Origin of the sequence: Agitococcus lubricus, from assembly GCF_003051055.1 — a bacterium.
Taxonomy (GTDB): domain Bacteria; phylum Pseudomonadota; class Gammaproteobacteria; order Pseudomonadales; family Moraxellaceae; genus Agitococcus; species Agitococcus lubricus.
On record NZ_QAON01000001.1, the window covers coordinates 57,672 to 173,014 of the forward strand.

A 115,343-nucleotide genomic window follows, 5' to 3' on the forward strand; every position below is an offset into this window, starting at 1 on the left:
TTGCATTCATCTTGGCTTCTGTTTTGGCCTGTGCGGTAGCCATGCCCGTCTATGCAGCGGGTGAAGATGATTTAGATGAATTCCAAACTAAACTGGGCAATCAATGGGTATTAGTCAAAAACGATACCCGTCGCAATATTAAAACCTATGCCAAACAAGAAGATGGTAAACGCTTTCGTTCGTTTAAAGTCGATGCGGTCTTAGATAGTACCGTAGAGTCGGGTGTGCGGGTCTTACTCGATGCCGAAAACTACACGAAGTGGTATTGGGAAGTCTTTGAAAGTCGAATGCTAAAACAAGTATCCCCCACTGAATACTATTTATATCTCAAACACCGCGCCCCCGTCAGTTTACCTGACCGAGATGTGATTTTACATGCCACTGTTGAACTACAAAAAAAACCCAGTGACCCGATTACCTTGCGTGTAAAAGCCGCACCTGACTACATTCCTGAAGCCCCACCCCTCATTCGGATGCCCGCAGAAGATATGGTGGCTCACTTTACGCCCCTACCCAATAATCAGGTGCGTATTGAGGCTGAAGGCTATGTTGACCCTGGTGGAAGAGTACCGACATGGGCGAATAACTACATTCAGCGTAATGCCCCCTATAGCATTTTAGTGGGGTTGTTACGGATGATGACTAACGAAAGTTACCGTAAAGCCAAGACACCTTTGCCTTTTAAGGTCTATAACAGCCCAACAGATAACTAAACGTGGCCGTCAACGACAACTCGCCTAAGTGCGAGTCGTCGATTGACCTGTCAATAGTCGCCACGGCTGCAATGCGCCCGTCACCATACCCAGCAAACCCAAGACTAAACCGATGGTTAAAGGCTCATCTAAAATAGGGACGGCTAAACTAGCGGCTAACATGGGGGCTAAAGCCAAAAAGCTCCCCACTGTAAACGCCCCTAAACGCCTCACCGCCTCGATAAAGGTCAACATGGCAACAATCACCACCAAGATGCCTTGAAATCCTGCTTGTAAAGCAATCACTGACCACGAGGCTTGCGCCATACCACTGGGCAAAAATAACCAATAGATAGGTAAAAATAGCAGCGCGGAGATAATCGCCACCCCTACCGTGGCAGGAATTGGCGGTAATTGCCAACGCTTTAATAACGCCGTATACGCTGCCCACGATGCAGAAGCAGCGGCAAACATGACATCGCCCCAACCAAAATGGCTGTTGGGATTTTGTAGCTCTAAAAAGGCCATCGCACCAATCCCAAAAGCGATACAGCTTAAACCTAGCCAACGGTCACGGGTCATCGCCTCACTCACCAGCAACCACCCCATAAATGCTGTCCAAAAGGGTAAAAAGCCGTGTAAAAATATCGCGCCATGTGCCGCAGGCGCTAAACTAAAGCCGACATAGGCCAACATGGCATACCCCAAGCCGCCCAAAATAGCGACCACTAAATAACGCCAATTCAAGAACTGACGTATCTCCATTTTCCAGAGCACATAAGGCAATAAAACGATGGCTGCCGTCCCAAAACGTAAAGCCGTAGTATCCCAAGGGGTCAGTACACTTTTACCTGCCAACCGCGAGACTAAAATAAAACTTGCCCAAACTGACAAGGTAAATAACACCAAACCATAACCTATCCATTGTTGGCGAGAGGTCTGATTCATCCGATACTCCGTTGTCTAAAGGCTTCATATAAGACAATGCCCGTCGCCACACTGACATTCAAACTTTGTACTGTGCCTTGCATAGGAATGTAGGCCAACGTATCACAATGCTCACGCGTTAAACGGCGCATCCCTGTCCCTTCTGCGCCCATGACAATCGCTAAAGCGCCTGTCAGTTTAATGTCATATACTGATTTTGCTTCGGGTGTTAATGCCGTCCCCACCAGCCATACGCCTTCATCCGCCAACATCTTTAAGGTACGCGCTAAATTAGTGACTTGAAATAAGGGTAAAACTTCTGCTGCACCCGATGCTGTTTTGCGTGCTACCGCATTTAAGGCGGCTGATTTATCTTTGGGAGTAATCACCGCATGTACACCAACCGACTCTGCCGTACGCAAACATGCACCTAAATTATGGGGGTCGGTAATATTATCTAATACCAATAAGAATGGAGGGACAGATAAACGCTGCAAAAATTCGGCTAAATCGTGCTCATTCGCAGGGCTATGACTACGCGCACGCGCGACAACGCCTTGATGCTGACCTTGAGCGGCTAACTGGTCTAACTTATCACGATTGACCGCTTGCACTGCCAATCCAAACTGCTTGGCCAGCTCAATAATTTGTTGTAAGCGCTCATCTTCGCGGCTGTTTAGCACAAACACATCAAGTACCTGTTCGGGATGATGTGTTAATAACGCATGTACGGTATGTAAACCATAAATATTTTCTGTTTTGGCCATAATGTGGCAATACTCTGCAAATTTCAGGACGGAAATTAGGGTCTGTTGACGTTTTGCGTGTGAGCCGCGTTGCTGATAAAAATGGACTCAGGCAAGGCACAAAACGCAGCGAATAGTGATTCTATTAGCCAGTTTTGTAACGTAGAATGAGTCAATTTTTAACGCACCCCCAAGGGAAAGAACTATTTTTTGAGGCTACGTTGTTGTTCATCACTTATTTGGAATAACCAAACTGCGCGCTTCACGCCTCGTATCCTCTAAAAAATAGCTTCTTTCGCAACCACAATCAAAATATCAACAGACCCTATGTTAGAACAGCGAAGATTATCGCTTATTGGGTGGATATCGCTAACGGTGATAACCCCAAGAAAACCTTTGACCAACCCACAGCAAATGGCTAGCTATCGCGTGTCGATAACTAGCCGATTCAAGAGTTAGCCTGACTTTCGACGCGACTTGGGCTTTTTAGCTTTGGTCTTGGCGTTTGTTTGACTTTTTTTGGCTTGGGCAGCACTTTTTTCTGCATCCGAGCGTAAATCAGGCTTTTTGTTACGCGACTTTTTAGCTTTGCTAGTGTCGGGAGCAGTCTTTGAGACCACTTTACGCCGTTTTACGGAATGTAATTTAGCGATAAAATCAAAATCCATTTTACGCTCATCTAAATTGACACCCGCCACTCGCACTTCGACTTTATCGCCCATCGCATAACTCTCACCTGTTCGTGAGCCAATTAACTGATGAAGTACAGGGTCAAAGTTAAAAAAATCGCCTGCCAAATGACGGACATGCACTAAGCCTTCCACAAAAATATCATCTAAGGCCACAAAAAAGCCAAACGCCGTGACGGCACTAATCACCCCTGTAAACACATCACCGATATGGTCTTGCATGTATTCACACTTTAACCATGCGGTGACATCGCGTGTTGCCTCATCGGCTCGGCGCTCATTGAGCGAGCATGCTTCGCCTAAGGCTAACATCTCCGTCATATCCATGGCGGGCGGCGCATCGGGATGACGTAAACTATGACGAATGACGCGGTGTAATAATAAATCAGGATAACGACGAATCGGTGAGGTGAAATGGGCATAGGCTTCATAAGCCAAACCAAAATGACCTAAATTTTCGGGACTATATACCGCTTGCATCATCGAACGTAATAACATGGTTTCGATAATCGCCGCATCGGGTCGGTCTTTAATCGCTAATAAAACGGCCTGAAAGTCGGCAGGTGTTGGCTTTTTGGCCTTAAAATCAATACCTAATAACGCCAAATAGCTTTTGAGTTTAATCAGCTTTTCGTCTTTTGGCCCTTCGTGATTACGATACAACGCAGGTAACTGGCGTTTTTGTACATACTCTGCTGCGCAGACATTGGCCGCCAACATACATTCTTCAATCAGCATGTGCGCCTGATTACGGGTACGCGGCAAAATTTTGTCGATTTTACGTTGTTCATCAAAAATGATATAGGTTTCAGGCGCGTCAAAATCCAAAGCCCCTCGTTTTTCGCGAGTTCCACGTAAAATCTTAAATAAACCATATAAATTATGTAAAGGCTGAATCAGATGTGGATAGGTCTTGCTCACCTGTTGGCCTAACTCACTATCAGGCTGCTCTAATAAGGCACTGACTTGGGTATAGGTTAAACGTGCTTTAGAGTGCATCACCGCTTCATAAAAACGGTAACTGGTGACTCGCCCTAAACGGGAAAGGGTCATATCACAGACCATACACAGACGGTCAACCTGTGGTTTAAGTGAGCATAAGCCATTCGACAAGATTTCTGGCAACATGGGCACCACAAACCCCGGAAAATATACCGAGGTTGTCCGTTGTCGTGCTTCCATATCTAAGGGGGCATAAGGTGTGACATAGTGGGAAACGTCAGCAATAGCAACCACTAAACGATAGCCGCCCCCTGCCCTTTTTTCGGCATAAACAGCATCATCAAAGTCTTTGGCATCTTCGCCATCAATGGTTACTAAAGCCAAATCCCGCAAATCAACCCGTCCTTGTTTGTCAGCCTCAGCAACTTCGGGGGTCATATCGACAATTTGACGTTCTACATCGACAGGCCAAACATGCGGGATTTCAAAATTGCGTAGCGCAATTTCTATTTCTAAGCCTGCGGATAAATAGTCACCCAAGACTTCTATCACTTCGCCCACGGCAAAGCTGTGATGAGTGGGCTGCTCTACAATACGTACATCAATAAATTGGCCTAACTGCGCACCTTTAATATCACCTTGCAGTACAATTTCTTGTGTCATACGTGGGTTATCAGGCATGACATAGGCTATACCATCTTCTTCGCAATAACGTCCAACTAAATGGGTCGTCTTGCGTTCGATGACTCTGACAATACGGCCTTCAGGACGACCTTTGTGGTCGTAACCCACAACACGCACGAGGGCGATATCACCATGAAAAACCAAACGCATTTGTTTGGACGTTAATAAAATATCAGGCGATTTGTCTTCTGGAATTAAAAAACCAAAACCGTCAGGATGTCCTTGCACATACCCTTGCACACATTCGCTTTCATCTAAGGGTTTGAACAGGCCGCGTCGGTCACTGGCTAATTGACCATCACGCACCATCGCACCTAAGCGGCGTTGTAAGGCAAATTGACGTTCGTCATCATAAAGCCCCAGAATACCCGCAAGTTGCTCACAGGAGAGTGCTTTAGGATGCTGACTAAGAATTTCTAGGATAAGTTCACGACTGGGGATAGGATTTTCATATTTTTCAGCTTCGCGCTGAGCTTGTGGGTCTTGCCACGAATTTTGGGTCATAAATTACTTTGTTCTCTATAAAAATCAGACCATTTTATGTTTTGCCCACGTTGGCTCTTTGTCATTATTCAGGAATGAGGAGCGGCAAAAACAGTACTCGGATTGTAACACGCACACCGTGACAAGTGCTTGACATTTTAATGTTTGCGTTTATTTGCTTACATTTTCTCAGTCGCAACGACGACTAGGTGATTTTTCAAGCCTCATATAACCATATCGTATAAAAATATAATTAAAAAGTATTTTCAAATATATATAGGCTTTTCTTATAGTGCGCTCACTGTTGATTTTTGAACACTTCTTATCATGAAAATACGCCGTTTAGATTATGACGCTCCCGAAAGCCAGCAACATGCACGCGAAGGATTGCCATTACTTGAAGTCGAAGTGACGCATCAACCTTCTTTAACTACCTTAGCTAAAACATTTGCTGTATTGTTAGGCTTATTGTCGCTTGCGTTGGGTGCAGCGTATCTGATTGCTCCCGAATCGCATGTGATTACGGACGGTTTATTAAGTCACGCTTTTTGGATTGCATTTGCTGTTGGTTTAGGGGCACAAATTATTGATGGCGCTTTGGGTATGGCCTATGGCATTACCGCCACCACCTTTTTATTGGGCTCTGGTGTTTCTCCCGCCGCCGCGTCAGCCTCAGTTCATTTGGCCGAAGTATTTACGACAGGTTTTTCTGGTTTTTCACATTGGCGTTTTGGCAATATCAATAAAGCGCTGTTTTATCGTTTGGTCATACCCGGTGTGATTGGTGCAGTACTCGGCGCTTATGTTGTCACTAGTTTTGATGGTGACGTGCTTAAACCTTATATCTCTGCGTATTTGTTATTGATGGGCTTATACATTTTAAGTAAAGCCTTTAGAACCTTAAAAACACGTAAAGAAGCCCCTAAACACATTGCTCCCTTAGCGTTGACAGGTGGTTTTGTGGACTCTGTTGGCGGGGGCGGCTGGGGGCCAGTCGTCACCACGTCGTTAGTCGGGACTGGCCAAGACCCGCGTACCACTATTGGTTCGGTCAATGCCGCTGAATTCTTTTTATCATTGGCGGGTGCTGCTTCTTTTGCGATTTTTGGCAGTGTTTTTAGTAATTGGCCATTGATTGCAGGCTTGGTCGTGGGCGGCTTATTTGCAGCCCCCTTTGCAGCATGGTTATGCCATCATTTACAACCTAAGAGTTTGTTGATAATCGTTGGTGTATTGATTAGCGGCCTAAGCACCATCAATTTGCTAAAAGCCTTCATGTAATGATTGACAGCGTTTATAAAGCTCGCTAAGTTACGCGCTCTCAAACAATACAGCGATGATTGTTGAGTTGCCCAGTTGGCGGAATTGGTAGACGCGCTAGTTTCAGGTATTAGTGGAGAAATCCGTGGGGGTTCGAGTCCCTTACTGGGCACCAAATAGACTTACAAACAAGTCATTACTATACAAAAAAGCCTTGATTTACAATGAATCAGGGCTTTTTTATTGTCCGTAGTGTTCATTATGGACATTGAAAGACATAATTTTTAGGGGCATTATCGGGGGCATTGCTACAAATCTTAAAAAGTGCCGTAGCACGTATGGAACATCGTGAAATACGGGATTAAATATTTGCTAAAACAATGGCTTATCGCTTTAAAACTATCGTAATCCTGTGTTAGATTGCACTTCACACGGGCTACCACTGATATTAAACCTGTGTTTCGCTACGCTGCATACAGGCTACCTAGCTGATTTTAGGAGTGTTAAAAGCTGAAAACGCCTTGTACCGTGAGGGTTGGGGTGGTATTTTTTTTAGGCTATGTAGTTGAGTGTGTGGAGAGTTAACCCGCATTATCATGTTGGGTGCGTTTGTCACCTATAGTTTTAGACAAAAAAACAATCGTTAACACAATACACATTTGTAATATAAATAAATGTATTGCTGTAAAATCTTGCCAATTTAAATATCCAATAAACAAATCTTTTATTGGGTAATAAAAGCTAAAAATAACAACATTCACAAGTAATGCTACATTAGTAATACTATAACCTTTAAAAAGCCTCATTATATTCGCCACCTCTAATTAGTGCCGTAGCCCGTATGGAGCATCGTGAAATATGGGATTAAATATTGCCAAAACAATAGCTTATCGCTTTAAAACTATCGTAATCCTGTGTTATGTTGCACTTCACACGGGCTACCACTTGCGTAAGCAAAATAGCCAGCCATTTAGCCATTTAGCCATTTAGCCATTTAGCCATTTAGCCATTTAGCCATTTAGCCATTTAGCCATTTAGCCATTTAGCCATTTAGCCATTTAGCCATTTAGCCATTTAGCCATTTAGCCATTTTCGCTGTTTTAATTGCTTATGTCACTCATCTGTTGCTGTTCCAAAAATGCTGTTGGGGCAAGCCCCGTCCAACGTCTAAAGGCTTTTGCAAAAGCAGACGAATCGGCAAAACCTAACATGATAGATAGTTGTGTAATTGATGTGCCACCACGATAAAAATATTCTTTGGCTAATTTTTCACGTACTTGGTCTAACTCTTGTTGGTAGGTTGTACCATCCTCTGCCAATTTACGGCGCAAGGTACGGCCACTCATGCCTAAGTCACTCGCAGCTTGCTCTAAAGACGGAAACGCTCCGTAATAACGCAATAATAAACGACGTAACCGTAGGGGTAATAAACGAATGGCACGCGTTGGGATATTTTCAAATAGCGTTTTTTCGGCAGACATCGCCATTAAACGATTTGCTAAAGGCAGTTCATAAAACTCTAAACTTGCCGAACCACGCAGACAGGTTTCGGCTTGGTTAAATCGGACAGGGCAACGAAAGTAGCGTCGATAAATATGTCCCCATGCAGGCTCTGGGTAGGAAAAATCAACACAACTTAACTCATGCTCACCTCCGACTAAATGCAAAAAAATATTATAAAAACTGACCATATTTAGCTCATAAAAAAAATGACTATAGGGTGCTAAGCTAATATTTTCGGTCATTGCAAAAATCCCCTCTTTGCCTTCTACACGGGGCATCATTGCTAATGGAGGAAACAACTCATGACAAAATCGAGAAATCGTTTCTAAACAGCGACCTAAGTTGGGCTGAGTCACGGCGGCAACGCCTGCCATACCATGATGAGAAATCGTCATTAAATTGCCCATAGCCAACCCTAAATAGGGCATTTCTAAAGCGCTAATTGCTTGGTCAACTAAGGACAAACATTGCTCTACACTAATAAAGCAATGACTGACGTTTGTGCGATAATCTATGCCCGCTTTTTGATAAAACTGTTCAGGATTGAGCCCAATAATTAGCTCTAATAACTCATGTGGATTATGAAATTTAAGCTGGCTTCTTTTTTCTAACCAATCAACCTGCGCAATAATACTTTTACGTAAATCAAAATACGTTTGAATATGTGCTAGAGGAATACAAAGCGTGGTTGTATCCATATCGTACCTCAATATTTTTTAGACCTGTGTTCGTTATTTTTGTATACCGTTTACACAGCACAGGATTTTTAAGTATCGGCATTAGCATGCTAACAAAGCATTTGTTTGCAGTAAACAATTGTACGCCTAATATCCGTTGCAGCAGAAAAATATATTTTATTTACAAACAAATACTTATAAACAATGCCATGTTCATGGCCATATTTAACCGACATCCGTCCATATTTGACCTGCTGAGACTGAGGCCTCAATTTATAGTGCACAACTGTACCGCTTAACTCATATTATCCATAACCAGCGGACAGTCAGGGATTTATTAGGAAGCACAAAATGAATAAAAACGTTCTATTATCCAGTGTAATTGCGCTATCTAGTTTAGTCAGCCTCTCGGCAGAGGCGGCTTTATTTACCAATACCTATGCCAAAACGAAATATCCTATCGTATTAGTGCATGGGCTATTTGGTTTTAGCAAAATAGGTAATGCGGTAGATTATTTTTACCAAGTGCCTGCCGACCTCAAAAACAATGGTGCCGTTGTTTTTACACCACAGGTAGCGGCTGTTAATAGTAATGAAGCACGCGGAGAGCAACTGCTTACTAAGGTACAAGATATTCTTGCCATTTCAGGCGCTGCCAAAATTAATCTCATTGGTCACAGTCAAGGCGGGCCCACGGCTCGTTATGTGGCTGGGGTTATTCCAACACGCGTAGCGTCGGTATCGACCATTGCAGGCGTACACAAAGGTACACCCGTAGCCGATGTGCTACTGGGTTTAGCCGACATGAGCAAATTTACCGAAAAGTTAGTGTTTAGTATTACCGAAGGTATCGGAGGGCTAGTTGATGGTGTGTCTTCAGAGGGCGGTTATAGCCAAGATGCGCGTGCCTCATTAACATCCTTATCGACCAAAGGTTCATTAGCGTTTAATGCGAAGTTTCCGGCGGGTGTTCCTAGCACTGCTTGCGGTGAAGGCACGGATAAAAATGGTCAAAAATTCTATTCATGGATGGGCACATCTCAAGCAACAAATCCGCTAGACCCGTTAGAACCGTTTTTAATCTTGGCCTCTGCGGCTTTTCTAGGAGAAGACAACGATACCTTAGTTGGCCGTTGTAGCAGTCATTTTGGCAAAGTGATTAAAGATAATTACGCATGGAACCATTTAGACGAAGTCAACCAAGTTTTTGGCCTACGTGGTGTATTGTCAGCAGACCCTGTTGATGTTTTACGTCAACATGCTAACCGCTTGAAGTTAGCAGGTTTATAAGGTCACATGCAGAGGAAATGATAATTTCCTCTGCATTTTGCTAATGCATTAACGTTTACGTTTCTTTTTTTGTTGTGCATCAAGCTCTTTTTGCGCTGCTTTTTCGGCTAAAATCCGCTCAACTTCCTGCTGTTCCGCCATCGCCACTTCGGGAGTTTCTAAACTGATTCTCCCCAAAATCGCGGCTCTAAACTCTAATAACAAAATAGTGGCAATTTTATGAAAATCGACATGACCGCCACTGCCCAAACAACCGCGTTGTTTACCAATAATTTCTAAAAACTCGACTTCGTGACTTGGCAGCTCGACTAACTTAAAACGTTTTTTCATTAACTCAGGGTAATGTTTTAAGAAGAACTCTGCGCCAAAACAGGCCACATCTTCATGGTTCATGGCGGTGTTTTTAATCGAGCCTGCTAAGGCTAAACGATAACCACTTTTAGGATTTTCAATTTTTGGCCACAAAATACCAGGAGAATCAATCAAAATTAAACCATTGCGCAAATCAATGCGTTGTTGACCTTGAGTCACCGCAGGTTCATTAGCGGCTTTAGCAATTTGTTTACCTGCTAACGTATTAATTAAGGTCGATTTACCCACATTGGGAATGCCTGTAATTAACGCGGTCAAATTACCTAATTTATCCTCTTTTCCTGCCAACATCTGTTTAATGTCGCCAATTAATGCGCGAATTTGTTCCGGTTTTTCGGTGGTAATGGCTAAGGCTTGGGTTTGACTTTGTTGTCTAAAATAGGCCAACCATTGTTCGGTAATGAGGGGGTCTGCCAAATCACTTTTAGTCAATAATTTTAGGCTCGGTTTATCGTGACAAAACTTGGCAATAACTGGATTGGAGCTACTATAGGGTAAACGTGCATCTAACACTTCAATCACTAAATCCACTTTGGGTAAGATTTCTTTAATCTCACGAATGGCCTTGTTCATGTGGCCGGGAAACCAATTAATACTCATACCCATTTACCATATAGTGTCAAAGCGGCTTATTATAATTGCTTCACCCATTAAAACCTAATTGCTTCAATATACCTTGTTCACCATTTACCCATGTTTGCTCGGTTAATTGCATAGTATTTTTACCCAACAACAAAATACTTGATGCACGTGTGCCATAAATAGGTGACTTAATAAACGCGGTGGCCAACAACCGTTCCCACACCAAACCGACACCCGTATCGGGTAAATCGGCATCATCAGGTTGAGTCGTATCTTGTAATAACCATAAGGCTTGCTGCAAATCAACATTGTCTTGTTGTACTAACTCGCTTAAACCTGCTTTTAACCGTTGCGTTTTCGGCCACGGAGAGTCCAATAATTGATTACTTAAACCATAAATGCCTTGGTTCAATAACTGCGGCTCTGTACCTCGATTACTGACTACAGCCAATTGTTGTCGATTACCAACGAGTAAATTAAAACCACTATACTGCTCAGCTTGGGTAAATACTTGTTGGGCATAAGCTAAAGGTTCACTGTCTGCCTTTAAAAACTCTGCTACTAAATGACCGCGTGATAACGAGCCTTTTGGCGCATTGGATTCACGATAATTGGTTAATGCCGCCCAACGCCCATCTTTGGTCACACCTAGCCACGTTCCACCCTCTTGCTCATCTCGACCCGCCAAAATAAATGGGGCATCTTGCCAATAATCAATCGCTTGAGCAGGACGCGCATAAAACTCATCTCGATTGCCAATCAAGATTAGCGGGTAATGGGGATGAACTTGCCATGCAAACGCTAATAAACACATAACTACACCCTCATTTTTAAAATTTAAGATAAAATAGAAAGATTTTTAGTTAAATCTTGTTGGAAACATCATTTATGCTGACATATCCACACATAGACCCTGTTGCCATTAGTTTAGGCCCGCTCAAAGTCCATTGGTATGGTCTGATGTATTTATGTGCGTTTGCTGGTGCCTATTTTTTAGGTCGCTTACGCAGTCAAAAAATGTCGCCAGTCTGGAGTACCGACCAATTATCAGATTTAATTTTTTATGCTGCGATGGGGGTCATTTTAGGCGGTCGTTTGGGTTATGTCTTTTTCTATAGTTTTGACCGTTTTTTAGAAGACCCTATTTGGCTTTTTCAAGTGTGGAAAGGCGGCATGAGTTTTCATGGTGGCTTTTTAGGTGTCATGGTTGCAATGTTATTTTTTGCTAAGCGTTATCAGCTTGGCTTTTGGCAAGTGATGGATTTTGTTGCACCTTTAGTCCCAACAGGTATTTTGTTTGGTCGTTTGGGTAATTTTATTGGCGGAGAATTGTGGGGGCGGCCTGTCATTGACCCTAACTTTCCTTTAGCTATGGTTTTTCCTCATGTTGATAACTTAGCACGCCACCCCTCTCAATTGTATGAAGCCTTTTTAGAAGGCGCGTTATTATTTGCTATTTTATGGTGGTTTAGCAGCAAACCCCGCCCCGTCAAAGCGGTATCAGGTGTATTTGCTTTGGGTTATGGATTAGCCCGATTTACCGTTGAGTTTTTCCGTGAACCTGATGCCGACAAAGGCTTTATTGCCTTTAATTGGTTAACGATGGGACAACTATTAACTCTGCCCTTAATTGCTGTGGGTATTTTATTATTGGTATTGGCGTACCGTCAGCCTGCAAAAGTGTGAGCTCATTCCCATGAAACAATATTTAGACTTAATGCGTCATATCAAAGACCACGGCACATTTAAGGGTGACCGCACAGGCACAGGCACGTACTCGGTATTTGGCTATCAAATGCGTTTCAATTTGGCAGACGGTTTTCCCTTAGTGACCACTAAAAAAGTGCATCTTAAGTCGATTATTCACGAACTATTATGGTTTTTAAGTGGTGATACTCACGTTAAATACCTGCAAGATAACGGTGTCAGTATTTGGAACGAGTGGGCAACAGAAGACCAATGCGCACGATTTGGCCGTACTGAAGGCGAATTAGGCCCTGTGTATGGTCATCAATGGCGTAATTTTGGCGCAACCAAAAACGCCGATGGTAGTTTTAGTCCTGACGGTGTTGACCAAATTGCCACACTCGTCCATGACTTAAAACATAATCCAAACTCACGGCGTTTAATTGTCTCTGGTTGGAATCCGCAAGAAGCTAATCAAGTGGCTCTGCCTCCTTGTCACACCTTATTTCAGTTTTATGTGGCTAATGGCAAATTATCCTGCCAGTTATATCAACGCAGTGCGGACGTGTTTTTAGGCGTGCCGTTTAATATTGCCTCGTATGCGTTATTAACTATGATGTTGGCACAAGTGTGTGATTTGCAATTAGGTGAGTTTATTTGGACAGGTGGTGATTGTCATTTATATAGCAATCACCTCGAACAAACAGAATTACAACTCAGTCGCGAACCGTTACCCTTACCGACCATGCGTTTAAACCCAAATGTTAAAGATATTTTTGCTTTTAAATATGACGATTTTACGCTAGAAAATTATCAATCCCATGCGGCCATTAAAGCGCCTGTGGCAGTATAAAGCTAGAAAAGTTCCCTCTCCTTTTTAAGCAGAGGGTTAGGGTGAAGTTTTATACTGCACCAACTTCCCCTCCCAACCTCTAATGCTGGTCAGTTAAGCATTTTTTGTTGGTTTCGACTCACCTCGACTGCGCTCAGTGACCACCGCTCAACCAACGAAAAATGTACCCTGAGCGAAGTCGAAGGGTTATTTTTAAGGGACAATTTTCTCTTAACTGACTGGTATTACTTCCAACCTCCCCCTTATCAGGTGGAGGAGTTTTCTGAGAATATATTAACTATGAAACTCTCTTTAATTGTTGCCGTTGCCGAAAATGGCTGTATTGGCATTGATAACAAATTGCCGTGGTATTTACCCGAAGATTTAAAATATTTTCGCCGCTTAACCACAGGTAATATTGTCATCATGGGACGCAAAACCTATGAATCTATTGGGAAACCTCTCCCCAATCGCCATAATATTGTCATTAGTCATAATCCAAATTTTACAGCAGACGGCATAAAAATCGTTTGTAGTATTGATGAAGCTTTAAAAATGGCCAACAGTTTGGCAGAAATTAGTGGCATTAACGAAGCCTTTATTATGGGGGGTGCACAAATTTATCAACAAACATTGGCCTTAGCTGACCGTTTATATTTAACCGAAGTTAAAAAAATTGTAACAGGCGATGCCTTTTTTCCGTCTATTAATAAAGCGCAATGGCAAGAGTTAGGTCGTGAAGCCCATTATTACGAGCCACAAGCCACACATTATGATTTTGTGGTTTATGAGCGTCTGTAACTTGGCTTTGACTCACTTCGGCTGCGCTCAGTAATCACCGCTCAGCCAACAATATACACGCTGAGCGAAATCGAAAGGTAACAGGAGAACCGAATCATGAATACACAAACCGCAATTTTGGGTGGTGGTTGTTTTTGGTGTTTAGAAGCGGTATTTCAACGCGTAAAAGGCGTACAGCATGTTACTTCAGGGTATGCAGGTGGTGCACGAGCTAATCCCAGCTATGAGCAAATTTGTACAGGTGCTACAGGTCATGCCGAAGTGGTCAAAATTGACTTTGATGCTGAAGTAATTAACTTTGACCAACTGTTAACCATCTTTTTTGCCATTCATGACCCAACCACGTTAAACCGTCAAGGTAATGATATTGGCACACAATATCGCTCAGTGATTTTTTGCCAATCTGCCGAACAAAAACAAATCGCCACTGCCTTTATTGAGCAGCTCAACCAGCAAAAAGTCTTTACTCATGCCATTGTCACGCAAATAAGTGATGCTGTGCCGTTTTATGCTGCGGAGGCTTACCATCAAAATTATTTTAATCAGCATCCGCAACAAGGCTATTGTCAATTTGTGGTTGCTCCCAAGGTACTTAAATTTCAACAATACTTCCAACAATATCATGCCTAAAAACTGGCAAACCTGAGGTTCATCGTCTATATCTTCTAAGAGATGCAATCTTGCACAGGAGATGCCCAAATGACGATGGTCACTTTAGAAGTCAGTCGTGTTGATGCCAAAGAAATTCATCAACAAATTGTACAACTGGAATCCATGCAACAGGCGATGCCCGACCGAGACAGCGTTGCTGCAAACACTGTCGCCAGCACCCTAAAACTACTCCATCGTTTAGAAGACGAGTTGCGCCATCAGGCGCGTGTCGACCACCACCACTGAACACTAAAAATAAAAAACCTCGTGTTAGCTAGCTAATACGAGGTCTTGTGTTGTGTTTGCCCTCTCCTAATTTAGGGAAGGGTCAGTGTGATGTTACTGAGCTTTACGCTTCATGGCTTCAAAAAAGTCTTCATTGGTCTTCGTGTCTTTCATTTTATCTAATAAGAATTCAATAGCGGCAATCTCATCCATCGGATGTAAGATTTTGCGTAGAATCCAGACTTTCTTCAATTCATCATCACCCATCAAGCGCTCTTCACGGCGAGTACCCGATTTCTTAATGTTGATAGATGGGAAGACCCGTTTTTCAGCAATACGACGGTCTAAATGAACTTCGTGGTTGCCTGTACCCTTGAACTCTTCAAAAATCACTTCGTCCATCTTAGAGCCAGTATCTACCAAAGCAGTCGCAATGATGGTTAAAGAACCGCCCTCTTCAATCGAACGAGCCGCACCAAAAAAGCGTTTTGGTCGCTCTAAGGCATGGGCATCCACACCGCCTGTTAAAACCTTACCCGATGAGGGTATTACGGTGTTATAGGCACGCGCTAAACGGGTAATGGAGTCTAATAAAATGACAACATCTTTTTTGTGCTCTACTAAACGCTTAGCTTTTTCAATCACCATTTCGGCTACTTGAACGTGACGCGCTGGCGGCTCATCAAAGGTAGAGGCAACGACTTCGCCACGCACTGTACGCATCATTTCGGTGACTTCTTCGGGACGCTCGTCAATCAACAAGACGATTAAATGGACTTCGGGATTATTACGCGTTACCGAATGGGCAATATTTTGCAACAGAATGGTTTTACCTGCTTTAGGCGGCGCCACAATCAATGAACGCTGACCTTTACCCACAGGCGCAACCAAATCAATCACCCGCGCGGTTAAATCTTCGGTCGAACCATTACCTAACTCCAGCACTAAACGCTCGGTCGGAAATAATGGCGTTAAATTTTCAAAGAGAATTTTATTACGGGCGCTTTCGGGTGAATCATAGTTAATATGATTGACTTTGAGCAGCGCAAAATAACGCTCGCCTTCTTTAGGTGGGCGAATTGTACCTGCAATGGTATCGCCTGTTCGCAAATTAAAGCGTCTAATTTGTGAAGGACTGACATAAATATCGTCAGGCCCTGCCAAATAAGAGCCTTCAGATGACCGTAAGAAACCAAAGCCGTCGCTTAAAATTTCTAAAACGCCATCACCATAAATTTCTTCGCCATTCATTGCATGGCGCTTTAAGATGGCAAAAATCACATCTTGTTTACGATTACGAGCCATGCTTTCTAAGTGCATGCTTTCGGCGATTTGTACCAATTCAGCAATCGGTTTCTTTTTGAGTTCGGTCAGGTTCATAAGGATGCTGCAAAAGAGAGAAAGCGAAAATGCTCGCACACCGCTTTTTCTCAACTAATATACAGGGATTCAAACAAGCAACTATCAGTGACTCAAGGCAGGACTACGTGCTTTTTCAGCGAGGGTTAACGGGCAAAACAATGAGGCGCGTTAATTGCGTATTCCTGACGATGAAGCCAGCATGCACAGAAGACGATGCTTAAATCCTGAAAATCTTGGGGGATATCAGTTGCGCTGTAGACAAGGTTTTGTGGTTAGTATTGCCTAGCAAAGCGGGCTGCGTCAGACGAAAGGCGACTAAAGAAGATAGAGTCGCCTTGAGTGCATATTATATATTGGAATCTAAAAAGGCTGTCAATTGAGATTTTGCCAAAGCACCCACTTTTGTTGCTGCAATTTGGCCACCTTTGAATAAACTGAGGGTCGGAATGCCACGAACGCCGAATTTTTGAGCAGTTGCAGGGTTGTCGTCGACATTCACTTTCACAATTTTAACTTTGCCTTCGTATTCGGCTGCCAACTCATCTAAAATCGGGGCAATCATTTTACAAGGGCCACACCATGGTGCCCAGTAGTCAACTAATACTGGCACGTCAGCATTTAATACTTCTGCTTCAAATTGAGCATCAGTCGTATTCACAATCAATGGGCTACTCATGAGGGTTCTCCAAGAGAAAAAAGAAACGATAGCCGCTTGCCTTTTTCATAATGATACAAACAAAGGATAATTTTGTGCGCTCTAACAGACACAGCACAAAAATGGCTACATAGGCCGCAAGATTTTAGCCTAATTCTTAATGTTATGGTGACGAATCTAACATTTGCAAAAAAAAATTAAGATAACTTTGTTATTGTAACGAATTTTGTAGCTGCTTGAACATCTACAGCCCCTAGATAAAACCACACAATTGTTTGTTTTTTAGACAGCACTAAGGGCGCTTATTTTGCCAAACACCCTATTTGCAGGTATAACAGTCATATTAACTGATATATCTGACAGAGCATGGGTTTTACACCTCAAGGATATGGAATGAACCGACATTTAGCCGAAGATAATTTATTAGCCGCCATTGATTTAGGCTCAAACAGTTTTCATCTTGCCATCGCACGTTTAGACCACGGCGAAGTTCGACGCGTGGATAGTTTATCCGAAAAAGTTCAGTTGGGCGCAGGTTTTGATAAAGACAAAAACTTGACTCCCGAAGCCCAAGCTCGTGCCTTAGCCTGTTTAGCCCGTTTTGCGCAACGACTACAGTCAATTCCCCTCAAACGCTTACGTATTGTCGCCACCAATGCCTTACGGCAGGCGAATAATGCCGCTAACCTGATTGAACAAGCCGAACGTATTCTTAAAAAGCGCATTGAAATTGTCGCTGGTCGCGAAGAAGCACGACTGATTTATTTGGGCGTGTCGCACACGCTTGCCGATGAAGGTCGTCGTTTGGTGGTTGATATTGGGGGGGGGTCAACCGAGTTTATTATTGGTGAAAACTTTAATCCCCTCGAAACCGAATCCTTACAAATGGGCTGTGTGGCCTATACACAACGCTTTTTTGCTGATGGCAGTATTAACGCCAAAGCCCTAGAACGGGCAATCATGGCGGCACGGCAAGAAGTGATGGCCATTGCTACCGCCTATCGTCATTTAGGTTGGCAATCGGTTGTTGGCTCAAGTGGTACGATTAAAGCCACGCGCCAAATTATGGTACAACAAGGTTGGGCGAGTCCCGAAGGCTATATTACTAAAGACGGCCTCAAGCAAGTCAAAGAGCGTATTTTACAAGCCAAGCATGTCAGCGAACTGAATTTATTGGGCTTAAAAGAAGACCGTCGAGCGATTTTACCCGCAGGTTTTGCCATTATTCAGGCGGTCTTTGACGAACTTGGCTTAGAGACCATGAATTATTCTGATGGTGCCTTACGTGAGGGGGTGTTGTATGACATGCTGGGTCGCTTTAGTCACGAAGATATTCGTGACCGTAGCGCACAAGCCCTGCTCGCACGTTATCACGTTGATAATGCCCAAGCGCAACGTGTGGCAACGACTGCTGATATGCTTTATCAACAAGTACAGCAGCCACTCAATTTAGACGACGAAGACCAAGATATTTTACGGCGCGCCGCACTACTCCACGAAATTGGTTTAGCTATCTCCCACAGTAGCTACCATAAACACGGCGCTTATTTAGTACAATATTCTGATGTGGCAGGTTTTTCTCAAGCTGACCAAGAAAAACTCGCACTGTTAGTCGGTTGCCACCGCCGTAAAATTCGCGAAGAACAAAAGTTACAGCTGATTAAATCGGGTGGGTTGTCGATGTTTTATGTGTCAGTACTCTTACGTTTAGCGGTACTGTTGCATCATAGCCGCAGTGCTGACCCTTTACCTGTGATTCATTTACATAGCGATGGCTTAGATTTTATTCTGCAATTCCCTGACGATTGGTTAGTCAATCATCCCCTCACCCAAGCGGATTTAGAGGAAGAAATTGACTATTTAAGCGCATGGGGCATTTGTTTAACCGTAAAATAGCCTTGAGGGTAGACACTATGGCAACCTTACCCGCCTCTGTGCTGGCTTGGCAAAATCGTGGCCACTATTGCCAGTTGGCGGGCTTAGATATTTTTTATCGGGATATAGGCCCGCGTCAGTCTGACGCCGTGTTATTGCTGCATGGATTTCCTTCTAGCGCGTACGACTGGCACGCTGTGTTGCCTTTATTGGGCGAAGACAAACGGATTATCGTATTCGACTTTGTGGGTTTTGGTTTGTCCGCAAAACCCAAAGACTATAGCTATTCGCTGTTTGAGCAAGCGGATATCGTTGAAATGTTATTACGCTATTTACAAGTGAAACGTGTCAAACTGTTAGCGCATGATATGGGAACAACGGTAGCATGTGAATTAATTGCTCGCCGCGAACGTAAACTACTGTCTTTTAGTATTCTGTCTTTGTTGTTGATGAATGGCAGTGTTCATATTGAGTTGGCACAACTCACGCCGTCACAACAACTATTACGTTCACCGTTGGCCTCTATGGCAGCACGACTCTCGTCTAAATGGTTATTCAAAGCACAATTACGTCGTATTCTGGCCAAACCCGTCCCAGAGACCGAATTAAATGCCATGTGGTCTTTATTAAGTTATAAACAAGGACATCATCGTTTAAGTCAGACCGTCAGTTATATTGACGAGCGTTATCGTTTTGCTCATCGCTGGCTACCCCCACTGACACGGCTAGAGATACCCGTACTGATTTTATGGGGGCAACAAGACCCTGTCGCCGTCGCAGCGATTGCCAAAAAACTGGCAACGCAAATTCCGACGGCTAAACTGCAATGGTTGCCACGACTCGGTCATTATCCCCAATTAGAAGACCCAGTTGCCGTTGCCGATGTGATGAATTTGTTTTTAGCCTAGGCAAGGGCGCCACAACCCTTAAACTTTGGCAAATTTCTCCAACAACATACTTTGTGCTTGATGTGAGAGCTCCTCCGCTTGGGGCACTTGCTGCCATGTACCATCCGACTGCAACTCCCACGCCGACTGATTATCGGCCAAGTAATTCAGTAGGCCGTCTTTATAGATGCGTTTTTTGAGAATGGGGTCATCAATAGGGAAACAGGCTTCAACACGAGAAAATAAGTTTCTATCCATCCAGTCAGCACTGGCACAATAAACTTTTAAGTCACCGTCATTAGAAAAGCAAAAAACGCGGGTATGTTCTAAAAAACGCCCGACAATGGAGCGCACACGAATATTTTCTGACAAACCCGCAACTTGTGGCCGCAAACAACAAATTGAACGAATAATTAAGTCTATTTTTACGCCAGCCATAGATGCACGATACAAGGCTTGCATCAGTTGCTTTTCGGTTAAGGCATTCACTTTGATGATGATATGTGCTGCTTTACCTGCTTGTACATGACGAATTTCTTGCTCAATCGCGGCAATGAGTTGTGTGTGCAACGTAAATGGGGCATGCAACAATTTTTTTAACTTTGCCGCCTTACCCATGCCTGTGAGTTCTTGAAAAATCTTATGTACATCTTCGCATAAATCGGCGTTGGCACTCATTAAACCGTAGTCGGTATAAATGCGAGCAGTCACCGCGTGATAATTCCCTGTCCCTAAATGCACATAACGATGTAGTTTATCTTGCTCACGACGTACGACTAAAATCATTTTGGCATGTGTTTTATAACCCACAATCCCATAGACCACGATAGCGCCTGCTTCCTGCAATTTATTGGCCACTTCGATATTGGACTCTTCATCAAAACGGGCGCGTAACTCAATAATCGCCGTGACTTCTTTGCCATTACGCGCTGCTTCAGACAAAATATTAACAATTTCAGAATCTGCACCCGTACGGTACAACGTTTGTTTAATCGCTAACACTTGTGGGTCACGTGCGGCTTCGCGCAAAAAATTAATCACAGGCGTAAATGACTCAAATGGATGATGTAATAAAACATCTTGTTTTTTGAGTGCCTCAAACACACTTTCTGTTTTTTGCAAAATGGACGGCATGGTGGGCGTAAACGGAGGATATCGCAATTTTGGGCGATTAAAGTTAGATAACAAACGCGCTAGGTTGACAGGGCCATTCACCTTATATAAAGACTCTTCTCTTAAGCCAAACTTACGCAATAAATAATCAATAATATCTCGCGGGCAATTATCTGCCACTTCCAAACGTACCGCTTTCCCATAACGTCGTAATAATAAGCCGCCCTTTAAGGCAATCGCCAAGTCATCTACGTCTTCATCAACGGTCAAATCGGCATTACGGGTGACACGGAATTGATAACAACCTGTCGCCACCATACCTGGAAATAACTCACTGACATGCTCATGGATAATCGCAGATAACAACACATGCTGGTCGCCACCATCTGTTAACTCATCAGGCAATCTGACCACACGCGGCAAAGAACGGGGTGCTGGCACCACAGCCAAAGAAATCTGACGACCAAACGCATCTTTTCCTTCTAAAGAAACAATAAAGTTTAGACTTTTATTGACTAAACGAGGAAATGGATGCGCAGGGTCTAAACTGATGGGGGTAAGTACAGGTAAGACTTGCTCGCGAAAATATTGTTTTACCCATAGACGGTGCGCTTCTGTGAGTTCATCACGTTTTAGAAAACGAATATTTTCAGCCGCTAAGGCAGGAAATAAGTCTTCATTCAAAATACGGTATTGTTTTTCAACCGCACGATGACAAATATCAGCAATCCGTTTTAAGACTTCGGACACCAACATGCCATCGGAAGTGGTAATTGCCGAATCAAACGAGAGTTGCTGTAATAAACCCGCGACTCTAATTTCAAAAAACTCATCGAGATTACGACTAAAAATAAGTAAAAAATTTAATCTTTCTAATAAGGGATGTAAGGGATTAACGGCTTGTTCCAACACACGTAAATGAAAATCTAAAATGCTTAATTCTCTATTCAAATAATAATCGGGATTATTTAAATCTAAAGGCGTGTTTAATTCGGTCATTTTCACTCTCGGACAAGATACGATGATTAGCGCCTGTGATTAACGCAGTAGAAACAAATACATTTTAAGGCATGGGCTTGAATATTAAATATTTTTTTTATGACACTTAGATGACAGTCACTTGGGCTAACATATGATTGATTTAGGGGTACTCAGCATAATACATACGACGTTGAATAATACGTGCTTTACGTAGTAATTTACGGTCATAACGGTTTTTATCGTAATAACGGGGATTGGGCACCATAGCAGCCAATTTAGCCGACTCTGCTACCGTTAAGGATTTAGCACTTTTTTTATAATAATGTCTTGCGGCTGCCTCTGCCCCAAAAACGCCGTTTCCCCACTCAATCACATTGAGATAAATCTCAAAAATCCTTTTTTTGGTCATCAGTTGCTCCATCATGATGGTGATTCCTGCTTCTTCCAACTTACGCCACGGCGTTTTTTTACCTGATAAAAACAAGTTTTTAGCTAATTGTTGCGAGATAGTCGAACCGCCTGCCACAATTTTACCTTTTTTAAGATTTTTCTCCCAAGCAGCTTGCATGCCTTCCCAATCAAAACCCTCGTGGTCAAGGAATTTCGCATCTTCAGAGGTAATGAGTGCCCGCTTTAAGTGAGGTGAAATCTGCTGATAGGGTACCCAACGGTGTTTTAATTCAGCATCAGGATTTTTACTTTGTAAAACCTCTAACTGTGTTTCCATAAAAGCACTGGTTTCAGGATTGTGGTCAATCCACCACCAAACATGGGCTAATAACCACAGTTGATAACCAATAAAAATGGCTAATAAAATCCCCAAACCACGGAATACGATGGTGCGTAAAGGCAGGCTCAACTACCGTCTCCTCAATGGCTCTAAAGGCTTAATGTAAGGTTGCACTCACTGTCGTTGAATTAAGGTCTGTTCCCATAATCATGACATCAGTCCCGACCATCGTCCCTGCATGTTTGGAGCGTTGATAATACATCTCCTCTGCTTGCTGGTCTTGTTTGCTATCTTTTTCGAGTTTATCTGCCGATACCGCGCTCAAATCTTGGTCAACTTTTTGCTCGTTATCATTACTAAAGGTCAACTTAAAACCGTCCTCAATCACTGCTTGCGCCATAATCGGTTGCTCTAAAGGTTTTAAGGGAAAACTTTGTTGTGTGGTGCGGTTATAACGTAACTGCTCGGTATAAATGGGGTGTAAGAATTTTTTTGCCGACTCAATGGCCGCCTCTAAATCTTCAGGGCCATTCACAATTAAGGGCGGGCTATAGACTTCTTCTAAGGCACTTAATTCTGGCGACTTAATAGGCATAACACTGACCGCACCGCCTGTCGCCACCGTTGTTTCGGGCAACTCAATCTTAACGGCTAAGGATTGGGCAAAACGCTTTTCTAATTCGAGTTGCTTTTTATAGGCATACATCGCCGCTAAAAATTCATTATAGTTACTGTAGTTTTCGAGCTTGGGCTTGGTTAATTTGGCTTCTGCCAAACTGGGCTGTGCAGCAAGCAGCATGAGGCATAACATAAAATGATGCAAAAAACGGTAGCGCATGATACCCCGTCCTGTTGATGTTGTTATTTGTTCTACAGGGTATTGTATATCGACTGTCAGCTATCTGGCAAAATACGAGTCCCTCTACAGATAGCTCGTTACAAAAAAATGTCCACTTAGCTCATAAATGGCCGTTTTGATTGACTTCTTTGATATTGGGATACTGCATTTTTTGATATTTGGCATCGCTAATCACTTTACGCAAACCACGCAAGGAGTTGTAAGGATGCTCTTGAATCAATAAATTGACTATACTTGTTGGAATACGGCCACCTGGATGTGCATGCCCCGTCATGGTGACTTCAACCATCCCATTAGCCAAAGGCTTAAAAAGCCAATAACCTTGTACAACGGGCATTCTTAAACAACACGATTTAACAGGATAGTTCGCTGCATTTGGCGATTCGTTGCTGTCAATACGCACACGGCCTGTTTTCGCATCTTGACTGATACGCACATCGACTAAGGCTTCACGGTCTTTGAATGGCCACGGAAAATCTGTCACGACACGAATAGTAAAATTTTGCTCATTATCATTACGTGCTAAGACGTCGATGGAATCGGTACGGTATAACCAGCGGCTCGCATTTTCGGTATCGGTAATTAACCCTACCAAACCAGATAAACTACTTTTAACTGTCGTGACCGCCTTAAAGCCATACAGGGACGATTTGGGTACTTCATAAGTCCAAATCTTAATACCTTGTTTATCGGTGACAAGATTCAAGTCGGTGGGAATTTCATCTGCCCAAGCTAAATTGACTAAACAAAACAGCGAACAGAATAGTTGGGCAAACCAGCGCATAGGATATGTATCACTCTTATTAAAAATTTAGCTCTAAGGGCTTTTTTATCGCCGCTAAAACTATCAAGACTTACACCGCAATAGGGTTGTGATTATGTAATTTTACCGTGATTTGCCGACAAGGTCTTGAAGATTAACACGCCAATCGACGCAAAAAACGCAAAAATTGCACCAAATAGATGAGATTCTGTTAACACATGCCCGTCAATGAGACGTGCGGTCAGGCTATCGCCCATGCCCATATTTTCAACAAAGAGTTTGATAGACACTAATACTAACAGTACACCTGCAAATTGACGCTCAGGTGTTAGCAATAAACGCATCGCACCTGCAACATACAGACTATGTAATACCGCCGATAATCCCACATAATAAGTCACCGTTGGCAAACAGTAATACATCATCAGGCTAACAGCAATGGCGCTACTAAATAACCATGCCAACCACTCATACCACCTGTAAACACGGTCAAATAATAGCAAGACCAGTATCAAGCCTAATGTATTCAAACCTAAATGTATCGTGTTTAGATGGACAAAATGCCCCGTCAGCAATAAATAATAATGCCCCGCCTCTATTAATGGCCGTTGATATGCCCAAGCCCAACCCATGACAGATTGGCATACCCCTAACATCAGCGTTAATACAGTCAGCAATATCAGACTTTGACGATTCATAGCACCTCAAAAACAAAAGCCGATACGAATATCGGCTTTTGTCAGGAGTCACAGTACTCGATTATTTAGCATAAAAGAGTAATGGGACATAAGCGACTAATATCAACGAAGGTACCATGACAATCAACGGCAGAATCCAACGTTCATAACGCCAGTAGAAGGATAAATGACGCACTTCACCGTCGGCTTCATCCATCACTTTTTCACCCACCACTTGACGAGTCAAGAGTTGGTTCAAGGCCACAGGCGGCGATAAGTAGCCTAACTCGAAGGCGGTTAACACAATCATCCAGAAGTGGACAGGGTCAATACCATTTTTATAGGCAATCGGGGCTATCGTGGCAGAGACCAAAATAACAGCACCGAAGGGGTCCATAATCATACCAATAAAGACCAGCAACACTAATAAAATAGACACAGCAACCCAAACACTACCAAAGGTTTCTGGCACAGCATCCATCATGCCAGAGCGTTCAATCACACCACCGACGCTGACCGACAAGGCCATCAACATAATCAAGGCACCAATGTGACCAATGGTGTCATTCGTAGCAATACGAACGCCCTCTTCAAAACCCACGCGGCGTTCTTGAATCTCTGGTGAGACTTGTGCAGCAGGTTCACGACGTACTTTATCAAACCAAACAATGGCCAACATAATAAAGGGCAAAATCATGGGCGCGGTAAATTCGTCTAACTTAGTATCTAAGACAAAACGATAAGCTAAGACGACCAATAAGGTAATCACCACATACGCCGAGACAGGCACTAAGGCACGCATGGACTCAGGTAACGCTGCAGAGGGCTTGGCAAACTTAAAGCTGTTTTTAGAAATCAACAACGAGGCAATTAAGAACATGGTCGAGGTTAATAAGAACACCTTAAAGCCCCAACCGTAAAGTAAGGACGTTGTCACTTCTTTGTTAAGTGCAGCAATGACCACAATCAACAAACAGGGACTTAAAACCACACCCAACGAGCCCGACATGGCCGTAGCCGCTAAGGCATATTGGCGACGTGCACCTGAAGCAAATACTTCTTTATAAATTACCGCACCTGCTGCGATAACAAAGATACCCGAAGCACCTGTATAGGCAGTGGGGACGGCTGCTGCTAATAAGATAATGTAAGTCAAAACTTCAGGAGAGAATTTCCATGGACGTACAATATCCAAGAACAAGTCAACAACACGTGTTTGTTTGAGCAACATACCCACCCAAATATAGAGTGCCAAGTTCAAGAATACCCCCGACAACTCCATCATTTGGCCTAAATAAATCGCCAAACCTGCATGGTGGCCACCCATCAAGAAACTTAAACCTGAGTTAATGGCCATAAAGGCATATAAGGGAATGGACAATAATGCCATGCCAATACTGCCACCTTCGGGCGCATCTGCGGGGGGTTTCACCAATTGTTTAATGCTGATGAGGGTCAGCGTTGCAAATAAACCACACCACAAATAGTTGATGATGGGATGCTCAATAGGAATACCCGAGCTGATTTGTAACTTCCAATAAGAAATACTAGAAGCTAACAACAATAAATTAGCCACAATCATGGCAATGGAATACACCTTAAAGTCTGTTTTGGTCACGGGTGGACGTAAGGCAATGTGGTGTAAACCTAAGGTTGTGGTGGTGGCGGCAATCGCTACCATCAGAATTAAGATAACCGCACGATTCTCTGTACCAAAGTGGAACAAACCAAAAAACGCGGTTTCAAAGGTACGATACGCTTTTAAGGATGGCGTGACATTTTTGCTTAAATTGACATAAGCCTGATGCTTTTCTTGACACAAGTCGCGCGCTGTTATCAACGATTGACGAGTTGCTTCTGGGTCTACAGGCTCAGAGGCAAACAACGAGTCAATGTCGCTCGCAGGTTGTGAGCTGGCTGCCAAACTTTTTTGTACTTCGGCTTCAATATCGGGGTTGGGGTCACAGTCTGGTTTAACAGGGTCTGCACGCAACATAAAATATTGAACGCCAGTAGAAGGGTCACCAAATATTTTTTCACCCATACGCAGTAATTGGCCGTGTATCATTTCACCCGTGCCAATCACCAAAGTCAGTATGAGCAAACAGAAAATTGGCAAGCTCGCCAACCACTCATGGGGAGAGCGGTTTAAGAACTGTTTGTTTTGATTCATAGTTTATGTTTTCCTGCTTCCTAAGAATACATACTAGGTTGAATTTTCAAGCATAACCCCCATATCACTACGGCGAGCCTGTGCTTTACCCGATAATTGCTGAATGTGTTTACACGCTTGTCACAGCACATCACTCAGCCTTTGTTATTGGTATATGCTCCTCAAAAGACACAAAAAGGGTACTAACCGTACTGTCAGCACACAGTACAGTGTTCACCTTATGCATGTCTCGTTTTTCGCTTAATCAGCGCACATACCACAGAGTCATTTAACTCCCTATTGCTGATTGCTAATATCCCTATTTACACAGCTTGTGTTGTCCTAATGTTGTCGTCTTGATTTTTTTCCGTATCATCCATTTTATTGAATGAGTACCCCTAAACCATCAATTAAGGGTGAAAACTCTGCCATTATACAGTGTAACTTTATGTAATGAGAGACCTATTCTTCTCGTTTACCTTCAGCTTTTTACTATTTTTCATGGGTCGTTTTATTAAATTGTGAATGGTATCACAATTATTTTACTCTAAATTTTCCGAACACTCGGCATTTTGCGGCTCAATTTGGCAACGTACTTTCTTTAATAGCGCCATCATCCGTCGGTCGTAAGTGCCGTTATTCATCAAGTCTATACGTGCGGTACGCATCATCGCGATATACCGTGGACGGTCTTCATCGGGAATGTGAAACCAAAACTTAGGATTCACATCTTTTTCGTAACGATTGACCATCGCTAACACGCGGTCAAATTGACTAGCAAAATATTCTCGTGATTTTTGACCAAAACCTTCTGGAAAGCGGTCTTTTCTTAACACTAACTGCAAAGAAACTTGGGCTAATAAAAAGTCGGGAATCCCCCCGCGTGTTCCTAAGCCACGATATAACTCTAAAGGACGGTATGCGGTTGCGGGCGCAACAATAATATCGACGACCCCATTATTAAATTTTTGACCAAAATTTGTGACATCTGACGGCACGGTTTGCGCGCCAATACGTTGCACTAATTGGGCTTGTGATTTGTCATAGTCAAAAATTGCAATTTTTTTACCTGCCAATTTGCCTACTTCATCAATGCTACGGTCATTGACAAAAAAATAGGCTGCCCCCAATGGCACCACCCCACCAATTTCATACGCACCTTGGTTCATCAAATGCGCAGCTTTAGGTGAGCTAATCGTATTGATTGCCAGTCTTAAATGCTGATAACTGGGCATTGAGCCAATCGACTCTAAGCTACCCGTAAACGCATTAAAGGGTCGCGCGCGTAGGCCTGTAATCACGGCTCCGTCACACTGCCCTACTCTAAAGTCTTCAGTGGCAATTTTTTCATCACTATAAGCAATCAGCTTAAACTCCACACCTAAGTGTGCAGCATTGATTCTATAGTCTTTCATCAAGGCATAATTGTCGCCGTTAGCACCCATTAAGTCCCATACACATAAGGTACGTTGTATAGGCGTATCAGCTTTACAGACCGACACCACACTCCCTATAGTGACACCACAAATAAGAGCGGCTAATTTGTGCAACATAAAGATATTGGCTCACGTACTCGGGGTTAAACACAACAGGGTATTTGCCTTTACAGGCTAATACCCTTATTTTTTATGACACTGTTGTTATAACAAATCGTCAATAGAGACACCAGTGCTTTCGGCAGACGGTTTATCATCCCAGAACTTGGTAAAACCATCATCGGGCGTACGTGTACCTGTTTTTTCTGTCCAATAACGGTCAGAAATGGTTTGTACCATCATACCACCCAAAGCATCTAACAAACGGTATTGCGGATTAACCGCCATATTGGCAGAAGCACCATAGGTTTTTAAGGCATCACGCAATAAAGGCTCATCACCTTTGGCTTGTGCTGCCAGTGCATAAATGGCATGTGCTAAACGTACACCTTTACGCTCACCAACGCGGGTAGAGTCTTTCATGACCATAAATGGGTCAGGTTTACCTTCGCTGGCACCTGGTAATAATGACCATACGGCAGCACGTGTTGCCATAGGTACACCCCAGTATTCTGCATTGTCTAAACAAGCCATACCCCGTTCGACAATCGCTGCGATATCTTTAGGCACACCCACGACGCCTTGTGCTGCGATGTCATTGACAATCGCTTGCATACCTGACGCCAAACCCACCAAATACACTAACTTGTCAAAATCTTCGCTCATTTTTGGACAAGAAGCACCGAGTTTGAAATTAAATTCTTTTTCAAAACGCTCGACAAAACGGTTATAGGCTTCTTGTTGACGACGGGCGGCTAAAGCTGCCCAACGCTTCTGATTGATACGGGCATCTTGTGCTTCTTCAATCATATTGGCGCGTGAAGCACGCAAGTAACGTAACTCATTTTCTAAAGCACGGTCTTCAGCACATAAGCCCGCTGACACATACATAAAAACGGCCAATTTTGCAGGGTCGGCGCCCATACCCTGAGTTGCCAAAATCAGCGGCGTCAAGGATTCACCTGACGCACACGCCATCGGCGCATCATTGAGCTGTAAAATTGGCGGAACAATATAACTTTCACTAAAAGACAGCGCGATATGAGCGCCACCTTTTACAACCTGCGAACACCCTGATAATAATGTTTGTACTCCAATCACGGAGCAAATCACCCCTAAACGTAGGCAGTGTGCGAATTTCATGCCCTATCTCCTGGACTTGTTGTTTTTTAAAATTGTGCTTGTGCACGTCACAATAACATTAAGACCTTGGTTCGACAAAAATCACCTTTTTTAGCCCATGACACAAGTGACATGTGTAATGCTTGCGCGTCATTTTTGTCAGACATTATCTAAACTGATATGTACTCACTATGTTTAAGCAGCAATTTGAGTGTATCAGTATGTATTACCATATAACGATGGTAGTTATTTTTTCAGCAAAGTTATTGCTGATGAATGACATCCTTGTCAAGCATTTCTTGTCTTTGGCTAAGACATGACTATTATCTGTGTCTTTCTCAGCCATAAGTACCTGTATTAACCTTCGATAGCAACATCTTTCATCGATAATTTAATACGGCCACGTTGGTCTACATCCATCACGCGGACTTTCACCGTTTGACCTTCTTTCAAGTAGTCGCTCACATTTTCAACACGTTGTGTCGTGATTTGAGAAATATGAACTAAACCATCTGTACCAGGGAAAATGGTCACAAAGGCGCCAAAGTCTACAACTTTAGAAACCACGCCGTCATAAATTGCACCCACTTCTACTTCGGCAGTAATGGCTTGTACTTTGGCTAATGCGGCTTGAGTTGCACCTTTGGTCTCGCCATAAATACGGACAAAACCATTATCCTCGATATCAATCGTCGCTTTAGTTTCTTCACAAATAGCACGAATAGTCGCTCCGCCTTTACCAATCACATCACGAATTTTTTCGGGATTGATTTGTATTGTCGTATACGTTGGTGCGTGAATACTGACTTCTGGGCGCGCATTGGCAATCACTTGATTCATGGCTGCCAAAATATGCAAACGGCCTGCACGCGCTTGATTTAAGGCGACTTCCATAATTTCTTCAGTAATACCTTCGATTTTGATATCCATTTGTAAAGCGGTAATACCGTTAGCACTGCCTGCCACCTTAAAGTCCATATCTCCTAAGTGGTCTTCGTCACCTAAAATGTCTGAGAGTACCGCAAAACGTTCGTCTTCTTTGACTAGCCCCATCGCAATACCTGCGACAGGCGCTTTTAAGGGTACACCTGCATCCATTAAGGCTAAAGAAGCACCACAGACCGAAGCCATCGAAGATGAACCGTTAGATTCGGTAATGTCAGATACGACACGGATGGCATAAGGGAATTTTTCGGGGCTGGGTAACATGGGTTGTACACCACGACGGGCTAAACGACCATGACCAATTTCACGACGCTTAGGCCCTGACTCACGGCCTGTTTCACCGACAGAATATGCAGGGAAGTTGTAGTGCAACATGAAGTTTTCGGTCACAGAACCTTCTAAACCGTCAATAATCATTGCATCACGTGTGCCACCTAAGGTCGCTGTCACTAAGGCTTGTGTTTCGCCACGGGTAAACAATGCCGAACCGTGTACACGTCCCAAAACGCCTACTTGTACATCTAAAGCACGTACGGTGTCTAAACGACGGCCATCAATACGCGGTTTACCACTTAAGATGTTATCGCGTACTGTGCGGTATTTTAAGTCTTCAAACGCTGTTAAGACATCATCCGCAACAAATTGTGGATTTTCTTCGGCAGCAAATTGCGCCAAGGCTTGCTGTTTAATTTCATCTAAACGGCTATAACGACTTTGCTTTTCAACAATGGTATAGGCTTCCGAAATACTGGCGGCAAAAGCGTCTTTTAAGGCAGTTTTTAATTCGACATTAACAGCGGGGGCTTGCCATGCTAAAGGCGCGGCATTGACTTCGGCTGCAAAGGCTTTAATGGCATGAATAGCGACTTGCATTTCTTCGTGACCATACAACACAGCACCCAACATTTGGTCTTCGCTGAGCTCTTTAGCTTCTGACTCTACCATTAAGACGGCTTTATCTGTGCCTGCAACCACGAGGTCTAGGTCAGAATTCGCTAATTCTTTATAGGTAGGGTTTAATAAATACTCACCATTAATATACGCCACGCGTGCTGCGCCAACGGGCCCTTTGAAAGGAATACCCGCCATCGACAAGGCAGCCGATGTCCCTAACATAGCGGCAATATCGGGGTCACTCTCTTTATCTGTAGAAACGACAGTCACGGTAACTTGTACTTCGTTATAAAAACCTTCAGGGAATAACGGACGAATTGGACGGTCAATTAAACGTGAGGTTAAGGTCTCTTTTTCCGTGGCACGGCCTTCACGCTTAAAATAACCACCGGGAATACGACCCGCAGCATAGGTTTTTTCTTGATAATTGACCGTTAAAGGAAAGAAATCTTGACCTGCTTTGGCTTCTTTAGCAGCAACAACAGCTACTAATACGGTCACACCACCCATCGTAATCAAGACGGTATTGGCTTGACGCGCCACACGTCCAGTTTCTAATACAACGTGGTCACGGCCAAATTGAAACTCTTTTTTTACAACATTAAACATGCGAAACAAACTCCAAATTTATTCTAACAAAACAGTAACCCTGTCTGAGGTCTTGACCTCATTAAACCAGCACACACTCTGTTTGATGAGCTAAGTTGAACTTATGATTGTGATTATCCTTAGCAAGAGCGGTATCAGTTACTGGCCATAAAAGCACCCTAGACCTGTGTTGTGAACCTTGAATAGAGGAATTCCACACCGTTAATACGATATTTATGCCAAGCATTCAAACACTCTGCATCTTCGGCTACGCCTTTATGTAAGTTTTTATGTAGGGCTAAACTACATGTGGATAAACAGAAAAATACTAAAAACTTTCTATGCTATGTCATAACAACACGGGTTGACGCTCAGATTCATGGGCATAACACCCTGTAATCTCAGTATTGACTATCGTTACTCATAGGACGGATGACACGCTATAGTATTGACTATAAGGCATCATGTCTGATGATTAACCGACGGAGGCCACTAAGAGTTGAGCTAAATAAACCCAAGTCTTAGTAGCCTAAAATATCGTTAACTGGTGAAGCGATATGACTAGCTAAATCCTTTTTAGTGGATTAAACACATGCTTGTTAGGCACGATTTAATTTTTTCTTGTCACCCTATTTTTTACGCTAAATTGCGTAACTAGCAATAAAATTGACATCCTTTTCTAAACAAAACAAAGGGGGAGCCAAAGGCTCCCCCTTTTCGGTCATTAACGACGTAGACCTAAGGCTTGGATCAATGCAACATAACGTGCATGGTCTTTGCGATTTAAGTAGTCTAACAAGCTACGACGTTGGTTAACCATACGAATCAAACCACGACGAGAATGATGGTCGTGTTTGTGCGCTTTGAAGTGTGTTTGTAAATCGTCGATTTGTGCAGACAATAAAGCAACTTGAACTTCTGGTGAACCAGTATCTGCTTCGCCACGAGCAAATTTAGCCATAATGGCTTGTTTTTGGGCAACAGTTAATGCCATGTTTATCTCCAAGTGAGATGCGTTCAAAAGACACGATTAGCCGTGCATCTCTACAGCTAACGCGTTGGTTTATTTTATCGTGTACCCGACTAATACGCTATGTTTTCTTCTTATCCAAACACAGACAAAACGGCGATTTACAATCACAGTTACAAAAAATAGGCGTATTTTGAAGGGCTAATAGGGTTTGTTGACCTTTTGATTGTGGTTGCGAAAGAAGCGATTTTTGAGAGGATACGCGGCGTGAATCGCGTGATTGGGTGATTCCAAATCAGCGATGAACAACAAAGTAGCCTCAAAAAATTGTTCTTTTCCTTTGGGTTGCGTTAAAAGCCGCCTCACACGCAAAACGTCAACAGTCCCTAATCCTCATGCTATGCTTTATGCAGCATCAGTGATGATTACGTCTCTCTAAACTTTAACAAGCGTTTAGGCGCTAATAAGCCATCATCGTTTTGATAGCCCAAGCCTAAAAAGCGTTGTTGATGGTCAAAAATCAACACATCTTCATGACCCAAACCATTCACACGGACAGGTTGGCCGTGTAATAAATAATAGGTACTATTTTCGCTTAATGTGATTTTGGGTTTATCCGCCATGGCTGCCCATGCTGGCAACAACAACTGGTCTAAGGCGGCTAAACCTTGCTCAGACACACTGACCACATAGTCTAAACTGAGTTGTGGATTGAGTTGAAACGCGCCACTTGCCAAACGCCGTAAATCGGCAACGTGTGCACCACAACCAATCACTTCCCCAATATCTTCAACCAGATTACGAATGTACGTACCTTTGCTACAGGCGACCTCAAGCTCCCAATATAAAGGCTCTGCTTTTAACAAGGTTAAACGATAAATTTGAATAGTACGCGGTTCACGCGCAACTTCAATGCCTTTACGGGCGAGTTCGTATAGCGGCTTGCCATCTTTTTTGAGTGCCGAATACATGGAGGGGATTTGTTCTATTGTGCCACGAAAACGCGATAAGACCTGCTCAATCTCAGCCAAACTCAGTTGAGGCACTTGGCTCTCTTCGATAATGTCGCCTTCCGCATCGGCTGTTGTGGTCTTTTGTCCCAAACGCATACGGGTACGATAAACTTTATCTGCATCTAATAAGTGCTGCGAGTATTTCGTCGCTTCGCCCAAACAGATAGGGAGTAAGCCCGTTGCTAACGGGTCTAAACTGCCTGTATGCCCCGCTTTTTCGGCATTAAATAGATGTTTGATGCGCTGCAAAGCATGATTAGAGGTCATACCTTGTGGTTTATCTAACAATAAAATACCGTCTATAGGACGGCGGATGCGTTTTACTTGTGTCATATAACAAACAGATTGGTTTAGAAACGGGGGTATGCAGGTACTGAGATGACCATCACTGGCATGGCATGTAGCTGTTAAAAACGGCTACATGCCTCGTCACATAGCTACTCACTCGTTTGGGAATGATTGGCGTCATCATCTAGGGTTTGGCTATCACTGGCGCGCGCTTGATGAATCAGTGCCGCCATACGATTACCATTCATGACCACTTCATCATAGTGAAAGCGCAAACGGGGAATCATTCTGACTTGTAGACTTTTACCTAAAGCACCACGCAAAAAGCCTGCTGCATTATTTAAGACCGCCAAACTAGGGGCATAATCCACATTCAGCTCTTGACCTAACACCGTGACATAGACATCGGCATAACCCATATCCTTACTCACTTTCACACCAGAAACAGTCACCATCCCTAAACGGGGGTCTTTTAATTGACGGATTAACCCAGCGACTTCGCGTTGGATTTGATCCGCTAAACGTTGCATACGTTGACTCACATCGCCCTCACTACTGACGATTAAGCAAATAACTGTTTGCAGACTTATACCACTGTCACCTATTGACCGACTCAACCATCGTTTTTAACGATTTTTAGCGGACAAAACACCTCAAAGTGGGTGAAGAGCTAAAATCCTATTCAAGTTATGCTATTGATTTATATAAACATCTATCATAAAAAAGGCTTTAGCCAAACAAAACAGGACTCTAATGAGTCCTGTTTGCTGATAGATGAGACTAACCCACCGAATTACAAGGTACGCTGAATATGCTGTACTTCGTAAATTTCAATTTTATCGCCAACACGGATGTCATTATAGCCTTTCACCGCCATACCACACTCCATACCGTGACGAACTTCTTGCATATCATCCTTAAAGCGACGCAAGGATTCTAATTCACCTTGGAAGACAACGACTTCATCACGTAAAACGCGGATTGGCTTATTACGGTATACCGTCCCTTCCAACACCATACAACCCGCCGCTGCACCGAAACGCGATGAGTGGAATACTTCACGTACTTGTGCCACACCCACAATCGTTTCTCGTCGTTCTGGGGTTAACAAGCCAGACATAGCGGCTTTTACATCATCAATCATTTCATAAATGATGCTGTAGTAACGTAAGTCTACTTCATCTTGTTGACACATCATTTTAGCTGCACCGTCGGCACGGACGTTAAAACCTAAAATGAACGCGCCCGTAGATTCTGCTAAAGCAACATCCGATTCGGTAATCGCACCCACACCCGCACTGACAATCCGTACTTTGACATCGTCCGTAGACAAGCCATTAAGGGCTTGACTGATGGCTTCTAACGAACCACGTACGTCGGTTTTTAAGACAATATTAACCGTTGCGGCTTCTTGTTTGCCCATGTTGGCAAATAAGTTTTCTAACTTCATGCCTTGCTGACGAGCCAAGCGATTTTGACGCTCTTTATTGGCTCGGAATTCGGCGACTTCACGTGCTTTACGCTCATCACCCACGACAATAAATTCATCGCCCGCATTGGGTGCTTCGGGCAAGCCCAAAATTTCTACAGGAATGGATGGGCCTGCCGATTTGGTGGGTAAGCCACGTTCATCGGTCATAGCACGTACACGACCATAGTATTGACCTGCCAACACTAAGTCACCTGTATTTAACGTCCCTTTTTGCACTAACAGACTTGCAACGGCACCACGTCCCTTGTCTACACGAGCTTCAATTACCACACCTTGAGCCGCACCAGTTTCTACTGCGGTTAACTCTAACAGTTCGGATTGAATCAGAATCGCTTCTAATAATTCGTCAACACCCTGACCTGTATGTGCTGAGACTTTAACAATTTGTGTATCACCGCCCCATTCTTCAGGAACCACTTGCTTGACGGTTAATTCGTTTAATACACGGTCTGGATCCGCAGACGGTTTATCCATTTTGTTGATGGCCACAATTAAAGGCACACCTGCTGCACGTGCATGGTCAATCGCTTCTGCCGTTTGTGGCATCACACCATCGTCTGCAGCAACAACCAAAATGACAATGTCTGTTGCCTTCGCACCACGAGCACGCATCGAGGTGAATGCGGCGTGACCTGGCGTATCTAAGAACGTAATCACGCCACGCGGTGTCGTCACATGGTATGCACCAATATGCTGAGTAATACCGCCTGCTTCACCTGCTGCCACTTTAGCGCGACGAATATAATCCAACAAGGAGGTTTTACCGTGGTCAACGTGACCCATAATCGTTACGACTGGCGGACGAGTGCTGGCTTCACCATCATGTTGCTCTGAATCATCCTTCAAGGAATCTTCAACTGCCGTTTCACTGACATATTTGGGTGTATGTCCCATTTCTTCAACGACTAAAGCAGCAGTTGCTTGGTCAATGGCTTGATTTTGCGTGACAACCTCGCCCATTTTCATCAAGACTTTAATGACTTCTTTCGCTTTTACCGCCATTTTCTGAGCTAAATCAGCAACGACAATCGTGTCACCAATTGCCACTTCATACGTTTGCTTTTCAACAGGCTTTTCAAAACCGTGTTGCTTAGACAAGGCTGAGCTGAGTGTTTTGTTATTTGGACGGAAGGCTTGCTCTTCTTCACGCTTTTTACCGACTTTAGATTTGCCACCACGACCAGTCGTATTACCACCACGGCGAATTTCACGGTCTTCACGCGCAAAAGAGTCTTCATAAGCACGACCAACCAATCCTCTTGCCAACGGCACGTCTTCTGAAGAAGATTCGTCTGAGCCACGTTCAGCCAATTCCGCCGCAATACGACGCGCTTGCTCTAGGGTGCGCTGGCGGGCTTTTTCTTCGGCTGCTTTACGCGTGGCCTCTTCTTGTTTACGACGGGCTTCTTCTGCCGCTTTTGCTTTTGCTTGTTCGGCTTCGCGCTTCGCTTTTTCTTCGGCGGACTCTTCTTTTTTATCTGCTTTCAAGAGAGTGCTTGGTTTTGGCACAACTAATTTTTTATCTTTAGTAGCTGCTGTTTGAGCCGCATCTTTGGCCGCTTTAGGCTCTGCGTCTTTACGTGCCACTTCTTCAGCCGCTTGACGCGCTGCTTCTTCAGCCGCTTGACGGGCAGCCTCTGCTTCTTTACGTGCCGCTTCTTCAGCCGCTTGACGCGCTGCTTCTGCTGCTGCTTTTTGCGCTTCTTCTTCAGATTTACGCGCCGCCTCTTCAGCAGCCTTGCGAGTAGCCATGTCTTGCGCTAAATCATTTTCTGAAGGCTTAACAAAGGTACGGGTTTTTCGTACTTCAACGTTGACTGTTTTAGCCTTACCACCTGACACAGGCGTTTTAATTTGACTTACAGTTTTACGTTTTAAGGTAATTTGTTGGTTATCAGTCACCACTTCACCATGACTACGTTTTAAGTAGGCTACAAGTTGCTGCTTTTCAGCATCCGAGACTAAGTCATCAGCACCACGCGCCGCTAAACCTGCTTCTTTCATTTGAATCAACAAGGTATCTACTGAGCGTTCAACGATTTGCGCTAATTGTTTGACAGTTATTTCAGCCATCTGGCATGTCACTCCAAAATTATTTGGTAAATGCGGACTTAGGCAAAATCGCCGATTGACTAACTGACGGGTCATGATATCGACAGTTAGCACTGGCAGCAGTCACGGGTGCATAAGTCCTAAACTTAAACTTATTGGAACCAAGGTTCACGAGCTTTCATAATTAATTGCGCGGCTTTTTCTGCCCCAACACCATCAATATCGGCAATGTCGTCAATGGCTTGTTCGGCAAGGTCTTCCATCGTAATCACGCCGCGCGCAGCCAACGCATAGGCTAATTGACGAGTCATTCCTTCCATCGCTAATAAATCATCAGCGGGTTCAGCTTTTTCTTGCGACACTAAGGCTTGCGTCAACAGTGCATCTTTTGCACGCTGACGCAAGTTGTTAACGAGTTCATCATCAAAATCCACAATCGCTAACATTTCTTCAATCGGCACATAAGCTACTTCTTCGAGTGTGGTAAAACCTTCACTGACTAAAATCGTAGCAATTTCTTCATCTATGCCTAAATCACGCACAAAGGCATCAACATATTGTTGAGATTCAGAGGCTTGTTTAGCATTGGCTTCGTCAATGGTCATCACATTCAAACGCCAGCCTGTTAACTCCGAAGCTAACCGCACATTTTGCCCTGCGCGACCAATCGCTTGCGCTAACTGGTCGGCATCAACAGCCACATCCATGGCACGCACGTCTTCATCTAAAATGATGGAAACCACTTCTGCGGGTTGTAAGGCATTGATAACAAACTGCACAGGATTATCATCCCACAACACGATGTCTACACGCTCACCACCCAACTCAGCCGTGACCGCTTGCACACGCGTACCGCGCATACCTACACACGCGCCGACAGGGTCAATGCGATGGTCATTGGTTTTGACAGCAATTTTGGCACGCACGCCAGGGTCACGCGCTGCACCTTTAATCTCAATAATCTCTTCGCCAATTTCTGGCACTTCCTTTTGGAATAAAGATATCAACATTTCAGGACAAGTTCGTGACAATAATAACTGTGCACCACGACCTTCAGCATTAACGGTATATAAAATGCTATTCACACGCTCTTTTACACGGAAGTTTTCTTTGGGCATCATTTGTTCACGTGCCAAATAGCCTTCTGCATTATTACCTAAATCAATAATCAAACCATCACGGGTGATTTTTTTCACCTCGCCCGACACCAATTCACCAATACGTTGGCGGTAGGCATCGACCACTAAGGCGCGTTCAGCCTCTCGCACTTTTTGAACGATGACCTGTTTGGCTGTTTGTGCCGCGATACGACCAAACTCAATAGAAGGAATTTGAGTTTCTACGATATCAGCCAATGCTAAACGATAGCCTTCTGCCTTTTTTAAGTGCTTTAATTCAATCACTTCACCGTGACGAATAACATTTTTGACTTCGCCTGAAATGAATTGTGAGACTGACTCACTGTAAATATCTGCACCTTCAACATCACTAATGGCTAATTGTTGCGCCGGCATTTCATGGTCTTGGTCAGCCACGACTGTCCAACGACGAAAAGTATCATAATCGCCCGATTTACGATTAATACTGACTCGAGCGTCCATTTCATCTATGTTGTATTTCTTTTTAGTTGCCGCCACTAAAGCCTGTTCTAAGGCCTGAAAAATCGCTTCGCGTGCAATACCTTTTTCATTACTGACGGATTCGACAACCAATAAAATCTCTTTACTCATGCTACTGCCCTAATAATATTAAATCTTTTTAGACACTAGGCACTAAATTGGCTTTGTCAATTTGTGCAAAAGGAATTCGAATAACTTGCCCTTCAAAGCCCAACTCAATGGTGTTATCAATCACTGCCTGAATTAAACCCTTGTATCGACGGCGAGCATTAATAGGCGCGACCAATCGTAGAGAAACTTCGCTACCCACAAAACGCTGATAATGCGCTAGATGAAATAATGGCCTATCCCAACCCGGTGAAGACACCTCTAATAAATATTCACCCGCAATCGGGTCTTCCACATCTAACACGCCACTGACTTGATGACTCACCACAGAACAACCGTCTACCGTGACACCTTCAGGATTATCGATATAAATACGCAATACGGAGCGTTTTCCTTGTGGGAAAAACTCTAAGCCCCATAATTCATAACCACATGCCTCTACCGCAGGCATAAGCAGTGTAGTTAGTGTTTGAACTTTTTGCGAAACCGCCATGCACAAACCTCAAAAACGAAAAATGGGCATACACGCCCATTTTATTATTAGGACTTACGCGGTTCTCGACAAGCCAGTGCAAGCCCAGAGACTCCACGACTAGCATATTGCCTATCTCTGTTATAGCAATCACACTAATCATCGAGCGCAGTATAAGTCTCTTTGCTGTCGTTACTTAGCTTGGCTTCGTTTTAACAAGCCGCACGTCTAGAAACGTAAGTCCACTCTAGTTAATCAAAATTTAACCAGCATTCAGGTGCAAAAAAGCCCACATAAAAGTGGGCTTTTAAGACCTCTAAATATGGTAGCGGGGGCTGGATTTGAACCAACGACCTTCGGGTTATGAGCCCGACGAGCTACCAGACTGCTCCACCCCGCAACAACGAGTGCATAACTATAGTTATTTCACTCTAACAAGTCAAACACTTTTTGACTTATTGTTTCTGCCTGCCTACTTATTCACCTATATTCTGTGAACAAAGAGTTATTAGGACTTTATTCGTGGTTGCATTGTTGAGATGCACCGTGACCCTGTTGCTCCAGTTGTGTAGGCTTTTGCCATACACCAAACATGGTGCGGAAGGGGGGACTCGAACCCCCAAGGCTCTCGCCACTACCACCTCAAGATAGCGTGTCTACCAATTCCACCACTACCGCGTGACAGGGTGCACTACTTTACTGGATTTGGCGTAGGATTGCTAGTCTCCGTTGACGAAGAAGTCGGCAAATCGCTATTAGCAGGCGTATTTGATGCGGGTGCAGCGGCTGGTGGCGCAGCAGGCAAGTCTGTGTTAGTGACGGGGGCTTTTTGTGTGGGAGCCGCTGGCATTAAAATGGGTGCAGTGACTTGTTGTTTAGCATAAATCGCTAACACGATACTAGTCACAAAAAATATTAAGGCCAGTACAGCGGTTGCCTTAGTTAAAAAACTGGCTGAACCTGCACTACCAAATACCGTTTGAGCGCCACCCGCGCCAAAAGAAGCCCCTGCATCTGCACCTTTCCCTTGCTGCAATAAAATCAATACTGTCATTACACTCGCAATCAGGACGTGCACAACCAAAACAAAAGTTTCCATGCGTTTAACCTACAACTGACGTTTTTGCCGCGTGGCAAATAGCTAAAAAGTCTTTGGCGACAAGTGATGCGCCACCTACCAACGCCCCATCAATATCAGGCATGGCAAATAAAGAGGCGGCATTATCTGCTTTTACACTGCCGCCGTAAAGGATGTATAAGTTTTCAGCGATATTTTTATCGTATTTTGCGACTAATTCGCGTAAAAACTGATGGACAGCTTGTGCATCTGCGGGGGTTGCGGTTTTACCTGTGCCAATCGCCCACACAGGCTCATACGCAACTACGGCTTGCGCGAGGGCGTAAATACCGCATTGGTCAATAATAGCGGTCAGTTGCCGTTCAACCACCGTTTGTACTAAGCCTGCTTCCCGTTCGGCCAAACTTTCACCCACGCAAATAATCGGTGTTAGTCCAAACTCGTGTAAACGCTGACATTTTTGTGCCACTAAGGCATCCGTTTCACCATAATACTGGCGACGTTCAGAATGACCAATAATGGCATAACTGACGCCTGCATCCGCCAACATTTTGGCCGAAACTTCGCCCGTATATGCACCTTGTTGTGCTTCGGCCGCCACATTTTGTGCTGCAACCTTGAGCGTAGTCCCCACTAATTGCTGACGAACACTGGCTATGTACAGGCTAGGTGGGGCTATAATCAGTGGTATTTGAATACCGTTAATGGCTTGTAGTAATGACGTATTGACGGCAAAAGAACCATTCATTTTCCAGTTTGCAGCAATCAGAATGCGACGCGACATATCGACAACCTATGTTGTTTAATCATAAAAATCCGATGAACCGTGACAGAGCTATCCAACGTACTACCTGAGAAGGCTGTTTTTTGTGGGATATCTGTTTATACCCTCATTTTAAGCTAATGCTTCACGGACTTGGTCGGCAAGGTCCTGACAAATACGCGAAATCTGTTGTTGATGTTCGCCTTCGACCATGACGCGAATGACAGGCTCTGTCCCAGAAGCCCGTAATAAGACACGACCTCTTGCGCCTAATTCTTGTTCTGCTTGCTCAACAGCCGTCACTATCGCACTGTGTTGCATGGGGTCTGCTTTTTGTCCCACTTTGACATTAATCAATTGCTGAGGGAACTTAGTCATACCTTGACGTAATTCATGTAAAGTTTGACCACTTTGCACAACCGCCGTCAACACTTGTAAAGCGGCAATAATCGCATCGCCTGTGGTGGTTTTATCCAAACAAACAATATGACCTGATGATTCTCCGCCTAATGACCAGCCCCGTTTGGCTAACTCCGCCATGACATAACGGTCACCCACTTTAGCACGAACAAAATCTAAACCCATGTCGCGCAGAGCGACTTCCATGCCCATATTACTCATTAATGTGCCAACGACCCCCTCCAATGCGTGATTGTCCTGCTGACGGGCACGTGCAATCATGACAATAATTTCGTCACCATCGACAATAGAGCCTGTATGGTCAACCATGATAATACGGTCACCATCACCATCAAAGGCAACGCCCAAGTCAGCCTTGTTAATCAACACCGCCGCTTGTAAGGCTTGAGGATGTGTGGAACCACAATCTGCATTAATATTCATGCCATCGGGTTCGCAAGCCACTTTTATCACTTCTGCGCCTAATTCACGAAAAACAGCAGGCCCCACTTGATAAGTGGCACCGTGCGCGCAGTCTACGACGACCTTCAAACCTTTCAAACTCAGATGATAGGGAAAAGTCGCTTTACAAAATTCAATATACCGACCACGTGCATCTTCTTGGCGTAATACTTTTCCGAGTGCGTCGGGCTTATCGATGGTCATGTCTTTGTCAAGCCACTCTTCTATTTGTAGCTCAATATCATCGGGTAATTTTTTGCCGTCTGCACCAAAAAATTTAATGCCATTATCATAATAAGGATTATGTGAGGCCGAAATGACAATGCCTGCACTGGCATGAAAAGCCCGTGTTAAATGCGCAACTGCGGGAGTTGGCATAGGCCCTAATAAACGAACGTCTACGCCCGCAGCCGTTAAACCCGATTGTAAGGCGGACTCCAATAAATAACCTGATAAACGAGTATCTTTACCAATCACCACCGAAGAACGGCCACTTGCGGCTAATACTTTGCCCGCCGCCCAACCCAACTTTAGGGCAAAATCAGGCAAAATGGGAAACTGTCCCACTAAACCACGGATACCATCCGTACCAAAATACTTACGTGACATTATTATTTCCTCAATCCCGTGTCTGGGAACATTCTGAATGCTGTCTTAGCTATTTAAGAGTGCATGTGCTACCGCAACCGCCTCTTTGGTCGCTTTTACATCGTGAGTACGCACAATATGCGCACCATTTAACACGGCAATTGCTGCCGCACTTAAACCTGCATAAAGACGTTGGTCTACAGGTGCTCCCTGCAAAATCGCTCCCAACATACTTTTACGCGACATGCCAACCAATAAAGGCAAGTCAAAGACCTTAAAGTCTGACAAATGTGCTAATAACTGTAGATTATGGTTTAAGGTTTTACCAAAACCAAAGCCCACATCTAATAATAAACGTTGCCGAGCAATACCTTGTGCCATACACGCCTCAATACGCTGTTCGAAAAAGGCACTAATTTCGTCAATAACGTCCTCATAGCGAGGCTGTTGTTGCATGGTGGTAGGTTGTCCTTGCATATGCATTAAGCAAATGGGTAATTGTGTTTGTGCTGCCGCTTGTAATGCTCCCTCACGTTGTAAGGCTCTGACATCATTCAACAAACCTACCCCTCGGCTAGCGGCGGCTAACATGACTGCTGGGCTACTGGTATCAATTGAAATAATGGTATCAAACCGTTGTTTAACGGCTTCAATGACGGGTAACAGACGGTCTAACTCTTGTTGTTCAGTGACGGGGGTGGCATTAGGACGCGTAGATTCTGCACCAATATCCAAGATGGCTGCACCTTCTGCCACCAATAATTCTGCATGATTTAAGGCTGCATCTAGCTGTAAAAAACGACCACCATCAGAAAAAGAATCGGGCGTGATATTTAACACGCCCATGATGACGGGTGACGATAAGTCGAGGACTTTATCGCCACAAGTTAAGTGTAAGTCCATTATGCAGTTGGTGTATCTTTAGGTTTATCTAAATCAACAGCACTGGCAGCGATGACAGGTGTGCTATGTGGCGCACGAGGCGGCTTACCCGCCATGATATCGTCAATTTGACCTGCATCTATGGTTTCGTATTGCATTAAAGCATCTGCCATGGCATCCAGAAGATGACGATTAGTCTCCAAAATTTGACGTGCTGTGGTATAACAACGGTCAATCACAGCTCGGATTTCGTTATCAATATCCATCGCTGTTTGTGCCGATACATTCTTACGCTGCGTGACACTACGGCCTAAAAATACTTCGCCTTCTTCTTCGTCATACAACATAGGACCCATTTTGGCAGATAAGCCCCATTTAGTGACCATATTGCGTGCTAACTCTGTCGCACGCTGAATATCATTAGATGCACCTGTGGTCACACCATCAAAACCCAAGGTCATTTCTTCGGCAATACGGCCACCAAATAAGGAACAGATTTTGCCTTCGATGCCACGTTTTGACCAAGAATAACGGTCTTCTTCGGGTAAGAACATGGTGACGCCTAAGGCACGTCCACGAGGAATAATAGAGACTTTATATACAGGGTCATGCTCTGGCAATAAACGGCCAACAATCGCATGGCCTGCTTCATGATAGGCCGTGTTGCGTTTTTCATCTTCAGACATCACCATGGATTTGCGTTCTGCACCCATCATGATTTTGTCTTTCGCCAATTCAAACTCTTGCATATCGACAGCTTTTTTATTGGCACGTGCTGCGAACAAGGCTGCTTCATTGACTAAGTTTGCTAGGTCAGCACCCGAAAAGCCTGGTGTACCACGTGCAATCAACTCCGCATTGACATTTTCGCCTAACGGCACTTTGCGCATGTGAACTTTCAGAATTTGCTCACGACCACGAATATCGGGTAAACCAACGACAATTTGACGGTCAAAACGGCCAGGTCTTAATAATGCGGCATCTAATACGTCTGGGCGGTTAGTAGCGGCAATAATAATGATACCTTCGTTACCTTCAAAACCATCCATTTCGACTAATAACTGGTTAAGTGTTTGCTCACGTTCATCATGGCCACCGCCTAAACCTGCCCCACGTTGGCGACCGACAGCATCAATTTCATCAATAAAAATAATACAGGGTGCTTGTTTTTTAGCTTGTTCAAACATGTCTCGCACGCGAGATGCCCCCACCCCCACAAACATTTCGACAAAATCAGAGCCTGAAATCGTAAAGAAAGGGACTTTTGCTTCGCCTGCAATGGCTTTAGCAAGTAAGGTTTTACCGGTACCAGGAGGGCCTACCATCAAGGCACCGCGTGGAATTTTACCGCCTAAACGTTGAAATTTTGCAGGGTCACGGAGGAACTCGACAATTTCTTGTACATCTTCTTTGGCTTCATCACAACCTGCAACATCCGCAAACGTCGTTTTAATTTGGTCTTCTGATAGCATACGCGCACGGGACTTACCAAAGGTCATGGGGCCGCCACGACCACCCCCACCGCCCCCTTGCATTTGGCGCATAAAAAACATAAACAACAAAATAATTAAGACAACAGGGAAGCTGGCGACCAATAATTGCATCCAAACACTTTGTTGCTCTGGTGCTGCACCTTCAATGACGACTTTTTTAGCCAATAAGTCATCGATGAGTTTAGGGTCTGGAATGGGTGGACGAACGGTTTCAAACTTTTCACCATTCATTCGCTCGCCACTGATGGTCAGGCCATCAATGCGCACACGTTTGACTTCGCCGCTAGTGACTGAGGTAACAAACTCAGAATATGTGAGATTTTTTGCAGGCACTTGTTGGTTAAAGTTGCTAAATACAAATACCAACACGCCAACAATCGCTAACCACAAGAGGAGGTTTTTCATCATATCGTTCAAGGGTCACAATCCTACGTTTATTACCGATCAAAACTTAGACCGTTAGTTGACTACTAAACTGGCTTTAGTCATTTTTGCGCTTAGAGAGCCGCATGATGACACTGGCTAAAGCTAGCACTGCTGCTGCACAGAAAATCCCTTCAAGTTTACGCTTTTTAAGCAGAAGAAGTATTTAACAAGTGTTAATAAAACACGTTTTATCGCGCTTTAAATCCCGTTGCCAACAAATACACCTCTCGGGAACGTGCACGCGAGGCTTCGGGCTTACGGCTTTTAAGACTGGTAAAGGATTGCATCATCGCTTTACGGTACTCTTCATAACCTTCACCCTGAAACACTTTCACCAAAAACTGGCCATTGGGCTTAAGCACTCGCACTGCAAAGTCTAATGCCAATTCGCATAAGTACATTGCCCGAGGCTGGTCAGAGCCATTACCACCTATATTGGGCGCCATATCCGAAATTACAAGGTCTACTGGCCGACCATCTAAGGCCGTCAGCAAGTCGTTGAATACCGACTCTTCCCGAAAATCGCCCTGAATAAAGTGTACATCGGGTAATGCGTCCATTTCTAAGATGTCAGACGCTATCACGCGCCCTTTGTCACCAACAAGCGTTGCAACTATTTGCGACCAACTACCAGGTGCAGAGCCTAAATCAACAACGGTCATGCCTTGCTTAAAAATTTTATCTTTTTGTTGTATTTCTAAAAGTTTATAAGCTGCACGCGAACGATAGCCATCTTTTTGGGCACGTTTCACATAGGGATCCTCTAGATGCTCACGCATCCAATCTTTACTACTACGACTTAACTTTTGATTATGGATCCGAACACTCACAATGCGCTAAACCTAAAATTGCGTTAAAATGGGCAGAGCTTAGTTATGACTCTCAAGAATTTCTTTAGAACGCCCCTTGTCGATGTATTGCCCTCACTGTCTTTGACAGCTATCAGGGCGCCTCACCGTACACAAGCCAAGTGTTCTGCTATTGAGCCATATAAAAGATTTCTGATTGAAAGTCGAAGTATACAACTGTTAATCACGGTTATATATGACTAAATAAGCGATAGCCACCTTTTAGCTTGCTTTGTCGCAAGCTGATTTATCCTTGTATCAAATTTTTGGGCTTCTGTCTCATGTCCTTATCTATTGCTGAAAAAAAACGCTTCCGTCAAATTGGCCATCAATTAAATCCTGTTGTCTTATTAGGCAGCCAAGGACTGACTGAGCAGGTGTTGGCAGAAATCAACCGCGCCCTCGAAGACCACGAGTTAATCAAAGTCCGTTTAGGTGGCGAAGACCGTGAATTACGCCGTGCTATGATTGAAGAAATTGTGCAAATCACTAACAGTCAAGCCGTACAAATTATTGGTAAACTGGTGTTGTTATATCGGGCTGCCAAAAAACCTAACCCTAAGTTATCCAATATTTTACGGGCAAACGCCTCGTAATGTAGGCTGTTTAGATGGCATGGGTTTTGGCAGCACATGATACCATTATTCTGTATTAGGCTAACAAGACTGTAGACGGTCTCTACGGTCTAGTGATTCATCTTTGAGGTTTATGTATGCGTCTTATTGCATTGACAAGTATGGTATTACTGATGACTGCTTGCAGCCAAAATCCTACCACGTCCACCCCGAGCAATATCACATTGCCAAACCATACCTTAATGAAAGAAGGTGGTTTGTATCAAACGTCTGGCTATGGTATTGCACAAGATGAGAGTGAAAAAGCAGCCACCTTTAATGCCAATCAAAGCTGTGCGCTATTCCAAAAAATGCCTGTGGTGAGCAAAATGGATACTAAGTATCAAGGTACTGTCAATGAAGATTTGAATAAAACGGTGAGTATGGTCAGTGCCTTACTTAAATCCACGATGGGTAAAGATTACGGCAAAACCGCGACCGATAAAGACTACAAAACCACGCTTGAGTTTAGATGTCAATAAGCGTGGCACTAGGCTGGCTGTCCCATATCGGGCTGTGCCAGCCATGCCTCTAGCATTAACACGGCTGCGGTGGAATCTAAGGACGGTAATTTGCCCTTACGACGCTGGCCAATATCACTCAAAAGTTCTCTGGCCATACGGCTTGTGAGACGCTCATCTACCATCAACACAGGCTTTTGCAAACGTCCATGTAAACGACGTGCAAATTTGCGTGCTAACTGTGACAGTTCCGACTCGCTATCATCCATATTTAACGGCAAGCCGACTAATAACAAATCGGGCTGCCACTCATTCACCAGTCGCGCCAATAATGACCAATCGGGTATCCCATCGCGCGCCGCTAAGGCGGCTAAAGGAGCGGCACTTGCGGTAATACGCTGACCTGTTGCCACACCAATTCTTTTGAGACCAAAATCAAAACCTAATACCGTCTGTACGCTATCAAGCATGGCCAACCTGACTACTGAGTAAACGTAAATCGACGCCAATTTTGCGTGCTGCGGCTTGCCAACGCGCTTCGTAGGGCAGTTCAAATAACAAACTTTCGTCAGCCGCACACATCAACCACGCATTTTCTGCCATTTCACGCTCTAATTGTCCCGCAGACCAGCCTGCATAACCCAGAACCACCAAAAAATCTTTAGGGCCTTTACCTTGCGAAATCGCATCTAAAATATCGCGCGAACTGGTGACATATAGATTGCCTTCTACGGTGAGACTGGAATTCCAAGCCCCTTTTTCTTTATGCAACACAAAACCCGCTTCGGTACTGACAGGCCCACCAAATAACACGGGCATGTCGGGGTCTGCCAACGGTTTTAATAAGGGCAATCGGACTTCTTCGAGCAGTTGCATTAGTGATAACTCTAACGGTTTGTTAATGACTAAACCGACTGCGCCTTCTTCGTCATGTTTGACAATATAAGTCACCGTTTCAGCAAAACGCGTGTCTGCCATCTCGGGCATCGCAATCAGACAATGATGTGTAAAGTTGGTATTAGTTAATGTCATAATCAATATATGTTGAGGTTATTAGGATGTGTTGCCACTTTGCTCGCACTGCGTTTACTGTAAACAATAATCGCTTGTACAATCACTATCACAATGCACATTGCTTTTGTAGTCCCAAGGTTCGGCATTTTTCTGTCTACACACACATCGACTGTTGACTAACCTTATTCAAGTTGTTTAGCCTCTGCGTAGTGACAGGGTTTAGGTGTGAATATGCTGCCCCTAGAGACTGTCTGAGACATTTCATTCCATCCTATCATAATTCACTCCATAACGATGAGAACAAACCATGACGAGTCTTGCTACCGTAATTACAGGCGCATCGAGTGGTATTGGTGAAGCCTTAGCTCACTTGTTTGCCCCAGAACAACAACCGCTCGTATTAGTCGCGCGTCGCAAAGAAAAACTAGATGAGTTAGCCAAAACTTTAAATAACAAACATGGCGTTAAGGTACATGTGATTGCGTTAGATTTAGAACAAGTTGGCGCTGCCGCAGAACTGATGAATGCCATTGCCAATCTAAATTTATCCGTTGACACGCTTGTCAATAACGCAGGTTTTGGCGTGAGTGCCCCTTTTGCAAAAGCGGATGGTGCAAAACTGTCAGGCATGATGCAACTGAACATGGTGACTCTCACCGAACTCACTCATTTAGCCTTACCTGCCATGTTGGAACGCAAACATGGTCGTATTATGAATATTGCCTCGGTGGTCGCCTTTCAGCCGTGTCCGTATTTTGCCGTATATGCCGCGTCTAAAGCCTATGTGTTGTCTTTTACCGAAGCCTTAGCTGCAGAAATCAGTGACCGTGGCATTTTGGTGACGGCGGTTTGTCCTGGTTCGACCAACACAGAGTTTCATAGCGTTGCTAATAGCAAAGGCAGTTTTGCTGATAAAATCGCCGAAAGTCCCGTGATGGTTGCCGAAGAAGCGTATAAAGCCTTAAATAATGGCAAGACAGTGATAGTGACAGGACTGATGAACAAGCCTGTACCCGTCATTAGTCGTATTGTACCGCGCAAAACAATGACATGGGCAGTGGCTAAAATGTTGGGCAAATAAAATGGCACTATCTGACCCCGTGTTAATTATCTAACACGGAGTCAGATAGTGTTTATTTGGCTTTACTGACTAAATAGTCTACCGCGTTTTTGATTTCTTTGTCTGAGCAATTGGTACAAGTGCCTTTAGCGGGCATCATACGAATCCCTTTTAAGGCATGTTCGTATAACTTAGGCATCCCTTGTGCAATGCGAGGCTTCCATGCGGCTTTATCACCCAATTTAGGTGCATTCATTAAACCTGCTGCATGGCAAGTCGCACAAACTGCTTTGTAAACGGCTTCGCCCGAACGGTCAGCAGCAATACTGGGACTGGCCATCAACATACTAAGGACGATAAAAGCAAATTGCTTTTTCATAGTCTTTCTCCAGAGAGTTGCAAATTTTTGACGATAATAACGGGCTTAGCGCTTGAATGCTATGTGACAAAACGTCACGTTTGTTAGCCACGCTTTTGCGATATTTTTTGCTCAATCACCTGCATCAGCTTATCTGCAATCCCGACATTAAACCGTTTATCAATTTCACGAATACAGGTTGGGCTAGTGACATTGATTTCGGTAATATAATCGCCAATCACATCTAAGCCGACAAAAATTAAGCCTCGTCGTTTCAACTCAGCACTCACTTGATTCACTAGCCAATAGTCGCGTGGACTCAGTAATTGCGGTACACCACTTCCACCTGCGGCTAAATTGCCACGTGTCTCACCTTGTTGCGGGACACGTGCCAAACAAAACGGAATGGGTACGCCATCAATCACCAAAATACGTTTATCGCCTTTGACAATCTCGGGAATATAACGCTGCGCCATGACCATTAAACTGCCTTGTTCGGTTAAGGTTTCTAAGGTTGCGCCAATATTGAGTCCACCGTGTTGTAATCTAAAAATACCAGCTCCACCCATGCCATCTAAGGGCTTAACAATCACATCGTTGTGTTCCACAATAAACTGCTTTAATAAGCCCATTTGACTACTGACTAAGGTCGGCACCATACAATGAGCAAATTGCGTAGCAAAGAGCTTTTCATTGCAGTCGCGTAAGGATTGGGGTTTATTAACCACTAATACCCCCTCTTGCTCGGCACGCTCCAAAATATAGGTGGTATAAATAAAGCGCATATCAAAAGGTGGGTCTTTACGCATTAAAATGACATTCATATCAGACAATGCCATACATACAGTCTGTCCCCACTCAAACCAGCGGCTTGTATTTTCAAATACCGTCAAGGGTTTGAGATGGCCAAATGCTCGACCATCGCGAATAAAAACATCCTGTTGCTCAGCATAATACAATTCAAAGCCGCGTTTGGCGGCTGCCCACAACATGGCAATACTGGAATCTTTATGAATATTGATGTGACGAATATCATCCATCACAATAAGAAGTTTTAAGGGCATTACAAACCCTCCGACCATTCATCGACACTGCGCGCACCGTATTTCGCTCTATAGGCCTTCATACTTTCGACTAATTCGTCGTGGCCGCCACGCTCACGCAAATATTCGACAATATGGTCGAGTTTGATGATAGAAATGACAGGAATATGATGTTGTTGCACAATTTCTTGAATCGCAGATAACTCGCCTTGTGCACCGCGCTCTTGTCGGTCTAAAGCGACAATAATACCTGCCGCTGTTGCCCCTTGTGCTTCTAAAATGGCGAGTACTTCACGGATGGCTGTGCCTGCGGTAATCACATCATCAATAATTAAAACCCGTTTACCGTGCAAGGACGCGCCCACTAAGTTACCGCCCTCCCCATGGTCTTTGGCTTCTTTACGATTAAAACACCACGGTTTATTCACATGAAACTGGTCATGTAATTGTACTGCTGTCGCACTGGCAATCGGAATACCTTTGTAGGCAGGGCCAAAGATGACATCAAAGTCAATACCCGATTGTTGAATAGTTTCGGCATAGCACTTGCCTAAGGCCGATAAAGCCAAACCATCCTGAAACAAACCTGCATTAAAAAAATATGGACTTTTACGCCCCGACTTTAAGGTAAACAAACCAAAACGTAGGACATCACGGTGCATGGCTAATTGAATAAAGGCGCGTTGATATTCTTGCATAATAATCACTATTTATTACGTTAAAGATAAGGCTATGATACCGATGTTAATGGAGTCGATATAGTCATGCGTGTAATTTCTGTCAATGTGAATGGTTTACGCTCGGCAACGAGCAAAGGTTTTTTTGATTGGCTGGCAAGCAGCGATGCCGATGTGGTGTGTTTACAAGAAATTCGTATCCAAGCCCATCAACTCAGTTTTGACCATCAACCCGAAGGTTGGCATGTGTCATTTTTTCCTGCACAAAAAGCAGGTTATGCAGGTACAGCCATTTATTCCAAACAAAAACCTGACCGTATCCATGAAGGCCTAGGTTTTGAATTATGTGATACAGAAGGCCGTTTTTTGGCCGCTGATTTTGGTCGTTTACGCATTGCTTCGTTATATTTGCCATCAGGGTCTAGCTCAGAGGCCGCACAGGCGAAAAAAGATGCGTTCTTAACGGCACTGTTACCCTTGCTACGCACTTGGCGCGCCGATAATCAGTCCATCATTCTTTGTGGGGACTGGAATATCGCCCATAAAGAGATTGACCTTAAAAATTGGCGGGGCAACTTAAAAAACTCAGGATTTTTACCCCATGAACGGGCATGGTTAGATACACTGTTTAATGAACTGGGCTATGTTGACGCCTATCGTCAACACTCGCCAGAGAGTACGGCGGAGTGTTATACGTGGTGGTCTAATCGTGGTCGTGCGTGGGAAAATAATGTTGGCTGGCGTATTGATTATCAAATTATTAGCCCAGATTTGGCCGCTACAATTCGTCACGCTTCGGTGTATAAAAACCAACGCTTTTCCGACCATGCCCCACTGATTATTGATTATGTGGTGTGATAGCCTCTGTACTATCCTCAATATATAGGTATATTTAAGTCTAACTCTAATAAACTCAAAAGAAGGACAGGTCTATGTTAAAATCACTCTTAAGCCTCGCTGTGCTCAGTGCCTTACTGACAGGTTGCGCTAGCTCTTCGCAACCGAGCTTTGGTGCTAAATTAGCTGAACGCAGTGTCGAAGCCGACAAATTGGCTAAACAATGGCAACAAGGCGATGATGCAGTCAAAAAAGGAGAAAAACTGATTAAAAAAGGGCAATCTTTAGTCCAAGAAGGTCAACAAGACCAAAAGAAAGGTCAGAGTTTGATTGAGGAAGGGCAAAAATTAGTAGAAAATGGCAAACAACAAATGGCAGATTCTGAGACTGGTTATCAGAAAATGCGTGCCAATCCCATTCCAACAAGCCCTAGTACACCATGACTCAAAAGTTAATCCTTGACGCCGCCACCATCAAACGCTGGCGGCAAGATATTGTTTTTAGTGAAGAAGTTTTAGGAAACACCTATCAATTTCATTCAACATGGGGCATTTTTTCGCCCGAAAGTGTTGATGAAGGCTCTCGACTATTGCTAGAGCATGTCGAATTCAAGACAAACGATGATTGTTTAGATGTCGGTTGTGGCTATGGCGTGTTAGGTATGGTTTGTGCAAAAAAAGCACCCCAAGGGACGAGTGTCTTAGTCGATAAAGATTTTGTTGCTGTAGATTACGCGCGTAAAAACTGTGCGGGCAATCAACTGCATAACACAGAAGTCTTGTTAAGCAATGGTTTTAGTGCCATTGGCAATCGTCAGTTTGATATTATTTTGTCGAATCTTCCCGCCAAAGTCAGCAAAGAGCAGCATTATTTATATTTATATGATGCTTTACAACACCTAAAGGTGGGTGGTCGTTTTTATGTGGTCACTATCAATGGTTTACGTGAGTTTATTGCCAGAACCTTTAAGGAAGTATTTGGTAATTATCATAAACTCAAACAAGGCAAAACTTACACCGTAGCGATGGCCGAAAAACTGGAATAAGCTAGATAGAAGGCTATGCCGTTGTCGGCATAGCCCGTCCTATTTACTTAACCATCAACCATAAAAACAGCCTGCATCTCACCCATATTAATGCCAGACATGAGCATTTGCTCAAAGTCTTCTTGCGGCATAGGCTTGGCAAATAAATAGCCCTGCATGGTATTACAGCCACGACGCAACAAAAAGTCGGCTTGCTCAGTAGTTTCTACACCCTCTGCCACCACGCTTAATTTTAGATTTTGCGCTAAACCAATAATGGCCGCTGTAATGGCTGCATCATTAGGGTCACTGATAATATCTTTTACAAAGGAGCGGTCTATTTTTAACTCATCTAGCGGGAAACGTTTGAGATAATTGAGCGAAGAATACCCTGTACCAAAATCATCTACCGACAAATACACCCCCATGTCTTTTAAGGCTTGTAAGGTTTGAATGGTCTCATCGACGTCATTCATCAAAATGCCTTCCGTCAATTCAATGACTAAGAAATTGGGTTGTAACTTTAGGTCTTCTAAGGTACGACGAATATCCGGCAATAAATCGTGGTGACGGAAATTAGCTGCCGACAAGTTAATGGCTAGGGGCACGATTGGCATGCCACGGCTTTGCCATTCACGGTTGATTTCACAAGCACGCTTTAAGACCCATGCTCCTAGCTCGACAATAAAACCCGACTCTTCGGCAACAGGAATGAAGGTCACAGGTGACACCATCCCTCGATGTGGATGCTTCCAACGTAACAGGACTTCTGCGCCAACAATATCACCCGACAACGGATTGATTTTAGGCTGAAAGTATAATTCTAATTGGTCTTGTTCAATGGCTTTGCGTAAGTCGTTTTCTAGGGCAAATTTATTGAGCACCGTTTCATTCATGGTATGGTCAAAGAAATGGTAGCTATTTCGCCCTTTGTCTTTGACCGCATACATCGCTAAATCCGCATTTTTGAGTAGGCTTTCGACGTCATAACCATCTTGTGGACCTAAGGCAATACCAATACTGGCCGAGATAATCAATTCTTGCGTGCCAATCTGAATCGGCTGTGCCATAGCCTCTAAAATACGACGAGCCACTTGTGCGGCATCTTCTGGCTGCGCAATATCGGTCAGAACGACGGTAAACTCGTCGCCGCCTAAACGCGCTACCTGCTCATTTTTAGTGGGATTCGCTTGATGCAGTGCCGCAATATCGCTACTGCGAATGCAGGTATTGATACGATTGCCGACAATTTGCAATACCATATCGCCCACATCGTGACCTAAGGTATCGTTAATCCGCTTAAAGCGGTCTAAATCGATAAATAATAGCGCACACTGTTTGTCGTGACGTTGTGCACGTTGCAGTTCGTGTTGTAATAACTCACGGAATAATTGACGATTTGCCAAGCCCGTTAAGGCATCATAATACGCAAGATTGCGGATACGTTGCTGTGCATCAACCAGTTCGGTAATGTCCTGCGTAATACCTTCTACATAATCAATATAGCCTTGTTCACTTTTAAACACGCGCGCTTGCTCGTGTAAAACGCGCACGCCATTATGGGGAGCTAAGATTCTAAATTCATGCTGATAGGGCAAGCCTTTGCTCATCGCCGCTTCTAAAGCGGCTTTGACTCGCTCTTGGTCTTCGGCGTGTACTTGTGGTAACACAGCAAACATGGAAGGCAACAGGTTGTCACGTGTCATACCATAAATACGGTAATATTCATCCGAACGCTCTGTAATATCTGCCTGTGGGTACCATTCCCAACTGCCCAAATGCGCTAAACGCTGCGCATTAGCTAAAGCGGCTTCGCTGTGTGCCAATTGCTCAAAGGTTTTACTGGCACGCAAAATATAGCGAATACGATAGCCTAGTAACTTCCAATTAATGGGTTTGGCAAAGAAATCGGTTGCACCAAAATCATAGGCCTGAACAATAGAGGAGGTATCATCTAAGCCCGTCAACATCACAATCGGTAGATGTTGAGTGGCAGGTAAGCTACGTAAATGCTGACACACCTGATAACCATCGATATCTGGCAATACCACATCTAATAGGACTAAATCGGGTTTTTCATGTAAGGCCAATGAGATGCCTGTTGCCGAATCCATGGCATCAATGACAACAAATCCTTCTTCGCTGAGCTTTTCTACAGCCAGCAAACGGATAATCGGGTCATCATCAATAATTAAGATTTTGGTAGCCATAATGATACCTAAGCCGCTAACACATAGGCTTTATACTAAGCAATAAATGGTGTTAACTTTTGTTCAAATAAAGTCAGCTCATCCATCAACTGACTAAATTCACGTTGTAAGATAGTCAATAAAGCCTGCACTTCAACCATACGTTGTTGACGGGCTAAATGTTCCATTTGTTTGGCAACGTGCGACAATGAATATGCGCCTATAGACGCTGAAGACGACTTGAGTGTATGCGCTGAACGAGACAACGCTTCTGCATCATCAGCATGAATAGCATTTTCAATCCCATGAACCAATTTCGCAGCTTCTTGGCGGTAAAGAACGATGACTCGTTTGACCAATGGCGACGCTAACCCTGACGTTCCCCCCAAGCTTGTTAGCGTTGTCTCATCTAGTACAGATATATGGCTATTGTTATAGGTTGTCATTTTACTTTAATCGGTGATGGCAACAGTCTTGCCTAATTGCAACTCTCCTTGTCGAATATATCGAATAACACATATAAACTATGCTTTGCAAGTCAATTATACGCGTTTTAATCAAATCTTCATATTGAAATGACGACAATTTTGCATGCTATCACAAAATTGATGCACTATCGTCAGCGTATGATGACACAGAAAAAACCGCTGTGTCATCACGTAGCACTTACCAACCTAAGGCTTGTTGCTGATGCACAATCAATTGTTGAATGCCTTTTTCTGCCAATGCTAACATGGCATCGGCTTGCTCACGGGTAAATGGCTTCCCTTCTGCGGTACCTTGTACCTCAATAAAGCCCCCTAATTGTGTCATGACCACATTCATATCCGTCTCACAATTAGAATCTTCATCATAGTCTAAATCTAATACCACCTGCCCTTTAACCACCCCCACCGAAACCGCCGCAATTAAATGGCGTAACGGGTCTTGTTTGACCATTTTTTTGTTGAGCATATAGTTTAAGGCATCTGCCAAAGCAACGGCAGCCCCTGTAATTGATGCGGTACGTGTGCCGCCATCTGCCTGAATCACATCGCAATCAATCAGAATGGTATTTTCACCCAGTTTTTTTAGGTCCACCATGGCACGTAAACTACGGCCAATTAAGCGTTGAATCTCTAAACTACGACCGCCTTGTTTGCCTTTGGCTGCTTCACGCTCATTACGTGTATGCGTAGAGCGTGGCAACATCCCATATTCTGCCGTGACCCAGCCCTCGCCCTTCCCTTTCAAGAAACGTGGTACACCCGCTTCTACAGAGGCGGTACAGATGACTTTGGTCGCACCAAACTCAACCAACACAGAACCTTCGGCATGTTTCGTATATTGGCGCGTAATGTTGATGGCACGTAATTGGTCAGCATCACGACCGCCGACACGTTTGAATACGGTATCTTTGGGAATAGATGCCGCCAAAGCCTGTTGTAAATTTGCCATCTGTTTGCTCCTCATCTTGAATAATGACACCGCGTGAAATGTTGCGTGAATACAGGTCTCGTCTGTCGATTCGCGAAAAATGTATGGCTTATACACTATGACTTGAATCCTGACTCATGAAACTACAGAAATTATACGCTTTAGCCGCTACAATCAGTGCTGAAGAATACATTTTTTCATGGATTATTTTTAGCGACATCGCTGTGTGTGCTTGTCATGATATGGATATTTTTACCTCTAATTGAAAAGGTGTTTTTATGATGTATAGCATGACCGCTTTTGCCCATCGTGAATTACGCGGGGATTTTGGCTTATTGGTCTGCGAAATTCGCTCTGTGAATCACCGTTATTTAGAACCCAATCTACGCTTGGCAGATATTATCCGCGATTTAGAAACACCATTACGAGAAAAGTTACGTCAACAGTTAAGTCGGGGCAAAGTAGATATTTGGGTCAGACATGAGGCTGCAGAAAATCATCCGAGTGGCATTCACATCAATCAAGACTTAGCCGCACGTTTAGTGGAGGCGGCCAGTCAAATTGACCAGCTTGCCCGCCATGCGGCTCCGTTAAATGCGGCAGATATTTTACGCATTCCTGGGGTGGTATGTGCTACTCCTCCTAATCAACAAGCCGTGAGTACGGCGGCACTGAGTCTATTTGAACAAACGTTACAGGAATTTGTCGCTATGCGGCAACGCGAAGGCGAAGCGATTCGACAACTACTCAATCAACGCCTCAGTGCCATTGAGGAAGAATGCGCTAAAGTCAGACAACGTATGCCTCTGATTATTGAGCACTATCGCTTACGCTTAAACGTGCGTTTACAAGAAATTAAGGCCGAACTCAGTGCCGACCGTTTAGAGCAAGAAATGGTGTTGTTTGCCCACAAAATAGATGTCGCCGAGGAGTTAGACCGCTTAAATGCCCATGTTCTGGAAATACGTCGCGTCTTACAGTTAGGCGGCGCCATAGGACGTAAATTGGATTTTTTAATGCAGGAGCTCAACCGCGAAGCTAACACATTGGGTTCTAAATCGGTCAGTGCCGACAGTTCTTTGTCGTCTGTTGAGCTAAAAGTCTTGATTGAGCAAATGCGTGAGCAGATTCAGAACGTAGAATAGCCGCAATAGTGTCTGTCAGGCATCATCGCAAAATGACTGACGTTAGGCTAACCAACGTCAGCATGCTCACTTCAGTTATGGTCTATACGTTCGTGTAATTTATGCACGCCCCGCCATACCAAAAATACACAAACAGGCACACTCATGCCTACCCATAACTCGGGATGACTTAACCAACCCATGTCGGCAAACGAGCCTACCGTATACTTAATTAAGCCCACCAAATAATAACTAATCGCAGCCACCGACAAACCTTCAACCGCTTGTTGGAGTTGCAATTGCACTTTGCTGCGCTGATTCATGGATTGTAGTAAGTCTTGATTTTGTGCCTCTAACGTTAAATTAACGCGGGTACGTAATAGCTCGCTGGCACGGTCTATACGTTTAGACAAATCGTCTAAATGTTCACTGACCGACTCACAGGTTCTAAATGCAGGCGTTAAACGTCGACGCAAAAACTCATTAAATGTTTGTAAACCCGCGACTTCTTGCTCACGCAAATCCTCTAAACGGCTAATCACCAAATCATAATACGCACGTGCCGCCGAAAAACGAAAATTACTATCCGCAATAAGTTGTTCTATGCGTGCGGCTAAAGTAGATAGTTGACCCAATAAGCGTCTTTCATCTTCTAAGCCTTTAATGGCGTTGATTTGTTGATTGATAGAAGCTAATTCTTTATCCATCACTGCAACTTCGGGAGCAATCCCCCTAGCCATAGGAAAAGCTAACAACACCATCATTCTGTAGGTTTCTAACTCAAACAAACGACGCACCAAACGGCCTGTTTGACAAGCATTTAGGTCGCTATTTTGAATCAAAATACGGCCAAAACCATCACTGTGAATACGATACGCTGTCCATAGTCGTGCTTGTCGGTCGCCAATCCATGAACTAATTAAACGATGGCCTTCAAAATGGTGACGTAAGGCATCGGGTGCAGACATCTGTTCGGGCATGTCCAACACTTCAATGTGCTGACCACTGATAATCTCACCTGGTAACTCTGCCAACCATGCGCTGGGTAATAAAGACAACGCCGTACGTAAAAACGGCTCTGTTTTGTCGGCACGGCAAATAAAGGTATATGTGGAAAACTCGGTATGCCGCTCCCAACGCAACTCAAACCCACCAAAACTCTGGTAATAACACGATGAGCCTTGAGCGGGTGGAATGACCGAATAGCGCTCACACAACTGTTGTATATGACGATACTCCGCCTCTGCCGTTTCTTGACGGTGCAATATCGCTAATTGCGAGACGCGTGCCCCCTCTTCCAACATAGGAAATGGGCGCGTATGCAATTCATTAAATAAGCGGTCACGTTCTTGAAAAAAACGTAAACTCAAATTATCCATTTGCATCGCAGGTTTAAGCGGATAAGAAGGGCTAATAAACTCAGTCATATCGACATATCCGTATTAGGGCAAATTGACCCAAGCACCAAAAAGAGACATATATTAGCATATCTTGGTCATGACGCGCCGTGCTGCGTGCACATGTGTAGCCTCATCGTCACGTAGACATACTTCACAAACAGATGCAATTAGTCCGCCAAGTCAACGATGATGATTGGACATCGGCCTTATCTTGGCGCACACTTAGCTATAAAACTGCTTGGCGACGACGGTAGACAGAGACTCCCTCTGCACCTACGTCTTGACTTTTCACTTCTGCGTTTGGTTCAGTACCCTTATGTCTGGAACTCTTTTTATTGTTTCTGCGGCCTCTGGCACAGGTAAAACGACCTTAGTTAAAGCCTTACTAGAAAATAGTGCTCATCTGAAGGTGTCTATCTCTCATACCACACGCCCCAAAAGGCCTGGTGAGCTAGATGGCGTGCATTATCACTTTGTTGATAAAAATAGGTTTATGGCGATGGTTGGTGAAGGGCAATTTTTAGAGCATGCCGAAGTATTTGGTAATTACTATGGCACGGCGCTATCTACTGTCGAACAAGCACTAAAGCAAGACATTGATATTATTTTGGAAATTGATTGGCAAGGGGCACAACAGGTACGTCAACAATATCCGCAGGCGGTGTCTATTTTTATCATTCCCCCATCACGTGCAGCACTGCGTGAGCGCTTACAAAATCGCGGGCAAGATAGCGACACCGTGATTGACCAGCGTCTCAACGGCGCAGTGGCAGATATCAGCCATTTTGTTGAATTTGACTATGTGGTGGTCAATGATGATTTTGATACCGCCCTATTTGACTTACAAGCGATTGTGCAGGCCTCGCGCTTACGGCAATCGATACAAACAATTCGTCATGCAAAACGTATAGAAGGCTTGTTGTCTGAATAAAGCTGGCCTAAAATCGACGATTGGCTAATTATTTTATGATTTGGCTGAATCAGCATGCCGCGTTCACGCGCACTGATTGATGATTCGGCCTCATCAAAGCTCCCGTTCATTCAGAGGTTAACATGGCTCGTGTTACTGTAGAAGATTGTTTAGGCGCGGTCGATAACCGCTTTGAATTGGTATTAGTTGCTGCAAAACGCGCTCGTCAGTTAGCAAGTGGTAACAAAGAACCGTACTTACCTTGGGAAAATGACAAACCCACGGTTATGGCATTACGTGAAATTGCAGCAGGTCATATTGACCGTCATATTTTAAGTCAAAAAGTCGAAGAAGACCGCGACGACGATATGTTAGCCGCCTTAGAACACCCCAGTTTCTAAGACCCAACAGCCCGCACTACACACAATACCATTGATTGAAGATAACGAGACGCATTCGGTCATCAACAATTAAACAGTGCTTAAGTTTTTGTTGTAAAAACTCACACAAAACTGTCATATTGTGTTACATCTATAGGACTTAGTGTACGACAGTACCTAAGTCCAAATTCTCCTATCTTGTAAGACGACACTGAGACCCTATGAGTGCTGGACTAGATGTATTATGTCAACATCTCAGCAGCTATTTAGCCCCTGAGCAAATAGCTGAAGTCCGTGCTGCATATCAGTTTGCCGACCAAGCCCACCAAGGTCAGAGCCGTCGCGATGGCACCCCGTATATTACGCATCCCTTAGCCGTTGCTGACATTCTCAGCAAAATGCACATGGACCATCAAAGCCTGATGGCTGCTATGCTACACGATGTTATTGAAGATACTGGCATCTCTAAAGACGAATTGAGCAAACTGTTTGGTCAAGAAGTAGCTGAACTTGTCGATGGCGTGACGAAACTCGAAAAAGTGGGACATATTTCTAAAGCGGAAGCCCAAGCCGAAAATTTACGCAAAATGATGTTGGCCATGACCCAAGACATTCGTGTCATTATTGTCAAACTGGCCGACCGCTTACACAATATGCGTACCTTGCATGTGCTAAAACCCGAAAAACGTCGCCGTATTGCCCAAGAAACTTTGGATATTTATGCCCCTTTAGCCAACCGCTTAGGGATGAATACAGTACGTGTCGAATTAGAAGATTTATGTTTTTATGCTCTCTTTCCCATGCGAGCGCCGCTGATTCAAAAAGCGGTCAAAGTCGCACATGGTAATCGCAAAGAATTGGTCTATACCATTCAAGAAGCTATCAAAAAACGTCTTGCCGAAGAAGGCATCAACGCGCGGGTTATTGGCCGCGAAAAACACCTGTATAGCATTTACCAAAAAATGAAGGAAAAACATAAATCTTTCAATGAAATTATGGATGTTTATGGGTTTAGAATCATTGTCGACAGTGTAGACACTTGCTACCGTACCTTAGGTGCGACCCATAATTTATATAAACCCATTCCCGGTAAATTCAAAGATTATATTGCGATTCCCAAAGCCAATGGTTATCAGTCGTTACACAGTGTGCTCAAAGGCCAACGTGGTGTCCCCATCGAAATTCAAATTCGTACCGAAGCGATGGAAGCTATGGCCAACAACGGGATTGCTGCACATTGGCTGTATAAAGACGGCTTCACGAATACCTCACAAGCGCGCGCCCGCGAATGGATGTCATCTCTCCTAGAACTACAAAAAACCGCAGGTAACTCTTTAGACTTTATCGAAAATGTAAAAATTGACTTATTCCCTGACGAAGTGTATGTATTTACCCCTAAAGGCCGTATTTTAACCCTGCCTAAAGGCGCAACACCTGTCGATTTTGCCTATGCCGTACACTCTGATATTGGTAACAGTTGTATAGCCGCTAAAGTGGATTCCCGACTTGCCCCCTTAAGTTTAATCCTAGAAACGGGACAAACAGTCGAAATAGTGACTGCACCTGGTGTGTCACCTAATCCTCACTGGTTAAATTTTGTCATCACCAGCAAGGCTCGCACGAATATCCGTAACTTCCTAAAAGACCAACAAATCACACAATCTGTAGAATTAGGACAACGCTTATTAGACCGTGCTTTATCTGCTTATGGGACACGCCTCAATCAAGTCAATCGGCATTTGATTCAACAAGTGCTCACCGAACTGAATTTTGCGAATTTAGATGCGCTTTTAGAGGATATTGGTTTAGGAAATCGTGCGCCACAACTGGTAGCTCGTCGATTGTTACCTGAAGATACCAAAGAGCAAGCACGACCACAAACACGGCACTTAGCAATTAGCGGCACTGAAGGTTTAGTCGTGTCTTATGCACGTTGTTGTCGGCCTTTACCCGGTGATAGCATTATTGGTCACTTGAGTGCAGGCAGGGGCATTGTAATTCACCGTGATGTCTGTAATAACCTTGTCTCTGAACTACGCGACAATCCCGATAAATGTATGCCACTTCAATGGTCTAAAGATATTAGCCGTGAATTTCAAAGTGAACTACGCATTGAGCTAGCCAATCAACGCGGCATGCTGGCTGAAATTGCCCGCGAAGTGACCATTAGCGAAGCCAATATTGAAGGCATACACATGCAAGAAAAAGGCTCACATCACGCCGTTCTCAGTATGAGCTTAACCGTCAAAAACCGCATTCATTTAGCCCAAATTATCAAGCGTATTCGTATTTTAACGGGTGTTGAAAAAGTCACGCGTGTACGCGCATAAGTTAAGATAGGTCACTAACCCCTCTATTTTACTGTCCTTAGGAACATATTATGTCTCGCACGATTATCAGTACTGTACATGCCCCTGCCGCGATTGGTACATATTCTCAAGCCGTCAAAGTGGGCAATACCGTTTATTTGTCGGGTCAAATTGCATTAGACCCTCAAACGATGCAATTAAAAGACACGATTGAGGCGCAAATTGTACAGGTATTTGAGAATCTTAAAGCCGTCTGTGAAGCCGCAGGTGGTAGCCTTCAAGACATGGCTAAATTAAATATTTTCTTAACCGATTTAAGCCACTTTGCTTTAGTCAATGAAATCATGGCACGTTATTTCAGCCAACCCTATCCTGCACGCGCAGCGGTTGGTGTTGCCTCATTACCAAGAGGTGCGTTGGTTGAAATGGATGGTATTTTAGAACTCGCTTAAAGCCGCACGGCTATCGTCAATTAATGAGCGATAGCCTTGCTTATAATCGGTATATTGAAAAACATAGCCTAATTGTTTAAGTGCTTGATTACTCAAACGTTTATTACGTGGCGCAGTATTAGTTTTAGGGACAGGCGTTAAAGCCAACTGCTCCGCCAACCAATCCAACACCTCAGCTTGCAAAACAGGACAATCATCCACTCCCAAATAAACAGGTGATAAGTGTTGCTCCGTTTGGGCAACCGCCAGCAAATGCAACAAAATCCCCACCACATCCTCAATATGAATACGATTTGACCACAAGCCTGTTTCTACAGGTTTTGCCGCTTTTAGCCAATTAATTAAACGCAAACGCCCTTCACCATAAATACCTGCACATCGTAATATCGTGCTTGGCCATGTTTGCAAACATAAGGCTTCGGCTTGCAATAAAATCTGACCATTAAAACCTGCCACTTCGGGCGGCGTTTGTTCATCGACCCACTGCCCTGCATCCTGACCAAAAACACTGCTTGACGAGACAAAAAACACGCGCTTAGGCTGATGATGTGCCAAGGCTTGAGCAATATTTTTTAAGCCATCCATAAAGACCTGTTGGTAGGCTTCTGGAGTTGATGCACTTGGGCTTAAAATAATAAAGATATAATCAGGCGATAACGAGGACAAGCTAAAAGGCTGACTCACATCTTGATTAATCACCGTTACACCTGCCAACTCTAAAGGTGAACGTTTAATAATCGTTAGCTGATGACCGATACTGATTAGCTTGTTAGCCAAACGTAAACCCACATCACCACAGCCAATTAATAAAATCCCCCCCTGCCTATCGGCCTCCCCCCTTAATAAGGGGGGATTGAGGGGGGTAAACGAATTTATATTTGCCATCTATTAAACATGCCTCAACTCTTCACGCAATACCTTACGCAAAGTGTCCTCCAACGTGTGATGATTCATTGCTTCACGCAAAGTCGCATTAATTAAGGTTTGATAACCTCGTCCACCTGCTTTGTCCTTAAAATATGCCACAATATCAGGGTCTAAGGTGATATTGATTTTCGTTTTTTTCAGTTTGGTTTGTACCGCTTGTTGCCAAACTTCTTTATTAACCACCTGACCTGCTACTTTATAACTGGCACGGTCAAAATCAGCTTGTGTTATTTCAGGATATTCATCCATATCTTCATCAGAGGTTTTGATAGTAGAGATTTGTTTCATGACGATTAGCCTTTCTCATCGAAATAATACGAATAGTTTGGTCATCTTCAACATGCACCACAACTACAATCAGTGTTTTTAATAAGCCCAAAGCAATCATACGTTGTTCGCCATAAGCCATACGATTATCTTCAAAAGTTACTAAAGGATTATTAAAAACCTGCTCAGCATCCGCAAAATCTAAACCATGCTTTTTAAGATTACTTTGTCTTTTAGCTTCATCCCATACATAACGCACTTTTTGATAAACTCTTTGCTGATAGTATAGATAATAATATATATGACTTACGCATTGTGCTGCAATTAACGCGTTTTGTGAGCTAAATATCGCAAAGTGCGATTATTTAGTGAGCAAATAAGCGATAACCGCGTAAGTCCTATACAGTTAAAAAAGATTAGTTTAACAAGATATTTGCCATTTTCACTATTCACTCATAAACTAAAACAATCAATATTCAAAATCTAATTCTTAAAAACTATGACCCTAACCGACCTACGCTACTTAGTGACGCTTGCCGAATTACGCCATTTTGCCAAAGCCGCAGCCGCGTGCTTTGTGTCCCAACCTACCCTGAGTATTGCTATCAAAAAACTCGAAGATGAGCTGGGTTTACCATTATTTGAACGCCACCGACATGACGTATTAGTCACACCCGCAGGGGAACGCATTATTGAACAAGCACGGGTGGTATTGGCCGAGGCCGAACATCTGAAACACATTGCGCAAGCGCAACACGATGAATTTGCACAACCCTTACGTTTAGGCGCTATTTTTACCGTAGCGCCTTATGTTTTTCCTAGCTTAATTCCTGCCTTACACCAAAGTGCGCCCAATTTACTATTATATCTCGAAGAGAATTATACCCATGTCTTAAGTGAAAAATTAGCCCAAGGTGACTTGGATATGATTTTGGTTGCCAGCCCATTTGAGCAAATTGAGACCCAACACCAACTATTATTTGAAGAAGACTTTTTACTACTCTTACCCAAACAGCATGCGTGGCAAACACAAAGCCAAATTGACAACCAAGCACTCGCAGAAGCCCCCATGCTGATGTTAGGCGAAGGCCATTGTTTTAGAGACCAAAGTCTCGCCACTTGCCCGATGAATAATCCCAAATTAAACAATGGGAACTCCTTAGAAACGCTTCGTTTTATGGTCGCTAATGGCTTGGGCTTAACCATTATTCCTGCGATTAGCGTCCCTTTTCTGATTAACGACGGTTTAACTACCCGTCCTTTATTACACCCACCCACGCGACAAATTATGGCGGTTTGGCGCAGACGCTTTCCCCGTCCTAATACCATTCGTGTGCTACTATCCACGTTACAACAACTTCAGTTATCAGGAAGCCGCCCCTTATGAGTCAACTACTGACCCATATCCCCATTCAACACTTAAAAGGGGTAGGTAGTGCTTTAACAGAAAAATTAGCCCGCTTAGGCTTATTCACGTTACAAGATTTAGTCTTTCATTTACCGCGTGACTATGAAGACCGCAGTCGTATCACACCCATTCAACAAGCACGCGCAGGCGCGACGCTGCTCATCGAAGGCGAGGTTGTGCAGTGCGAAGTGGCACAAGGAAAACGGCAATCCTTAGCGGTGCGTGTCAGTGATGGGTCGGGACAAGTGACACTGCGTTTTTATCATTTTTATCCTCAACAAAAAGAACATTTCAAACGCGGCACGTTGATGCGTGTGTTTGGTGAGTTTCGTTTGGGACAGAGTGGTTTAGAACTGTATCATCCCGAATATAAACGCGTCAGCGCGCATGCCCCCTTACCTGACGCGACTTTGACTGCGCTATACCCTACGACTGAAGGTCTCACCCAAGCCAAACTACGGCAACTCATTGACGAAGCCTTAACTTATCTCTCGCCACAGTCTTTGCCCGAGTTATTGCCCAGCTATCTGAATAGCAAATACTCTCTCATCAGTGCGATAAAAACCTTACATCATCCACCCACCGACCATCAACGTGAATTATTTATGATGGGCATGCACCCTGCCCAACAGCGTTTGGCCTTTGAAGAGCTCACAGCCCATCAAATCAGTTTGGCGCAACGTCGACAGCATGTTCAAGCCCTACGCGCACCCTCATTTAGCCAAGACTGCCCGTTGGCACCGCAATTTCTTAAGCAACTACCTTTTACCATTACGCAAGCACAACACCGCGTTTGGCAAGAAATTGCCCACGATTTAAGTCTCAATCAACCCATGTTGCGATTAGTACAAGGCGATGTGGGTGCAGGCAAAACCGTGGTCGCGGCCTTAGCCGCTTGCCAAGCGATTGGCAGTCAATGGCAAGTCGCACTCATGGCACCCACAGAAATTTTGGCTGAACAACATTACCGTAGCTTTAGCCAGTGGTTTACAGACTTAGGTCATCGTGTTGCATGGTTAAGTGGTAGACAAGGTGTTAAAGAGCGTAATGCCGCCTTAGCCCTTATCGCAAGCGGTGAGGCGCATATTGTCGTAGGGACACACGCCTTGTTTCAAGACAGTGTGCAGTTTGCGCGTTTGGGGTTGGTGATTATTGATGAACAACACCGTTTTGGTGTCGAACAACGCTTGGCTTTACGCCAAAAAGGTGAACAATGGGGCATGTGTCCACATCAATTAATTATGACCGCCACCCCTATTCCGCGTACTTTAGCGATGAGTGCTTATGGCGACTTAGATACCTCTATCATTGATGAATTGCCGCCTAATCGTACGCCTGTCACTACGGTTGCTTTACCCAATGCCCGTCGTGCGGATGTGATTGAGCGTGTTCGCGCCAATTGCCAAACAGGTAAACAAGCCTATTGGGTGTGTACCTTAATTGAAGAATCGGAACAATTAGAAGCACAAGCTGCCCAAGCGATTTATGAGGAATTACAACAAGAATTGCCCGAACTGCGTTTAGGCTTGGTGCATGGCAAGTTAAAGGCCAGCGAAAAACAAGCGATTATGGCTGAGTTTAAACAGGGTAATTTGGATTTGTTAGTGGCAACAACCGTCATCGAAGTCGGTGTTGATGTGCCCAATTCGTCATTGATGATTATTGAAAATGCCGAGCGTTTGGGCTTGGCGCAATTGCATCAATTACGTGGTCGGGTGGGTCGTGGTAGTACGGTGAGTTATTGTGTGTTGCTGTATCAACCCCCGTTATCACACATGGGACAAGAACGTTTAGCAATTATGCGTGCGACTACTGATGGTTTTGTGATTGCCGAAAAAGATTTAGAACTACGCGGAGCTGGCGAAGTTTTGGGCACTAAACAAACGGGAATGATTGATTTTAAGGTGGCCGACCTACACCGCGACCAAAAACTGCTAAAAACTGCCCAGCAATTAGCCAAAACGCTTTATAAAGACCAGCCTCAACAGGCACAAGCCTTGATTCAGCGTTGGCTACCCAATGCACCAAAGTATGTGGCGGTTTAGAAAAGTCTGAGACACTCAGTTTTTGTAAAGTATTATAAAATTTATGTTAGGATTATTAATCATCATATAACAATATAAAATGGAGTCTTTATGCTACTCAGTAATTTAGAAATCATCCCCAATAGAACCATAGTCGAACATTTAGGCGTTGTACAAGGTAGTACGGTACGCAGTAAACATATTGGTAAAGACTTTATGGCAGGACTCAAAAATGTGGTTGGTGGAGAGTTAACTGCTTATACAGAACTTATGGTTGAAGCACGCAATCAAGCCACTAATCGTATGGTTGAGCAGGCTGAAAAAATAGGTGCAAATGCCATTTTAAACATTCGCTATACATCTACTTCTGTGACAGGTGGTGCTGCAGAAATTCTCGCCTATGGCTCAGCAGTTATTTTGGAGTAACACGATAAATGGAATTAGTGATTAAGCTGATTTTTGTGATTAGTTTGATATTGTGGGGTTATTTTAGAGGTAGTCGTAATTATAAAGCACATATCAAGCAATTAGAGACTGAGGAACAACAAGTCAAAGATATTCTAATTTTTGCGACTAAATATCCCGACCAATCATCTTCGCTGCCGCTCGACCCGATTTTAGTGGCAGGTAGTGCTGTGATTAGTGTTGACCATTTTCGCTATTTTTTATCAAGTTTACGTAAATTTATAGGTGGTAATTATAGCGTTTATGAAGATTTAACACTTCGAGCAAGGCGTCAAGCAATCATACGCATGAAACAACAAGCTCAAAAATACAACACGCAGATGATTTTTAATGTCAAATACCAAACAACACCACTATCAAATCAACAACAAGGCGAAATGCCACAAGTCGAAGTATTAGCTTATGGTACGGCTTTTATTCCTAACACAGGTTTAGTCAAGGATAGCATCGCACACTACGAGAAAGTTATTATTCCTGAGCGAGAACAATCAAACTATCAAACTTTTAAAAATAAATATGCACAAATCGCTTTAATTTCTACCTTACTATTAGCAATCTATTCTGTCATGGAGAGCTTTTTTTCGGTCAGTGAGCGTGCTCTACGCTATGTAAATGGTGCGCCATGGACTGTTTTTTGGGTTTTATCTGGCATAGTAGCAATATTAGCTTGGAGACGAAGCAATACGGGTAATGACAAATTACCCCTTTCAGATAAAATCATTTTGTCTATTTTATTTATTCCCTGCATGACTGTTGCTTTCTATTTTATCGCGCTTAGAGTGAATACGATTACTGCTTCGCCCATGAAAGAAGAGGTATATATTTTACAAGAAAATGTGACTCTTAAACCTAAAAACAATCAACTACCCATCATTCATTTTGATGAGCAGCATGAGTACTGGCATGCCCAAAAAACAGGCTCTGAAATAAAAATTTCTCTTCAACGTGGCCTACTATTTTTCTATCAGTATGACGCTAAACCGCTAGTTGCCAAATATGACAAATTTCACGAAGAACGTCGCAATAAAAACAAGCTAAAACAGTAGCTTCATCGGCTTTAATTTCTGTTCGCCTAGTCTGTATTGTTGGGCGAATAGAATACGGCTCTTGGTATCAGGATGTGATTTTGTCCACTCGTAGCCTTGTTGTTGGGCAACCAGATTCAATTGCTGCATCAATTTAACGACGCCTTGTGTATGACCATGTAACTTTAAACTAATATGGCAGGCATTTTCATCAGACTCTTGCTCGGCAACTCTAGAATACGCTAATAGTCCTATATTACTGCCATCACCTAATAACCATCGCCCAAATCCTGAATGATTTAATTTTGCCGTTGTTAATATGACTGAAATTAAAATTGCACGACTCATTTGTTGCGTAATATGCCTCTTGTAGACATGTGCAATTTCATGTGCGAGCAACGCATCTAGCTCTTCTTGATACTTAATTTTTTCTAACATTCCATGATAAACAAATACATGTCCTCCTAATGTTGCAAAAGCATTAACTGTTGCCCCCTCCAAATAGTGAGCGGTAATCTTCATATCTTTTGGTAAATTCATATTAGAAGCAATAATATCCACGCGCTTCTGCAGCATTTTTTCTTGTTTTAATGCTTTTATATCTGTATGTTTTTGCTCAATATTTTTATTAATTAACGGAATATTTTCAACTAAAGTGGATTCCCATGAAAAGGGGATATACGGTGAAAAAAGATAAACCAATCTGTCTATCAAAAAGACAACACCTGCAATAATTAATATAGCAATAACGAGTAACTTAAACATTTCTCGTAATTCGTGCTTATTGTTTGCTGTATACTCTGAAGCTGGTAAGTGTGGATTACTATAACGCACGTTACATTCCCTTGATATCAGTTAAAGACGCATTTTCTCTAGAGTGTGAAAGCATCACACTCTAAATAATAGTGAGTGAGATATTAACGCGGCAAAAACTTCTTAAACACACTACCAAAATCATATTGTTGAATGGCTTTGCGTCTATCGTGATAACCTGCCTCCACCTGAATCACCGTTTGATTAATAATATCAGGCAAGTTCAATACCACATTTTCGGGCAATTCACGTAACACAAACATCGCATTTACCGCATCATGCGTACGTTGCAAAACGTGCATATCTCTGTCTATTTCTTTGCAACGCTCACTAATGGCAAATAAGGCTTTATAAATGGCTTTAATTTGAGTGATTTGTTTTTTATCAATATCAATCGAAAACTCTGCCCCACCTAACTTAAACTTCAACTCCACATCTAAATCGACTGTCCCCGCCGTTTCCATTCGTACATCACTAATGCTGTAATGTTTGTATAAATAACGATTTAACATCCGTTTTTTACTAATTGCCAAATTGCCATTTAAGTGAATAAAGGCCAAATTGGTAAAACAGTATTCATCCATTTTAGACTTGATGACCACAAAAATTTCTTCATTGTCTTCATGAAAAACATAATCATCGACGTCGGTTTTATCAAACTCAGCAGGGGGAATAATTTTGCCAATATCACTCAGACCTAATGCATCGGCAGCTAAACTCTTAAACATCCTTCACTCTCCTTATTGATGATTAACTCGAATCCTCTACCATCATTCTACTCTGCGATATCAACATGATGGTAGGTGTTTACTATCCCTTATTTAAGCCGCTTGGCGTTTATTTTGACGTTGGCTTTTCACCCATTTGATAGCCTGACGCACAGGTTTTGGCACATCGGGCTGTAAATATTTAGCCGCATTGTTAAACCACATTAACAAACCAAAATCCCCTTCCATCTTGATATTGCCCTCCTGCATGCCTTTCATAAAGGCCATCGGTGTTGCCTTACTCAAAATTTTCACTGCGTAATCGGCATCTTTAAAACTTAAGCTAAAATCAGGTTTGTTATGTGCTTGAGCATGCGAACGAATACGACGGTTTTTGATTGAAAAATAACGTACAGACGACATATCACTGGTTTGTAATTGAATGACAAACTGACGATTGTGTAACATCGCCATAAAACCTGCATGATGATGTGACAAATACTGCATACGGCCAGCCATAAATACCAATAACAAATCAAATTTAGTCATGCTCCTACCCCCTTATGTTGTTGTCATTACACTCAAATATAGGCTGTTTTTGGATAGCGGATGACTAGCACCCGCTACTTAGCAGCAATTATACGGTTCATGCGATGACAGACGTTATGGCAATATTGCTCTGTAATGTCAATGTTAAGATGACCATGTGACTGTAGCATAAGATGGGCAGATTACTTTATCATTGCTGACTCGTCATGTTTTTATTTGAGTCAACCTTATCATTTATTGAGGGCTTTTTGCTCAGACTGTTGTTTGGCCAGCCGTTTTTCTTGGCTATTCAACCAAGGCAGTAAGACAATGGCCACCATTAACACCGCCAATACCCCGTTAAAGGCCTGCCATGAAGGGGGCAAAATTGCATCAAAAAAACAAATCAATTGCCACAAACCTAAGGCAAATAAAGCCCCCATCGTCGCAGAATAAATCCAAATCCGATGGCGTGTCATCATAACTAAAATAAGCGTCGTGATAATGGTGAGTGCTAACATTATTTTTCTCCTCAACTGAACACAAAACGACACTACGACTCAATACAGGGGCTATTGTTGAGCTTTACCCCATGTACGTTGTATTTCTAAGTTCGTTGTGTATGAGTCCTAAACGGGCATATTTTTATCCTTTGTGGTCTATCCTTAAGTGAGATAGATAACGTGGGATAGATCTATTATCGAGTTTTTTTTGGTCAGTCATAGCGGCTAAAGCCGCTATAGCGACGGCCTGTGTCGTTTAGGTTTATGCGACAATAATTGTCGTCAAAGGGCTAAAATGGCTTGTTTTTAAGCAACAAACTGCTATTTTGTCAGAGAATTCATCAATACCTTAGCGTAAATACTTATAGAGAGAAGGTATTAATGTCGATTGAAAGATAAGAACGATTAGGAGCAATTGCATCATGATGAGCAAAGAAAAAGCCAGTAGTCTGCATCGACAATGGTTAGTTTTACAGCATTTACCACAAGGCAAATGGATGGGTACTGCCGATTTACAATTGATGCTTGAGCGTGCAGGCGTGCATGTGAGTTTGCGGACTATTCAACGGGATTTGAATCAATTAGCCGAGCGTTTTCCTTTAGAAAACAATGGCGCAAGCCCACAGGGTTGGCGTTGGCGTGCTGATGCGCAAATTTCCAGTTTGCCACACATTACTACGAGTCAAGCAGTGACTTTTTTGATGGTCGAAGAACATTTGCGCCATTTATTACCGCCCAGTTTATTAGATGAACTCCGTCCATGGTTTGATATGGCTCGCCGCTCCGTAAATCATGCCGATAATCAAGGTCGTCATTGGTTAGACTGTGTACGCATTATTCCTCCCACACAACCACTCATTCCACCGACGGTTAATCGTCAAGCCCAACAAGCGATTTACGAAGGTTTATTGGCCAATAAACAAGTCAAAGTCAGTTATCAACGCCGTTATGACAAAGTTGCGGCTGAATATATTTTAAATCCCTTAGGTATTGTGCAACGTGGCCATATTATTTATTTGATTTGCACGCGCCATGATGACGCCAAAATTCGTTTATTTGCACTGCAACGGTTTAATCATGCCGACCTGTTAAAAAGTCCTGTCGTGATTCCTAAAGACTTTAATTTAGATGATTATTTACAAACAGGCGCATTGGGTTTTGGCGAGGGAGAAAGTATTCGCTTAAAAGCTAAATTTACCAAAGTGGTTGGCGACCATTTATATGAAAGTAAACTCAGCGAAGACCAAGTAATTACCGAATTAGATGATACGCATCTATTGATTGAAGCCACAGTCAAACACACGCAACAACTGGTTTGGTGGTTGCGTGGTTTTGGAGATGCGGTTGAGGTGTTAGAGCCAGTTTTATAGTATTTTTTGTGAGTATGGTTTCGACTCCGCTCAACCACCCCGACTCTGTTCCCTGAGCGAAGTCGAAGGGCAACCAACGAAAAACGCTCCCTGAGCGGAGTCGAAGGGTCGTTTTTACCTACATCGTCATACTCAACGCAACGGCTTCAGCCACTTTAATGCCATCAACGCCTGCCGACAAAATTCCCCCTGCATAACCTGCCCCCTCACCCGCAGGGAATAAGCCTTTAACATTCAGACTTTGACATTGTTGATTACGGGTAATTCTTAACGGCGATGAGGTGCGAGTTTCCACGCCTGTTAACACCGCATCGTGCATGGCATAACCTTTGATTTTTTTGTCAAATTCGGGCAAAGCCTCACGCATCGCGGCAATCACGTAATCAGGTAAAGCCACGCTTAAATCACACCAATTGACCGCAGGTTTATAAGATGGCTCAACACTACCGACTTGGGTTGAGGGGCGACCTGCCAAAAAATCACCGACTAATTGCGCGGGCGCAGCATACGTACCACCGCCTAACTCAAAGGCTTTTGATTCCCAAATGCGTTGAAAAGCAATGCCTGCCAGTGGTGAGTTATCGCCAAAATCACTGGGTTGAATGTCAACAACAAGGCCAGAATTGGCATTGCGTTCATTACGCGAATATTGGCTCATGCCATTAGTGACCACCCGATTTGGCTCAGACGTTGCCGCCACCACCGTACCACCGGGACACATACAAAAGCTATAAACCGCACGACCATTTTTGGCGTGATGAACAATTTTATAATCGGCTGCGCCTAATAAGGGATGGCCTGCAAATTTGCCAAAACGACAACGGTCAATCATGCCTTGCGGATGTTCGATACGAAAACCAATAGAAAACGGTTTGGCCTCCATATACACGCCACGTTCATGCAACATGTTAAAGGTATCACGCGCACTATGGCCTAACGCCATCACCACATGACGGCTATGCAACTCTTCACCATTTTCTAAACGCACACCGCGCATTTGGCCATTATCAATCAACACATCAACCACTTTTTGTTGAAAGCGAATTTCACCACCTAATGACTCAATGGTTTGACGAATGGTTTCGACCATCGTTACCAATTTAAATGTGCCAATATGCGGTTTGCTAATATACAAAATCTCTTCGGGTGCGCCTGCTTTGACAAACTCTTCTAAGACTTTACGGCCTAAATGACGTGGGTCTTTGATTTGGCTATATAACTTACCATCAGAAAACGTACCTGCCCCACCTTCACCAAACTGCACATTCGATTCGGGATTGAGGATATTTTTACGCCATAAACCCCATGTATCTTTGGTACGTTGACGAACCTCTTTACCACGCTCTAAGACAATCGGCTTAAAACCCATTTGCGCCAACACTAAAGCTGCCAAAATGCCACACGGGCCAAAACCGACAATAATCGGTCGTTCATTCAAGGTGCTAGGTGCTTGGGCAACAAACTTATAAGCCATATCCGGTGATGCTTGTATATGCGGGTCATTTTTGAACTTGGCTAATAGTTTAGCTTCATGGTTAACGTCAATATCGACAATATAAATTAAAATAATTTGACTAACTTTACGCGCATCATAACTACGTTTATGAATATGAATATGCTGAATATCTGCCTCAGAAATAGCGAGTTTTTTGGCAATCGCCGTTTTGATGGCTTCGGGTTGATGGTCAATTGGCAAACGTAATTCGGTCAGGCGTAACATGAGCAATCCAATCGGGGGCAAAAATAACAGACAATTCAGCAAAGAGACACTCGTTGCTCAGCTATAGAGGGATGACAAATCATGGATTACGCATGATTATCAACTTAAAAACTGTGAGAACAAGGTCAGTACGGCACGTATTATAACTGCTCAAACCAGAGAATGCGCCTGCTGACTACACTATCCCTCGTCATCTGTCATGTAAATCAAGGTCATTTTAGGGTTTTACGTTGTTGACGTAATTTTTTGTCTAGTACCATGAGTGCAGACTTAAAGGCGGCTTTGACCATCCACTCGGAGACTTTGGAAACGATTTGTGGCGGTAAGGCGTTAATAGGAACATAAAAAGTCGATGACCATGTCACTTCTACGCGTTTATGTCCTACTTTTTTGAAAGCAAAGCCGCCCTGTATGTGGTCAAAATGGGGGCGTGCTTCAAAAATTTGATAATCCACACGATACGGGCGTTCAAAAGCGGTAAACTCTTCTTTGAACCACAAAACACCTAATTCCACTTCGCGCTGTGTCCCTATGCCATCTTTTTGGCCATTATGAGCACAACATAGCCGCTCAACATGCGCTAAACGAGAGATAAACGGGTATTTGTCTGCATTGATTACTGCCTCAAAGACTTCATCTAAAGAGCCCTGAAATACGTGTTTTACCGCAATTGCTGTCATCGACATTTCCTTAATGGGGTCAACAAGGTACGTACCAATGGCTACCCCCGCGTGGACACACGGGATTTAGCCATCAGCATAGGAGACAGTTTAACTTAACCAAGCAGGCACTTGTTTGGCCAACTCGGCTTTTAATGCGGCATCGCCAGCAAATGCCCCTGTTAAAGCATAGGCTAATAATTGGCCATCAGCACCTTTAAATAAAGCCTTGACGTTGTTCCCCTCTTGGCTATCTACCGTCCACTCACCTTGCATGTTTGGAAAGGCGGGAGCAACCACCACGGCACACACAGGCGTTTTGACTTGGACTGGCATGACAGGATAGCTAATCGCACTGGTTTGACCTGATAAGGTTTTGGCTAAGGCTCTTGCACCTGCCATTAAGGGTAAGACATAAGGTAGCACCAAACCTTCTACTTCGGCACAATCACCCAAGGCATAGATATCAGGCTGACTAGTGGCTAAGGTTTTATCCACGACAATACCACGATTCACCGCTAAACCTGCTGCTTTAGCAAGGCTAATACGGGGGCGTAAACCAATCGCCGACAAGACAATATCACCTTCTATTTCACGGCCATCCGACAACACCGCACGTACACCTTCACCATTTTTATAAACGGCCTGAACGCTGACACCAAAATGGAACGTCACACCTAAACCTGCTAAGGCATTGCCCACCGCTTGCGAGGCAACAGGCGGTAATAAGGCCGGCAACACACGTCCCACAGGCTCAATTAATTGCACCGAATACCCGCCATTACTTAAATCGTTGGCATATTCACAACCAATTAAACCACCACCAATGACAATCACCTGCTTTTTGCCTGCGGCGGCTTGTTGAAACTTAGCATAATCCATTAAATCATTAACGGTATAAACACGGTCTAAACCATCGCCCGCTAAAGGGGGTTGAAAGGGGTCTGCGCCTAAAGCCAATACTAATTGCTCATAGGCAATGCTTACACCATCAACAGTCACTGTTTTTGCTTGCGTATCAATGGCCTCTACCGTTGCAAAGGTTCTGATTTCTGCTTTCAACTGCTCAGACATTTGCGCCGCACTTTGCATCGCTAGTTGGTCGGCGGTTTTCCCTTTGGTGTAACCTGTGGATAACATCGGCTTGGAATAATTACGGCCATCATCTTGGCTAATTAAAATCAATGCTTTTTCTGGATTCAGTTTGCGCCATTCACGCGCCAAGTTATAACCCGCTAAGCCCGTACCAATAATGACTAATGCCATGATTTTTCCTCAATAAAATAATCACCCTCATCCCTAGCCCATCCTATCAATCATGTGGAAAGCTACGAAAGAGGGAAAATACGTCAAATAACGTCAAAATATGAGCCACTCAACTATAAAAAAGGCGCAACTGTGTGCGCCCTTTTCCAGACATAGCGATTAAATCTCTACCATCTCAAAATCGTCTTTGCCTACGCCACAATCTGGACACACCCAATCGGCTGGCACATCTGCCCATGCTGTCCCTGCGGGTACGCCATCCCACGGCATGCCTACTGCTTCATCATAGATAAAACCACACACAATACATTGCCACTTCTTCATATTAGACCTCGCTAAACTGGCTAGAACAAATAAAAACGCTTACCCTACGCATAAATGCAGGCTTTTGCAATCTGGCAAGGGGGGAGGATGGCTATACTTGTCAACAATTTGTGCAACCCGTAAACCGTGTACCCGCTTTTTGCCAGCAATATCGCTGTATTTTACTCTCATGACGATTGTAAGGGCGATTTTTTGTGTTGGTGCGCTTGCAAACCTTAACATCATACAATGTCAAGTTTAACATACTTTATGGCTAAACAAGCTATGCCAAACACCGAAAATACGATGTCAGCCGCTTGTAAAACAGGGTGCATAGTCGCGGCCTATGAAACCGCAACAACCTGTGCTAAACGCTGGCGATAGTGATTCGCATGACGTTCTTCTACTTTAGCTAAGGCTGCAAAACGTTTAGCGGCTTTTTCTAAGACTTGGGCAAATGCTGCTGCATGCGCTTGAGACTCGGCAATTTGTTCTTCAAACTCTTTCACTGCGTCTGCTTGTCCTTCATAAATCGCCATTTTTTTGTATTTAGGATACATTTCGGTGTATTCATAGGTTTCACCTGCAATCGCAATTTCAAGCATTTTGGCAGGATTTAACTGAGCAGCAGGATATAATAAATCTAAATGACCAAAGGCATGTTGAATTTCTTGCTTCGCTGTTTCTTCAAAGGCGGCCGCCGTTGCCTCATCACCCATCGCGCGTGCCAATTTCGCAAAATAGCTATATTTCATATATGCCATCGACTCCCCTGCAAAGGCGCCTTCTAAATTTTGTGCGGTGACGGTTGTTTTGATAGTGTTCATCTTGCTCTCCTATTCGTCTGTTCATACACTCATACTGTGGCTTATTGCCTATCAGCGTGCTTATAGCTAGGATAAAATGAGGGGCTTATTTAATCTAATTAAATTAAAAATGATTCTTAATAAATAAAAGCTATGGTGTGACAGTAAAAATATCAACACGCCCTCTGCTCGTGTACAATTTATTAATCTCAGCCCTCGCGCTATCTTCTATTTTGAACATGATGACCTTATGACATTGAGCACACCTTGGTTAAGTCAATCACGTTATTGGCAAGCCCAACTGGCCTCGCCGGCTAAAGAATGGTTACTCTCAAGAGGCTCATTAACGGCCTATTTGATGACCCTAAGTAAAGGACAATTTAGAGTACGGGTGATGGCACAAGGTTGGCATAAACCACGCCTAGATGAACGCTTAAGTTTAGGTCTGCCTGCTCAACAATGGGTATGGGTACGAGAAGTTGCTTTAGAGGGAGAAGGACAAATCTGGGTAGAAGCACGCAGTATTATTCCTCTACGCACTTTACGCGGCAAAGGAGGACGCTTACGCTATTTAGGTTCGCGGTCTTTAGGCAGTTTATTGTTTAAGGGTGGCAAACGTGGCGCTATGTTGATTGCCAAAACAGAGCGCACACAACCACGTTGGCTACGCCGTTCTTGCTTTTATTATGATGGTCGGGCATTACTGGTACAAGAAGCCTTTTTACCTGCGCTATTTAGCGCTGCTCAGGGTAGACAACTGATATTATGATAGCCTTTTTACAACAACGTTTACCCCTGTATGCCGAAGTTATGCGTTTGCATCGTCCTATCGGTATTTACCTTCTATTATGGCCCACTTTATGGGCTGTTTGGTTAGCCAGTAACGGCAAACCCGATGCCACGATTGTCTTGATTTTTATCTTAGGTGTCGTGTTTATGCGCTCGGCGGGTTGTGTGATTAACGACTGGGCAGATAGACACTTTGATGGCCATGTGACACGCACCAAAGACCGTCCAATTGCCAGCGGCCGCCTACCCGCCCGCGAAGCCTTGTATTTATTTGTCTTTTTGCTTGCTTGTTCTGCCTTACTATTACCTTTTTTGAATTTACAAACGTTTTTTTGGTCGTTTGGGGCACTGGCCTTAGCCAGCCTATACCCTTTTATGAAGCGTTTAATGTATTTACCGCAATTCGTTTTGGGGGCTGCTTTTTCGTGGGCGATTCCCATGGCCTTTGTGGCACAAAATCATAATCCAGACTTAATTTGCTGGTTGTTATATGCGGCTAATTTAATTTGGACGGTCGCTTATGATACCCAGTATGCGATGGCAGACCGTGCAGATGACCTCAAGATTGGCATTAAATCGACCGCTATTTTATTTGGCCGTTTTGATTTAGTGATTATCAGCCTATTGCAAGGTTTATTTATTTTATTATTAGCATTGATAGGGTATTTACAACATTTTGGCTTTATTTGGGCAATTACCTTAGGCATTTGTGGGGGGTTATTTGTTTGGCAATATCGTCACTGCCAAGATAGAGAAGCACACCATTGTACCGAGTCTTTTTTACATAATCACAAAGTGGGCATAGTCATTTTTTTGGGATTGATATTAAGTCTCTTGTTTAAGTAATAAGACCCTATTGAAAAACGACCTGACGAAAGCCGAGTTCGCTATGGCTTCTTAGTTACCTTAGTCTCTGAATATCCTGTTAATCCCTTTATTTTTCATGTCAGGTTATCTGTCATAATACTGCAACACGATTGTCATGTAATAGCCTCAAATAAATGACTCAAGGTAGCGAGCATGCTATCTTTAGTACGAGGAAATGCGCCATGAAAAGTGAACGTATCTTAATTGTAGATGATGAAATTGCTATCCGAGAAATGATTAGCATTGCCTTAGATTTAGCGGGTTTTGAAACCTTAGAAGCCGAAGATGCTTTACAAGCACACCATAAAATTGTCGATGAGCGTCCTAGCCTTGTGTTATTAGATTGGATGTTACCTGGTATGACAGGGGTGGAGTTATGTCGTCGACTCAAACGAGATGAAACCTTAAACGAAATTCCCGTGATTATGCTCACTGCACGCGGCGATGAAGACCATAAAATTCAGGGTTTAGATTCTGGTGCCGACGATTATATCACCAAACCGTTTTCTACCCGTGAATTGGTATCGCGTATCAAAGCGGTTCTACGCCGCTCCTCAGCGTTAAGTGCCGAGAAAGTGATTGAAGCCGAAGGCTTACAGCTAGACCCCGTCAGCCATCGTGTCACCGCCGACGGGCATGTGATTGATATGGGACCAACGGAATACCGACTACTCGCTTTTTTTATGAGCCACCAAGAACGTGCTTATTCGCGTACACAAATGCTCGACCAAGTCTGGGGTGGCAATGTCTATGTGGAAGACCGCACCATTGATGTCCATATTCGTCGATTACGCAAGGCCTTAGAACCGTATGGTTATGAGCGATTTATCCAGACCGTTCGTGGCACAGGTTATCGTTTTTCGACCAAAGCTGACAGCAAACAGGATAATGTGTGACTACCCTGCTTAAACAAGAACTCTTACGTCTCGCTTATATCTTATTAGTATTTGCGATACCTGGCTGGTTTTTTCATATCAGCCTACAACTGGTATTTTTAGGTCTATTAGTCTACTTAGGTCTACATCTACGCAGTTTACATAAACTGCATCACTGGCTAAAAGCCAATCCCACCGAGCCTCCCCCCGAACTATCAGGTATTTGGGAGGATATTGCCGATAATATTTTTAGGCTGCAAAAAGAAGAGCTCAAAGCCAAACAAAACTTATTAGGCATCATTGCGCGAGCGCGTACATCCGTTTCTGCTCTCGAAGAAGCCGTTGTCCTGATTGATAGTCAAGGCAATTTAGAATGGTGGAATAGTGCTGCCGAAAAACTCTTAGGCTTTAAGTCGGACATTGACATAGGCAAACCGATTATCAATTTAATTCGTGACCCCAGTTTTATTCGCTATTTTGAACATGGCCCCTATACCGAAGGACTGAGACTACCCTCATGGAGTCAGCCTAATCGCTACGTACAATACGAAGTCACCCGTTTTGGGCAAAATGACCGTCTTTTGATTGCCTATGACATTACACGTTTGCATCAACTCGAACAAATTCGTAAAGACTTTGTCGCAAACGTGTCGCACGAACTACGTACGCCACTGACTGTATTAAGTGGTTATTTAGAGACCTTTGCCAGCAACGAAGAACTACCCCCTAAATGGGCACGTGCCTTTAAGCAAATGGAGCAACAAGCAACACGGATGAGCAACCTAGTGAATGATTTACTGATGCTCTCCCGTTTAGAAAGCGACAATATCAAACAAGAACATAAAGCCATCAATATGACGCACTTACTTGAGCAATTACGTCTAGATGCTCAAGCCTACGACCCCGAAAAACAACATGCGATTTTAGTCAATATTGATAGTCCCTTACGCTTATTAGGCACAGAAAATGATTTACGCAGTGCCTTTTTGAATTTGATTACTAATGCGATTAAATATACCCCTGCGTGTGGTGCGATTACCATTCGTTGGTCAAATGATGAAAAATACGGTTATTTTAGTGTACAGGATAATGGTATTGGTATTGAGCCACAGCATATCCCCCGTTTAACGGAGCGTTTTTATCGGGTAGATGCCGCTCGTAGTTCGGCCACAGGCGGCACAGGACTGGGTTTGGCAATTGTGAAACATGTCTTATTGCAACACAAAGGTATCCTCAATATTAATTCTAAACCCAATATTGGTTCTACATTTACCTGTGTTTTTGCCAGAGAGTCCTTAGTCGATTGAGCCGTATGGCAAACGCTTGCTAAGACAAGATATTCTATAAACTAAGGGGAATTTAGGAATTTAGGAATTTAGGAATTTAGGAATTTAGGAATTTAGGAATTTAGGAATTTAGGGAGGGTGAAACATGCCCCTCCCCCAATGCGGGTGATTAACCGTGTATCTTTTGTTCTACTTGCTCATAACTCACATGGCGCACATCCGCACCTTTGACCAAATAAATCAATTGCTCGGCAATATTACGTGCATGGTCGCCAATACGCTCTAAGCCACGTAACACCCATAACACATTAATAACACGCGAGATATAACGTGGGTCTTCCATCATATACGTCATGAGCGCGCGGGTAGCCGTTTTGTACTCTAAGTCAATTTCTACATCCGCTTGCATGACTTTAAGTGCTTGGTCGACGTCTAAACGGGCAAAGGCATCTAAGGTGTCGTGAATCATCACGCGTACCTGATTGCCGATATGACGGGTTTCAACATAACCGCGTGGCGACTCACCCTCTTCACACAAGGCTTGTGCATAACGGGCGATTTTAGCCGCCTCATCGCCAATACGTTCTAAATCGGTAATGGCTTTGCCGATGGCAATAATCATCCGTAAATCGGACGCAGCAGGCTGACGACGCGCTAAAATACGTACCAACTCTTCATCAACACGGGTTTCCATCGCATTGATTTTACGGTCATTTTCTTGTACTGAACTTGCTAAAACGGAGTCGGCATCTAACAGGGCATGCATCGCATCAGCTACTTGTTTTTCTACCAAACCGCCCATTTCTAAAAAGTGGGTACGCACTTCTTCAAGCTCGTTATTAAACTGTTGAGAAATGTGGTGAGCATAATCTTCTTTTGTCGTTGGCATGATAGCCTCCTGCGACATCTCGTCTAAGTATCATGAAGGTGATGATGAGGAAGACACCGTGCCTTCCTCGTTCGCTCAGGTCAATGCACATTCAATGCCATTAACCGTAACGACCCGTAATATAGTCTTCGGTTTGTTTATTTTTAGGATTGGTGAACAAGGTATCGGTATCGCCATGCTCAATCAATTTGCCTAAATACATAAACGCCGTATAGTCCGAGACACGCGCCGCTTGCTGCATATTGTGCGTCACAATCAAAATAGTGAAACGGTCGCGTAATTCGTGAATCAGCTCTTCGATTTTTAGGGTAGAAATGGGGTCAAGTGCAGAAGCGGGTTCGTCTAACAATAAAACTTCAGGCTCAATCGCAATCGCGCGCGCAATGACTAAACGCTGTTGCTGCCCACCCGACAAACCTAACGCAGAGTCATGTAAACGGTCTTTGACTTCGTCCCATAAAGCCGCGCCTTTTAAGGACTGCTCTACCACTTCGTCTAAAATACGCTTTTTATTGATACCCTGTAAACGCAAACCATAGGCCACATTTTCATAAATGGACTTAGGAAAGGGGTTGGGCTTTTGAAACACCATCCCTACACGGCGGCGTAGGTTGGTAATGTCCATGCCACGGTCAAAAATATCGTTCCCATCTAATAAAATCTGACCATTGATACGGCAACCATCAACCAAATCATTCATACGGTTAAACGTACGCAATAAGGTAGACTTACCACAACCAGACGGGCCAATAAATGCAGTCACGCGTTTACGTGGAATGCTCATGTTAATGTCAAACAAGGCTTGTTTTTGACCATAAAACAAATTGAGGTGTTCGGTCTTCAAACAAATATCTTCATCAGCCATATTTAAGTTACGATTTTGACGGCCTAAAGACTCCATATCAATGGAGTAAGCAGGGGTCGCATTAGACGTTGTATTTGCACTCATGGTTGGTTTTTCCAAATCTAAGCTCATCATGATTGTCACTCAAAAGAGGTTTCGCTGCACGTTAAATCGTGGCTTAAGACTCTAAAGCCTTGTATTTTTCGCGCAGACGATTACGTAAGGCAACCGCCGATAAATTTAAGGTCGCCACCACAAGCACTAATAAAAAGGCCGTGGCATACACTAAGGGTCTAGCGGCTTCGACGTTAGGACTTTGAAAGCCCACATCATAAATATGGAAGCCTAAGTGCATGAACTTGCGTTCTAAATGAATAAATGGGGCATTTAAGTCAACAGGTAGGGTTGGGGCTAACTTGACAACACCAACCAACATTAAGGGGGCGACTTCGCCTGCCGCACGTGCAATGGCCAAAATCATACCCGTCATAATACTGGGCATCGTCATGGGTAAAATGACGCGCCATAGGGTTTCCGCTTTGGTCGCACCTAAGGCCAAAGAACCTTCTTTTAAGGCACGCGGAATACGCGATAAGCCTTCTTCCGTCGAAACAATCATGACGGGCAAGGTTAATAAGGCTAAGGTAATTGCTGACCACAACAAACCCGGTGTGCCAAATACAGGGGCAGGCGCAGATTCGGGATAGAATAAACGGTCGATGTTGCCACCCAAGAAATAGACAAAAAAGCCTAAACCAAACACGCCATAAACAATCGAAGGTACGCCTGCTAAATTGTTCACTGCAATACGTACCGTTTGCGTAATTATCCCTTGGCTGGCATATTCACGTAAATAAATGGCGGCCACGATACCTAATGGCGTGACAATAATGGTCATCATAAACACCATCAACACCGTACCAAAAATCGCAGGAAATACACCACCTTCCGTGTTGGCTTCACGCGGGTCATCACTTAAAAACGACCATACGTTATGACCATATGCGCCCAATTTAGCAAAAACACTCATGGCATTGGGTTTGTGCGCTGCAACAATTTTGCTCAAAGGGATTTCTTTTTCAGAACCATCCGCCACGACAAATACCGCGCTATCACGCTGCATATCGCGTTGCAATTGCTCTAATTGACCTTTTAAGCCTTCATATTTTTTATGTTGTACATCACGTTTAGCTGCCAAGTCAGCCAAAGCCGCCTCGGTCAATTTATTTTCCAACTCTAATTTACGTTCTGCTAAACGTAATTTTTCTAGTTGAAAGTTAATTGTACCAATTTCGCCTTTTTCGATTTCGGCAATTTGGTCATGAAAACTATTGGTACGGGCAATACGGTTTTGTAACTCATCCCATGCTTTGTCCCCTTCGGCAACGACAGTACCATTTTCTTTGACTGCTTTTAAGCGGCCATAAAAAGTACCCCACTCATAACGCTCTAAGGTGACGATATCTTCAGGATATTGTCTATCGTGTAAATTACTGGCTAAGACCCAACGAAAATCTTGCCCTGTCACATCTTTATTACCCTGTTTGATAGAGTAACGGGTGACGGTATCGACATTGGCCGCAACCTCTACACCTGACTCACGCAAACGCGCAGCGGTGTCAATTTTTTCATCATAAATTTCACCAATAATCGTTTGCGTTTGCCCTTGATAGCTATATTGCGCCTGCATCACGTCGGCTGGCCAAAAATGGCCTAAACCACGTACAGCAACCAAACCCAAAATACCAATAACCATAATTAAGGAAATGGCCACGGCACCCGCATTTAACCATACCCACGCTTCACCGCTTCTAAAATACTCGCGTAACTTCATGGATTAAACCTCATAAAGAACCGTATTTTTTACGCAGACGGCTACGCACCACTTCTGCCACGGTATTCAAGATAAATGTCAAGATAAACAAGACTAAAGCCGACAAGAATAACACTCTAAAATGTGTAGAACCGACTTCGGCTTCACCCATTTCTACGGCGACGTTTGCAGACAAGGTACGCATGCCTTCAAAAATATTCCACTCCATCACTGCTGTGTTACCTGTGGCCATTAACACAATCATGGTTTCACCCACAGCACGGCCAAAACCAATCATCACGGCCGAGAAAATACCAGGTGAGGCCGTTGGTAATACGACACGGGTTAAAGTTTGCCATTGGGTTGCCCCTAAGGCTAAAGAACCATTCGTCAAATGACGGGGTACCGCAAACAACGCATCTTCAGCAATCGAGAAAATCGGCGCAATCACGGCAAAACCCATCGCCAAGCCAACAATCAAGGAGTTACGTTGGTCAAATTTAATGCCTGCTTCATAGGTCAACCAGTGACGAATATCACCGCCAAAAAATTGCAACTCGATGGTTTGTGAAGACGCAAAGGATGCCCAACCTGCGAGTAAAATCGGCGCAATTAAAATCACAGGCGCCCAACCGTCAGGAATACGATTACGCTTTTCTAAGGGAATTTGCACCCAAATAAAGCCACACAATAAAATGACTATCGGAGTGACAATAAGCAAACTAATAATACCTGGTAGATTGGTTTCAATCGCAGGCGCTAACCATAAGCCCGCCAAAAAGCCCAAAATCACCGTGGGTAAGGCTTGCATCAATTCGATAGCAGGTTTGACTTTAGTCCGTAAAGTTGGCGACATAAACACGGCGGTGTACATAGCGCCTAAAATAGCCAAAGGTGCGGCTAATAACATGGCATAAAAAGCGGCCTTCAGCGTACCAAAGGTTAAGGGCATTAACGAGAGTTTGCCTTCAAAGTCGGCATTACCCGATGTCGACTGCCATGTGTAAGTAGGTTCAGGATAAGACTCGTACCACACCTTACCCCATGCAGAACTCATCGAAATATCAGGATGCTCGGTATGTAAAGACCAAAAGCTAGCACTGTCTGCTGCTTGGACAAAAATGCCTTCTGAACGTGCCGAAATAGCCAAGGTGGTAATAGGCGCTTTGGCTGCACTGTGGATACCAATCGTGCGTTCAGACGTAGTGTAGAAATAGCCTATATTACCTTGAGCATCGCCCGCGACAAAACCTTTACGTTTGGCCTCTGGCACAATCGTTGTAATTGCAGCCGTACCCAAACTAAAACTGCGAATTTTTTGTAAGTGAAACTTATCTTCCACACTATTGGTGTCACGCACCAAAAACCATTGGCTAATATGGCCTTTGCTATCGCCAACTAATAAGGAAATTTCACCTTGTAAAGGTGCCACGGCACTGATATTGGCATCACGCAAACCCGCATTCACGGTTTGATATAAGACGGGCTGGTCGTCGGTAATTTTGAATACGGCAATATCATTTTGTTTGGTCAATACATACGCCCAACGTGCGCCCTGCCCTAACACAAGATATTTAACCGCCTCAGTGTTCGTAGTCAATGCCATATTTGTGGTACGACTATAGACTTTAGGAGCATCACTGTCTTGGTCGTCCATCGCACTCATCAACCCTAACCCACCCCCTTCTTCAGAGGCTTCGGTTTGTTGCACTTCATAGCGTTGCCACAATAACTGATTTGTACCTGTTGCTAATACTTGCAAACTATGGTCATCGTCTCGTAAGGCAAACGTGGTTAAAGGTTGCTGATTATCGTGTATGGTCAATGCGTCTGTACCATACGGAAAACTGAGGCTAGGGGTGACCGTTTTAGACTTCCCATCCACAGCAACATCGACGCTGTAGTTAGGTTTGACGACTAAGAGTTGACCATTTGATAGCCCTAAACCCACTAAACCTTGTAATACGCCACTGCGTTGTACCGCACTGATAGTAGCACCTGCGGGTAAGACTAATTGTTCACTGCTGGTTGTTTTACCGTCTTGTACCATAAAATATTGCACTTCGCCCGTTGGCAAAATACGAATACCTGTTTGATTATATTCATCCATGTCAACCCAAACGGCTTGTTGTTGTGCCGCATAAGTCTGCGCGCGGTCGAACTCCGCTTTTTTGAATAATGGCCAGCTTTCGACCAATAAATAGACAAAAATTAAGGTAATAGCCAACACCACAAAAACACCGCCCAGACCGATGGTCACGTTAGCGATTTTATCTTTTAAGCGGCGACGGCGGTCTAGGGCAGCCATTGTTGCTGCATCTAGGCGGACACGCTCAGGTTTACTCATAAATGTCTCAAATTCAATGATAAACAGGACTATGAAAACAAAAAGGGGCTATCAGCCCCCTTTTATTATACGGGATTACAACCCCAACTTCGCCTTGATTTTCTTTACCTCAGACGCGGGGAGCGCAATATAACCGTCTTTCTCGACAATTTCTTGTCCTTGTTTAGATAAAACCAGTTTCACAAACTCCGCTTCTAAAGGCGCTAATGGCTTTTTCGGATGTTTATTGACATACACATATAAGAAACGTGCTAAAGGATATTTACCAGAAAGCGCATTTTTAGGGGTTGCGGCAATAAACTCACCGTCGGCATTTTTAATCGGTACGGCTTTAACACCCGATGTCACATAACCAATACCCGAATAACCAATCCCGTTAATGGAGTTAGAGATGGATTGTACGACCGACGCAGAACCCGGCTGTTCATTGACGTTAGACTTAAAGTCACCTTTACATAAGGCGTGCTCTTTGAAGTAGCCATAAGTACCCGATACCGAGTTACGACCGAATAATTGTAAAGTACGGCTCGCCCAAGGACCTGTTAAGCCTATGTCACCCCAAGTCCCTACGGTTTTTTCATAACCACACTTACGGGTTGATGAGAAAATAGCATCAACCATTGGCATAGATAAGCCTTTGACGGGGTTGTCTTTATGAACAAATACCGCCAACGCGTCAACAGCAACGGGGATTGCAGTCGGTTTATAGCCATATTTCTTTTCGAAATCTTGGATTTCATTGTCTTTCATCGGGCGAGACATCGGGCCAAAGTTGGCTGTGCCTTGAGATAAGGCTGGTGGTGCTGTGGAAGAACCCGCCGCTTGAATTTGAATATTGACATTGGGGTATTCTTTTTTGAAATCTTCTGCCCAAAATGTCATCAAGTTAGCTAAGGTGTCAGAACCCACACTCGACAAATTACCCGAAATACCTGTTGTTTTTTGATACGCAGGAATGCCAGCATCAACCGCAGCGTGCACACTGACCATCGTCGCGCTTAAACCTAGTGCTAATACCAAGCTCTGCATCTTCATAATACGCTCCTAAAGCATAGAGTCTGTAAACATGATGCTATAGTAGAAGCAGATTGTGACGGTTTTATGACAACGCTGTCATAGAAGACTTAAGCAGGATAAAATGTTGCCTTAATATCAACTCACAGGCATTTGCTGGCTATTGCTGTGACAAGGAACACAAACTGCACGCAATAAAACAGCAAAGTATTGAATAGACACTATACCTTTTGAGTATGATAAATAAATGTCGCAAAATACGCAGGGAAATGTATGTAAAGTCAAGCCGTAAACTTAAATAGTATGGCAGAATAGGAATGACGATGACACGTGCCATGTATGACACACTGAGCATCAACAATACGTACGTAGCAGCTCAGCACCTTGGCCATAGTTAATGATAATAATACCCTAGGATTTACGCAGTTTACCGACATGCGTGCACAGTGATTGCTTTCAGTCCCTTAATGATGATGACTAACGGGATATCGCAGCAAAAAATAGAAGGAAAAAGGGACATTATGCGTGCATTAATCCTCAGCTAAGGTATAGAACTGTGTTTGTGATGTTGGATGTATTGAACTTTTTATTTATTCACCGTAGCAGCAGCGTGGTTTTATCATTCATGCCACTTTTGCGATTTATGAATACGTGAGGTCTTGCGATGACCGAACAAGGCCAGCAAAAAACTCCCGACACCCATACTAGCATGTCTAGTCGTTTGGCTCGTCTACAGAGCCAACAAATGATTAATCAGTTTTCCTTTTTTAGTGTTATTTCGACCATTTCTGTATTGACGATGGCGGCACTCTATTGGAACGATGAGCATATCAGCAGCTTTATGCTGGTGGGTTGGTTATGGCTGGCATTAGGGATTATTGGCCTAAATATTGGACTCATGCGTCATCTACAACACCAGCTTAAAACCTGTTCGGTGCAACGCTTAGAGACCCTGATTCATTGGAATGCTGGTTCGATGGGCTTTATTTGGGGGATGGCCACCCTAGTCTTTGTGCCCAGTTTTCCTAATGTTGAAAATAATCTCATTGATTTATACCGTCCCGCACTGTTTGCCTGTTTAATCAGTTGGCAAGCCATTGCGGCTCTAACCTGCTATGCCAGCCGTTTCAAAACGTTTATATACTTTTCAGCCGCCGCGAGTTTACCAGGTCTATTTTTGGTCATTTTTGAACCCTCCATGATTAACTCCTCATTAGCAGGCGTTGCGGGTTTATTCTTTTTCTTTGTCTTATTGGCAAGCCGTCGTTTAAGCGAACTCAGTTATCAATCGCTCTGGTTGCAACTGCGTAATGAAGACCTGATTCGCTTTTTAGAAGACTCAAAAAATACAGTAGAAACAGTCAATCAGCGTTTAACTCAAGAAGTCCAAGACCGAAAATATACCGAAAATCAACTACAAGAAATCAATCTCAATTTAGAGCAAAAAGTCCGTGAGCGGACACTCGCGTTATCTGACATCAACCGTGCATTACGCAACAGCCAAGAGCGTCTCACCCTTGCGATTGACGCATCAGGTATTGGTTTATGGGACTGGAATTTAAGCACCAACGAAATCTATCACTCCAATTTTGAACAGTTATTAGGCTATTCCAAGTTAGAGCTTAAAGCCTTTATGGGGCACATGGAACAAATTATCCATCGTGATGACTACCCCATGGTGAGGCGCGCATTATTACAGCATTTACGCAAAAAGAAACCCAGCTATGAGGTCTGTTACCGCATCCAACACCGTGCAGGACATTGGGTATGGGTTGAAGACAGTGGCCGTGTTGTCGCTTGGGACGAAAAAGGTCATCCCTTACGCTTGATTGGTACTCGACGCGATATTAGCCCTGAACGCGAAACCGAAGAAAAATTACGGTTATCTGCATCGGTATTTGAACATGCTGCCGAAGGCATTTATATCCTCGACCATGAACTACGGTATTTGTCGGTCAATCCCCGTTATAGCCAAATCACGGGTTTTAGTGATGGTGAACTGCATGGCTTTCATATTTTTGATGAGCGTCTCAACAGTTTTGCCGACAAAGCCGCTAACTATCATCCCATTTTTGAACGCCTCAAAGCCGAGGATGAATGGCAAGGCGAGCTGATAGATTACCGCAAAAATGGTCAAAGTTTTCCGCAATGGTTACATATTACCACCGTACGCGATAGCGAAAATACCATCAGCCACTACGTGGGTATTGTTTCTGACTTAACACAACGTAAAGAGTCCGAAGAAAAACTGAAATATCTGGCAAACTATGACCGCTTAACGGGCTTGGCCAATCGTAATTTATTTAGAGACCGTTTACACACGGCTATGTTACGCGCACGCGACCAAGCACGCGAACTAGCCTTAATTTATATTGACCTTGACCGTTTTCGTACCATCAATGATAGCTTAGGCCACGAATTAGGCGATGAATTACTGAAAAAAGTGGCAGAGCGTATCAGTGCGGCTGCCACTAAAGTCGATACCTTAGCACGTATTGGTAGTGATGAATTCACTCTGATTGTTGACCAGAATATTAATCGTCCGCAATTAGAAAGTTTCTGCGAAGCGATTATTGACCAACTACGCCGCCCCTTTCGCGTAGGTGAACATGAACTTTTATTAGGGGCATCGATTGGGGTCAGTTTATTTCCAGACCACGGTCGTGAGCTACAAATTCTCATCAATCATGCCGATTTAGCGCTACAACAAGCCAAGCGTATGGGCGGTAACAGCACGCGCTTCTTTAGCTCGGATGTTCGCTCTGTTTCTGTTGAACAAGTCACCCTAGAAAGTGCCTTACGTAAAGCCATTTTTCGTGATGAGTTTGTTGTTTATTACCAGCCCAAATTATGTCTTAAAACCAACCGCATTATTGGCACAGAGGCCTTAGTACGTTGGCAACATCCCACGATGGGCTTATTGGCACCTGGTCAATTTATTCATTTAGCCGAAGAAGCAGGGCTAATTTCGGCAATTGGTGAAATCGTGTTAGATAAGGCCTGTCGCCAGACTAAATTATGGCACGACCAAGGCTTTGGGCATATTTGTACCTCTGTTAATGTCGTGGCACAACAACTCCAACGTGGTAATTTATTAGACATTGTTGACCGTGTTCTGATTGGGACAGGCTTAGACCCCGTTGACTTAGAGCTAGAAATTACGGAGTCTTCGTTGATGGATGACCGTGTCACTGTCAGTGAAATTCTAGAAGGTATCCGCTCACGCGGTATCAAAATCGCATTAGATGACTTTGGTACGGGCTATTCTTCTTTATCTTATTTATGCGACTTTCCGATTGATATCATTAAAATTGACCAATCTTTTGTCTTTACCATTGGCCAAAATGATAAACACGAAGCCATTGTCCGAGCGATTTTTGCGATGGGTCATAGCTTAGGTATGAAAGTCGTGGCTGAAGGCGTCGAAACGCAAGAGCATTTGGACTTTTTACGTAACGAAGGGTGTGACCTGATTCAAGGGTATTTAATTAGCCGTCCTATTCCCGCTGATGACTTGACACAGCTATTATTCAAACAGCAACAACTTGACTTGACGCATACAATCGCTGGTTAACAACGCTCATTGTTAGAGATTCCGTTTTTAACTAGCCCCGCTTGCATCAATCGTTTAGACTTTAGTATTCACTCACGCTGAAGCGTATAACAATGATATAGTTAATGGCTAAGCAACTAGGTCTTAGGGCGTTGTATATATCTTTTTAAGACTACTCACCCGCATTATGGCAAGATTATATTGGGCATAATTATGTTTGTATGCACCTAAAATTGACGCTGCAAATCTTGATATCCACGACTAAATCAAATAGCTTTCTTGCAAAATCATGTTGTTTTTACACCATTCAGTCATTATAGCTAAAGAAGGAACATATTAAATGGCGTTAGATAGTACCTCATCTGAAAGAATTAGCATGTTACGCTTCCCCCTCATAGTAGGTGTCGTTTTTATTCATGCCTATGAAATAAAAGTTGGACTATCTGGTAGTAGCATTGGTGTTGCCAACCCTGCATATTGGGTTGATTTTTGTCGGAACTTTTTCTCTCAGGGCATCGCTCGAGTAGCCGTTCCCCTATTTTTTCTTTTATCTGGATATTTCTTTTTTTCTGGATTTTCGCTTTCACTAAAAAGTTATCAGCAAAGATTTAAATCTCGTATTAATACCTTACTAATCCCATTCTTGTTCTGGAATATTTTTACCCTGTTTTTAATAGGACTCGCTCAATCTCTACCTGCAACTCAATCATTCTTTTCTGGTAAAGGTGCGCCGATATCTACATATCAGGTATTTGATTATATAAATGCAATTTTAGGCCTTAATAGATACCCAATTTCATATCAATTTTGGTTTATTCGAGACTTAATGGTGATGGTACTACTCGCACCAATACTCTATTTACTTCTTGAAAAATTACCCAAAATCACACTTTGTATACTCTATTCATTATGGTTTTTTAACTTATGGCCTGTTTATATTCCATCGGCTCTTGCTTTCGTATTTTTTTATACAGGTGCTTACTTAGCATATTCAAACACCAATTTATTCTCTTTTGATAGATTTGGGACTGTCATACCACTCAGCTATCTCATTATTTTACTGATAGATACGTCAACTAAAAATTACGCATTTAATCTGTATATACACAAAATAGGAATCATGGTGGGAATTTGCACCATGTTGTATATTACAAAACAAGCTGTAGAAAAAAAACACTTAAAAAACGCACTATTATGGGCAAGCAGTTGTAGTTTTTTTGTATTTGCTGTTCATGAGCCACTACTTACTGTGATTAGAAAAATAGCCTATAAAACGATTCAACCAGATAATGATTTTTCAGTAATATCTTTATACTTCTTTATTCCTATCGTTGTGATTATCATTTCTCTTGCTTTATATATCAGCATAAAAGCCATCGCACCGAGATTTTTAGCAATAATATCTGGTGGTCGTTAAACAGTAGAAATGTATTCTTGAGTTGTGACTAAATTTAAGCGAGTCATCGATATAATGTTAATGGGTAGTGTGTAAAAACAACGTGATCGTTCTATGTAACCTTTGCGTACCAATGGCTAGAAAATTTATATCACATCTAATTTATGCACTACCGTTTAATAATGTATTGCTTTAAGCGACTACTCATTATAGCTTGCTGTATACAACTACCTCTGTCCCTTTTACTGAATGCATGGTCACTGTGCCATTAAGTTGTTTTGCTAAGCTGCGTGTCAGTTTTAAGCCCATAGAACGGGTTCGTTCTAAAACAAAGTCGGGTGGTAAACCAATGCCATCATCTTTAATAGTTAATAACATGCCTTCTTTTTGTTGCTCTACACGGATACTAATATGCCCCATCCGTCCTTCTGGAAAAGCATGTTTAAGACTGTTGGTAACGAGCTCATTGATTAACAACCCCAAAGGAATGGCTGTATCTATTCCCATTCGGATATCGTCTATCGCTAAACTGATGCTAATACGTCGGCTATCTATAGAGCCAGCATGTTGTAATTGTTTAACCAAATCACGTAAATACTCTGCCAACGATAAACGACTTAAATTACCTGATTGATATAATTTTTCATGAACTAAAGCCATCGCACTGACCCTAGAGGCAATATCGGCCAAAGCGATACGCGCAGGCTCCTCGGTTAACACACGGCTTTCCATGTTAAGTAGGCTTTGAATGACTTGTAGATTATTTTTGACACGATGATAAACCTCTTTTAACAAGGTATCTTTTTCTTTGAGTGCCTCGTTTAGTTTTTTCTCTTGGGCTTTACGTTCGGTGACATCTCTGACAATGGCTATCACCAAACGCTGTTCCTCAATATACATGGGACTGAGCATGACATCGACGGGAAACTCTGTACCATCTGCTCGTCGTGCTAATAATGCCAAACCCGCCCCCATCGGTCTTAATTGAGGGTGGTTAATGTAGGTTTGTCGATGACGGATATGCTGTTGGCGAGCATGTTCTGGTAACAATAACTCAATGCTTGCGCCCACCAACTCGCCTTCACTATAACCAAATAAATCTGCACTGCGTGGGTTAATATTAACAATCTGTCCCGACTGATTGACAACTAAAATTGCATCAGGATTATCCATAAATACAGCACGTAATCGGGCTTCGCTATGCGCAACTACCTCATAACGCGTTCTGAGTTCTTGTTCACGTTTCGCTTGGTATACAGCCTGCTCTAACATCACGAATAACACAGTAGGGTCAACGGGTTTAGTCAAGACCGCGTATGGATGTACACGCGCCGCCCACTGCAGCGTTTGACTATCACGGTAGGCCGTTAAAAAGATAAAGGGAATATTTAGAGTAGTTAATTGTAGGGCAAGCTCTATGCTATTTTGTTCACCATTCGCCATAACATCCAACAGCGCAATATCAGGTTGATACTGTTTGGCTAATAAAAGTGCCTCTTGTAACTGACTGACTGACCCTATGACGTCGTAGCCTCTTTCCTCTAAGCCCATTTGTAAATCCGTCGCAATCATTTGCGCGTTTTCGACGAGTAACACACGATAACTCATCGTGTCGTCCTTGCTACCAAATGCCGTTGTAAGGCGACCTTTAATTCATGCAAACGAATCGGTTTCGTTAAATAATCATTCATTCCAACAGCTAAACACTTTTCTCTATCTCCTGTTAAGACACCTGCCGTTAAAGCAATAATAGGTAGATTTTGATAGGGACTCGGATTCGCTCTTATCAAACGGGCTGCATCAAAACCATCCATCACAGGCATTTGACAATCTAATAAGAGCAAGTCGACAGATTGTTTTTGTAAGATATGAATCGCTTCCAGCCCTGTATTAGCAATACTCACGTGGCAACCCAGTTTTTCTAGCATTTTTTCCACGACTTGCTGATTAACGATATTATCCTCTGCTACCAAAATATGAGCTTCGTGCAGTGCAATCGGCTCGACTACCGTCTCAGTTGGCGCATTAAGGTTAAAGTTTGATGTTGCTAATACAGGGATTTCTACAGAAAAGACTGTTCCTCGCCCCACCTCACTCGCCACACTAATATGCCCCGACATTAACTCTGTCAAACGTTTGACAATCGCCAAGCCTAAACCAGTGCCCCCGTATAAACGAGTGGTCGAAATATCGGCTTGTGTAAACGGTTGAAAGAGTTTGGGTAAGACGGATGGCTCAATGCCAATACCTGTATCACTCACCTGAAAGACTAAATACACGTCTTCGTCTTGGCGGCAGCTTAAAGCGAGTGTGACCTGACCTTGATGGGTAAACTTAATCGCGTTACTTAATAAATTGAGTAAAATTTGTTTAATCCGCATAGGGTCGCCCAACACGATGGGGGGAATACCTTCACTATACACTTGAATTAACTGTATTTTTTTATCTTTTGCCCGTTTTTGCATTAACGAATAAATATCGTCAATGAGTTGTTTGGGCATAAAGGCTTGCTGCTCTATCTCTAATTTACCCGCGATAATTTTGGATAAATCTAATACATCATTGATTAAATGTAGCAGCGTTTCGCCCGCTAAACGTGCCAACTCTACATAATGAAGTTGCTCTTGCGTCAATGCGGTAGTCAATAGTAATTCGTTAAAGCCTATCACGCCGTTTAATGGTGTTCTTAATTCATGGCTAACGGTGGCCAAGAAATCCGATTTCGCACGATTTTCTGCTTCGGCAGCTAATTTTGCTCGATGCTCAGTGGCCAAATTTTGCATCAACATTAAAGCACGTTGTGTCATCGCACGCTTTTGTAATCGGTCTGATAAGTCATGAACTTGGTATAAGTAACTCTCGGGTTTACCCGTTTTGTCACGTAACAAGGTCACATGTACAAGTGTCCAAACGAGTTGCTCGCCGTGCCGTTGCTTAAAGCGTTTTTCAAAATGGGCAACTGGCATTAAGCCTGCGTATAAGTCTGCCAAATAGGTTTGTTCAAGCTCTTGCTCATCTTGAGTGCTAAAGTCTGCTAAGGCTAGCCCGACAATTTCAAAATCTTGATAACCCAACAAATCCAAAAATGCCGTATTCGCACGTTGAATATCGCCCTCTAAAGATAAAACCATCATACCTAAGGCGGAATATTCAAAGAGATGTCGAAAATGGGCTTCACTTCTTAACAGGCGTTGCTCATAACTGACGCGTTCTGTCATGTCGCGTAAGACAATCACAATACCAATCACGTCTTCTGTGTCATCACGAATCGGTGCCGCTAAATAGTCAATGGGAGTGAGCTGACCACTACGTGACTTTAATTGCATACTTGCCAGACCCGTTGCAGCATTTTGCTGTAAGGCCTTCATAAATAGGGGTTCGTCAATCACCTGACCGTTTTTATCTACGATTTGAATGATTTGGCAGATGGGGAGCTCTTTGGCTTCGCCAATAGTCCATCCCGTTAAACGCTCAGCGACAGGGTTCAAATAGCCAACATTGGCATACTGGTCCATGACTACTACCCCATCGCCCACACAACGTAAGGTCGCAACACTCCAACGCTCAGAGGCGGTTAATTTTCGCTCGATTGCCGCTTTATAAACGGCCACTTCAATCGCTGCGCCTAGTTCGGTTTGGCGATAGGGTTTGGTCAAAAAGCCATAAGGTAAGGCTTCGGCGGCTTGTCGTACGGTGACGCTATCACTAAACGCAGTTAAATAAATGACGGGGATTCCAAAAGTTCCGATGTATTTACCCGCGACTGTGCCGTCCATTGCGCCTTTTAACAGGATATCCATCAACACAACACTGGGTCGTAGCTGCTGTGCTAGTTGAATGGCATCTGTACCATTATCGGTGCAAGCAAGTACGTCATAGCCCATTTGCTCTAGCGTTTGTTGTAAGTCCAGCGCAATAATCTGTTCATCTTCCACAATCAAAATACTGATTTTATCAATCATTTCGTGCTCCCCTGCACTCATCCACACAACGACTTATCAACGATATTTGTCGTAATGCGGCCTAACTAACGCCAGCACTAAGGTCATCATACGATGCGATAGCATACCATCTACAACGAATAAACGATGACAGACAAATAAAATAACCTTATTAATAATAGTGGTATTTTAGTCCCTAAAAGTCAAATTTTTCCGTTTTTTGTATGAAATATTCGGAGTAATCGCCAATGATAAGACGGTTGCAAACTCTCAAGTTTGGGAGGATTTTCGGCAGTGATTGCGACTGCAAAAATGGCGTGATGATGGCGTAGCGTATATCCTTAAACACTACGCCGCAGATTTGCTTATTCTTTTATTCAACTGTCACCGATTTGGCTAAGTTACGCGGCTGGTCAACGTCAGTGCCTCTAATCACCGCTACATGGTAAGACAATAATTGTAGGGGGACGGTGTAGACAATCGGGGCGATGTCGTCACTGACACTCGGCATGGCAAACACTTTGAGGCCAATTTCTGGCGTAATATGGACTTTGCTATCGGCAAAGACATATAACTCCCCTGCTCTTGCTCGTACCTCTTGTAAATTAGATTTGAGTTTATCAATTAAGTCATTATTGGGGGCTACGGCTACAACAGGCATATCATGGTCAACTAAGGCCAACGGGCCATGTTTTAACTCCCCTGCGGGATAGGCTTCCGCATGAATATAGGAAATTTCTTTGAGCTTTAAGGCACCTTCCATCGCAACAGGATAGTGCGCGCCGCGCCCCAAAAATAAGGTATGATGTTTTTCACCGAATTCTTCGGCAATGCGCTCAATGGCTTTATCCATTGCCAATACACTGTCTAAAATGACGGGTAGACTTTGTAACTGTTGCACAATTTGTTGTTCACGCGCCAGCTCTAAACCACGCACTTTGGCCACAGAAACGACCAACAACATCAGCGCCACTAATTGTGTGGTAAAGGCTTTGGTAGACGCGACACCAATTTCTGGCCCTGCATGGGTAATAAACGCCAAATCGGATTCACGAACCAACGTAGAGGTTGGCACATTACAAATACATAAAGAGGCAAAAATGCCTTTTTTCTTGGCTTCACGTAGCGCAGCTAATGTGTCTGCGGTTTCACCTGATTGAGAAATGGTGACAAACAGGGTATTTTCGGGCAATACGGATTGCCGATAACGGTACTCACTGGCCACTTCCACGTTACAGGAAATCCCTGCAATACTTTCAAACCAATAACGTGCCACATAACCTGCATGGTAGCTCGTACCACAAGCAATAATTTGTATATGTTTGATTTTTTCAAATATATCAGGTGCTTGTGTGCCAAAAGCATGCGGTTGAATACGATGATTGGCTTGAATACGGTCTTCTAGTGTCCGTTGAATGGCTTGCGGTTGCTCATAGATTTCTTTGAGCATGTAATGGCGATAGGTACCTTTATCACTGTGATGTAATTGCGCATCTAACTCAATAGCCGAGCGTTGTACAGCCTGCCCTTGTCGGTCATAAATCGTGTAGTGTTCACGTCCCAAATCAATAATGTCACCTTCGTCCAAGTAAATGAAACGATTAGTGACAGGTAATAACGCCAGTTGGTCAGAACCAATAAAGTTTTCGCCAATACCTAAACCCAAGACTAAGGGCGAGCCTTGACGCACAGCAATTAATCGTTTGGGTTCTGTGGCCAAAATAATGCCAAGCGCATAAGCACCTGCCAAATAAGGTACTGCCGCTTGTACAGCAGCCAATAAATCAGGCGCTTTTTGTAGCTCACGATGAACTAAATGTGCCACCACTTCCGTATCGGTTTGAGAGACAAAGACGTAACCTTGTGCTGTCAACTCATGGCGCAACTCTTCGTAATTTTCAATAATGCCATTATGTACCACAGCCACATCACCCGAGACATGTGGATGAGCATTATCTTCGGTCGGTGCACCATGTGTCGCCCAACGGGTATGGGCTATACCCACATGGCCATAGACTTTGGCGGCCTGTGCGGCAAGCTCCAACTCACGCACTTTACCCGTACGACGCTCACGAATAATTTGCCCATTTTCGATAACAGCCAAGCCTGCGGAGTCATAACCGCGATACTCTAAACGCTTTAAGCCTTCAATCAAAATAGCGGCAACATTACGCTCCGCAACAGCTCCAACAATGCCACACATAATTTTTTCCTTGCTGAATCACATGACGGATTGATGTCATTTGATATTAATATCTTATACCGATATATCACGTTTTCGTGAGCATATAAGGCCTCTTGTGGCTGATACGCAACACAAACACCCTATATATCCTCAAAGACTACTTACTTGATTTACGGGGACGCTGCCAGCCCTCAATATGGCGTTGTAAACCACGCGCTACCGCTAAGGTATTGGCTGGAACATCTTTGGTAATGGTTGAGCCTGCGCCTGTGGTTGCGCCATCCCCAATGGTGACGGGTGCAACTAAGGACGCGTTTGAGCCAATAAATGCGTCGGCACCAATCGTCGTTTTGGACTTATTGACGCCATCATAATTACAGGTAATCGTGCCCGCACCAATGTTAGCGCGTGCGCCAATCTCACTATCACCTAAATAACTCAGATGATTCGCCTTAGCACCCGATGCCATCAGGGTATTCTTGGTTTCGACAAAATTACCGATATGTACTTGCTCACCCAAAATAGTTTGCGGACGAATACGCGCAAAAGGGCCAATCATACTGTGTGCACCAATTTCTGCCCCTTCTAGGACAGAGTTTGGCTTAATTTGTACACCCTGTCCTAAACGACAGTTCTTTAAGCTGCAATTTGCCCCAATTATGACGCCGTCGGCAAAGTGATTTTCACCCTCAATCACAACATTGACATCAATACTCACATCCATGCCTATGGTGAGAGTGCCGCGTAAATCAAAACGTGTAGGGTCAATCATTGTTGCCCCTGCGCGCATCAAACTTTCTGCTTGTAAACGTTGGTATACACGCTCTAAATTGGCTAATTGAACTTTATCGTTGATGCCCTCTACTTCCCATGTCGCTTGTGGTTGATGGGTTTTAATCTCTATTCCCTGCTCAACCGCTAAAGCGATGATATCGGTCAAATAATATTCACCTTGGGCATTATTATTTTTTAAGGTGGGTAACCATTGGTGCAAATAACGATTAGGCACACACAAAATACCCGTGTTGACCTCAGTAATTTGCTTTTCTTGTTCATTGGCGTCTTTTTGCTCCACAATACGTTGCACCAAACCATTGTCACGAACAATGCGACCATAACCCGTGGGATTGGGCAAATTGACGGTGAGTAAGCCCAGACTTTGCTCATCATCAACCAAGGCTAAGAGTTGTTGCAAGGTTACTGTCGTTGTAAGCGGCACATCGCCATATAAAATCAAGGTTTTACCTGTCTGTGCAAGCTGTGCTAAAGCCACTTGTACGGCATGACCTGTCCCTTTTTGTTCTGCTTGTAACGCCCATGCCAATTCTGTATCGTCAGAAAAATGCGCTTGTACCACTTCGCCACCGTGCCCATAAACGACAATCGTTTGTTTAGCAGCCAAGGCTTTCGCGGTTGATAATACATGGGATAATAAGGGTTTACCTGCCAATGGTTGCATCACTTTAGGCAACACGGACTTCATACGTGTACCTTTACCCGCCGCTAAAATCAGAACACTTAACTCCATGGGCTTCACCTATTTTTTGACACATCTTGTTACTTTATCATGACTACTTATTCATACAAAGTAGTACGCGGTGTAAAGACGACAGAAAACAAAAAAGGGTAGCAAATTGCTACCCTTTTTCGATAAACACTTAATTTTCACAGATAACCAGAGTGCTTTTTCATACAGTCTTCATCATCAATATATCAAGCGCGATTTTTTAACTGTTGCAAAGTACGCAACTGACCTGCTGCTTCCGCTAAGGCAGCGAGTGCAGCACCCGTATCCATTTCGGATTTTTGGTTCTGCAAAGCGGCTAACGCATCTTCACGCGCTTTAATTGCTGCTGCTTCGTCAATACCATCAGCACGAACCGCCGTATCTGCCAAGATAGTCACTACGTGTGGTTGTACTTCCAAAACGCCGCCTGACACATAAAATACTTCTTCCTGACCGCCTTCTTTAATCACGCGAACAGGACCAGGATTTAATTGTGTCAATAAGGGCGCATGGCCTGGCAAAATACCGATATCACCCACTCGACCGTGAGCAATCAGCATCTCAACGCTACCTGTATAAATAGCTTCTTTAATGCTAACAATATCGCAATGTAAGCTGTTTGCCATGTTAGGCCTCCACGCTTTGTTGAAGCGCAAGGCAGGTTGATAATCAACCTACCCTATTTGCACAGTATTAAACTTTTTTGGCTTTTTCAACGGCTTCGTCAATACCACCAACCATGTAGAAGGCTTGTTCTGGCATGTGGTCATATTCACCAGCCAAAATACCTTTGAAGCCACGGATGGTTTCTTTTAACGAAACATACTTACCTGGAGAACCTGTAAATACTTCCGCTACGTGGAATGGTTGAGATAAGAAACGTTGGATTTTACGTGCGCGGTAAACCACTAACTTATCTTCTTCAGACAATTCGTCCATACCTAAGATGGCGATAATGTCTTTTAATTCTTTGTAACGTTGTAATACCGTTTGTACACCACGAGCAACTGTGTAATGCTCTTCGCCAACAACTAAAGGATCTAATTGACGGCTAGTAGAATCTAAGGGGTCAACCGCTGGATAAATACCTAAAGAAGCAATATCACGGCTCAATACCACCGTCGCGTCTAAGTGAGCGAAGGTTGTTGCGGGTGATGGGTCAGTCAAGTCGTCGGCTGGAACGTAAACGGCTTGTACAGAGGTAATAGAACCCGACTTAGTCGAGGTAATACGCTCTTGTAACACACCCATTTCTTCGGCCAATGTGGGTTGATAACCTACCGCAGATGGCATACGACCTAACAACGCAGAAACTTCTGTACCTGCTAAGGTGTAACGATAAATGTTGTCAACGAACAACAACACGTCACGGCCTTTACCGCTTTCGTCTTTTTCGTCACGGAAGTATTCGGCCATGGTCAAACCTGTCAAGGCAACACGTAAACGGTTTCCTGGCGGCTCATTCATCTGACCGTAAACCATCGCTACTTTACCAACAACACCTGAATCTTTCATTTCATGGTAGAAGTCGTTACCTTCACGAGTACGCTCACCTACACCCGCAAACACAGACAAACCAGAGTGTGCTTTAGCGATGTTGTTGATAAGCTCCATCATGTTAACGGTTTTACCTACACCTGCACCACCGAACAAACCTACTTTACCACCCTTCGCGAATGGACAGAGTAAGTCGATAACTTTGATACCGGTTTCGAGTAATTCGGTTGCACCAGATTGCTCATCATAGCTTGGTGCTTTACGGTGAATAGACCATGTCTCTTTTTCACCGATTGGACCAGCTTCGTCGATTGGATTACCCAACACATCCATAATACGACCTAAGGTTGCTGTACCGACTGGCACAGAAATAGGTGCATTGGTGTTGCTAACGGGCAAACCACGTTTCAAACCTTCAGTTGAACCCATAGCGATGGTACGTACAATACCATCACCGAGTTGTTGTTGTACTTCTAAAGTGGTGGCAGTGCCATCAACTTTTAAAGCATCATAGACTTTTGGCACGCTGTCGCGCGGAAATTCAACATCAATAACCGCACCGATAATCTGAACGATTTGACCGCTGCTCATCGGGATTTCCTCTTAAAACTGGCAATACTGAATTCTTCAGTCTTGACTTTTAGTGCTGATTCTCTTGACTAAAAGCCAAGCACTGCATTAAACCGCGGCAGCACCGCCGACGATTTCAGAAATTTCACGAGTAATCGCTGCCTGACGTAATTTGTTATACACCAACTGCAAACTACGAATTAACTCACCTGCATTATCGGTTGCAGCCTTCATCGCAATCATACGTGCGGCTTGCTCACAAGCGATGTTTTCAACCACACCTTGATAGACTTGTGACTCGATAAAACGAACCATCAGTGCATCCAACAAAGGTGCGGCTTCAGGCTCATACAAGTAATCCCAACTATGCTCACGTTTTAACGGTTGGTCACCGTTATCTGCACTGAGGGGTACCAATTGGCTGACTACAGGTTTTTGGGTCATGGTGTTGACAAATTGGTTATTGACCAAATAAATACGGTCAATTTCACCACGGTCAAAGGCATCTAACATGACTTTGACAGCACCAATTAACTGCTCTAAGGACGGGGCATCACCTAACTGCGTTTTTACTGCAACGACTTTACCACCGACCGATTTGAAGAAAGTAGTGGCTTTTTGGCCAATCAAGCAAAACTCTGCTTCTACTCCTTGCTCACGCCATGACTTCACCGACTGTACAGTACGCTTAAATAAGTTAATATTTAAACCACCACACAAACCACGGTCAGAAGACACGACAATATAGCCCACGCGCTTAACCGGTCTATCCACCATATAAGCATGTTTGTACTCAGGATTAGCTTGTACTAAATGGGCAATGACACGACGCATTTTATCGGCATAAGGACGGCCTTGTGCCATGCGCTCTTGCGCTCTACGCATTTTAGAGGCCGCTACCAATTGCATCGCCTTGGTAATCTTTTGCGTACTCTTAATACTAGCGACTTTGCTACGAATCTCTTTTAAGCCTGCCATAGTCTCACCATCGTTGTTGGACTGTCGCCTACTGATTAAGCCAATTCAAAGTTGAATTGGCTTAAATCTAAGGACTTACCAAGACTGAGTGGCTTTGAAGTTTGTAATGCCTTTACGTAGCTCTGCTTCAATGTCTTTGTCATAGTTAGCTGTGGCATTGATGTTATCCATCAAGGCTTTATGCTGACTATTCATGTAGCTATGTAACGCCGCTTCAAAAGCACCAATTTTAGCAACTGGCACGTCTAACAAATAACCTTCGTTAGCAGCAAAAATTGACAAGGCCATTTCAGCAATACTTAATGGCGCATATTGTTTTTGCTTCATTAACTCAGTTACGCGTTGACCATGCTCTAATTGTTTGCGAGTGGCTTCATCTAAGTCAGAAGCGAATTGCGCAAACGCAGCCAATTCACGGTATTGAGCTAAGGAGGTACGGATACCACCCGATAACTTCTTGATAATCTTCGTTTGCGCCGCACCACCTACACGCGATACGGAAATACCCGCGTTAACCGCAGGACGAATACCTGAGTTAAACAAACTGGTTTCTAAGAAGATTTGACCGTCAGTAATCGAAATTACGTTGGTTGGCACGAAAGCAGAAACGTCACCTGCTTGGGTTTCAATGATGGGTAACGCAGTTAAAGAACCTGTTTGACCTTTCACTTCACCGTTGGTGAACTTTTCTACATATTCTTCAGATACACGAGAAGCACGTTCTAATAAACGGCTGTGTAAATAGAATACGTCACCTGGGTAGGCTTCGCGTCCTGGTGGACGACGTAATAACAAGGAGATTTGACGATAAGCAACCGCCTGCTTAGACAAATCATCATAAATAATCAACGCATCTTCACCACGGTCACGGAAGTACTCACCCATCGTACAACCAGAGTATGGCGCTAAGAATTGCATTGCAGCAGGTTCAGAAGCAGAGGCGGCTACTACAGTCGTGTAAGCCATTGCACCCGTTTCTTCTAACTTACGCACAACGTTAGCAATCGTTGATTGTTTTTGACCAACAGCCACGTAGATACACTTAATACCAGAGCTTTTTTGAGCGATAATCGCGTCAATCGCCATCGCGGTTTTACCCGTTTGACGGTCACCGATAATTAACTCACGCTGGCCACGACCAATAGGAATCATCGCGTCAACGGCCTTGTAACCTGTTTGTACAGGTTGATCAACCGATTTACGCCAAATAACGCCTGGTGCTACTTTTTCTACCGCGTCAGTCACTTTGGCATTGATTGGGCCTTTGCCATCGATTGGCTTACCCAACGCATCAACGACACGACCTAAAAGTTCTGGACCAACAGGCACTTCTAAAATACGGCCTGTGCAACGTACTTTTTGGCCTTCTTGTAAACCTAAGTAGTCACCCAACACCACAGCACCAACCGAATCTTGCTCTAAGTTAAGAGCCATACCGAAGGTGCCACCATCGAACTCAATCATTTCGCCATACATTACATCGGCTAAACCGTGAATGCGAACGATACCGTCAGACACTTTGACCACTGTGCCTTCATTACGGGCTTCAGCAGTGGCGTTGAGATCGCTAATACGCTGTTTAATCAGCGAGCTGATCTCGGAAGGATTCAGTTGCTGCATGATGCGCTGTTCCTCAAAAATTATATATTCAGGGCGGCAGTCAATTTTGCCAATTTTCCGCGCACGGAAGCATCAATTACTAAGTCACCCGTCCGAACAATCACACCACCAATTAAGGTGGCATCAACTTCAGTACGGAGATTGATACGAGCACCCAATTTTACCGCTAACTGTTTGGCGAGTGCATCTTGTTGGTCATCAGACACATCAAAGGCACTAATTACGACAACATCAGCAGTATTTTCGGCTTGGGCTTTTAATACTTCGTATAACTCAGTAATAGCGGGCAATGCCATCAAACGTTTGTTAGCTGCAACAAGACTTAGAAAGTTACGCACACTAGCAGATAACTCCCCACCGCAGGCAGCAAACAATGCCGTTTCTTGTTCGGCTACAGTCATGCTTGGGCGTGACAGGTAACGGGCAAAGTCAGCATCCTGAACGATGGCTGCTGCCAAGGTGAGTTGTTTTGACCAAATGGCCAATTCCAACTTACCTTCGGCATTAGCGTATTCAAACGCTGCTTTTGCGTACGGACGTGCCACAGTGGTTAATTCAGCCATGTTCACAGTCTCTCAGAGAGTTATAACTCAGCCGCTAATTTATTTAGCATCGCTGCGTGTGCTGCCGCGTTTACTTCAGCTTGCAAAATTTTCTCAGCACCCGCAACTGCTAATGCAGCCACTTGCGCACGTAAGGCATCACGAGCACGATTAGTTTCTTGCTCAATCTGTTCACGCGCTTGCGCTTTGATACGCTCACTCTCTGCTTGGGCTTGTGCCTTTGCTTCTTCAACCAATTGGTTAGCACGACGATTTGCCTGCTCAATTAACTGAGCACTCTGGTCTTTAGCCGCTTTCAACTCTTGAGCAACTTGCTCTTGAGCTATTTTCAAATCGTCTTGAGCCTTACTCGCAGCGTTCAAACCGTCTGCGATTTTCTTTTGCCGTTCAGCAAGCGCTGCTGTTAATGGCGGCCAAACGAACTTCATGCAGAACCACACGAAGATTGCGAAAGAAATGGCCTGCCCCAGCAAGGTTGCATTAATATTCATGCTAACACCTCATTTGGCTTTGCAGTGGATATGCGCTAAGCGACTTATTGACCCAACAAGCCAATGAATGGGTTGGCGAATACAAAGAATAAACCAATACCTACACCGATCATTGGAACAGCGTCAAGCAAACCTGCAACGATAAACATTTTAACTTGCAATTGTGGCGCTAATTCTGGTTGACGGGCAACGCCTTCCAAAAACTTACCACCCAACAAACCAAAACCTACAGCGGTACCCAACGCACCAAAAGCGATCAGGATAGCGGCGGCGATAGCGGTCAAGCCAATCACGGTTTCCATTGCGAATTACCTCAGTTAGTAGTCAAAAGGAAAAGAAACTCAATTAGTGGTGTTCACTGGCCATACTCAGGTACACAATCGTCAACATCATAAAGATGAAGGCTTGTAATGTGATAACCAAGATGTGGAAGATAGCCCAAGGCACAGATAACAACCATTGCACACCAAACGGCAGCAAAGCAATCAGGATAAAAATCAACTCACCAGCGTACATGTTACCAAAGAGTCGCAAACCCAACGAAACAGGCTTAGCAATTAAAGTAACACCTTCCAAAATCAAGTTAATTGGAATAAAAAACGCTTTCAAGATTGGGTTTTTAGGATTAAATGGATTTAAGGCCAACTCACCTGCAAAACCACCGATACCTTTCATCTTGATGCTGTAAAACAAAACTAAAAAGAAAACTGAAATCGACATACCCAAGGTAATATTAGGGTCTGTAGAAGGTACAACCTTCATGTAATGCAGACCTAAGGCTTGGGCAGCAACAGGAATAAAGTCAACTGGAATCAAATCCATAAAGTTCATTAGGAAGACCCAGCAGAAAATCGTTAATGCTAAGGGGGCAATTAACGCTGACTTACCATGAAATGTATCTTTGACGTTGGTATCAACAAACTCAACAATCATTTCAACAAAATTTTGTAAGCCACTTGGCACACCGCTTGTTGCTTTTTTAGCAACCGAACGAAACACCAAACAAAAAAACAAACCCAAAGCAATCGACCAACCAATACTGTCTAAGTGAACGGCTTTAAACCCCATAGCAGCAGCTTCATCGCCACTATGCGCCATTGTCCACGTCGCTTCAGTTAACGTTTCCGTCGTACCATCAGCATGTTGACGGACATAACCTGCAGGCAACTCGCCATACGTTAAATTGGTAAGGTGATGCTTAATATATTCCGTAGAATTTCCAGCCATATTGCACCCATTAAGGCTTGTGTCTTAGCGCATCCCACAACGGGGACACCCAAGCGACAAGCTGTACGATAAAGAAACCTGCGAGCACCCAGCCCGCTTGCAGCGCCTTGATACCTGCAAACGCAGCCGAAAAGAGCAGTACGGTTAACACAAAACGACCTGCTGCCCCTTTATAAAAACTTCTCACTATTTGCTTTGCAGAGCCTGCCCCTGCATGGCGAAATGCTTGTAGTGCGAAATAAGCACTACCGATGACGGCGATACTTGCGCCCACTCCTGCTGATAGCGACGACCAACTACCCCAAAAAGACGCAATGAGCGTGATGGTGATAGCGACCATGAGTTGCCCTTTGATTAAACGCACAGCAGGCGTTTTATCGACAAGTGGTTGAGGCCTACTCACACTGGCTCCCAAAACAGGCAGTTATAGGTCTTGCATATGCTCTATATGTCAGTGTCAGGCATGCATAATTTCGGCTTAATTTGCACATTATGCAGCAAACTGTATACAGAACAAACGAAATTCGTCTGCAATTTGAGCGCGCGCATTGTATATATTGCACACTAAATTAGCAAGAGTTTGTTACTTTTTGATGATTATTTCTCACGAAGTGGATTGATTTTTGATAACGCTTTGCCCAATAGGGTTTCAGGCTGTTTGTGAGGGTTATTTTCGTCGACGGCTAAATCATTACCAACTGTTTGCTCTAAGTTAATGATAGTTTGTCGAAATTCTTCGGGTAATGCCATCTTTTTGCCTTCTTTATCTACCATGACGACAATGGCTTCACCCGTAGCAACAAGACATTTTAAGCTGCGGCTCATGAGCGCATATTCCATACGAAAGCCCGAACTGCGTAATTCTACAACTCGCGCACCTAACTCCAACTCATCGGGATAACTCACAGACTTCAAATAGCGACACGAGTTTGCCGCAACAACAGGATTCATTTCTGTGAGTTGGTCTAACGCACCAATGGCTTGCAGATAGCTAATGCGTACACTTTCAAAATAACGATAATATGCCACATTATTGACATGACCAAAGGCATCCATCTCCCCCCAAACGACAGTCTGAGGTTGTACGATGGGAAAAGCATTTAAGTTAGCTATCGTCATTGATGAGCTTCCTATGGCAACGGTAAATTGGGAAGAGGTTTACTAATCAGTTGATTTAAGCCTGCGATTAAGTAATGGTTAGCCTCAGGGTCATTGAGATGCTGTAATAAACGGACAAACTCGGCATAGGTTTCTGTATTCTTGTGTAATGTCAGACTTTGTTCAAAATAGGCTTTTGCATCGTCCCACAAACGGTTCTGCATACTTAATCGCCCCAGTGTTAATAATAAAACAGGGTTTTGTGGCCTCTTCTTGAGCCATTCTTTGGCTTTAGCTAAGCTCTGTTCGGGCTGTGAATAACGCAAACGACCATATAACTCTACTAAGCCATTATGCCATTCTTGGTCTAGTGTGCTACGAATGAGGTCTTCGGCTTCTTCATCAAAGCCGATGGCAACCACTGCTTGTGCGTAACTCAAGATAATTTCGATGTTTTGTTGTGCAAAGTTGGGGATAGTCGCCCAAAAGTCGCGTAGACGTTTGAGTGTGGCCACTTTATCAACACGACTGCCTGTCTGGACGAGCCATTGCATGCTCCGTTGATAGGCGTCATTTAGGCTAGCAGGACTCTCCTGATAAGCTAAGGTTTTGGTAAGTAAGGGTAATAACTCTATGAGGTCTGGCCATGCCTGTAATTTGACTAATACCTCAATCAACAACTCAGCAATTATCGTCTGTTTACGGTCGTGCTGATAAAATAACTTGAGACTACTGGCCGCTACTTCCCACTGGCCTGTGGCCATCCATAAGCGAATACGAGCCATTTGTACAGGAATACGGTGCGCGGGTATGTCGGCTCGCTGTAAATAGTCTTCTGCCCGTTGTATCGCCCCTTGCTGTTGTGCCGCGTCGGCGGCTGCCAAATAAGCAGCTAGACCCTCACTGGCAAACTCAGCAGAGCGGGCAAATGCTTTTTCGGCTTGTTTGTATTCGGCTAAGCTCGACCAATATAAGCCTTTATGAAAATGCTGTTGTGCTTGTTGATATCGTCGACGTTGTAACCATTTACGCAATAAAATACGTACACCAAAAACGCCTAATAAGAGTTCAATAGCACTAAATAGAATCAGTACCGACAGTAGCATGAGCAAAAGTGCTAAGGCCAAACTCATTTCAATCGAGCTTTGTTGCCATGCAATCAAGACATAACCGTTATCGGCCAAAAATAATAGCGCTAAGCCACCACCTAACAGTAGACTGAACAGCAATAATAACAAGCGTGTCATGGCTGTGTTACCTGCATAGGCTCTTGATTCAATAACGACGCTAACACTTGCTGACTTTGTGTCAAATGCGGAATAGTCACTTGTAAATCAATGGTTTTTAATTGTTTTGTCTCACTGACAATCGCCTGATAATAGGGGTTTAACTGTTGATAATCTTGTAATAACTGTTCTACTTCTGCCAAACTTTGTTGATAACGGGTGTCTTGGCCAGACCATAATGCCAATTGCGCTTGACTCAATGCCAAATAAACCTGCTGCTGTAACAACCAACGCTGGTCTTCGGGTAATAAAGGCTTAACCGCTTGGTCATAATGGCGAATGGTGACTAATTTTTGTAAGGCTGTCCATGCTTTTGCCCATGCACCTTGCTCTGCAGGGGGGGATTGAAGCGTACCTTGCTGTGCTACAGCCTGTGTGATGGTAGGCAGTACTGTATTCACCTGTTTTTTGAGCGCATCTAAACGCAAAGAAATCCCTGCTTTGTCTACTTGCTCGGCCGTCGTCAATGCGAGCTTATCGGCGGCGATGGCTTCTCGTAAGGCCAACAGTTGACGGTCTGGCTGTTCGGACAATAGGTTATCTGCGACTTCAAGTAATTGTTGAGCAGAGGGAATATCGGCTTGTAACAACAAGTGTTGGTCAGCTAATTGCAAATAACGGGCAACTTGTTTTAAGCGCCATTGTTGCTGCTGCTGAGGATTCAAGCCCCGTTCAAATTGGTCTAATTGCTGTTGTAAATTGGCAATATGCTTTTTGAAAGCCGCATTTTCATCCATTAAGTGCTGCTGTTGCTGAGTCAATTGCGTAATGTGTTGCATGACTTCGGTATAGTGGCGTTTTTCACGGTTTTTATAACGCACCCCATTGTCATATAAGATATAACATGCAATGGCGGTGATAATCGCTAAGACAAGTCCAAAGCGTCCCCATACGCCCAGTTTTAGGGTGATTTTAGGAAAAACATGTATTGGTTGCCGTGTTTGACTCATCGTTTTATATCTTCTGTCCATGCGCCACGGTGTGTGGCCGCGTGAGGGTGGGCTTAGACGCTCTTGAGTGACGTTATACTGTTATCCTGTTCAAGTTACAATCCTATCGCGGCGAATCGTGCTCGCTTTGTCGAATCGCTAGAATAATATCGTCGGGACGTGTACTGCGGGCAAGTAGATAATCCGTGCATCCTTCTTGTTGGAGAAGTTGCCCTAAACGCTCGCTGATGATAATTGGCCTAATATACGTGGCCTGTCCCTGTGTGATTTGCAACCAGTAGCGCCAACTCTCGCCACTGGTAATAATCACCCCCTGATAAGTGGTCTGTACTTGCCAAGATTGCCATTGTTGTAACGCGAGTGCGGGTAACTGACGACGATACAGGTCTAAATAATCAACACGGACACCACGCGCACTCAATTGTTCTCGTACTAAATTTCGCCCCCCCTCCCCTCGTAATACCAATAAGCGTTGCCCCGCACTTAATTGCTGCAAAGCAGGCAAGCGCAGTAAACCTTCACTGGTTTCTTGTGGAGGGACAATCGGGTCTAATTGATATTCACGTAGCACACGGGCTGTTGCCTCACCTACAGCTAACCAATCCATGCCAACAGGCCACTGTGGCCAATAATCCGCTAACACTGCCAGTCCGAGTTGCGCAGCCGTTGGGCTGACGACAAATACCGTGTGATAATCTGATAAATTAAGCAAATACTGTCGCTGTTTGTCTGAAATAACGAGTGGCTCGATTTCTAGTAGTGGCAATTCAAATACCGTCACGCCAGCCGCTTGTAAAGCGGCGGTTAATGACGCGGCTCTTGCTGCGGGTCGGGTATTAATAATCTGCCAATGGGCTAAATCAGCCATAAACAGCCGCCAAAATACGGTCTGCACCTTGTGCCAGCAGCGTATCCGCTACGTGTTGTCCCAATAGGTCTAACTGCGTTAAATCAGGCGTATACGCACTGTGTTGAAGTATTTGCTGGCCATCTACACTGCCAACTAAGGCCTTTAAGCGTAGGCCTTCATTTTCTAACTCAGCAAATCCAGCAATAGGCACCTGACATCCACCTTGTAATCGACGATTCATGGCACGTTCGGCATGCACACACCATGCCGTTGCTTGGTGATGGAGTGGTGCTAACAAGGCCTGTACAGCTGTATCCTCAGTACGCGCTTCAATACCTACTGCCCCTTGACCAACCGCAGGTAAAAGCTGGGTGAGTGATTGTGCAATACGTGACGCTAAGCCCAAACGCTTTAGACCTGCACTCGCCAAAATGATGGCATCATATTCTTGATTATCTAAACGTGCTAAACGCGAACCCACATTACCGCGTAAATCACGTAGCACGAGGTCTGGACGTAATGCCCGCAATTGACACTGACGCCGCAAACTGGATGTACCAACAATCGCACCGTCTGGTAAGTCCATTAACGAAGCATAGTTATTAGACACTAAGGCATCCGTGGGGTCTTCACGTTCACAAATGGTGGTAATAGCTAAACCATCAGGACACTCCATAGGCACATCTTTCATCGAGTGAACTGCAATATCGGCTCGGCCTTCCAACATGGCCATTTCTAATTCTTTAACAAACAAACCTTTGCCGCCAATCTTGGCTAAGGGGGTATCTAATATTTTATCGCCCTGAGTGGTAAACGTGACTAACTCAACCTGTAAATTGGGATGATATTTTAATAAATTTGCTTTGACGTATTCTGCCTGCCACAACGCCAATGGACTTTTGCGTGTCGCAATTCTCAAGGTTTGCATAATGATTTCTCACACGGTTAAGTGGTTATTTTAACCTGAGTTTGGGATAAGAAACACGGAAAATGGCTGATAGATACGCCAAGGCATAGCTATGCCCCTATATCATATCCATTGCATAGGCAACAAAAGCTCACAGTCATAAAAAAACCTCAGAAATACATGACTCCTGAGGCTTTTTATTAACTGAGTGACAACAAGGCAATTAGTTACCGTAGACAATCACCGTAAAATCCGCCACCACACCTAAAATATTTTCTGATTGATAGTCGACATGGTGAATACGGGTGATGCCCGCGTTTTTGGCCGCTGCTTCAATACTGGCATCGCCCACGGCATACACACCTAAAATGGTACGAACCGAAGCACGTCCAATTTTAGTGGGTTTATCTGGGTTGTCTGTCACTAACATTGGCGCTTTAACATTGGTGTAAAACCCGCCATTGATAGGACTAACGGCAGTCGCACAACCTGTTAACATTGTGGCTAACGCTAAAGGCCACAAGAAATTTTTCATTGCTTAATTCCTCGTTGTTGTCATCGTGAGTTTTGGATACTTTGGACGATATGCCGCTTTTTCTACGGCTGGTTCTACTTCATCCGCAGCAGAAATTTCAGTTTCATCAGGCAATAATTTGCGTGCAGCAAGTGCTTGGTCGGCGTGGTTATCTAACCAACTAATAATATCATCCCAAACCGCACGTTTATCTGAATCATGCAAGGTGGCATGACGCATGCCCTTGTATACACGTAAGGTTTTATCTTGGCTTTGGATATTATCGTATAGAAA

The 115,343-nt window shown here is 43.8% G+C and carries 107 protein-coding genes, 3 tRNA genes and 1 pseudogene (2 of these 111 cut by a window edge); 34 read left to right on the forward strand and 77 right to left on the reverse strand.

Annotated features, from left to right (window positions below):
- Positions 1–713: the 3' portion of an SRPBCC family protein gene (locus tag C8N29_RS00185; RefSeq protein WP_107864001.1), read on the forward strand. The gene continues 13 nt to the left of window position 1, outside the view; the window shows 713 of its 726 coding nt (coding positions 14–726); the start codon falls outside the window, past its left edge; its stop codon occupies positions 711–713.
- 24 nt (positions 714–737) lie between these two features.
- Here C8N29_RS00185 and C8N29_RS00190 read toward each other — a convergent pair whose 3' ends face one another.
- The 3 genes from C8N29_RS00190 to rnr form a co-directional block, all read right to left on the reverse strand.
- Positions 738–1,640: a DMT family transporter gene (locus C8N29_RS00190; RefSeq protein WP_107864002.1), complete on the reverse strand. Its 903-nt coding sequence runs from the start codon at positions 1,638–1,640 to the stop codon at positions 738–740.
- Positions 1,637–2,386 (reverse strand): 23S rRNA (guanosine(2251)-2'-O)-methyltransferase RlmB, encoded by a 750-nt coding sequence (gene rlmB / locus C8N29_RS00195; protein WP_107864003.1) that lies wholly within the window; start codon positions 2,384–2,386, stop codon positions 1,637–1,639. Before rlmB ends, C8N29_RS00190 begins: the two co-directional genes overlap by 4 nt.
- Before the next feature lie 434 nt (positions 2,387–2,820).
- Positions 2,821–5,184, reverse strand: a complete 2,364-nt coding sequence (rnr, locus tag C8N29_RS00200; protein ID WP_107864004.1) for a ribonuclease R — start codon at positions 5,182–5,184, stop codon at positions 2,821–2,823.
- 306 nt (positions 5,185–5,490) lie between these two features.
- On the opposite strand from rnr, the gene C8N29_RS00205 reads away from it, so the two are divergent.
- Complete coding sequence (locus C8N29_RS00205) at positions 5,491–6,444, forward strand: sulfite exporter TauE/SafE family protein (RefSeq protein WP_107864005.1); 954 nt, start codon at positions 5,491–5,493, stop codon at positions 6,442–6,444.
- Between the two features lie 69 nt (positions 6,445–6,513).
- Positions 6,514–6,598 (forward strand) — tRNA-Leu (locus C8N29_RS00210).
- A gap of 925 nt (positions 6,599–7,523) precedes the next feature.
- Here C8N29_RS00210 and C8N29_RS00220 read toward each other — a convergent pair.
- On the reverse strand, positions 7,524–8,624 hold the full coding sequence (locus tag C8N29_RS00220) for an AraC family transcriptional regulator (RefSeq protein ID WP_107864007.1): 1,101 nt from the start codon (positions 8,622–8,624) through the stop codon (positions 7,524–7,526).
- Positions 8,625–8,954: 330 nt separating this feature from the next.
- On the opposite strand from C8N29_RS00220, the gene C8N29_RS00225 reads away from it, so the two are divergent.
- Positions 8,955–9,893: a lipase family alpha/beta hydrolase gene (locus tag C8N29_RS00225; RefSeq protein WP_107864008.1), complete on the forward strand. Its 939-nt coding sequence runs from the start codon at positions 8,955–8,957 to the stop codon at positions 9,891–9,893.
- Between the two features lie 48 nt (positions 9,894–9,941).
- On the opposite strand, the gene ylqF is transcribed toward C8N29_RS00225, so the two are convergent.
- Together ylqF and C8N29_RS00235 are read right to left on the reverse strand one after the other, a co-directional pair.
- Positions 9,942–10,865: a ribosome biogenesis GTPase YlqF gene (ylqF, locus tag C8N29_RS00230; RefSeq protein WP_107864441.1), complete on the reverse strand. Its 924-nt coding sequence runs from the start codon at positions 10,863–10,865 to the stop codon at positions 9,942–9,944.
- A gap of 43 nt (positions 10,866–10,908) precedes the next feature.
- Complete coding sequence (locus C8N29_RS00235) at positions 10,909–11,661, reverse strand: NRDE family protein (protein ID WP_107864009.1); 753 nt, start codon at positions 11,659–11,661, stop codon at positions 10,909–10,911.
- Between the two features lie 74 nt (positions 11,662–11,735).
- Between C8N29_RS00235 and lgt the strand changes: the two genes are divergently transcribed.
- The 5 genes from lgt to C8N29_RS00260 all read left to right on the forward strand — a co-directional run bounded on the left by lgt (position 11,736) and on the right by C8N29_RS00260 (position 15,063).
- Positions 11,736–12,533 (forward strand): prolipoprotein diacylglyceryl transferase, encoded by a 798-nt coding sequence (lgt, locus tag C8N29_RS00240; RefSeq protein ID WP_107864010.1) that lies wholly within the window; start codon positions 11,736–11,738, stop codon positions 12,531–12,533.
- A 10-nt stretch (positions 12,534–12,543) separates the two neighbouring features.
- Positions 12,544–13,386 carry a thymidylate synthase gene (locus C8N29_RS00245; RefSeq protein WP_107864011.1) on the forward strand — a complete coding sequence of 281 codons (843 nt, stop codon included), beginning with the start codon at positions 12,544–12,546 and terminating at the stop codon, positions 13,384–13,386.
- 279 nt (positions 13,387–13,665) lie between these two features.
- Entirely contained in the window at positions 13,666–14,166 is a 501-nt protein-coding gene (locus C8N29_RS00250; RefSeq protein WP_107864012.1) for a dihydrofolate reductase, read from the forward strand.
- A 96-nt stretch (positions 14,167–14,262) separates the two neighbouring features.
- On the forward strand, positions 14,263–14,796 hold the full coding sequence (gene msrA, locus C8N29_RS00255; protein ID WP_107864013.1) for a peptide-methionine (S)-S-oxide reductase MsrA: 534 nt from the start codon (positions 14,263–14,265) through the stop codon (positions 14,794–14,796).
- A 69-nt stretch (positions 14,797–14,865) separates the two neighbouring features.
- Positions 14,866–15,063: a hypothetical protein gene (locus C8N29_RS00260; RefSeq protein WP_107864014.1), complete on the forward strand. Its 198-nt coding sequence runs from the start codon at positions 14,866–14,868 to the stop codon at positions 15,061–15,063.
- Positions 15,064–15,156: 93 nt separating this feature from the next.
- Here C8N29_RS00260 and rho read toward each other — a convergent pair whose 3' ends face one another.
- Entirely contained in the window at positions 15,157–16,422 is a 1,266-nt protein-coding gene (rho, locus tag C8N29_RS00265) for a transcription termination factor Rho (RefSeq protein ID WP_107864015.1), read from the reverse strand.
- A gap of 328 nt (positions 16,423–16,750) precedes the next feature.
- The gene (gene trxA / locus C8N29_RS00270) at positions 16,751–17,080 is read right to left on the reverse strand and encodes a thioredoxin TrxA (RefSeq protein ID WP_107864016.1); all 330 of its coding nucleotides are present in this window, start codon (positions 17,078–17,080) and stop codon (positions 16,751–16,753) included.
- A 372-nt stretch (positions 17,081–17,452) separates the two neighbouring features.
- Between trxA and ppx the strand changes: the two genes are divergently transcribed.
- Positions 17,453–18,955, forward strand: a complete 1,503-nt coding sequence (gene ppx / locus C8N29_RS00275; RefSeq protein ID WP_107864017.1) for an exopolyphosphatase — start codon at positions 17,453–17,455, stop codon at positions 18,953–18,955.
- A gap of 17 nt (positions 18,956–18,972) precedes the next feature.
- Positions 18,973–19,842: an alpha/beta fold hydrolase gene (locus tag C8N29_RS00280; protein WP_170106832.1), complete on the forward strand. Its 870-nt coding sequence runs from the start codon at positions 18,973–18,975 to the stop codon at positions 19,840–19,842.
- 18 nt (positions 19,843–19,860) lie between these two features.
- Here C8N29_RS00280 and ppk1 read toward each other — a convergent pair whose 3' ends face one another.
- The 23 genes from ppk1 to rlmE form a co-directional block, all read right to left on the reverse strand.
- A complete protein-coding gene (gene ppk1 / locus C8N29_RS00285; RefSeq protein ID WP_107864019.1) occupies positions 19,861–21,933 on the reverse strand; it encodes a polyphosphate kinase 1 in 2,073 nt (690 codons plus the stop codon).
- A 142-nt stretch (positions 21,934–22,075) separates the two neighbouring features.
- Complete coding sequence (gene mtgA, locus C8N29_RS00290) at positions 22,076–22,774, reverse strand: monofunctional biosynthetic peptidoglycan transglycosylase (RefSeq protein WP_204509240.1); 699 nt, start codon at positions 22,772–22,774, stop codon at positions 22,076–22,078.
- Positions 22,775–22,802: 28 nt separating this feature from the next.
- Positions 22,803–23,483 carry a hypothetical protein gene (locus tag C8N29_RS00295; protein ID WP_107864020.1) on the reverse strand — a complete coding sequence of 227 codons (681 nt, stop codon included), beginning with the start codon at positions 23,481–23,483 and terminating at the stop codon, positions 22,803–22,805.
- A gap of 121 nt (positions 23,484–23,604) precedes the next feature.
- Positions 23,605–24,288, reverse strand: a complete 684-nt coding sequence (locus C8N29_RS00300; RefSeq protein ID WP_107864021.1) for an START domain-containing protein — start codon at positions 24,286–24,288, stop codon at positions 23,605–23,607.
- A gap of 92 nt (positions 24,289–24,380) precedes the next feature.
- Positions 24,381–24,965, reverse strand: coding sequence for a rhombosortase (gene rrtA, locus C8N29_RS00305; RefSeq protein ID WP_107864022.1), 585 nt, complete (start codon positions 24,963–24,965; stop codon positions 24,381–24,383).
- A gap of 61 nt (positions 24,966–25,026) precedes the next feature.
- Positions 25,027–27,117 (reverse strand): TRAP transporter large permease subunit, encoded by a 2,091-nt coding sequence (locus C8N29_RS00310; RefSeq protein ID WP_107864023.1) that lies wholly within the window; start codon positions 27,115–27,117, stop codon positions 25,027–25,029.
- Positions 27,118–27,638: 521 nt separating this feature from the next.
- Positions 27,639–28,649, reverse strand: coding sequence for a putative solute-binding protein (locus tag C8N29_RS00315; RefSeq protein ID WP_239986930.1), 1,011 nt, complete (start codon positions 28,647–28,649; stop codon positions 27,639–27,641).
- Between the two features lie 87 nt (positions 28,650–28,736).
- On the reverse strand, positions 28,737–29,774 hold the full coding sequence (locus C8N29_RS00320; protein WP_107864024.1) for a hypothetical protein: 1,038 nt from the start codon (positions 29,772–29,774) through the stop codon (positions 28,737–28,739).
- Between the two features lie 336 nt (positions 29,775–30,110).
- Positions 30,111–32,201 (reverse strand): polyribonucleotide nucleotidyltransferase, encoded by a 2,091-nt coding sequence (pnp, locus tag C8N29_RS00325; RefSeq protein WP_107864025.1) that lies wholly within the window; start codon positions 32,199–32,201, stop codon positions 30,111–30,113.
- Between the two features lie 703 nt (positions 32,202–32,904).
- A complete protein-coding gene (gene rpsO / locus C8N29_RS00330) occupies positions 32,905–33,174 on the reverse strand; it encodes a 30S ribosomal protein S15 (protein ID WP_107864026.1) in 270 nt (89 codons plus the stop codon).
- Positions 33,175–33,575: 401 nt separating this feature from the next.
- Positions 33,576–34,496 carry a tRNA pseudouridine(55) synthase TruB gene (gene truB, locus C8N29_RS00335; protein WP_107864027.1) on the reverse strand — a complete coding sequence of 307 codons (921 nt, stop codon included), beginning with the start codon at positions 34,494–34,496 and terminating at the stop codon, positions 33,576–33,578.
- 104 nt (positions 34,497–34,600) lie between these two features.
- The gene (gene rbfA, locus C8N29_RS00340) at positions 34,601–34,993 is read right to left on the reverse strand and encodes a 30S ribosome-binding factor RbfA (RefSeq protein WP_204509241.1); all 393 of its coding nucleotides are present in this window, start codon (positions 34,991–34,993) and stop codon (positions 34,601–34,603) included.
- Between the two features lie 251 nt (positions 34,994–35,244).
- Positions 35,245–38,016, reverse strand: a complete 2,772-nt coding sequence (gene infB, locus C8N29_RS00345) for a translation initiation factor IF-2 (RefSeq protein WP_107864029.1) — start codon at positions 38,014–38,016, stop codon at positions 35,245–35,247.
- A gap of 131 nt (positions 38,017–38,147) precedes the next feature.
- On the reverse strand, positions 38,148–39,725 hold the full coding sequence (gene nusA, locus C8N29_RS00350; protein ID WP_107864030.1) for a transcription termination factor NusA: 1,578 nt from the start codon (positions 39,723–39,725) through the stop codon (positions 38,148–38,150).
- A 28-nt stretch (positions 39,726–39,753) separates the two neighbouring features.
- On the reverse strand, positions 39,754–40,215 hold the full coding sequence (rimP, locus tag C8N29_RS00355) for a ribosome maturation factor RimP (RefSeq protein ID WP_107864031.1): 462 nt from the start codon (positions 40,213–40,215) through the stop codon (positions 39,754–39,756).
- Positions 40,216–40,517: 302 nt separating this feature from the next.
- Positions 40,518–40,594, reverse strand: a tRNA-Met gene (locus C8N29_RS00360).
- 193 nt (positions 40,595–40,787) lie between these two features.
- A tRNA-Leu gene (locus C8N29_RS00365) sits at positions 40,788–40,872 on the reverse strand.
- 13 nt (positions 40,873–40,885) lie between these two features.
- Positions 40,886–41,293: a preprotein translocase subunit SecG gene (secG, locus tag C8N29_RS17360; RefSeq protein WP_107864032.1), complete on the reverse strand. Its 408-nt coding sequence runs from the start codon at positions 41,291–41,293 to the stop codon at positions 40,886–40,888.
- A 4-nt stretch (positions 41,294–41,297) separates the two neighbouring features.
- Positions 41,298–42,056: a triose-phosphate isomerase gene (gene tpiA, locus C8N29_RS00375; protein ID WP_107864033.1), complete on the reverse strand. Its 759-nt coding sequence runs from the start codon at positions 42,054–42,056 to the stop codon at positions 41,298–41,300.
- Positions 42,057–42,167: 111 nt separating this feature from the next.
- Positions 42,168–43,505 (reverse strand): phosphoglucosamine mutase, encoded by a 1,338-nt coding sequence (gene glmM / locus C8N29_RS00380; protein WP_107864034.1) that lies wholly within the window; start codon positions 43,503–43,505, stop codon positions 42,168–42,170.
- Positions 43,506–43,550: 45 nt separating this feature from the next.
- The gene (gene folP / locus C8N29_RS00385) at positions 43,551–44,387 is read right to left on the reverse strand and encodes a dihydropteroate synthase (RefSeq protein WP_107864035.1); all 837 of its coding nucleotides are present in this window, start codon (positions 44,385–44,387) and stop codon (positions 43,551–43,553) included.
- Positions 44,387–46,276 carry an ATP-dependent zinc metalloprotease FtsH gene (ftsH, locus tag C8N29_RS00390; protein ID WP_420836642.1) on the reverse strand — a complete coding sequence of 630 codons (1,890 nt, stop codon included), beginning with the start codon at positions 46,274–46,276 and terminating at the stop codon, positions 44,387–44,389. The genes folP and ftsH overlap by 1 nt, the downstream gene beginning before the upstream one ends.
- Positions 46,277–46,473: 197 nt before the next feature.
- Positions 46,474–47,115 (reverse strand): 23S rRNA (uridine(2552)-2'-O)-methyltransferase RlmE, encoded by a 642-nt coding sequence (gene rlmE / locus C8N29_RS00395; RefSeq protein ID WP_107864037.1) that lies wholly within the window; start codon positions 47,113–47,115, stop codon positions 46,474–46,476.
- A 299-nt stretch (positions 47,116–47,414) separates the two neighbouring features.
- Between rlmE and yhbY the strand changes: the two genes are divergently transcribed.
- Together yhbY and C8N29_RS00405 are read left to right on the forward strand one after the other, a co-directional pair.
- A complete protein-coding gene (yhbY, locus tag C8N29_RS00400; protein WP_107864038.1) occupies positions 47,415–47,729 on the forward strand; it encodes a ribosome assembly RNA-binding protein YhbY in 315 nt (104 codons plus the stop codon).
- 116 nt (positions 47,730–47,845) lie between these two features.
- Entirely contained in the window at positions 47,846–48,229 is a 384-nt protein-coding gene (locus C8N29_RS00405) for a hypothetical protein (RefSeq protein WP_107864039.1), read from the forward strand.
- A gap of 8 nt (positions 48,230–48,237) precedes the next feature.
- On the opposite strand, the gene ruvX is transcribed toward C8N29_RS00405, so the two are convergent.
- The gene (ruvX, locus tag C8N29_RS00410) at positions 48,238–48,678 is read right to left on the reverse strand and encodes a Holliday junction resolvase RuvX (RefSeq protein WP_107864040.1); all 441 of its coding nucleotides are present in this window, start codon (positions 48,676–48,678) and stop codon (positions 48,238–48,240) included.
- On the reverse strand, positions 48,671–49,240 hold the full coding sequence (locus tag C8N29_RS00415; protein WP_107864041.1) for a YqgE/AlgH family protein: 570 nt from the start codon (positions 49,238–49,240) through the stop codon (positions 48,671–48,673). The genes ruvX and C8N29_RS00415 overlap by 8 nt, the downstream gene beginning before the upstream one ends.
- Positions 49,241–49,529: 289 nt before the next feature.
- On the opposite strand from C8N29_RS00415, the gene C8N29_RS00420 reads away from it, so the two are divergent.
- Positions 49,530–50,303, forward strand: coding sequence for an SDR family NAD(P)-dependent oxidoreductase (locus tag C8N29_RS00420; RefSeq protein ID WP_107864042.1), 774 nt, complete (start codon positions 49,530–49,532; stop codon positions 50,301–50,303).
- Positions 50,304–50,355: 52 nt separating this feature from the next.
- On the opposite strand, the gene C8N29_RS00425 is transcribed toward C8N29_RS00420, so the two are convergent.
- From C8N29_RS00425 to pyrE, 3 genes are all read right to left on the reverse strand, one after another.
- Positions 50,356–50,661 (reverse strand): c-type cytochrome, encoded by a 306-nt coding sequence (locus C8N29_RS00425; RefSeq protein WP_107864043.1) that lies wholly within the window; start codon positions 50,659–50,661, stop codon positions 50,356–50,358.
- Positions 50,662–50,744: 83 nt separating this feature from the next.
- Positions 50,745–51,704 carry a glutathione synthase gene (gshB, locus tag C8N29_RS00430; protein WP_107864044.1) on the reverse strand — a complete coding sequence of 320 codons (960 nt, stop codon included), beginning with the start codon at positions 51,702–51,704 and terminating at the stop codon, positions 50,745–50,747.
- The gene (gene pyrE, locus C8N29_RS00435) at positions 51,704–52,381 is read right to left on the reverse strand and encodes an orotate phosphoribosyltransferase (protein ID WP_107864045.1); all 678 of its coding nucleotides are present in this window, start codon (positions 52,379–52,381) and stop codon (positions 51,704–51,706) included. Before pyrE ends, gshB begins: the two co-directional genes overlap by 1 nt.
- Positions 52,382–52,447: 66 nt before the next feature.
- Between pyrE and C8N29_RS00440 the strand changes: the two genes are divergently transcribed.
- The 3 genes from C8N29_RS00440 (at position 52,448) to C8N29_RS00450 (ending at position 54,242) form a co-directional block, all read left to right on the forward strand.
- Complete coding sequence (locus tag C8N29_RS00440; protein WP_107864046.1) at positions 52,448–53,218, forward strand: exodeoxyribonuclease III; 771 nt, start codon at positions 52,448–52,450, stop codon at positions 53,216–53,218.
- A 74-nt stretch (positions 53,219–53,292) separates the two neighbouring features.
- A complete protein-coding gene (locus tag C8N29_RS00445; protein WP_107864047.1) occupies positions 53,293–53,640 on the forward strand; it encodes a hypothetical protein in 348 nt (115 codons plus the stop codon).
- The gene (locus C8N29_RS00450) at positions 53,637–54,242 is read left to right on the forward strand and encodes a class I SAM-dependent methyltransferase (protein WP_107864048.1); all 606 of its coding nucleotides are present in this window, start codon (positions 53,637–53,639) and stop codon (positions 54,240–54,242) included. The genes C8N29_RS00445 and C8N29_RS00450 overlap by 4 nt, the downstream gene beginning before the upstream one ends.
- 47 nt (positions 54,243–54,289) lie before the next feature.
- Here C8N29_RS00450 and C8N29_RS00455 read toward each other — a convergent pair whose 3' ends face one another.
- The 3 genes from C8N29_RS00455 to rph form a co-directional block, all read right to left on the reverse strand.
- Positions 54,290–56,431, reverse strand: a complete 2,142-nt coding sequence (locus C8N29_RS00455; protein WP_107864049.1) for a putative bifunctional diguanylate cyclase/phosphodiesterase — start codon at positions 56,429–56,431, stop codon at positions 54,290–54,292.
- A gap of 35 nt (positions 56,432–56,466) precedes the next feature.
- Positions 56,467–56,856: an Hpt domain-containing protein gene (locus tag C8N29_RS00460; protein ID WP_107864050.1), complete on the reverse strand. Its 390-nt coding sequence runs from the start codon at positions 56,854–56,856 to the stop codon at positions 56,467–56,469.
- A 220-nt stretch (positions 56,857–57,076) separates the two neighbouring features.
- Entirely contained in the window at positions 57,077–57,847 is a 771-nt protein-coding gene (gene rph / locus C8N29_RS00465) for a ribonuclease PH (RefSeq protein ID WP_107864051.1), read from the reverse strand.
- Between the two features lie 116 nt (positions 57,848–57,963).
- On the opposite strand from rph, the gene C8N29_RS17270 reads away from it, so the two are divergent.
- Both C8N29_RS17270 and C8N29_RS00470 read left to right on the forward strand, forming a co-directional pair.
- A complete protein-coding gene (locus tag C8N29_RS17270) occupies positions 57,964–58,092 on the forward strand; it encodes a hypothetical protein (RefSeq protein WP_275656189.1) in 129 nt (42 codons plus the stop codon).
- 12 nt (positions 58,093–58,104) lie between these two features.
- Complete coding sequence (locus C8N29_RS00470; RefSeq protein ID WP_107864052.1) at positions 58,105–58,971, forward strand: YicC/YloC family endoribonuclease; 867 nt, start codon at positions 58,105–58,107, stop codon at positions 58,969–58,971.
- Positions 58,972–59,042: 71 nt separating this feature from the next.
- Here C8N29_RS00470 and C8N29_RS00475 read toward each other — a convergent pair whose 3' ends face one another.
- The gene (locus tag C8N29_RS00475) at positions 59,043–60,377 is read right to left on the reverse strand and encodes a DUF3422 family protein (RefSeq protein ID WP_107864053.1); all 1,335 of its coding nucleotides are present in this window, start codon (positions 60,375–60,377) and stop codon (positions 59,043–59,045) included.
- Positions 60,378–60,666: 289 nt separating this feature from the next.
- Here C8N29_RS00475 and gmk point away from each other — a divergent pair, with 289 nt between their 5' ends.
- The 4 genes from gmk (at position 60,667) to C8N29_RS00495 (ending at position 64,401) form a co-directional block, all read left to right on the forward strand.
- On the forward strand, positions 60,667–61,281 hold the full coding sequence (gene gmk / locus C8N29_RS00480; RefSeq protein ID WP_107864054.1) for a guanylate kinase: 615 nt from the start codon (positions 60,667–60,669) through the stop codon (positions 61,279–61,281).
- 122 nt (positions 61,282–61,403) lie between these two features.
- Positions 61,404–61,661: a DNA-directed RNA polymerase subunit omega gene (rpoZ, locus tag C8N29_RS00485; protein WP_107864055.1), complete on the forward strand. Its 258-nt coding sequence runs from the start codon at positions 61,404–61,406 to the stop codon at positions 61,659–61,661.
- 200 nt (positions 61,662–61,861) lie between these two features.
- Positions 61,862–63,970, forward strand: a complete 2,109-nt coding sequence (gene spoT, locus C8N29_RS00490; protein ID WP_107864056.1) for a bifunctional GTP diphosphokinase/guanosine-3',5'-bis pyrophosphate 3'-pyrophosphohydrolase — start codon at positions 61,862–61,864, stop codon at positions 63,968–63,970.
- Between the two features lie 50 nt (positions 63,971–64,020).
- Positions 64,021–64,401, forward strand: coding sequence for a RidA family protein (locus tag C8N29_RS00495; RefSeq protein WP_107864057.1), 381 nt, complete (start codon positions 64,021–64,023; stop codon positions 64,399–64,401).
- Here C8N29_RS00495 and C8N29_RS00500 read toward each other — a convergent pair.
- The 3 genes from C8N29_RS00500 to C8N29_RS00510 are packed head-to-tail and all read right to left on the reverse strand — an operon-like array spanning position 64,387 to position 65,854.
- Positions 64,387–65,286 (reverse strand): NAD-dependent epimerase/dehydratase family protein, encoded by a 900-nt coding sequence (locus C8N29_RS00500; protein WP_107864058.1) that lies wholly within the window; start codon positions 65,284–65,286, stop codon positions 64,387–64,389. The genes C8N29_RS00495 and C8N29_RS00500 overlap by 15 nt on opposite strands.
- A gap of 3 nt (positions 65,287–65,289) precedes the next feature.
- Positions 65,290–65,616: a BrnA antitoxin family protein gene (locus tag C8N29_RS00505; RefSeq protein ID WP_107864059.1), complete on the reverse strand. Its 327-nt coding sequence runs from the start codon at positions 65,614–65,616 to the stop codon at positions 65,290–65,292.
- Positions 65,585–65,854 carry a BrnT family toxin gene (locus C8N29_RS00510; protein ID WP_107864060.1) on the reverse strand — a complete coding sequence of 90 codons (270 nt, stop codon included), beginning with the start codon at positions 65,852–65,854 and terminating at the stop codon, positions 65,585–65,587. The genes C8N29_RS00505 and C8N29_RS00510 overlap by 32 nt, the downstream gene beginning before the upstream one ends.
- A 240-nt stretch (positions 65,855–66,094) precedes the next feature.
- On the opposite strand from C8N29_RS00510, the gene C8N29_RS00515 reads away from it, so the two are divergent.
- The 4 genes from C8N29_RS00515 (at position 66,095) to C8N29_RS00530 (ending at position 70,538) form a co-directional block, all read left to right on the forward strand.
- Entirely contained in the window at positions 66,095–66,982 is an 888-nt protein-coding gene (locus C8N29_RS00515) for a LysR substrate-binding domain-containing protein (protein WP_107864061.1), read from the forward strand.
- Entirely contained in the window at positions 66,979–69,048 is a 2,070-nt protein-coding gene (gene recG, locus C8N29_RS00520; RefSeq protein WP_107864062.1) for an ATP-dependent DNA helicase RecG, read from the forward strand. Before C8N29_RS00515 ends, recG begins: the two co-directional genes overlap by 4 nt.
- 90 nt (positions 69,049–69,138) lie before the next feature.
- Positions 69,139–69,453, forward strand: coding sequence for a YbjQ family protein (locus C8N29_RS00525; RefSeq protein WP_107864063.1), 315 nt, complete (start codon positions 69,139–69,141; stop codon positions 69,451–69,453).
- An 8-nt stretch (positions 69,454–69,461) separates the two neighbouring features.
- Complete coding sequence (locus C8N29_RS00530; RefSeq protein ID WP_107864064.1) at positions 69,462–70,538, forward strand: YbjQ family protein; 1,077 nt, start codon at positions 69,462–69,464, stop codon at positions 70,536–70,538.
- On the opposite strand, the gene C8N29_RS00535 is transcribed toward C8N29_RS00530, so the two are convergent.
- From C8N29_RS00535 to C8N29_RS00550, 4 genes are all read right to left on the reverse strand, one after another.
- Positions 70,527–71,351, reverse strand: a complete 825-nt coding sequence (locus tag C8N29_RS00535; RefSeq protein WP_107864065.1) for a M48 family metallopeptidase — start codon at positions 71,349–71,351, stop codon at positions 70,527–70,529. The two genes, C8N29_RS00530 and C8N29_RS00535, sit on opposite strands and share 12 nt — an antisense overlap.
- A gap of 83 nt (positions 71,352–71,434) precedes the next feature.
- The gene (locus C8N29_RS00540; RefSeq protein WP_107864066.1) at positions 71,435–72,058 is read right to left on the reverse strand and encodes a PH domain-containing protein; all 624 of its coding nucleotides are present in this window, start codon (positions 72,056–72,058) and stop codon (positions 71,435–71,437) included.
- A gap of 93 nt (positions 72,059–72,151) precedes the next feature.
- A complete protein-coding gene (locus C8N29_RS00545; RefSeq protein ID WP_107864067.1) occupies positions 72,152–72,586 on the reverse strand; it encodes an SCP2 sterol-binding domain-containing protein in 435 nt (144 codons plus the stop codon).
- Between the two features lie 230 nt (positions 72,587–72,816).
- Positions 72,817–73,086: a hypothetical protein gene (locus tag C8N29_RS00550; RefSeq protein ID WP_107864068.1), complete on the reverse strand. Its 270-nt coding sequence runs from the start codon at positions 73,084–73,086 to the stop codon at positions 72,817–72,819.
- A gap of 404 nt (positions 73,087–73,490) precedes the next feature.
- Between C8N29_RS00550 and C8N29_RS00555 the strand changes: the two genes are divergently transcribed.
- The gene (locus C8N29_RS00555; protein WP_107864069.1) at positions 73,491–74,438 is read left to right on the forward strand and encodes a helix-turn-helix transcriptional regulator; all 948 of its coding nucleotides are present in this window, start codon (positions 73,491–73,493) and stop codon (positions 74,436–74,438) included.
- Positions 74,439–74,556: 118 nt separating this feature from the next.
- Here C8N29_RS00555 and C8N29_RS00560 read toward each other — a convergent pair whose 3' ends face one another.
- From C8N29_RS00560 to C8N29_RS00580, 5 genes are all read right to left on the reverse strand, one after another.
- On the reverse strand, positions 74,557–76,158 hold the full coding sequence (locus tag C8N29_RS00560) for an NAD(P)/FAD-dependent oxidoreductase (protein WP_107864070.1): 1,602 nt from the start codon (positions 76,156–76,158) through the stop codon (positions 74,557–74,559).
- A 212-nt stretch (positions 76,159–76,370) separates the two neighbouring features.
- On the reverse strand, positions 76,371–76,838 hold the full coding sequence (locus tag C8N29_RS00565; RefSeq protein WP_107864071.1) for an SRPBCC family protein: 468 nt from the start codon (positions 76,836–76,838) through the stop codon (positions 76,371–76,373).
- Between the two features lie 90 nt (positions 76,839–76,928).
- The gene (locus C8N29_RS00570; RefSeq protein WP_170106834.1) at positions 76,929–78,083 is read right to left on the reverse strand and encodes an NAD(P)/FAD-dependent oxidoreductase; all 1,155 of its coding nucleotides are present in this window, start codon (positions 78,081–78,083) and stop codon (positions 76,929–76,931) included.
- A gap of 159 nt (positions 78,084–78,242) precedes the next feature.
- The gene (locus C8N29_RS00575) at positions 78,243–78,407 is read right to left on the reverse strand and encodes a rubredoxin (protein ID WP_107864073.1); all 165 of its coding nucleotides are present in this window, start codon (positions 78,405–78,407) and stop codon (positions 78,243–78,245) included.
- A gap of 323 nt (positions 78,408–78,730) precedes the next feature.
- On the reverse strand, positions 78,731–79,213 hold the full coding sequence (locus tag C8N29_RS00580) for a ferritin family protein (protein ID WP_107864074.1): 483 nt from the start codon (positions 79,211–79,213) through the stop codon (positions 78,731–78,733).
- 229 nt (positions 79,214–79,442) lie between these two features.
- On the opposite strand from C8N29_RS00580, the gene C8N29_RS00585 reads away from it, so the two are divergent.
- The 4 genes from C8N29_RS00585 (at position 79,443) to phoR (ending at position 83,030) form a co-directional block, all read left to right on the forward strand.
- Positions 79,443–79,961: a chorismate--pyruvate lyase family protein gene (locus tag C8N29_RS00585; protein WP_107864075.1), complete on the forward strand. Its 519-nt coding sequence runs from the start codon at positions 79,443–79,445 to the stop codon at positions 79,959–79,961.
- Entirely contained in the window at positions 79,958–80,827 is an 870-nt protein-coding gene (ubiA, locus tag C8N29_RS00590) for a 4-hydroxybenzoate octaprenyltransferase (protein WP_107864076.1), read from the forward strand. Before C8N29_RS00585 ends, ubiA begins: the two co-directional genes overlap by 4 nt.
- Positions 80,828–81,030: 203 nt before the next feature.
- Positions 81,031–81,744: a phosphate regulon transcriptional regulator PhoB gene (gene phoB / locus C8N29_RS00595; protein ID WP_107864077.1), complete on the forward strand. Its 714-nt coding sequence runs from the start codon at positions 81,031–81,033 to the stop codon at positions 81,742–81,744.
- On the forward strand, positions 81,741–83,030 hold the full coding sequence (gene phoR / locus C8N29_RS00600; RefSeq protein ID WP_107864078.1) for a phosphate regulon sensor histidine kinase PhoR: 1,290 nt from the start codon (positions 81,741–81,743) through the stop codon (positions 83,028–83,030). Before phoB ends, phoR begins: the two co-directional genes overlap by 4 nt.
- Positions 83,031–83,178: 148 nt before the next feature.
- Here the strand turns inward: phoR and phoU are convergent, their stop codons facing one another.
- The 5 genes from phoU to C8N29_RS00625 form a co-directional block, all read right to left on the reverse strand.
- Positions 83,179–83,898: a phosphate signaling complex protein PhoU gene (gene phoU / locus C8N29_RS00605; RefSeq protein ID WP_107864079.1), complete on the reverse strand. Its 720-nt coding sequence runs from the start codon at positions 83,896–83,898 to the stop codon at positions 83,179–83,181.
- 100 nt (positions 83,899–83,998) lie between these two features.
- Entirely contained in the window at positions 83,999–84,877 is an 879-nt protein-coding gene (gene pstB / locus C8N29_RS00610) for a phosphate ABC transporter ATP-binding protein PstB (RefSeq protein ID WP_420836643.1), read from the reverse strand.
- A gap of 43 nt (positions 84,878–84,920) precedes the next feature.
- A complete protein-coding gene (pstA, locus tag C8N29_RS00615; protein ID WP_107864080.1) occupies positions 84,921–86,576 on the reverse strand; it encodes a phosphate ABC transporter permease PstA in 1,656 nt (551 codons plus the stop codon).
- 10 nt (positions 86,577–86,586) lie between these two features.
- Positions 86,587–88,902 (reverse strand): ABC transporter permease subunit, encoded by a 2,316-nt coding sequence (locus C8N29_RS00620; RefSeq protein ID WP_107864081.1) that lies wholly within the window; start codon positions 88,900–88,902, stop codon positions 86,587–86,589.
- Positions 88,903–88,977: 75 nt separating this feature from the next.
- The gene (locus tag C8N29_RS00625) at positions 88,978–89,937 is read right to left on the reverse strand and encodes a PstS family phosphate ABC transporter substrate-binding protein (protein ID WP_107864082.1); all 960 of its coding nucleotides are present in this window, start codon (positions 89,935–89,937) and stop codon (positions 88,978–88,980) included.
- A gap of 643 nt (positions 89,938–90,580) precedes the next feature.
- Here C8N29_RS00625 and C8N29_RS00630 point away from each other — a divergent pair.
- The gene (locus C8N29_RS00630) at positions 90,581–93,490 is read left to right on the forward strand and encodes a putative bifunctional diguanylate cyclase/phosphodiesterase (RefSeq protein WP_107864083.1); all 2,910 of its coding nucleotides are present in this window, start codon (positions 90,581–90,583) and stop codon (positions 93,488–93,490) included.
- 319 nt (positions 93,491–93,809) lie between these two features.
- Positions 93,810–94,886 carry an acyltransferase family protein gene (locus C8N29_RS00635; protein WP_107864084.1) on the forward strand — a complete coding sequence of 359 codons (1,077 nt, stop codon included), beginning with the start codon at positions 93,810–93,812 and terminating at the stop codon, positions 94,884–94,886.
- Between the two features lie 186 nt (positions 94,887–95,072).
- On the opposite strand, the gene C8N29_RS00640 is transcribed toward C8N29_RS00635, so the two are convergent.
- From C8N29_RS00640 to C8N29_RS00735, 20 genes and pseudogenes are all read right to left on the reverse strand, one after another.
- On the reverse strand, positions 95,073–96,473 hold the full coding sequence (locus C8N29_RS00640) for a sensor histidine kinase (protein ID WP_107864085.1): 1,401 nt from the start codon (positions 96,471–96,473) through the stop codon (positions 95,073–95,075).
- A complete protein-coding gene (locus C8N29_RS00645; protein ID WP_170106835.1) occupies positions 96,470–98,827 on the reverse strand; it encodes a hybrid sensor histidine kinase/response regulator in 2,358 nt (785 codons plus the stop codon). The genes C8N29_RS00640 and C8N29_RS00645 overlap by 4 nt, the downstream gene beginning before the upstream one ends.
- Positions 98,828–99,179: 352 nt before the next feature.
- Positions 99,180–101,009, reverse strand: coding sequence for a glutamine--fructose-6-phosphate transaminase (isomerizing) (glmS, locus tag C8N29_RS00650; protein WP_107864087.1), 1,830 nt, complete (start codon positions 101,007–101,009; stop codon positions 99,180–99,182).
- A 139-nt stretch (positions 101,010–101,148) separates the two neighbouring features.
- Entirely contained in the window at positions 101,149–102,519 is a 1,371-nt protein-coding gene (glmU, locus tag C8N29_RS00655) for a bifunctional UDP-N-acetylglucosamine diphosphorylase/glucosamine-1-phosphate N-acetyltransferase GlmU (RefSeq protein ID WP_107864088.1), read from the reverse strand.
- 185 nt (positions 102,520–102,704) lie between these two features.
- On the reverse strand, positions 102,705–103,124 hold the full coding sequence (locus C8N29_RS00660; protein ID WP_107864089.1) for a F0F1 ATP synthase subunit epsilon: 420 nt from the start codon (positions 103,122–103,124) through the stop codon (positions 102,705–102,707).
- Positions 103,125–103,191: 67 nt separating this feature from the next.
- Entirely contained in the window at positions 103,192–104,586 is a 1,395-nt protein-coding gene (gene atpD, locus C8N29_RS00665) for a F0F1 ATP synthase subunit beta (protein WP_107864090.1), read from the reverse strand.
- Positions 104,587–104,673: 87 nt separating this feature from the next.
- Positions 104,674–105,543: a F0F1 ATP synthase subunit gamma gene (atpG, locus tag C8N29_RS00670; RefSeq protein ID WP_107864091.1), complete on the reverse strand. Its 870-nt coding sequence runs from the start codon at positions 105,541–105,543 to the stop codon at positions 104,674–104,676.
- 75 nt (positions 105,544–105,618) lie between these two features.
- Positions 105,619–107,163 carry a F0F1 ATP synthase subunit alpha gene (gene atpA / locus C8N29_RS00675; protein WP_107864092.1) on the reverse strand — a complete coding sequence of 515 codons (1,545 nt, stop codon included), beginning with the start codon at positions 107,161–107,163 and terminating at the stop codon, positions 105,619–105,621.
- 20 nt (positions 107,164–107,183) lie between these two features.
- Entirely contained in the window at positions 107,184–107,726 is a 543-nt protein-coding gene (locus C8N29_RS00680; protein ID WP_107864093.1) for a F0F1 ATP synthase subunit delta, read from the reverse strand.
- Positions 107,727–107,746: 20 nt separating this feature from the next.
- On the reverse strand, positions 107,747–108,217 hold the full coding sequence (locus tag C8N29_RS00685) for a F0F1 ATP synthase subunit B (RefSeq protein WP_107864094.1): 471 nt from the start codon (positions 108,215–108,217) through the stop codon (positions 107,747–107,749).
- Positions 108,218–108,261: 44 nt separating this feature from the next.
- Positions 108,262–108,519: a F0F1 ATP synthase subunit C gene (atpE, locus tag C8N29_RS00690; RefSeq protein ID WP_107864095.1), complete on the reverse strand. Its 258-nt coding sequence runs from the start codon at positions 108,517–108,519 to the stop codon at positions 108,262–108,264.
- 43 nt (positions 108,520–108,562) lie between these two features.
- A complete protein-coding gene (gene atpB, locus C8N29_RS00695; RefSeq protein WP_107864096.1) occupies positions 108,563–109,444 on the reverse strand; it encodes a F0F1 ATP synthase subunit A in 882 nt (293 codons plus the stop codon).
- A gap of 10 nt (positions 109,445–109,454) precedes the next feature.
- The gene (locus C8N29_RS00700) at positions 109,455–109,847 is read right to left on the reverse strand and encodes an ATP synthase subunit I (protein WP_107864097.1); all 393 of its coding nucleotides are present in this window, start codon (positions 109,845–109,847) and stop codon (positions 109,455–109,457) included.
- Positions 109,848–110,128: 281 nt separating this feature from the next.
- Positions 110,129–110,563: pseudogene (locus C8N29_RS00705) on the reverse strand (acyl-CoA thioesterase); the annotation flags it as partial.
- Between the two features lie 11 nt (positions 110,564–110,574).
- Complete coding sequence (locus C8N29_RS00710; RefSeq protein ID WP_107864098.1) at positions 110,575–111,789, reverse strand: heme biosynthesis protein HemY; 1,215 nt, start codon at positions 111,787–111,789, stop codon at positions 110,575–110,577.
- Complete coding sequence (locus C8N29_RS00715) at positions 111,786–112,778, reverse strand: uroporphyrinogen-III C-methyltransferase (protein ID WP_170106836.1); 993 nt, start codon at positions 112,776–112,778, stop codon at positions 111,786–111,788. Before C8N29_RS00715 ends, C8N29_RS00710 begins: the two co-directional genes overlap by 4 nt.
- Positions 112,779–112,881: 103 nt before the next feature.
- Positions 112,882–113,646, reverse strand: a complete 765-nt coding sequence (locus tag C8N29_RS00720; RefSeq protein ID WP_107864100.1) for a uroporphyrinogen-III synthase — start codon at positions 113,644–113,646, stop codon at positions 112,882–112,884.
- A complete protein-coding gene (gene hemC / locus C8N29_RS00725) occupies positions 113,639–114,556 on the reverse strand; it encodes a hydroxymethylbilane synthase (protein WP_107864101.1) in 918 nt (305 codons plus the stop codon). Before hemC ends, C8N29_RS00720 begins: the two co-directional genes overlap by 8 nt.
- A gap of 202 nt (positions 114,557–114,758) precedes the next feature.
- On the reverse strand, positions 114,759–115,070 hold the full coding sequence (locus C8N29_RS00730) for a TRL-like family protein (protein ID WP_107864102.1): 312 nt from the start codon (positions 115,068–115,070) through the stop codon (positions 114,759–114,761).
- 3 nt (positions 115,071–115,073) lie between these two features.
- Positions 115,074–115,343 carry the 3' portion of an alpha/beta hydrolase gene (locus C8N29_RS00735; RefSeq protein WP_107864103.1) on the reverse strand. Its footprint extends 870 nt past the window's final position, so the window shows 270 of its 1,140 coding nt (coding positions 871–1,140); its start codon lies beyond the right edge, outside the window; its stop codon occupies positions 115,074–115,076.

Bases quoted from the DNA above. Each gene is read 5' to 3' on its own strand.
- C8N29_RS00190 (WP_107864002.1), bottom strand. From the start codon at position 1,640: ATGAATCAGACCTCTCGCCAACAATGGATAGGTTATGGTTTGGTGTTA.
- rlmB (WP_107864003.1), bottom strand. From the start codon at position 2,386: ATGGCCAAAACAGAAAATATTTATGGTTTACATACCGTACATGCGTTA.
- rnr (WP_107864004.1), bottom strand. From the start codon at position 5,184: ATGACCCAAAATTCGTGGCAAGACCCACAAGCTCAGCGCGAAGCTGAA.
- C8N29_RS00205 (WP_107864005.1), top strand. From the start codon at position 5,491: ATGAAAATACGCCGTTTAGATTATGACGCTCCCGAAAGCCAGCAACAT.
- C8N29_RS00220 (WP_107864007.1), bottom strand. From the start codon at position 8,624: ATGGATACAACCACGCTTTGTATTCCTCTAGCACATATTCAAACGTAT.
- C8N29_RS00225 (WP_107864008.1), top strand. From the start codon at position 8,955: ATGAATAAAAACGTTCTATTATCCAGTGTAATTGCGCTATCTAGTTTA.
- ylqF (WP_107864441.1), bottom strand. From the start codon at position 10,865: ATGAGTATTAATTGGTTTCCCGGCCACATGAACAAGGCCATTCGTGAG.
- C8N29_RS00235 (WP_107864009.1), bottom strand. From the start codon at position 11,661: ATGTGTTTATTAGCGTTTGCATGGCAAGTTCATCCCCATTACCCGCTA.
- lgt (WP_107864010.1), top strand. From the start codon at position 11,736: ATGCTGACATATCCACACATAGACCCTGTTGCCATTAGTTTAGGCCCG.
- C8N29_RS00245 (WP_107864011.1), top strand. From the start codon at position 12,544: ATGAAACAATATTTAGACTTAATGCGTCATATCAAAGACCACGGCACA.
- C8N29_RS00250 (WP_107864012.1), top strand. From the start codon at position 13,666: ATGAAACTCTCTTTAATTGTTGCCGTTGCCGAAAATGGCTGTATTGGC.
- msrA (WP_107864013.1), top strand. From the start codon at position 14,263: ATGAATACACAAACCGCAATTTTGGGTGGTGGTTGTTTTTGGTGTTTA.
- C8N29_RS00260 (WP_107864014.1), top strand. From the start codon at position 14,866: ATGACGATGGTCACTTTAGAAGTCAGTCGTGTTGATGCCAAAGAAATT.
- rho (WP_107864015.1), bottom strand. From the start codon at position 16,422: ATGAACCTGACCGAACTCAAAAAGAAACCGATTGCTGAATTGGTACAA.
- trxA (WP_107864016.1), bottom strand. From the start codon at position 17,080: ATGAGTAGCCCATTGATTGTGAATACGACTGATGCTCAATTTGAAGCA.
- ppx (WP_107864017.1), top strand. From the start codon at position 17,453: ATGAACCGACATTTAGCCGAAGATAATTTATTAGCCGCCATTGATTTA.
- C8N29_RS00280 (WP_170106832.1), top strand. From the start codon at position 18,973: ATGGCAACCTTACCCGCCTCTGTGCTGGCTTGGCAAAATCGTGGCCAC.
- ppk1 (WP_107864019.1), bottom strand. From the start codon at position 21,933: ATGACCGAATTAAACACGCCTTTAGATTTAAATAATCCCGATTATTAT.
- C8N29_RS00295 (WP_107864020.1), bottom strand. From the start codon at position 23,483: ATGCGCTACCGTTTTTTGCATCATTTTATGTTATGCCTCATGCTGCTT.
- C8N29_RS00300 (WP_107864021.1), bottom strand. From the start codon at position 24,288: ATGCGCTGGTTTGCCCAACTATTCTGTTCGCTGTTTTGTTTAGTCAAT.
- rrtA (WP_107864022.1), bottom strand. From the start codon at position 24,965: ATGAATCGTCAAAGTCTGATATTGCTGACTGTATTAACGCTGATGTTA.
- C8N29_RS00310 (WP_107864023.1), bottom strand. From the start codon at position 27,117: ATGAATCAAAACAAACAGTTCTTAAACCGCTCTCCCCATGAGTGGTTG.
- C8N29_RS00315 (WP_239986930.1), bottom strand. From the start codon at position 28,649: ATGTTGCACAAATTAGCCGCTCTTATTTGTGGTGTCACTATAGGGAGT.
- C8N29_RS00320 (WP_107864024.1), bottom strand. From the start codon at position 29,774: ATGAAATTCGCACACTGCCTACGTTTAGGGGTGATTTGCTCCGTGATT.
- pnp (WP_107864025.1), bottom strand. From the start codon at position 32,201: ATGTTTAATGTTGTAAAAAAAGAGTTTCAATTTGGCCGTGACCACGTT.
- rpsO (WP_107864026.1), bottom strand. From the start codon at position 33,174: ATGGCATTAACTGTTGCCCAAAAACAAGCCATTATGGCTAAATTTGCT.
- truB (WP_107864027.1), bottom strand. From the start codon at position 34,496: ATGACACAAGTAAAACGCATCCGCCGTCCTATAGACGGTATTTTATTG.
- infB (WP_107864029.1), bottom strand. From the start codon at position 38,016: ATGGCTGAAATAACTGTCAAACAATTAGCGCAAATCGTTGAACGCTCA.
- nusA (WP_107864030.1), bottom strand. From the start codon at position 39,725: ATGAGTAAAGAGATTTTATTGGTTGTCGAATCCGTCAGTAATGAAAAA.
- rimP (WP_107864031.1), bottom strand. From the start codon at position 40,215: ATGGCGGTTTCGCAAAAAGTTCAAACACTAACTACACTGCTTATGCCT.
- secG (WP_107864032.1), bottom strand. From the start codon at position 41,293: ATGGAAACTTTTGTTTTGGTTGTGCACGTCCTGATTGCGAGTGTAATG.
- tpiA (WP_107864033.1), bottom strand. From the start codon at position 42,056: ATGTCGCGTCGCATTCTGATTGCTGCAAACTGGAAAATGAATGGTTCT.
- glmM (WP_107864034.1), bottom strand. From the start codon at position 43,505: ATGTCACGTAAGTATTTTGGTACGGATGGTATCCGTGGTTTAGTGGGA.
- folP (WP_107864035.1), bottom strand. From the start codon at position 44,387: ATGGACTTACACTTAACTTGTGGCGATAAAGTCCTCGACTTATCGTCA.
- yhbY (WP_107864038.1), top strand. From the start codon at position 47,415: ATGTCCTTATCTATTGCTGAAAAAAAACGCTTCCGTCAAATTGGCCAT.
- C8N29_RS00405 (WP_107864039.1), top strand. From the start codon at position 47,846: ATGCGTCTTATTGCATTGACAAGTATGGTATTACTGATGACTGCTTGC.
- ruvX (WP_107864040.1), bottom strand. From the start codon at position 48,678: ATGCTTGATAGCGTACAGACGGTATTAGGTTTTGATTTTGGTCTCAAA.
- C8N29_RS00415 (WP_107864041.1), bottom strand. From the start codon at position 49,240: ATGACATTAACTAATACCAACTTTACACATCATTGTCTGATTGCGATG.
- C8N29_RS00420 (WP_107864042.1), top strand. From the start codon at position 49,530: ATGACGAGTCTTGCTACCGTAATTACAGGCGCATCGAGTGGTATTGGT.
- C8N29_RS00425 (WP_107864043.1), bottom strand. From the start codon at position 50,661: ATGAAAAAGCAATTTGCTTTTATCGTCCTTAGTATGTTGATGGCCAGT.
- gshB (WP_107864044.1), bottom strand. From the start codon at position 51,704: ATGCCCTTAAAACTTCTTATTGTGATGGATGATATTCGTCACATCAAT.
- pyrE (WP_107864045.1), bottom strand. From the start codon at position 52,381: ATGCAAGAATATCAACGCGCCTTTATTCAATTAGCCATGCACCGTGAT.
- C8N29_RS00440 (WP_107864046.1), top strand. From the start codon at position 52,448: ATGCGTGTAATTTCTGTCAATGTGAATGGTTTACGCTCGGCAACGAGC.
- C8N29_RS00445 (WP_107864047.1), top strand. From the start codon at position 53,293: ATGTTAAAATCACTCTTAAGCCTCGCTGTGCTCAGTGCCTTACTGACA.
- C8N29_RS00450 (WP_107864048.1), top strand. From the start codon at position 53,637: ATGACTCAAAAGTTAATCCTTGACGCCGCCACCATCAAACGCTGGCGG.
- C8N29_RS00455 (WP_107864049.1), bottom strand. From the start codon at position 56,431: ATGGCTACCAAAATCTTAATTATTGATGATGACCCGATTATCCGTTTG.
- C8N29_RS00460 (WP_107864050.1), bottom strand. From the start codon at position 56,856: ATGACAACCTATAACAATAGCCATATATCTGTACTAGATGAGACAACG.
- rph (WP_107864051.1), bottom strand. From the start codon at position 57,847: ATGGCAAATTTACAACAGGCTTTGGCGGCATCTATTCCCAAAGATACC.
- C8N29_RS17270 (WP_275656189.1), top strand. From the start codon at position 57,964: ATGAAACTACAGAAATTATACGCTTTAGCCGCTACAATCAGTGCTGAA.
- C8N29_RS00470 (WP_107864052.1), top strand. From the start codon at position 58,105: ATGATGTATAGCATGACCGCTTTTGCCCATCGTGAATTACGCGGGGAT.
- C8N29_RS00475 (WP_107864053.1), bottom strand. From the start codon at position 60,377: ATGACTGAGTTTATTAGCCCTTCTTATCCGCTTAAACCTGCGATGCAA.
- gmk (WP_107864054.1), top strand. From the start codon at position 60,667: ATGTCTGGAACTCTTTTTATTGTTTCTGCGGCCTCTGGCACAGGTAAA.
- rpoZ (WP_107864055.1), top strand. From the start codon at position 61,404: ATGGCTCGTGTTACTGTAGAAGATTGTTTAGGCGCGGTCGATAACCGC.
- spoT (WP_107864056.1), top strand. From the start codon at position 61,862: ATGAGTGCTGGACTAGATGTATTATGTCAACATCTCAGCAGCTATTTA.
- C8N29_RS00495 (WP_107864057.1), top strand. From the start codon at position 64,021: ATGTCTCGCACGATTATCAGTACTGTACATGCCCCTGCCGCGATTGGT.
- C8N29_RS00500 (WP_107864058.1), bottom strand. From the start codon at position 65,286: ATGGCAAATATAAATTCGTTTACCCCCCTCAATCCCCCCTTATTAAGG.
- C8N29_RS00505 (WP_107864059.1), bottom strand. From the start codon at position 65,616: ATGAAACAAATCTCTACTATCAAAACCTCTGATGAAGATATGGATGAA.
- C8N29_RS00515 (WP_107864061.1), top strand. From the start codon at position 66,095: ATGACCCTAACCGACCTACGCTACTTAGTGACGCTTGCCGAATTACGC.
- recG (WP_107864062.1), top strand. From the start codon at position 66,979: ATGAGTCAACTACTGACCCATATCCCCATTCAACACTTAAAAGGGGTA.
- C8N29_RS00525 (WP_107864063.1), top strand. From the start codon at position 69,139: ATGCTACTCAGTAATTTAGAAATCATCCCCAATAGAACCATAGTCGAA.
- C8N29_RS00530 (WP_107864064.1), top strand. From the start codon at position 69,462: ATGGAATTAGTGATTAAGCTGATTTTTGTGATTAGTTTGATATTGTGG.
- C8N29_RS00540 (WP_107864066.1), bottom strand. From the start codon at position 72,058: ATGTTTAAGAGTTTAGCTGCCGATGCATTAGGTCTGAGTGATATTGGC.
- C8N29_RS00545 (WP_107864067.1), bottom strand. From the start codon at position 72,586: ATGACTAAATTTGATTTGTTATTGGTATTTATGGCTGGCCGTATGCAG.
- C8N29_RS00550 (WP_107864068.1), bottom strand. From the start codon at position 73,086: ATGTTAGCACTCACCATTATCACGACGCTTATTTTAGTTATGATGACA.
- C8N29_RS00555 (WP_107864069.1), top strand. From the start codon at position 73,491: ATGATGAGCAAAGAAAAAGCCAGTAGTCTGCATCGACAATGGTTAGTT.
- C8N29_RS00560 (WP_107864070.1), bottom strand. From the start codon at position 76,158: ATGTTACGCCTGACCGAATTACGTTTGCCAATTGACCATCAACCCGAA.
- C8N29_RS00565 (WP_107864071.1), bottom strand. From the start codon at position 76,838: ATGACAGCAATTGCGGTAAAACACGTATTTCAGGGCTCTTTAGATGAA.
- C8N29_RS00570 (WP_170106834.1), bottom strand. From the start codon at position 78,083: ATGGCATTAGTCATTATTGGTACGGGCTTAGCGGGTTATAACTTGGCG.
- C8N29_RS00575 (WP_107864073.1), bottom strand. From the start codon at position 78,407: ATGAAGAAGTGGCAATGTATTGTGTGTGGTTTTATCTATGATGAAGCA.
- C8N29_RS00580 (WP_107864074.1), bottom strand. From the start codon at position 79,213: ATGAACACTATCAAAACAACCGTCACCGCACAAAATTTAGAAGGCGCC.
- C8N29_RS00585 (WP_107864075.1), top strand. From the start codon at position 79,443: ATGACATTGAGCACACCTTGGTTAAGTCAATCACGTTATTGGCAAGCC.
- ubiA (WP_107864076.1), top strand. From the start codon at position 79,958: ATGATAGCCTTTTTACAACAACGTTTACCCCTGTATGCCGAAGTTATG.
- phoB (WP_107864077.1), top strand. From the start codon at position 81,031: ATGAAAAGTGAACGTATCTTAATTGTAGATGATGAAATTGCTATCCGA.
- phoU (WP_107864079.1), bottom strand. From the start codon at position 83,898: ATGCCAACGACAAAAGAAGATTATGCTCACCACATTTCTCAACAGTTT.
- pstB (WP_420836643.1), bottom strand. From the start codon at position 84,877: ATGATGAGCTTAGATTTGGAAAAACCAACCATGAGTGCAAATACAACG.
- pstA (WP_107864080.1), bottom strand. From the start codon at position 86,576: ATGAAGTTACGCGAGTATTTTAGAAGCGGTGAAGCGTGGGTATGGTTA.
- C8N29_RS00620 (WP_107864081.1), bottom strand. From the start codon at position 88,902: ATGAGTAAACCTGAGCGTGTCCGCCTAGATGCAGCAACAATGGCTGCC.
- C8N29_RS00625 (WP_107864082.1), bottom strand. From the start codon at position 89,937: ATGAAGATGCAGAGCTTGGTATTAGCACTAGGTTTAAGCGCGACGATG.
- C8N29_RS00630 (WP_107864083.1), top strand. From the start codon at position 90,581: ATGACCGAACAAGGCCAGCAAAAAACTCCCGACACCCATACTAGCATG.
- C8N29_RS00635 (WP_107864084.1), top strand. From the start codon at position 93,810: ATGGCGTTAGATAGTACCTCATCTGAAAGAATTAGCATGTTACGCTTC.
- C8N29_RS00640 (WP_107864085.1), bottom strand. From the start codon at position 96,473: ATGAGTTATCGTGTGTTACTCGTCGAAAACGCGCAAATGATTGCGACG.
- C8N29_RS00645 (WP_170106835.1), bottom strand. From the start codon at position 98,827: ATGATTGATAAAATCAGTATTTTGATTGTGGAAGATGAACAGATTATT.
- glmS (WP_107864087.1), bottom strand. From the start codon at position 101,009: ATGTGTGGCATTGTTGGAGCTGTTGCGGAGCGTAATGTTGCCGCTATT.
- glmU (WP_107864088.1), bottom strand. From the start codon at position 102,519: ATGGAGTTAAGTGTTCTGATTTTAGCGGCGGGTAAAGGTACACGTATG.
- C8N29_RS00660 (WP_107864089.1), bottom strand. From the start codon at position 103,124: ATGGCAAACAGCTTACATTGCGATATTGTTAGCATTAAAGAAGCTATT.
- atpD (WP_107864090.1), bottom strand. From the start codon at position 104,586: ATGAGCAGCGGTCAAATCGTTCAGATTATCGGTGCGGTTATTGATGTT.
- atpG (WP_107864091.1), bottom strand. From the start codon at position 105,543: ATGGCAGGCTTAAAAGAGATTCGTAGCAAAGTCGCTAGTATTAAGAGT.
- atpA (WP_107864092.1), bottom strand. From the start codon at position 107,163: ATGCAGCAACTGAATCCTTCCGAGATCAGCTCGCTGATTAAACAGCGT.
- C8N29_RS00680 (WP_107864093.1), bottom strand. From the start codon at position 107,726: ATGGCTGAATTAACCACTGTGGCACGTCCGTACGCAAAAGCAGCGTTT.
- C8N29_RS00685 (WP_107864094.1), bottom strand. From the start codon at position 108,217: ATGAATATTAATGCAACCTTGCTGGGGCAGGCCATTTCTTTCGCAATC.
- atpE (WP_107864095.1), bottom strand. From the start codon at position 108,519: ATGGAAACCGTGATTGGCTTGACCGCTATCGCCGCCGCTATCCTGATC.
- atpB (WP_107864096.1), bottom strand. From the start codon at position 109,444: ATGGCTGGAAATTCTACGGAATATATTAAGCATCACCTTACCAATTTA.
- C8N29_RS00710 (WP_107864098.1), bottom strand. From the start codon at position 111,789: ATGACACGCTTGTTATTATTGCTGTTCAGTCTACTGTTAGGTGGTGGC.
- C8N29_RS00715 (WP_170106836.1), bottom strand. From the start codon at position 112,778: ATGAGTCAAACACGGCAACCAATACATGTTTTTCCTAAAATCACCCTA.
- C8N29_RS00720 (WP_107864100.1), bottom strand. From the start codon at position 113,646: ATGGCTGATTTAGCCCATTGGCAGATTATTAATACCCGACCCGCAGCA.
- hemC (WP_107864101.1), bottom strand. From the start codon at position 114,556: ATGCAAACCTTGAGAATTGCGACACGCAAAAGTCCATTGGCGTTGTGG.
- C8N29_RS00730 (WP_107864102.1), bottom strand. From the start codon at position 115,070: ATGAAAAATTTCTTGTGGCCTTTAGCGTTAGCCACAATGTTAACAGGT.